This is a genomic window from Rheinheimera faecalis (assembly GCF_021290965.1).
Classification (GTDB): Bacteria; Pseudomonadota; Gammaproteobacteria; order Enterobacterales; family Alteromonadaceae; genus Pararheinheimera; species Pararheinheimera faecalis.
In genome coordinates this window covers 56005-164714 of record NZ_JAJOYT010000009.1, presented here as the reverse complement: position 1 = coordinate 164714, position 108710 = coordinate 56005, and the positions used below count along the sequence as shown (strand labels likewise).

At 46.9% G+C, this 108710-nt stretch carries 98 protein-coding genes and 1 tRNA gene (1 of these 99 running past the window's edge); 55 read left to right on the top strand and 44 right to left on the bottom strand.

The window, feature by feature from the left end; genetic code table 11:
• The first annotated feature begins 206 nt into the window (after positions 1-206).
• Positions 207-2234: a S9 family peptidase gene (locus LSG34_RS15430; protein WP_233009999.1), complete on the top strand. Its 2028-nt coding sequence runs from the start codon at positions 207-209 to the stop codon at positions 2232-2234.
• A gap of 73 nt (positions 2235-2307) precedes the next feature.
• Here the strand turns inward: LSG34_RS15430 and fre are convergent, their stop codons facing one another.
• Genes fre through ubiD form a run of 3 tightly spaced genes read right to left on the bottom strand, consistent with a single transcriptional unit; the run spans position 2308 to position 4805 of the window.
• Complete coding sequence (gene fre / locus LSG34_RS15425; protein WP_233009998.1) at positions 2308-3003, bottom strand: NAD(P)H-flavin reductase; 696 nt, start codon at positions 3001-3003, stop codon at positions 2308-2310.
• 15 nt (positions 3004-3018) lie between these two features.
• A complete protein-coding gene (locus tag LSG34_RS15420; protein ID WP_233009997.1) occupies positions 3019-3297 on the bottom strand; it encodes a 2Fe-2S iron-sulfur cluster-binding protein in 279 nt (92 codons plus the stop codon).
• The gene (gene ubiD, locus LSG34_RS15415) at positions 3294-4805 is read right to left on the bottom strand and encodes a 4-hydroxy-3-polyprenylbenzoate decarboxylase (protein WP_233009996.1); all 1512 of its coding nucleotides are present in this window, start codon (positions 4803-4805) and stop codon (positions 3294-3296) included. Before ubiD ends, LSG34_RS15420 begins: the two co-directional genes overlap by 4 nt.
• Positions 4806-5019: 214 nt before the next feature.
• Here ubiD and LSG34_RS15410 point away from each other — a divergent pair, with 214 nt between their 5' ends.
• Together LSG34_RS15410 and LSG34_RS15405 are read left to right on the top strand one after the other, a co-directional pair.
• Positions 5020-5790 carry an EAL domain-containing protein gene (locus LSG34_RS15410; RefSeq protein ID WP_233009995.1) on the top strand — a complete coding sequence of 257 codons (771 nt, stop codon included), beginning with the start codon at positions 5020-5022 and terminating at the stop codon, positions 5788-5790.
• Positions 5791-5841: 51 nt separating this feature from the next.
• Positions 5842-7014, top strand: coding sequence for a cystathionine beta-lyase (locus LSG34_RS15405; protein WP_233009994.1), 1173 nt, complete (start codon positions 5842-5844; stop codon positions 7012-7014).
• A 25-nt stretch (positions 7015-7039) separates the two neighbouring features.
• Here LSG34_RS15405 and LSG34_RS15400 read toward each other — a convergent pair whose 3' ends face one another.
• Positions 7040-7735 carry a VC0807 family protein gene (locus LSG34_RS15400; RefSeq protein ID WP_233009993.1) on the bottom strand — a complete coding sequence of 232 codons (696 nt, stop codon included), beginning with the start codon at positions 7733-7735 and terminating at the stop codon, positions 7040-7042.
• A 311-nt stretch (positions 7736-8046) separates the two neighbouring features.
• On the opposite strand from LSG34_RS15400, the gene bfr (LSG34_RS15395) reads away from it, so the two are divergent.
• Both bfr (LSG34_RS15395) and bfr (LSG34_RS15390) read left to right on the top strand, forming a co-directional pair.
• Positions 8047-8523, top strand: coding sequence for a bacterioferritin (bfr, locus tag LSG34_RS15395; protein ID WP_233009992.1), 477 nt, complete (start codon positions 8047-8049; stop codon positions 8521-8523).
• A gap of 2 nt (positions 8524-8525) precedes the next feature.
• Positions 8526-8993: a bacterioferritin gene (gene bfr / locus LSG34_RS15390; RefSeq protein ID WP_233009991.1), complete on the top strand. Its 468-nt coding sequence runs from the start codon at positions 8526-8528 to the stop codon at positions 8991-8993.
• A 63-nt stretch (positions 8994-9056) separates the two neighbouring features.
• Here the strand turns inward: bfr (LSG34_RS15390) and LSG34_RS15385 are convergent.
• Positions 9057-9119 (bottom strand) — tRNA-OTHER (locus LSG34_RS15385).
• Positions 9120-9180: 61 nt separating this feature from the next.
• Here LSG34_RS15385 and LSG34_RS15380 point away from each other — a divergent pair.
• Together LSG34_RS15380 and LSG34_RS15375 are read left to right on the top strand one after the other, a co-directional pair.
• Positions 9181-9942 carry a fumarylacetoacetate hydrolase family protein gene (locus LSG34_RS15380; RefSeq protein WP_233009990.1) on the top strand — a complete coding sequence of 254 codons (762 nt, stop codon included), beginning with the start codon at positions 9181-9183 and terminating at the stop codon, positions 9940-9942.
• Positions 9943-9983: 41 nt separating this feature from the next.
• Positions 9984-11330, top strand: a complete 1347-nt coding sequence (locus LSG34_RS15375) for a cation:proton antiporter (protein WP_233009989.1) — start codon at positions 9984-9986, stop codon at positions 11328-11330.
• On the opposite strand, the gene LSG34_RS15370 is transcribed toward LSG34_RS15375, so the two are convergent.
• Positions 11331-12467, bottom strand: a complete 1137-nt coding sequence (locus LSG34_RS15370) for an RNA polymerase sigma factor (protein ID WP_233009988.1) — start codon at positions 12465-12467, stop codon at positions 11331-11333.
• A 5-nt stretch (positions 12468-12472) separates the two neighbouring features.
• Positions 12473-13363: an alpha/beta fold hydrolase gene (locus LSG34_RS15365; protein ID WP_233009987.1), complete on the bottom strand. Its 891-nt coding sequence runs from the start codon at positions 13361-13363 to the stop codon at positions 12473-12475.
• Between the two features lie 255 nt (positions 13364-13618).
• On the opposite strand from LSG34_RS15365, the gene ppc reads away from it, so the two are divergent.
• Positions 13619-16249, top strand: a complete 2631-nt coding sequence (gene ppc / locus LSG34_RS15360) for a phosphoenolpyruvate carboxylase (RefSeq protein ID WP_233009986.1) — start codon at positions 13619-13621, stop codon at positions 16247-16249.
• A 49-nt stretch (positions 16250-16298) separates the two neighbouring features.
• On the opposite strand, the gene LSG34_RS15355 is transcribed toward ppc, so the two are convergent.
• Both LSG34_RS15355 and LSG34_RS15350 read right to left on the bottom strand, forming a co-directional pair.
• A complete protein-coding gene (locus tag LSG34_RS15355; RefSeq protein ID WP_233009985.1) occupies positions 16299-18572 on the bottom strand; it encodes a TonB-dependent receptor in 2274 nt (757 codons plus the stop codon).
• 239 nt (positions 18573-18811) lie between these two features.
• Positions 18812-19771 (bottom strand): exo-alpha-sialidase, encoded by a 960-nt coding sequence (locus tag LSG34_RS15350; protein WP_233009984.1) that lies wholly within the window; start codon positions 19769-19771, stop codon positions 18812-18814.
• 169 nt (positions 19772-19940) lie between these two features.
• Here LSG34_RS15350 and LSG34_RS15345 point away from each other — a divergent pair, with 169 nt between their 5' ends.
• Both LSG34_RS15345 and LSG34_RS15340 read left to right on the top strand, forming a co-directional pair.
• The gene (locus tag LSG34_RS15345; protein WP_233009983.1) at positions 19941-21200 is read left to right on the top strand and encodes an HlyD family efflux transporter periplasmic adaptor subunit; all 1260 of its coding nucleotides are present in this window, start codon (positions 19941-19943) and stop codon (positions 21198-21200) included.
• Positions 21201-21549: 349 nt separating this feature from the next.
• Complete coding sequence (locus LSG34_RS15340; protein WP_233009982.1) at positions 21550-23664, top strand: peptidase domain-containing ABC transporter; 2115 nt, start codon at positions 21550-21552, stop codon at positions 23662-23664.
• Here the strand turns inward: LSG34_RS15340 and LSG34_RS15335 are convergent.
• The 3 genes from LSG34_RS15335 to LSG34_RS15325 form a co-directional block, all read right to left on the bottom strand.
• A complete protein-coding gene (locus LSG34_RS15335) occupies positions 23661-24026 on the bottom strand; it encodes a VOC family protein (protein ID WP_233009981.1) in 366 nt (121 codons plus the stop codon). The two genes, LSG34_RS15340 and LSG34_RS15335, sit on opposite strands and share 4 nt — an antisense overlap.
• Positions 24027-24038: 12 nt before the next feature.
• The gene (gene mtnK / locus LSG34_RS15330; RefSeq protein WP_233009980.1) at positions 24039-25211 is read right to left on the bottom strand and encodes an S-methyl-5-thioribose kinase; all 1173 of its coding nucleotides are present in this window, start codon (positions 25209-25211) and stop codon (positions 24039-24041) included.
• Between the two features lie 98 nt (positions 25212-25309).
• Positions 25310-26122 carry a copper resistance protein NlpE N-terminal domain-containing protein gene (locus LSG34_RS15325; protein WP_233009979.1) on the bottom strand — a complete coding sequence of 271 codons (813 nt, stop codon included), beginning with the start codon at positions 26120-26122 and terminating at the stop codon, positions 25310-25312.
• Positions 26123-26326: 204 nt separating this feature from the next.
• Here LSG34_RS15325 and LSG34_RS15320 point away from each other — a divergent pair, with 204 nt between their 5' ends.
• Both LSG34_RS15320 and LSG34_RS15315 read left to right on the top strand, forming a co-directional pair.
• The gene (locus LSG34_RS15320; protein WP_233009978.1) at positions 26327-29413 is read left to right on the top strand and encodes an efflux RND transporter permease subunit; all 3087 of its coding nucleotides are present in this window, start codon (positions 26327-26329) and stop codon (positions 29411-29413) included.
• On the top strand, positions 29400-30467 hold the full coding sequence (locus LSG34_RS15315; protein WP_233009977.1) for an efflux RND transporter periplasmic adaptor subunit: 1068 nt from the start codon (positions 29400-29402) through the stop codon (positions 30465-30467). The genes LSG34_RS15320 and LSG34_RS15315 overlap by 14 nt, the downstream gene beginning before the upstream one ends.
• Here LSG34_RS15315 and LSG34_RS15310 read toward each other — a convergent pair.
• The 3 genes from LSG34_RS15310 to ygfZ all read right to left on the bottom strand — a co-directional run bounded on the left by LSG34_RS15310 (position 30464) and on the right by ygfZ (position 32624).
• Positions 30464-30934 carry a CreA family protein gene (locus LSG34_RS15310; protein ID WP_233009976.1) on the bottom strand — a complete coding sequence of 157 codons (471 nt, stop codon included), beginning with the start codon at positions 30932-30934 and terminating at the stop codon, positions 30464-30466. The two genes, LSG34_RS15315 and LSG34_RS15310, sit on opposite strands and share 4 nt — an antisense overlap.
• Before the next feature lie 218 nt (positions 30935-31152).
• Positions 31153-31638 carry an FKBP-type peptidyl-prolyl cis-trans isomerase gene (locus LSG34_RS15305; RefSeq protein ID WP_127019102.1) on the bottom strand — a complete coding sequence of 162 codons (486 nt, stop codon included), beginning with the start codon at positions 31636-31638 and terminating at the stop codon, positions 31153-31155.
• Between the two features lie 11 nt (positions 31639-31649).
• Positions 31650-32624 carry a tRNA-modifying protein YgfZ gene (ygfZ, locus tag LSG34_RS15300; RefSeq protein ID WP_233009975.1) on the bottom strand — a complete coding sequence of 325 codons (975 nt, stop codon included), beginning with the start codon at positions 32622-32624 and terminating at the stop codon, positions 31650-31652.
• A gap of 115 nt (positions 32625-32739) precedes the next feature.
• On the opposite strand from ygfZ, the gene LSG34_RS15295 reads away from it, so the two are divergent.
• Positions 32740-32991, top strand: coding sequence for an FAD assembly factor SdhE (locus LSG34_RS15295; RefSeq protein ID WP_233009974.1), 252 nt, complete (start codon positions 32740-32742; stop codon positions 32989-32991).
• A complete protein-coding gene (locus tag LSG34_RS15290; RefSeq protein WP_233009973.1) occupies positions 32969-33415 on the top strand; it encodes a protein YgfX in 447 nt (148 codons plus the stop codon). The genes LSG34_RS15295 and LSG34_RS15290 overlap by 23 nt, the downstream gene beginning before the upstream one ends.
• On the opposite strand, the gene nadB is transcribed toward LSG34_RS15290, so the two are convergent.
• Positions 33398-35002, bottom strand: a complete 1605-nt coding sequence (gene nadB / locus LSG34_RS15285) for an L-aspartate oxidase (protein WP_233009972.1) — start codon at positions 35000-35002, stop codon at positions 33398-33400. The two genes, LSG34_RS15290 and nadB, sit on opposite strands and share 18 nt — an antisense overlap.
• Before the next feature lie 212 nt (positions 35003-35214).
• Between nadB and rpoE the strand changes: the two genes are divergently transcribed.
• From rpoE to LSG34_RS15205, 16 genes are all read left to right on the top strand, one after another.
• Positions 35215-35790, top strand: coding sequence for an RNA polymerase sigma factor RpoE (gene rpoE, locus LSG34_RS15280; RefSeq protein WP_053423387.1), 576 nt, complete (start codon positions 35215-35217; stop codon positions 35788-35790).
• Positions 35791-35813: 23 nt separating this feature from the next.
• A complete protein-coding gene (locus LSG34_RS15275) occupies positions 35814-36452 on the top strand; it encodes a sigma-E factor negative regulatory protein (protein WP_233009971.1) in 639 nt (212 codons plus the stop codon).
• 2 nt (positions 36453-36454) lie between these two features.
• A complete protein-coding gene (locus tag LSG34_RS15270; RefSeq protein WP_233009970.1) occupies positions 36455-37378 on the top strand; it encodes a MucB/RseB C-terminal domain-containing protein in 924 nt (307 codons plus the stop codon).
• Positions 37379-37837 carry a SoxR reducing system RseC family protein gene (locus LSG34_RS15265; protein ID WP_233009969.1) on the top strand — a complete coding sequence of 153 codons (459 nt, stop codon included), beginning with the start codon at positions 37379-37381 and terminating at the stop codon, positions 37835-37837.
• Positions 37838-37997: 160 nt separating this feature from the next.
• A complete protein-coding gene (gene lepA / locus LSG34_RS15260; RefSeq protein WP_233009968.1) occupies positions 37998-39797 on the top strand; it encodes a translation elongation factor 4 in 1800 nt (599 codons plus the stop codon).
• 14 nt (positions 39798-39811) lie between these two features.
• Complete coding sequence (gene lepB, locus LSG34_RS15255) at positions 39812-40735, top strand: signal peptidase I (protein ID WP_233009967.1); 924 nt, start codon at positions 39812-39814, stop codon at positions 40733-40735.
• On the top strand, positions 40735-41409 hold the full coding sequence (rnc, locus tag LSG34_RS15250; RefSeq protein ID WP_233009966.1) for a ribonuclease III: 675 nt from the start codon (positions 40735-40737) through the stop codon (positions 41407-41409). Before lepB ends, rnc begins: the two co-directional genes overlap by 1 nt.
• Entirely contained in the window at positions 41399-42295 is an 897-nt protein-coding gene (era, locus tag LSG34_RS15245) for a GTPase Era (protein ID WP_127687936.1), read from the top strand. The genes rnc and era overlap by 11 nt, the downstream gene beginning before the upstream one ends.
• A gap of 1 nt (position 42296) precedes the next feature.
• Positions 42297-42977 (top strand): DNA repair protein RecO, encoded by a 681-nt coding sequence (recO, locus tag LSG34_RS15240; RefSeq protein WP_233009965.1) that lies wholly within the window; start codon positions 42297-42299, stop codon positions 42975-42977.
• A gap of 2 nt (positions 42978-42979) precedes the next feature.
• A complete protein-coding gene (gene pdxJ / locus LSG34_RS15235; protein WP_233009964.1) occupies positions 42980-43711 on the top strand; it encodes a pyridoxine 5'-phosphate synthase in 732 nt (243 codons plus the stop codon).
• Positions 43711-44088: a holo-ACP synthase gene (gene acpS, locus LSG34_RS15230; protein ID WP_233009963.1), complete on the top strand. Its 378-nt coding sequence runs from the start codon at positions 43711-43713 to the stop codon at positions 44086-44088. Before pdxJ ends, acpS begins: the two co-directional genes overlap by 1 nt.
• A gap of 89 nt (positions 44089-44177) precedes the next feature.
• Positions 44178-44972 (top strand): SAM-dependent methyltransferase, encoded by a 795-nt coding sequence (locus tag LSG34_RS15225; protein WP_233009962.1) that lies wholly within the window; start codon positions 44178-44180, stop codon positions 44970-44972.
• Complete coding sequence (locus tag LSG34_RS15220) at positions 44969-45487, top strand: GNAT family N-acetyltransferase (protein ID WP_233009961.1); 519 nt, start codon at positions 44969-44971, stop codon at positions 45485-45487. Before LSG34_RS15225 ends, LSG34_RS15220 begins: the two co-directional genes overlap by 4 nt.
• A gap of 140 nt (positions 45488-45627) precedes the next feature.
• Entirely contained in the window at positions 45628-45903 is a 276-nt protein-coding gene (locus LSG34_RS15215) for a hypothetical protein (protein WP_233009960.1), read from the top strand.
• Between the two features lie 132 nt (positions 45904-46035).
• Positions 46036-47655: a GGDEF domain-containing protein gene (locus LSG34_RS15210; RefSeq protein WP_233009959.1), complete on the top strand. Its 1620-nt coding sequence runs from the start codon at positions 46036-46038 to the stop codon at positions 47653-47655.
• Between the two features lie 73 nt (positions 47656-47728).
• The gene (locus tag LSG34_RS15205) at positions 47729-48397 is read left to right on the top strand and encodes a hypothetical protein (RefSeq protein WP_233009958.1); all 669 of its coding nucleotides are present in this window, start codon (positions 47729-47731) and stop codon (positions 48395-48397) included.
• On the opposite strand, the gene barA is transcribed toward LSG34_RS15205, so the two are convergent.
• Positions 48394-51168: a two-component sensor histidine kinase BarA gene (barA, locus tag LSG34_RS15200; protein WP_233009957.1), complete on the bottom strand. Its 2775-nt coding sequence runs from the start codon at positions 51166-51168 to the stop codon at positions 48394-48396. The two genes, LSG34_RS15205 and barA, sit on opposite strands and share 4 nt — an antisense overlap.
• Positions 51169-51254: 86 nt before the next feature.
• Here barA and rlmD point away from each other — a divergent pair, with 86 nt between their 5' ends.
• The 5 genes from rlmD (at position 51255) to LSG34_RS15175 (ending at position 57022) form a co-directional block, all read left to right on the top strand.
• On the top strand, positions 51255-52595 hold the full coding sequence (rlmD, locus tag LSG34_RS15195; RefSeq protein ID WP_233009956.1) for a 23S rRNA (uracil(1939)-C(5))-methyltransferase RlmD: 1341 nt from the start codon (positions 51255-51257) through the stop codon (positions 52593-52595).
• 3 nt (positions 52596-52598) lie between these two features.
• Positions 52599-54791, top strand: coding sequence for a GTP diphosphokinase (relA, locus tag LSG34_RS15190; protein WP_233009955.1), 2193 nt, complete (start codon positions 52599-52601; stop codon positions 54789-54791).
• A 58-nt stretch (positions 54792-54849) separates the two neighbouring features.
• A complete protein-coding gene (gene mazG, locus LSG34_RS15185) occupies positions 54850-55638 on the top strand; it encodes a nucleoside triphosphate pyrophosphohydrolase (protein WP_332909091.1) in 789 nt (262 codons plus the stop codon).
• Positions 55639-55832: 194 nt separating this feature from the next.
• Positions 55833-56063 carry a hypothetical protein gene (locus tag LSG34_RS15180; RefSeq protein WP_233009954.1) on the top strand — a complete coding sequence of 77 codons (231 nt, stop codon included), beginning with the start codon at positions 55833-55835 and terminating at the stop codon, positions 56061-56063.
• Positions 56064-56116: 53 nt separating this feature from the next.
• Positions 56117-57022, top strand: a complete 906-nt coding sequence (locus tag LSG34_RS15175; protein WP_233009953.1) for a hypothetical protein — start codon at positions 56117-56119, stop codon at positions 57020-57022.
• 360 nt (positions 57023-57382) lie between these two features.
• Here LSG34_RS15175 and LSG34_RS15170 read toward each other — a convergent pair whose 3' ends face one another.
• Complete coding sequence (locus LSG34_RS15170) at positions 57383-57970, bottom strand: helix-turn-helix transcriptional regulator (RefSeq protein ID WP_233009952.1); 588 nt, start codon at positions 57968-57970, stop codon at positions 57383-57385.
• A 288-nt stretch (positions 57971-58258) separates the two neighbouring features.
• Between LSG34_RS15170 and folE the strand changes: the two genes are divergently transcribed.
• The gene (folE, locus tag LSG34_RS15165; protein ID WP_233009951.1) at positions 58259-58903 is read left to right on the top strand and encodes a GTP cyclohydrolase I FolE; all 645 of its coding nucleotides are present in this window, start codon (positions 58259-58261) and stop codon (positions 58901-58903) included.
• Between the two features lie 94 nt (positions 58904-58997).
• Positions 58998-59402, top strand: a complete 405-nt coding sequence (gene gloA2, locus LSG34_RS15160) for an SMU1112c/YaeR family gloxylase I-like metalloprotein (protein ID WP_233009950.1) — start codon at positions 58998-59000, stop codon at positions 59400-59402.
• Here the strand turns inward: gloA2 and LSG34_RS15155 are convergent.
• On the bottom strand, positions 59338-60477 hold the full coding sequence (locus LSG34_RS15155) for an alkaline phosphatase family protein (RefSeq protein ID WP_233009949.1): 1140 nt from the start codon (positions 60475-60477) through the stop codon (positions 59338-59340). The two genes, gloA2 and LSG34_RS15155, sit on opposite strands and share 65 nt — an antisense overlap.
• Positions 60478-60689: 212 nt before the next feature.
• On the opposite strand from LSG34_RS15155, the gene LSG34_RS15150 reads away from it, so the two are divergent.
• On the top strand, positions 60690-62081 hold the full coding sequence (locus tag LSG34_RS15150; RefSeq protein ID WP_233009948.1) for an alanine/glycine:cation symporter family protein: 1392 nt from the start codon (positions 60690-60692) through the stop codon (positions 62079-62081).
• 52 nt (positions 62082-62133) lie between these two features.
• Here LSG34_RS15150 and LSG34_RS15145 read toward each other — a convergent pair whose 3' ends face one another.
• The 5 genes from LSG34_RS15145 to LSG34_RS15130 form a co-directional block, all read right to left on the bottom strand.
• Complete coding sequence (locus LSG34_RS15145; RefSeq protein ID WP_264344586.1) at positions 62134-62556, bottom strand: DUF3010 family protein; 423 nt, start codon at positions 62554-62556, stop codon at positions 62134-62136.
• 479 nt (positions 62557-63035) lie between these two features.
• Positions 63036-63167: a hypothetical protein gene (locus tag LSG34_RS20765; RefSeq protein WP_269822918.1), complete on the bottom strand. Its 132-nt coding sequence runs from the start codon at positions 63165-63167 to the stop codon at positions 63036-63038.
• A gap of 75 nt (positions 63168-63242) precedes the next feature.
• The gene (locus LSG34_RS15140; protein WP_233009946.1) at positions 63243-63773 is read right to left on the bottom strand and encodes a tetratricopeptide repeat protein; all 531 of its coding nucleotides are present in this window, start codon (positions 63771-63773) and stop codon (positions 63243-63245) included.
• Positions 63774-64072: 299 nt separating this feature from the next.
• Positions 64073-64957, bottom strand: coding sequence for a LysR family transcriptional regulator (locus tag LSG34_RS15135; RefSeq protein ID WP_233009945.1), 885 nt, complete (start codon positions 64955-64957; stop codon positions 64073-64075).
• 188 nt (positions 64958-65145) lie between these two features.
• A complete protein-coding gene (locus LSG34_RS15130) occupies positions 65146-65793 on the bottom strand; it encodes a class II aldolase/adducin family protein (protein ID WP_233009944.1) in 648 nt (215 codons plus the stop codon).
• 82 nt (positions 65794-65875) lie between these two features.
• Here LSG34_RS15130 and LSG34_RS15125 point away from each other — a divergent pair, with 82 nt between their 5' ends.
• The 6 genes from LSG34_RS15125 (at position 65876) to LSG34_RS15100 (ending at position 71832) form a co-directional block, all read left to right on the top strand.
• Positions 65876-67027, top strand: coding sequence for a methionine aminotransferase (locus tag LSG34_RS15125; RefSeq protein WP_233009943.1), 1152 nt, complete (start codon positions 65876-65878; stop codon positions 67025-67027).
• Positions 67009-67791, top strand: a complete 783-nt coding sequence (locus tag LSG34_RS15120; RefSeq protein ID WP_233009942.1) for an amidohydrolase — start codon at positions 67009-67011, stop codon at positions 67789-67791. The genes LSG34_RS15125 and LSG34_RS15120 overlap by 19 nt, the downstream gene beginning before the upstream one ends.
• Positions 67792-67800: 9 nt before the next feature.
• The gene (locus tag LSG34_RS15115) at positions 67801-68982 is read left to right on the top strand and encodes an MFS transporter (RefSeq protein WP_233009941.1); all 1182 of its coding nucleotides are present in this window, start codon (positions 67801-67803) and stop codon (positions 68980-68982) included.
• A gap of 101 nt (positions 68983-69083) precedes the next feature.
• Positions 69084-69506 (top strand): cytidine deaminase, encoded by a 423-nt coding sequence (locus LSG34_RS15110; protein ID WP_233009940.1) that lies wholly within the window; start codon positions 69084-69086, stop codon positions 69504-69506.
• A gap of 14 nt (positions 69507-69520) precedes the next feature.
• Entirely contained in the window at positions 69521-70837 is a 1317-nt protein-coding gene (deoA, locus tag LSG34_RS15105; protein ID WP_233009938.1) for a thymidine phosphorylase, read from the top strand.
• 113 nt (positions 70838-70950) lie between these two features.
• Complete coding sequence (locus LSG34_RS15100) at positions 70951-71832, top strand: TIGR02285 family protein (protein ID WP_233009936.1); 882 nt, start codon at positions 70951-70953, stop codon at positions 71830-71832.
• A 7-nt stretch (positions 71833-71839) separates the two neighbouring features.
• On the opposite strand, the gene LSG34_RS15095 is transcribed toward LSG34_RS15100, so the two are convergent.
• The 3 genes from LSG34_RS15095 to trxA all read right to left on the bottom strand — a co-directional run bounded on the left by LSG34_RS15095 (position 71840) and on the right by trxA (position 74974).
• Positions 71840-73135, bottom strand: a complete 1296-nt coding sequence (locus LSG34_RS15095) for an NAD(P)/FAD-dependent oxidoreductase (RefSeq protein WP_233009935.1) — start codon at positions 73133-73135, stop codon at positions 71840-71842.
• Positions 73136-73185: 50 nt separating this feature from the next.
• Positions 73186-74454 (bottom strand): transcription termination factor Rho, encoded by a 1269-nt coding sequence (gene rho / locus LSG34_RS15090; RefSeq protein ID WP_233009933.1) that lies wholly within the window; start codon positions 74452-74454, stop codon positions 73186-73188.
• A gap of 193 nt (positions 74455-74647) precedes the next feature.
• Positions 74648-74974 (bottom strand): thioredoxin TrxA, encoded by a 327-nt coding sequence (trxA, locus tag LSG34_RS15085; protein WP_046518974.1) that lies wholly within the window; start codon positions 74972-74974, stop codon positions 74648-74650.
• Positions 74975-75072: 98 nt separating this feature from the next.
• On the opposite strand from trxA, the gene rhlB reads away from it, so the two are divergent.
• A complete protein-coding gene (gene rhlB, locus LSG34_RS15080; RefSeq protein WP_233009931.1) occupies positions 75073-76344 on the top strand; it encodes an ATP-dependent RNA helicase RhlB in 1272 nt (423 codons plus the stop codon).
• On the top strand, positions 76310-77854 hold the full coding sequence (gppA, locus tag LSG34_RS15075; RefSeq protein WP_324077313.1) for a guanosine-5'-triphosphate,3'-diphosphate diphosphatase: 1545 nt from the start codon (positions 76310-76312) through the stop codon (positions 77852-77854). The genes rhlB and gppA overlap by 35 nt, the downstream gene beginning before the upstream one ends.
• Before the next feature lie 46 nt (positions 77855-77900).
• On the opposite strand, the gene LSG34_RS15070 is transcribed toward gppA, so the two are convergent.
• On the bottom strand, positions 77901-81623 hold the full coding sequence (locus LSG34_RS15070; protein WP_233009929.1) for a S8 family serine peptidase: 3723 nt from the start codon (positions 81621-81623) through the stop codon (positions 77901-77903).
• 52 nt (positions 81624-81675) lie between these two features.
• Positions 81676-85308 (bottom strand): S8 family serine peptidase, encoded by a 3633-nt coding sequence (locus LSG34_RS15065; protein ID WP_233009928.1) that lies wholly within the window; start codon positions 85306-85308, stop codon positions 81676-81678.
• 378 nt (positions 85309-85686) lie between these two features.
• Between LSG34_RS15065 and LSG34_RS15060 the strand changes: the two genes are divergently transcribed.
• Complete coding sequence (locus LSG34_RS15060; RefSeq protein WP_233009927.1) at positions 85687-87771, top strand: winged helix-turn-helix domain-containing protein; 2085 nt, start codon at positions 85687-85689, stop codon at positions 87769-87771.
• A gap of 24 nt (positions 87772-87795) precedes the next feature.
• Here the strand turns inward: LSG34_RS15060 and hemB are convergent, their stop codons facing one another.
• The 12 genes from hemB to LSG34_RS15000 form a co-directional block, all read right to left on the bottom strand.
• A complete protein-coding gene (hemB, locus tag LSG34_RS15055; protein ID WP_233009926.1) occupies positions 87796-88803 on the bottom strand; it encodes a porphobilinogen synthase in 1008 nt (335 codons plus the stop codon).
• Positions 88790-89551, bottom strand: a complete 762-nt coding sequence (locus LSG34_RS15050; RefSeq protein ID WP_233009925.1) for a GGDEF domain-containing protein — start codon at positions 89549-89551, stop codon at positions 88790-88792. The genes hemB and LSG34_RS15050 overlap by 14 nt, the downstream gene beginning before the upstream one ends.
• Positions 89548-90348 (bottom strand): TatD family hydrolase, encoded by an 801-nt coding sequence (locus tag LSG34_RS15045; RefSeq protein WP_233009924.1) that lies wholly within the window; start codon positions 90346-90348, stop codon positions 89548-89550. The genes LSG34_RS15050 and LSG34_RS15045 overlap by 4 nt, the downstream gene beginning before the upstream one ends.
• Position 90349: 1 nt before the next feature.
• A complete protein-coding gene (locus tag LSG34_RS15040) occupies positions 90350-90841 on the bottom strand; it encodes a hypothetical protein (protein WP_233009923.1) in 492 nt (163 codons plus the stop codon).
• 1 nt (position 90842) lies between these two features.
• Positions 90843-91601: a twin-arginine translocase subunit TatC gene (gene tatC / locus LSG34_RS15035; RefSeq protein ID WP_233009922.1), complete on the bottom strand. Its 759-nt coding sequence runs from the start codon at positions 91599-91601 to the stop codon at positions 90843-90845.
• Positions 91579-91971 carry a Sec-independent protein translocase protein TatB gene (gene tatB / locus LSG34_RS15030; protein WP_233009917.1) on the bottom strand — a complete coding sequence of 131 codons (393 nt, stop codon included), beginning with the start codon at positions 91969-91971 and terminating at the stop codon, positions 91579-91581. Before tatB ends, tatC begins: the two co-directional genes overlap by 23 nt.
• Entirely contained in the window at positions 91972-92235 is a 264-nt protein-coding gene (gene tatA, locus LSG34_RS15025) for a twin-arginine translocase TatA/TatE family subunit (protein ID WP_233009916.1), read from the bottom strand.
• Between the two features lie 48 nt (positions 92236-92283).
• The gene (ubiB, locus tag LSG34_RS15020) at positions 92284-93906 is read right to left on the bottom strand and encodes a ubiquinone biosynthesis regulatory protein kinase UbiB (protein WP_233009914.1); all 1623 of its coding nucleotides are present in this window, start codon (positions 93904-93906) and stop codon (positions 92284-92286) included.
• 2 nt (positions 93907-93908) lie between these two features.
• Positions 93909-94514, bottom strand: a complete 606-nt coding sequence (locus tag LSG34_RS15015) for a ubiquinone biosynthesis accessory factor UbiJ (protein ID WP_233009913.1) — start codon at positions 94512-94514, stop codon at positions 93909-93911.
• Positions 94514-95269, bottom strand: coding sequence for a bifunctional demethylmenaquinone methyltransferase/2-methoxy-6-polyprenyl-1,4-benzoquinol methylase UbiE (gene ubiE, locus LSG34_RS15010; protein WP_233009912.1), 756 nt, complete (start codon positions 95267-95269; stop codon positions 94514-94516). The genes LSG34_RS15015 and ubiE overlap by 1 nt, the downstream gene beginning before the upstream one ends.
• A 107-nt stretch (positions 95270-95376) precedes the next feature.
• Positions 95377-96456, bottom strand: coding sequence for a DNA alkylation repair protein (locus LSG34_RS15005; RefSeq protein WP_233009911.1), 1080 nt, complete (start codon positions 96454-96456; stop codon positions 95377-95379).
• Between the two features lies 1 nt (position 96457).
• On the bottom strand, positions 96458-97480 hold the full coding sequence (locus LSG34_RS15000; protein ID WP_233009910.1) for a GGDEF domain-containing protein: 1023 nt from the start codon (positions 97478-97480) through the stop codon (positions 96458-96460).
• A gap of 323 nt (positions 97481-97803) precedes the next feature.
• Here LSG34_RS15000 and LSG34_RS14995 point away from each other — a divergent pair, with 323 nt between their 5' ends.
• Positions 97804-99540, top strand: a complete 1737-nt coding sequence (locus LSG34_RS14995) for a DUF885 domain-containing protein (protein WP_233009909.1) — start codon at positions 97804-97806, stop codon at positions 99538-99540.
• Between the two features lie 119 nt (positions 99541-99659).
• Positions 99660-100160, top strand: coding sequence for a hypothetical protein (locus LSG34_RS14990; protein ID WP_233009908.1), 501 nt, complete (start codon positions 99660-99662; stop codon positions 100158-100160).
• A 19-nt stretch (positions 100161-100179) separates the two neighbouring features.
• Here the strand turns inward: LSG34_RS14990 and LSG34_RS14985 are convergent, their stop codons facing one another.
• Positions 100180-100410 (bottom strand): hypothetical protein, encoded by a 231-nt coding sequence (locus tag LSG34_RS14985; RefSeq protein ID WP_233009907.1) that lies wholly within the window; start codon positions 100408-100410, stop codon positions 100180-100182.
• Positions 100388-100885: an EVE domain-containing protein gene (locus LSG34_RS14980; RefSeq protein ID WP_233009906.1), complete on the bottom strand. Its 498-nt coding sequence runs from the start codon at positions 100883-100885 to the stop codon at positions 100388-100390. The genes LSG34_RS14985 and LSG34_RS14980 overlap by 23 nt, the downstream gene beginning before the upstream one ends.
• 128 nt (positions 100886-101013) lie before the next feature.
• On the opposite strand from LSG34_RS14980, the gene LSG34_RS14975 reads away from it, so the two are divergent.
• Together LSG34_RS14975 and tesB are read left to right on the top strand one after the other, a co-directional pair.
• A complete protein-coding gene (locus tag LSG34_RS14975) occupies positions 101014-101313 on the top strand; it encodes a hypothetical protein (RefSeq protein ID WP_233009904.1) in 300 nt (99 codons plus the stop codon).
• 68 nt (positions 101314-101381) lie between these two features.
• Positions 101382-102251 carry an acyl-CoA thioesterase II gene (gene tesB / locus LSG34_RS14970; protein WP_233009901.1) on the top strand — a complete coding sequence of 290 codons (870 nt, stop codon included), beginning with the start codon at positions 101382-101384 and terminating at the stop codon, positions 102249-102251.
• A 65-nt stretch (positions 102252-102316) separates the two neighbouring features.
• Here tesB and plsB read toward each other — a convergent pair whose 3' ends face one another.
• On the bottom strand, positions 102317-104755 hold the full coding sequence (gene plsB, locus LSG34_RS14965; RefSeq protein ID WP_233009900.1) for a glycerol-3-phosphate 1-O-acyltransferase PlsB: 2439 nt from the start codon (positions 104753-104755) through the stop codon (positions 102317-102319).
• Between the two features lie 131 nt (positions 104756-104886).
• Here plsB and lexA point away from each other — a divergent pair, with 131 nt between their 5' ends.
• From lexA to LSG34_RS14945, 4 genes are all read left to right on the top strand, one after another.
• Entirely contained in the window at positions 104887-105516 is a 630-nt protein-coding gene (lexA, locus tag LSG34_RS14960; protein ID WP_233009899.1) for a transcriptional repressor LexA, read from the top strand.
• 271 nt (positions 105517-105787) lie between these two features.
• Complete coding sequence (gene coxB / locus LSG34_RS14955) at positions 105788-106921, top strand: cytochrome c oxidase subunit II (protein WP_233009898.1); 1134 nt, start codon at positions 105788-105790, stop codon at positions 106919-106921.
• A 9-nt stretch (positions 106922-106930) separates the two neighbouring features.
• The gene (gene ctaD / locus LSG34_RS14950; RefSeq protein WP_233009897.1) at positions 106931-108526 is read left to right on the top strand and encodes a cytochrome c oxidase subunit I; all 1596 of its coding nucleotides are present in this window, start codon (positions 106931-106933) and stop codon (positions 108524-108526) included.
• Positions 108527-108534: 8 nt separating this feature from the next.
• On the top strand, positions 108535-108710 hold the 5' end (the start) of the coding sequence (locus LSG34_RS14945; protein ID WP_233009895.1) for a cytochrome c oxidase assembly protein. It continues 388 nt past the right edge of the window; 176 of the gene's 564 nt are visible here — the first part of the coding sequence; it begins with the start codon at positions 108535-108537; the stop codon falls past the right edge of the window.

The window sequence follows — 108710 nt, the reverse complement described above, 5'->3', positions numbered from 1 at the left end:
CATGTAGTTCACCGCACCCAAATTCGGAACAAATCCGCTCAACTATCAAACAAAACTAAACCACAACGGCCCACAAAGAACGCCCCTACAGCTGATTTCACCAAGACCCAACCCCAAAACACCCCCATTAGCCGCATCAGACTGGCAATAGCCATCAAACCCAACCTAGTATCTGCTCAACCCATAATCAGAATAACGAGGTCCAGGTGCATTTATTTATCAAAACTGCTGTTTTTGCAGCGATTTCAGGTATCAGTCTGAGCGTAATAGCAGCACAACAACCATTACAGTATGAAGATGTCTTCCAGTTAGAGTTTGTATCCGAACCGCAGATCAGCAGTGATGGCGATCAGGTGGTCTTTGTGCGTAACCGTTTTGATCAGGAACTGGATAAACGTATCGGATCTTTATGGTTAAGTGATACCAAAACAGGTCAGCTACGACCTTTAGTATCAGAACAAGCGGATATCAGCTCGCCTCTATGGTCACATGATGGCAAGAAGCTGGCTTTTATTTCATCAGCTTCAGCCAAACCACAGATCCATATTCGCTGGATGGACAATGGTCAGAGTGGTCAGGTGAGTCATCTGCCTGCGTCTCCTTCAGGTTTAAGCTGGTCACCAGATGGTAAATGGCTGGCTTTTTCCATGTTTACGCCGAAAAAAGCCGCTAGTCCTGTGACTTTGCCTGGTAAACCTGAGAAAAATGACTGGGCCAAAGCTCCTGTTTATATCGACACTATGCAATATCGTGCTGATGGTCGAGGTTATTTACCTGCCGGATACAAACATATCTATCTGATGGCTGCTGAGGGCGGTACACCTATACAACTGACCAGCGGAGATTTTGATCACGGTGGTGAAATCAGCTGGCAAAACGACAGCAAAGCCTTTTATTTTTCAGCCAATCGTCAATCAGATAAAAGAGCTCAGGCCCAGAATAGTGAAGTGTATAAGCTGACTATCGCCGATAAAAACCTGACTCAAGTGACCGATCGTTTTGGTCCTGATCATGCGCCCGCTTTATCCGCCGATGGTAAATGGCTGGCTTATCTTGGTTATGATGATAAGAAACTGGCGCATCAGGCCGACCAGCTTTACGTCAAAAATCTGCAATCTGACGAAGTTAAAGCCCTTACCGCAGATCTAGATCGGGCTATTGATGGCTTTAGTTGGGATGGTGACAGCGACGCGCTTTATATCCAGTACGATGATCAGGCTCAGGGTAAAATTGCCTTACAACCTCTGAACGGTAAACGCAAAGTGCTGGTCGATCAGGTTGGAGGCAGCTCGTACAGCCGTCCTTATACCGGCGGCAGTTTTACAGTGTCAGAAGATGGTGATATAGCCTATACCCAGATGTCGACTCAGGCACCGGCTGAACTTGGCTTATGGCAAGACGGTAAAAAGAAGCAACTGACCGAACTGAACAAAGACTTGCAGTTATCCCGTGATATAGGCGAAGTTGAGGAGTTTTGGGTGACGTCTTCTGTCGATCAGCGCAAGTTACAAAGCTGGCTGATTTTGCCGCCAAACTTTGATAAAACCAAAAAGTATCCGTTAATTCTGGAAATCCACGGTGGTCCTCACACTGCCTATGGTCCTGTATTTGCAATGGAATTGCAGCTGATGGCAGCTCAGGGTTATGTGGTCTTGTATACCAATCCTCGAGGCAGCACTAGTTACGGTATGGAATTTGCCAATTTAATTCACCATAAGTTTCCAAGTGAAGACTATAACGATCTGATGGACGTGGTAGATGCGACTGTCGCTAAAGGTTTTATCGATGCGGAGCAGTTATTTGTCACGGGGGGCAGTGGTGGGGGCCTGTTAACCAGTTGGATCGTCGGTCATACCGACAGATTCAAAGCAGCGGTGGCGGTCAATCCTGTGATTAACTGGTTTAGTTTTGTGCTGAATGCCGATATGTACAATTACTTCAGCCAGTACTGGTTCCCTGGTATGCCGTGGGAAAAACCAGAGCATTATCTGAAGCATTCGCCTATCAGTTACGTCGGCAATGTGAAAACTCCAACCATGCTGATGACCGGAGAGTCCGATCACAGAACGCCTATTTCTGAGACTGAGCAGTTTTATCAGGCTTTGCAATTACGCGGTGTTGAAACCGCCATGGTGCGGATCCCTGGTGCTTCGCATGGTATCCATATCAGACCCAGTAATATGATGGCGAAGCCTGCCTATATCACCTACTGGTTTAATAAATACAAAAAATAGAGTTTTGTAGCAGTAATTAAAAAGGACCGCCTTAAATAAAGCGGCCCTTTTGTTTTATTAATTAGTGAGTTACTCAGATATAAGCAAAAGCATCGGCAAACATTTGTTCGCGTTTTGCACCTTGCTCAAGGAAAGCGTCCCGCACTACACCGACCATAGGGAAAGGGCCTGCGATGTAGATGTCGTAAGCATCCAACGAGACAAAATCCTCAAGCACTGCCTGATGCACCAAACCTGAACGGCCTTGCCAGTTATCTGTTGGGCTCTGTACTACAGGCATCAATTTGTAGTCGTGATAGGTGGATGCCCATTGTTGCAGTTCAGGCATATGGTACAAGGCTTCTTCGTGACGCACACCCCAGTATAAAAATACCGGTCTTTTCACGCCTGCTGCTGCTATCGCCTGCGCTATGCTGTATACATAAGAAAAACCTGTACCACCAGCCAGTAATAAAATGGGGTTATGGCTGTCTTCACGCCAGAAGGCCTGACCTAAACCTACCTCGACAGTCACTTGAGCGTTGCTTTGCAGATGAGCCAAAGCCTGACCAGAATACTGATCGGCCACAGCTCCACCAATTTGCAGCTCCAGTTGAGTTTGACCCGGAATTGATGCGACAGAAAAAGGCCGCTTATCTTCATCTGTTAAACACAGTTGTAAATATTGGCCTGGTTTAAACTCCACTTTTTGTTGTGGCGTCAGCAGTACCTGATGCACACCAGAGGTTAACGGCTGAATTTTATCGACGGTACAAATCACTTTGGTCATGAATAATCCTGCGGCTTAGCCACGAATAAAAGGGTGGTGTAAGGTCAGGTCTGACTCGGCATAAGCCAGACAACAATAGGTAAAGTTCTGCGCTTTATCCAGATCGGACAAAGGTTCAGGTGGCAGATAAGACACAGAGCCAGAGCGCAATCGGCAGACGCATGAGGTGCAAACACCTTGCTTACAACGAAACGGAAAGTCGATGCCATGGCGCAAAGCCGCATCGAGAATAGTTTCATTCGCTTCTACCTGAAAACTCAGGCCACTGGGCAATACTGTCACCTGATGACTCATTTTTGGCCTGGCACTTTTAATGTGGGAACCGTTTTGTCTACAGGCAATATACCTAGTTCAGCCCAGATATCATCTACTTTGGCTTTGACGGCCGGGTCCATCACTATAGGTTCGCCCCATTCACGGGTGGTTTCGCCTGGCCATTTATTAGTAGCATCTAAGCCCATTTTTGAGCCCAAACCCGATACCGGCGAAGCAAAGTCCAGATAATCGATAGGTGTGTTTTCTATCAAGGTCGTATCACGCGCCGGGTCCATTCGGGTGGTAATGGCCCAAATCACATCCTGCCAGTCGCGGGCATTGATATCGTCATCACAGACAATGACAAACTTGGTGTACATAAACTGCCGCAAGAAAGACCAAACCCCCATCATCACGCGTTTGGCATGACCTGGGTACTGTTTCTTCATCGTCACTACGGCCATACGGTAGGAGCAGCCTTCAGGCGGTAAATAAAAATCGACAATTTCCGGAAATTGTTTTTGCAAAATAGGCACAAAAACTTCGTTTAACGCCACACCTAAAATCGCGGGTTCATCCGGTGGACGGCCGGTGTAAGTGCTGTGGTAAATCGGATTTTCTCTGTGCGTGATATGAGTCACGGTAAATACAGGAAAAGAGTCCACTTCGTTGTAATAGCCAGTGTGATCGCCATAAGGACCTTCAGGTGCCATTTCACCAGGTTCTATATAACCTTCCAGTACATATTCAGCAGTGGCAGGCACTTGTAAATCGTTGCTGATACAGCGGGTGACTTCGGTATTATCGCCGCGTAATAAGCCAGCAAAAGCGTATTCAGACAAAGTATCTGGCACAGGAGTGACAGCACCTAAAATAGTGGCAGGATCTGCACCTAAAGCGACAGCAACCGGAAAACGTTGGCCCGGATTGGCTTTTTGCCATTCTAAAAAGTCCAAAGCACCACCGCGATGGGATAACCAGCGCATAATGACTTTGTTTTTACCCAGCACCTGCTGGCGATAAATACCTAAATTCTGCCGCTCTTTATGTGGGCCTTTAGTGACTGTTAAACCCCAGGTGATCAAAGGCGCTGCATCCCCAGGCCAGCAAGTCATCACCGGAATTTTGGTTAAATCAACCTGATCACCAGAAAGCACCACTTGCTGACAAGGGGCACGTTTCACTTCTTTGGCTGGCATGTTCAGCACTTGTTTGAAGATAGAAAACTTGCTGAAGGCGTCTTTTAAACCTTTTGGAGGTTCAGGTTCTTTCAAAAAGGCCAGTAACTTGCCAACTTCACGTAGCGCGGCCACATCAGTCTGCCCCATACCCAAAGCAACACGCTCTGGTGTGCCAAATAAGTTTGCCAGCACCGGAACATCAAAACCTTTTGGGTTTTCAAATAACAAAGCAGGGCCACCAGCACGTAAAGTGCGATCAGCTATTTCGGTCATTTCCAGATAAGGATCGATTTCCATCGAAATTCGTTTGAGCAATCCACGTTGCTCCAGCTGACTGATAAAGTCGCGCAGGTCTTTGTATTTCATAAGGCTCGGGCTCTGCTAGATATGGGACTATTATACATGGCTGACATAGGCAAACCAGCCTGTGCTGCTTCGCTGTTCTGACCAATACGAGGCAAAGGGTAGATAAGACCAATCCGTATCGTCACGTATCAGCTTGATATGAGCGCAGCTGACTTGCGTTTTATCTGTAGTGTCATCTACTGTGGTACATAAAGTTCATTATTGGGTCAGTTTTATGGATTTTCCTGAACAAATTAAACAACAAAGCTGTATGGATTGCTTAAGTGGTCAGTCACTTGGTTTTGAAATTCGTATGGCATTTCAGCCTATTATCGACTGGTCAAAGCAAGACATCATTGGTTATGAAGCCTTGGTGCGTGGGCCTGAGGGACAGGGCGCTGGTTGGGTCTTTGAACAAATCAACGATAGCAATAAATACTATTTTGATCAGGCCTGCCGGGTCAAAGCCATAGAAACGGCTTCCAGGCTGGGCTTGAAAAAACTGTTAAGTATTAACTTTTTACCTAACGCTGTTTATAACCCTGAAACCTGTATTCGCGCCACTATTGAAGCCGGTGATCTATTTGGTTTTGATATCACTCAAATTATGTTTGAAGTGACGGAAGGTGAGCAAATTATCGATCAGGCCAAACTCAAACGTATTTTCGAAAGTTATGCCAAACGCGGTTTTATCACGGCGATAGACGATTTTGGTTCGGGTTACGCTGGCTTAGGCTGGTTAACTTCGTTAAGGCCTGCGGTATTAAAACTGGATATGGGCTTAATTCGGGATATTGATCAGGACACAGTCAAGCAGGCCGTGCTGAAAGGCATTTTGACTGTTTGTTGCGAACTAGGCACCAAAGTGCTGGCTGAGGGGGTAGAGAGCAAAGCAGAACTGGATTATCTGGTGGCTTCAGGTATCAATTGGTTCCAGGGTTATTACTTTGCCAAACCTCAGCTGGAAAAGCTGTTAACCCATGGTGAAATCAACGGCTGGCGTTAAGCTGAAAAAAACTGTAGATTATCAGACATCTGGATGTCTAAGGTGTTTCTCATGAAAAAAGCAACTCAACTGATCCATGCCGGTCGTAGCAAAGAATGGACGGGTTCTGCAGTAAATCCGCCTGTGGTGCGTGCTTCCACTATTGTCTTTGATACTATGGCCGAGCTAAAGCATGCGACAGCTCATCGTGGTGACAGAGTGCCTTATTATGGCCGCCGTGGTACTGCGACCCATTTTGCGTTGCAGGATGCCATCTGTGATTTGGAAGGTTCTGCAGGCTGTGCCTTATACCCTTGTGGTGCTGCGGCTATTAACGCTGCTTTAGTGAGTTTCTTAAAACAGGGTGATCACCTGCTGATGGTGGATACCGCCTATGAACCTACCCGCGCTATCTGCGATAAGTTGCTGGCAGGTTTAGGCATAGAAACCAGCTATTACGACCCTTTGATTGGGGCTGGTATCAGCGCGTTAATTAAAGCCAATACCAAAGTGATTTTTCTTGAATCTCCAGGGTCCCTGACGATGGAGCTGCAGGATATTCCGGCCATCAGCGCAGTAGCGAAAGCACATAACATAGTGCTGATGCTGGATAATACCTGGGGCACCCCTGTGCTGCTGGATGCTTATGCTTTGGGTGTGGATATATGTATTCAGTCCGCGACCAAATACATAGTGGGGCATTCAGATGCCATGCTGGGGATTGCCACAGCGAACGAAAAACATTGGCCACAACTACGCGAGCACAGCTATCTGATGGGCTATTGCGCTTCGGCGGACGATGCTTATCTGGCCAGCCGGGGTCTGCGTACCTTGAAGGTGCGTTTAGCTCAGCATGAGACGAATGCATTAAAAGTGGCGAAGTGGTTACAGCAACGACCAGAAGTGGAAACAGTGCGTCATCCGGCTTTGCCTGAAAATCCCGGTTATGACATTTTCCAACGTGACTTTAGTGGCAGTAATGGTTTGTTTTCTTTTGTATTAAAACAAGGGGATGCGAAAGCTGTGGCTGCTTTTATTGAAGGCATGGAACATTTTAAAATGGGCTTTTCCTGGGGCGGTTATGAAAGCCTGATTATTCCGAACTTAAGCATTCAGAAACTCAGAACAGCCAGCAGTTGGCCTTACACTGGGCCGTTGATCCGGCTACATATTGGTCTGGAAGATACAGAAGATTTAATTGCAGATTTAACCGCAGCATTCGAAAGGTTTCATCAGGCGCTGTAACTGCAGCACCTGATGGCTTTGTCTGTTACTGACGGATAAAAGATTCAATGCTTTCGCCAGTCACTTTACCTATCTGACTAAACAGATACCAAATGGCGACCATCAACATAATGGTGCAAGGTAATGCAATCACCGGGAAACTTAGCGCTGTCATTTGTGCCAGCTCTTCGTTAAAAGCCGGAGTACCAGGCGGGCTGACCAGTAAGTATTTCGCCAGGCCATAGTTTAATATAGAAGACACCACAAAAGAGCCCGCCACCAGATAAGCACAGTTTTGTAGTTTGGCTGCAAACAACTGTTCTGCGTTGTGGGCTTTTAAGCTGGCTTCCAGTTTTGTTAAATCCATCAGCTCGTCATTCAGCAGGATTTTTTTCACCAACGGATACTTGCTGCGTTGGCTGATTAAAACCACCAGCGCGATAATGCCGGGAACAGCGGCTTCTTTGATGGCGATATAGGCTGGGTCGAGCTGTAATAAGCTGATCCCTCCGGTAAATAACACACTGATCACGCCCAGTACGGATAAAAAGTTAACCTTTTTACTTTGCTGCAACTCCCACAAACCAAAACCCAAAGGAAAGGCTAAAGCGACCACTAAAGCCCAGACGGGTCCTAACTGGTGATCTTCACTTAATTTGCTCAAAATTAGCGTGGGGATAATGATGTTAAATGCCAGGTTAATTAAAAAACCTGATGATTTTTTCTTTTCTGTCTGACTCATAAATTCCAGCCTTGCTGCCTGCTTTACTCTGACTATCGCTTACTGTGGGCCCGAGTATATCTGATTTGGCCGTTGTTACGCAGTATCACGCCGAATAGTACAAGGCGTTCGATGAAACACAAAACTGGCTGCCCGCAGTAGCAAAAGCTTTAAGCTACTGATTTGTGGGCTATTGTAAAAACTTAGCAAGAACTCTGGCACTAAAGCGAACTATTCGCAATGCCATCTTATTGATTTTGTTGGTTTTTTTCTTGAGTTTGTTGATTTTTTGACTACAATAAGCACAGTTTTTGAATTTGCAGGTATTCGCTATGAAAGGCCAACCTTTAGTGCTCGCTAAACTGAATGAGGTGCTGACCTCTGAGTTAACGTCCATTAACCAGTATTTTTTACACGCCCGTATCTATAAAAACTGGGGTTTAGCTCAGTTAAATTCGGTTTGCTATAAAAAATCGATCAAAGATATGAAGCAGGCTGACGAGCTGATTGAGCGTATTTTATTCCTGGAAGGCCTGCCAAACCTGCAAGCTTTAGGCAAGTTACGTATTGGTGAAGACACCGAAGAAATGCTGCAGTGCGATATGGATTTCCAATACGATCAACTGCCGTTATTACGTGACGCCATTAAATTATGCGAACAGCATCAAGATTACGTCAGCCGCGAATTGTTGCAGGAAATTCTGGAGCATGAAGAAGAGCATGTGGACTGGATTGATACTCAGCAGCAACAAATTACTTTGGTAGGTTTGGAAAATTACCTGCAAAGCCAAATGGGTTCAGGAGACTAACAATGAAAGGCAATACACAGGTGATCGCAGCGTTAAACGAGCTGCTGTCGAATGAGCTCAGTGCTATGGATCAGTATTTTATCCATGCCCGTATGTATCACGACTGGGGTTTAAGCAAACTGTTTGAGCGTATCGATCATGAAGTGACCGACGAAAAAGCTCATGCGGCGGCTTTGATTGAACGTATTTTGTTTTTAGAAGGCACACCTGATTTATCCAAACGTGATCCGTTGCAGGTGGGCACTGACGTGCCTTCCATGTTGCAAAACGATTTAAACGTGGAGTATTCAGTCGGTGCTTTGCTGAAAAAAACCATAGCTCTGTGTGAATCTGTGCAGGACTACGTCACGCGCGATTTGCTGATGACCTTGCTGGACGACACTGAAAACGATCACGCCCATTGGCTGGAACAACAGCTGCGCCTGATCAAGCTGATTGGTTTGCCAAACTACATTCAGTCGCAAATCTAAGATTGTTGTCTGTTCGCAAAAAAGCACCTTTGGGTGCTTTTTTCATTTAAACAAGCTACAGGCTGGAGCGGGTGACGGGAATCGAACCCGTGGGAAGCTTTCATTCTGCCATTGAACTACACCCGCATGCGGCTTAAAGTACAAAGCCCTGTAGATGCTGTCAATTGAAGCTTGAAGGATATATCGCGTGACTCCAGAACAAATTCAACAATCTGCAGCCTGGCTGGCGGATTATCGTCAACGTGGTGAAGCCGCGCCTTTATTACCAGCAGAGCTGCGTCCAACGTCTCTGGCTGAAGCTTTTGCTATCCAACAGTGGTTGTTTATTGAGTCAGACCTTCCTGTGGTCGGCTGGAAAGCCGGTTTGCCCGGGCCGGATAAATGGGTACTGGCGCCTATTGCTCATCTGCAACAAGGCGAGCTTTGCCTGTTTGAGCAACAATCAGAGCAGTACAGCATTGAACCAGAGCTGGCGTTTTTGCTGGCGACCGATTTACCGGCCCGCACCGAACCTTATAGCGAAGCTGAGGTAAAAGCTGCGATTGGTGCCACTCATCTGGCGCTGGAGCTAATCATCCGGCCTTATAGTGCTGATGCTGGTGCACAATTTTTAGATCAACTGGCGGCTGGTTTATTTAATCAGGGTTTGTATATAGGCCCGGCTTTAGCTGAAGAATCTTTATCAGAAAAGTTTGAGCTGGTGCTGGAGTATTCGGGCCAGCAACAGAAGTTTGATGCTCAGCATCCAAATCAGGACCCGTTATTGCCTTTGTATTGGCTGGTGAACCATTTAAGTCAGCAGGGTATAGGTTTAAAACAAGGGGAGTGGGTGATCACTGGCTCTTATGCAGGCGTATTGCAGGTGCCTGCTAATACAGAGTTAAAATTACAGTTTGGGCCTTTTGGCCAAATCAACACCTTCTGTAGTCATAAGGCTGTGATAAGCTAATCGGCTGATTTGGTTTTTTATTTTGCCATGGAGAGTTTTGGATGGAGTTTTTACCGGCCTGGCCACTGACCATTACGCCGCTGTCATCCTTTGGTTTGCTGCTGTTGATTGGCAGTTTGGGTGGTTATCTGGCGCATCGTATTTCCTGGTTACCCAGTATCACAGGTTTTATGCTGGTGGGGTTTTTAGTAGGACCCAGCGGTCTGGGATTATTGACTGAGTCCGTGCTTAAAGACTCCCGCATATTAATAGATATCACGCTGGCGCTGATTTTATACCGGCTGGGTTCTTCGCTCGATTTGCGTTTTCTACGTCAGTCACCGCGTTTACTGGTAATTGCGCTGGTGGAAAGCACCTTAACCTTCAGCGCGGTTTTTACCGTGTTGTGGTTGTTCCAAATTCCATTAGCCTTGGCCGCTTTAATTGCCGCTATTTTGGTGTCTTCTTCCCCAGCTGTGTTATTGCACGTTGCACATGAAGTCGGAGCCAAAGGTCCGGTCACTGAAACGGCCAAGTCCTTAGTCGCTTTGAATAACCTGCTATCTTTCCTTGCCTTTGCTTTTGTGGTGCCTGTCTTGTTGGCCGAACAGGATGCTGGTTGGCAGCAAATTGTGTTGCAACCTATGTATTTATTGTTGGGATCGGCCTTGTTAGGTGGCGCTATTGCCTATGGTCTGCATTTCTTAACCAGCAGAACTCAAACAGCTACCCAGTATAAACTGGCGTTAGTGGTCGGTGCTTTGATGTTGTGTCTGGGTTTGGCGCAGCAATTAAAGTTATCTGCGCTGTTTGCACCGCTGGTGGTCGGTATAGTAGTACGCAGTATGGAACGTGAAGAAGTGGTGTCTGCGTTGGAATTTGGCAGCGCTTTTGAGCTGTTTTTTATCGTCTTGTTTGTCTTTGCCGGTGCTAACTTACACTTTGCAGAACTGGTGGCTTTTGCTCCTGTCATTATGGTGCTGGTTGCAGTGCGCTGTGCGGCCAAATGGTTTGGCGTCAGTGTCAGCTCAGTGTTGTTGGGGCAAACGGTGCGAACCGGTGCCTCTTCCGGCTTGTTACTGATCCCGATGGCGGGTCTTGCTATTGGGTTGGTGCAAAGTTCCAGCCAGTTGGTACCGGAACATGCTGCTGTCATCAGTGCCATAGTGCTCGGTGCTGTCACAGTGTTTGAAACCATAGGACCTCCTATAGCCTCTTATGCCTTTCGTCTTGCCGGAGAAACAGAGGCTCAGGCATCAGCTGCTGTGGAAGAGCAGCAACCACTGCATCCATGGCAAGCCGAAGGCACTGTAGCTGTTGACCTGTCAGCTTTGCATGCGCCTGAACCCGCAGATGCAGTGCTGCTGGAACAGTCTGAACCGAAACGATTCAAATTCTGGCGCTGGTGATCACCAGTGCCAGCGGCCACTTTGCATCATGCCATAAATCAGACCGAAGAAGCCAGTACCGTAACCTAAGGTCATACCCAGCAAGCACCACAATGTATTTTTTCGCTTCACTCTGGCAAGCTCTGCTGTATCCGGGTATTGCCTTTGCAGACGTGGGCTGATGATCTGCTGCAACCGAAGCTGGCTATAGATCAATCCTGCTATCAACAGCACAAAAGCTGCGACAGGTGCCCAGGCTCCACTGGTCAGTTCGTAGGCTGCTGTTAATAACAGGCCTGATAACAAAACCCAGAGGATAGTTTTGCTGCGTAAGGCTTTTAACGCTGTTTTTTCATCTTCGTTGTCCGTTTTGTTCAGCACAGCTCGCATACCTAAGACGACGCCAACCACAGCAACCAGAGTGCCGATCATAGCGCCACCCAGCAGTACAGCAGTTTTAGCCAGCCAGCCACTTTGTTGTGCTGCAACGGAGACAGAAGTCGCTGCCGCTACAGGAGGTGCTACGCTGGTTAAAGCTGCGGCTACCATAGCGCTGAAACCTAAACCCGGTGCTGTGCTCAACACCAACTGGCCGTAACGTGCTAATAAGCTGTCTTTTAACTGCTCCCTTACCCTGGACAGTTTTTTTCGCACATTGGCGTCGCTTAAACCCAATAAATCAGCGACTTGCTGACTGGATTGCTCTTCACGGTAATAGAGTAAAACGATCTCACGACTGTCTTCCGGCAATAGGCTGATAAAGTCCTGCATGATAATTTGCTGCTGCTCACGCTCCAGTAAATCCTGCATTGAAGCGGCTGAGTCGGCAAAGTTTTCCAGCAGGCTTTCGGCTTCTTCGCCCAACACTTTTTGCTTTACCTTGTTGTCCCGCAGGTAGTTGTAACTGCGATGCCTGGTCATTTGCCGGACCCAGGGCAAAAAGCTGGCTGGTTCACGCAGCGTTGCTAACTGCTGCCAGATATAAATAAACACCTCTTGTGCCACTTCTTCGCTGGCGTCCAGATCTTTGACTATCGCCAAAGCTATGCCTGTGACTGTATGGCGACACTGGGTGATCAGGCGTTCAAAGGCGCTGCGATCACCTGCTGTGGCTGCCATCACATCTGGTAATAATCTCTGTTCCACAGTAGTTAACATTATAGTTATTCCTTTATAAAATCAGTGATTTGTGTCAGCAACCAGTCAGGCTGATCCCACATAATAAAATGCCGTGACTGCCAGTTAAAGTCCAGCTTCGCCTGTGGAATAGTGTTAATTTGTTGTTGATACAGAGCCTGAACTACAGGGCGCATGCTGTCTGAAGGTAAAGCTCCGCCAGCACCTAACAGCAATACAGGCTGCTGAATTTTATGTACTTCGCCTCGAAGGTCTGTAGTTAAGAGTTCAGCGATGACTGCGCCAACAGTCGCCGGATCGGACGCTGCTGCCATTTTTGTGACTATTGCTGCATGCTCCGCACTGCTCACCTGAATAGCCATACCTTGCTCTGCACTTTCGGCCAGTTGGGCTGACGTCATTTGTTGATAATACTGCTGCATCATTTTCGCCTGAGGAGCCATTTGTGCCACAGTGGTCGTGCTGTCGCGGCTAAAAACAGGCGCCAGATAAGGCAAGCCATCCACAGCTATCACTTTGCCTGTCAGTTGTGGATAAGAGCTTGCCAACTGGAAGGCCAAAAACGCGCCCATGCTATGGCCAATGACTATCGGCTGCTTTAACTGCTTCTGCTGAATATAAGCGGCCAGTTCACTGGTCACTTGTGTTAGTTTTAAAGGTGCCGCCAAAGCCGGAGTGCCGGCAAAACCCGCCAAACTCACTAAATGTAGCTGGTAGTCTGGTTTTAAAGCGGTTGCCAACTGCTGCCATACCCGTTGATCAGACATCAGACCTGGGATCAGAATAATGGCTTTGCCCTTGCCTTCTACCTGCACCTGAAAGCTGGCTGCTGGGGTTTCATCTGCTTTAAGGCTTTGACTTAGCAGCATAAACACTGTGTAGCACAGCAGAATAAGGGGTTTTCTTTTTAACATCATAGTCACTCCGCAAGTTTAATTAAGCTGCTAGTGGTTGCAGCACTAGAGCTAAGTACCTTCAGCTGTTGGGGATGTGACAAGTATTTGAATAAATATTTCAGACTTCTACACTTCTGGCTTTCTATTTTGTTGGTCGTTTTGTAATCTATCAGGCTTGAGCACTAAACAAATACCCGTTAGGGTGGGTCAGAACGTTAGAAAAAGAATAGAAACCGCAGAACTAAACTGCAGGCAGTGCAACGAGGAGAGTGGGTTATGTCGCAATATGCTGCCTTGAGGGCAAATGTCGGATTGTTGGGTACCCAGCTGGGTGACACCATACGCAATCAATTAGGTGATGCAGTTTTAGAACGTATTGAGCAAATTCGTGCTTTAGCCAAAGAAGCCAGGCAGGGCACAGAACTACAGGATCAGCAACTGAAGCAAGTGCTGGCCAGTTTAACGGATCAGGAAATTCTGCCGGTAGCCCGCGCTTTTGCGCAGTTTTTAAATTTGGCGAACTTAGCTGAACAGCACCATACCATTAGTAAAGCGGGTCGGGCTTCTATTGAAAAACCAGAGCCAGTGGCTGAACTGCTGCAACTGTTACAGGATAAAAACATCAGCAAAAGCCGGATCGAACAGGCTGTCGCCGATTTATCTATAGAGCTGGTGCTGACTGCGCACCCGACAGAAGTCACTCGTCGTACTCTTATTCATAAGCTGACCGAAATAGCGGCCTGTTTAGCAGAACTGGAGCAGGATTTAGCGCCGGTACAGCAGAAAAAAGTAGAAAACCGTTTGTATCAGCTGATCACTCAGGCCTGGCATACCAACGAAATCCGCGAACAAAGACCGACACCAGTGGATGAAGCCAAGTCTGGTTTTGCTGTGATTGAAACCTCGCTGTGGGACGCTATCCCAGAGTTTATCCGCGAATTAGATACTGCACTGCAGCCAGTGCTGGGCCACGGTCTGGCTTTAGAAGCCGCTCCTATCCGCTTTTCGTCCTGGATGGGTGGAGACAGGGACGGTAACCCTTTTGTTACTGCCAAAGTCACCCGTCAGGTGCTGCTGCTAAGTCGCTGGAAAGCCGCTGATTTATTCAGCCGTGACCTGGATGTGCTGGCCAACGAATTGTCGATGAATCAGGTTAATGATGCGGTACGTGCTGTAGTAGGTGATGTATCAGAACCTTACCGTAAGCTGCTGAATGATTTCCGCCATAAATTACTGCACACCAGAGACTGGCTGACTGAAGCCTTAAAACATGACAGATTACAACGACCAGACGATTTGATTTGGCATAACCAGCAACTGCTGGAGCCTTTGCTACTCTGTTATCAGTCTTTACTCGATTGCAAAATGCAGGTGGTGGCTGAAGGCTTATTAAAAGATACCATCCGCCGCGCTTATGCTTTTGGTTTAACCTTGCTGAAGCTGGATGTGCGGCAGGAATCTGGTCGTCATACCGCTGTATTCAGCGAGTTTACCCGTTATCTGGGTATTGGTGATTATGCAGAATGGGATGAATCAACCCGTCAGGCTTTCTTATTAAACGAGCTGAGCAGCAAAAGACCTTTATTCCCGCGCAACTGGTCGCCAAGCCCTGAAGTGAAAGAAGTGCTGGATACCTGTGACATAGTGGCTCGTCACGGACCTGAAGCTTTATCTACTTATGTTATTTCTATGGCCGGTAAACCCTCAGACGTGCTGGCTGTGCAATTACTGTTGAAAGACGCTGGTATTACTTTCCCAATGCGGGTAGCACCTTTGTTTGAAACCCTGGCGGATTTAACCAATGCGCCGGAATGTATCAGCAAGTTGCTGGCCATCGATTGGTACAGAGGTTATATCAACGGTCGTCAGGAAGTGATGATTGGTTACTCAGACTCAGCCAAAGATGCTGGTGCTTTTGCTGCGGCCTGGGCTCAGTACAGTGCGCAGGAAGCTTTGGTCGCTATTTGTCAGCAGGCAAAAGTACAACTGACCTTATTCCACGGCCGTGGCGGTACTATAGGTCGTGGCGGTGGTCCGGCTCACGCCGCTATTTTATCCCAGCCGCCAGGATCGCTGGCCGGTGGTTTGCGGGTGACTGAACAAGGCGAGATGATCCGCTTTAAGTTTGGTTTAAATGGCTTAGCGCAGCGCAGTCTTGCCTTGTATGCCAGTGCTGTACTGGAAGGGGTATTGTTACCGCCGCCAGTGCCAGAACAAAGCTGGCGTGAGCTGATGCAGCAACTGGCAACAGTCTCCTGTGAAGCTTACCGTGCCGTGGTGCGGCATCATCCTGATTTTGTGCCTTATTTCCGCGCTGCTACACCAGAGCTGGAATTGGGGCAGCTACCGCTGGGTAGTCGTCCGCCAAAACGTAATCCAAATGGCGGTGTTGAAAGTTTACGTGCCATTCCATGGATTTTTGCCTGGTCGCAAAACCGCCTGATGTTACCGGCCTGGTTAGGCGCAGGTAGTGCGTTGGCCGTTGTCGTCGAGGAAGGTAAAACAGATTTGTTGGCGCAAATGCGTGCTAAATGGCCATTTTTCGCCACCCGTTTGTCGATGCTGGAAATGGTGTACTTAAAAGCGGATGCAGAAATTGCCGCCTATTATGATGAAAAACTGGTGCCAGAGCATTTGTTGCCTTTAGGTTTGCAATTGCGTCAGCAACTGGCCGCAGATACGGCTTTATTGTTAAAGCTGATCCAAAGCGACACGCTGATGGCGAAAGAAGCCTGGATCCGCGAGTCTATTATGCTGCGAAATACTTATGTTGACCCGCTGCATATTTTGCAGGTGGAGCTGTTAAATCGGGTAAGGCATGAACCTGAAACAGTGAACGACAGCATTAAACGTGCTTTGATGGTGACTATTGCCGGTATTGCGGCAGGTATGCGCAACTCGGGTTAAGCTCAAAAAAAGGGCGCACTCTGTGCGCCCTTTTCACTACTTTTTTAACTTAGAAAAAGTTCTTTTTAAACTCAACACCAATAATACGAGGTTCGTTAACAAAACCCGTCAGGTTGTTGAAGTCGATAGCACCTTTTAAGTTTTCTTCGTCGGTGATATTACGGCCAAATAAAGCCACTTCGTAGTCGTTATCAAAGTTCAGATAACCAATACGTAAGCCTGCTTCGAAGTTGCCGTTAGTGCGGTATTCCGCAGATTCATACAGGAACAGGTTGGTTTCACCCTGACGGGCTACGTCACCATAAATATAAATCTCACCTGTGCTGACCGGAATATCGTAACGGGCATTGACCGTTAAAATAGTTTCAGGAGCTTGAGGGAATGGATTGCCGTCAATAAAGACTAAGCCAGCGCCGCCAGTAGGATCTGTTGGTGTACAAGCGCCTGAGCCACAAGGAGCAACCAGTAAGTTTTGATCCTTCAGTTCAGTGTTGTTGTAGCTGAAACCACCACCTACGACCAGGCTTTTGGTTGCACGCCATTCAGCGTCCACTTCGAAACCATAACCCACGCCTTTATCGGCATTGATCAACTGGTTGCCCTGAGTTTCACCACCAATAGCGGATAACTGAATATCGTCAATGGTGTAATAAAACAGAGCGCCGTTCAGACGCAGTGAATCGTCCAGTAAGTCAGACTTAGCACCTACTTCAAATGAAGTAATAGTTTCTGAGTCTGCTACTGAAGGTGCTTTTTCGAAGGCGACATCACGACCTTGAATAGACTGAGCACGGAAACCGCTGGCAACACGACCAAAAACGCTGGTGGAGTCTGTCAGGCGATAGTTACTGCTTAATTCCCAGCTGACCTGGCCGTCATCTACTTTGATTGGGTCGTAGTCCTGGATGCTAGCTGCACCTATGGTTAAAGCGAAGCTATCCACATTTTGTTGACCCACCCAGAAGGTTTTTTCGTCGTAGGTGTAACGAACACCACCTGTGATATCCCAGCGATCTGTCAGGTTGTAAGTGGATTGGCCAAATACAGCCCAGCTTTCGTTACCGTGGTAGACAGTGGTTGCGCCAAAGAAGCCGTCAACGCTGGTCACACCAAAAGAAGAGTCGAAGTAGAAAGCTCCCACCTGCCACTCTAAAGCTTCATTGGTATCACTGGCTAAGCGGATTTCCTGAGTATACTGTTCCAAATCATTTAATTGATCTTCAGTCACTGCATCAAAAGGAATAAAACCCGGGCCAGTTTCTTCAGCGACACCATCAAAATTGGTATCGATGATATAACCACCGTCAATATCACCTTTACCTTTACCATCAGCTTTTTCCATCGCTGATATCATGGTTAAAGTCATGTCTTTTAACGCAAATTCGAACGTTAACGATGTACCGAAATTGTCGTATTCCTGATAGTTACCATCGCCTTTGTCGTAGTAGACAGTATCGCGATCATAATTCTCGTTCAGCTCATTGCTACCCGGAGTCAGGATGTTGGCTCTGAACAAAGTGGATGTGCCATCCAGTTTGCGGCCATGTACGTTTAACAGTGCAGAGAAATCGTCAGTGTCATATAAAAACTGCAGACGGCCTGCTTTTTCATCATGACCACCAGTGAAGTCTTTTTCACCGGTAAAACCGTTGTTGACATAGTCATCACGGTTTTGGTTCATCAGAGAAATACGGGCAGACAATTCGTCGGTCAAGCCACCACCAGCTGCACCTTCTACGTTAATAGTGCCGTAGCTACCAACTGTCGCTTTGGTATAAGCTTCGAAGTCCTGAGTAGGTTTCACTGAATTGAACTTCACAATACCAGCAGTGGTATTACGACCAAACAAGGTGCCTTGTGGGCCACGGATCACTTCAGCTTGCTCGATATCAAATAACGGGAAGCTTTTGAGGATCACGTTTTCCATCACCACGTCATCCATAATCACAGAAACTGGCTGAGAAGCGGCCAGGTCAAAATCTGTGTTTCCCAAACCACGAATATAAAAACGTGGTGCAGCACGGCCGTTTGATGATTCAGCGTATAAACCTGGGATCTTGCCAGATAAAGCCTGGATATCCTCGCCACCTGCAAACAAAGCGTCGAATTTTTCACCGCTTAAAGTTGCAATAGAGATAGGAACTTCCTGGGTGCTTTGCACGCGTTTCTGTGCAGTCACCATAATGCGTTCCAATTTTGTCTCTTCAGCAGCCTGATCTTTGTCACTTTCCTGCGCTAATAAAGCAGGAGAAAGACCCATGGCTGCAGCGAGCAGACTGGCCTGAATACTCAATGCCAGAACAGACTTTTTGCATGTTTTCATCAATGTTTTACCTTAGTTTTAGGCTGTTATGTATTTTCTGGTGCGTCCTGCGGATTGGTTATCAAAGCGAACCCTACAAACTCTGGAGTGACCACAGTGTTTGCCCCGATAACTTGTCTGCTACTATAGCATTTTGTCGCTACTTTTGCCGATCTTGTCGATAAAACGGCTAATAATCATCAGCTTGTTGAAGTTAATTTGCAGATTATCTACTTAAGTAAAGTCTGGTTTACCTGGTGCTAACTTGTTGCAGCCTGAACTTCGACAGATAAAAGCGCTGTATAAATTGAACAATGCCCCTGATGAGAGGAGTAGTAGCTGACTAATAATTTATTCTGATGCAACACCATACCAGCATAACTGCAATCACCACCTGAGGGCAGTGCCAGTAACTCTGTCAGTTTCCCCGTATTTTGGTCCAGAGTCACCAGACTGGTTCTAACGGTTTCGTCATAAAGCCGTACCATCGCCAGCATCTGACCCGAAGAGGTAAAAATGGCCTGCGGGCCGCCAATACGACAGCCTATATCCATCCATTGCCATTGAGTATAAGGAGGGCGCGAATAACCAAGTTGACCATGATCAGGATCTTTACGTAACAAACACCAGGCTTTGTCATTGTCATCAAATATCAATGCGGCTTCATTGGCGTAACCCTCACCATAGATGCGAGGGGCTATCACATCAAATTGGCCTTTAGCATTTTGTTGGTACAAGCGAATATGGCGATCGGCACCACATTTATAAGCGACAGCATAAGCCTGATCGCGCAACCAGCTTAAACGCCATAACCAATAATCCGCTTCGCCTGCAGCTTGTGGTTCTGACCAGTTTATGCCATCCGGCGAGTGCCATAAGTAAGATTGATAAGCCTGCTTTGTCTTGTCATGAAAAGCAGCAGCGGCCAGTAACTGCAGCCTGCCATCCGGAGTGACAGTTAGTTTGCCATCTCTTAAATCGGCATCAGGGTTTTGTAATACAGCCAGGGTGCGCCACTTTTTGCCCTGTACTGAACTCATAATTCGCAGCATGCCATCTTTGGAGTGGTGAGTGGAGGCCTCGCGAAATACCAGATAATAACGCTGCCGGAAGTAACATAAGTCTGTAAAGGCATTATGTTTTCCAGCTTTCCATGCCCGCTGCACCCAAAGTAATTTCGCGGTGGTTTTAGCGGCCGGTTCCGTATTTTTCTTTTGCATTCAGCTACACCGTTTTGTGTTTTTAATGTTAATTATTTGTTTGTTTTTGTTATTCGGCTACACTTGGTTGCATAACCAGTGATGGTTTTCTTAACAGTGTCGGGTCTATGCCTGTCGGCACAAAGTGGAAAGTCTTTTTGCAGTGTACAAAACTGCACGGAGTTTCACTATGGCGACAGATCAGGGTCTATTTCGAGCCAAAGCTTTGCAGGCACAACAACAGCGCCTTGAAGGCCAGGTCAGTATTGTTCAGCCTGTCAGCAGCTCTATATTGTGCTTCTGTTTAGTCTTGATTGTCTTCAGTTTACTGCTGCTGTTACATCAGGCGAATTTTTCCCGTAAAGAGACTGTGCAAGGTTATCTGAAGCCTTCCGCTGGAGTTGTCCGTATTCAAAGTCAACGTTCAGCAGTGCTTAAACAGCTTTATGTTCAGGATGGCGCTCTTGTACAGGCAGGCCAGAAACTGGCTTTATTAAGTAGTGATGAATATCTGGCTGCCGGGCATAGTTTGTCTGCTCATTTGCAAAGCAGTGTGGAGCTTCAGCTGGTATTGAACAAACAAAAGCAACAGGAGCTTATCCAGAGTTTTGAACAGCAAGGTCAGCAACTTACAGCACAAATTAATAACGTTAAACAGCAGCTTTCAGACAATCAACGCCAGCAACAATTACTTTCCGAGCGCATTGAATTGCAGGCTGAACGTTTGCTCTCCCAGCAGGAACTTGCGCACAAAGGCCATTTACCCAGACAGCAACTGGAACAACAACAAGATCAGCATCTGATGCTGCAGCAACAACTGGCTGAGGTGCAAACTCTGGCTCAATCCATTCTTCAGCAACAAATTCAGTTGGAAAATCAGCTTCAGGCTTTGCCTCTTGATCAGCAGCGTCAGCTTCAACAATTGCAGGCTGAACGGTTGCAGTTTGAGCAACAGAAAACCGAATTACTGGCTCGTGGTGAAGTGCTGTTGACCGCTCCTGTTGCGGGCAGAGTGACCAATTTAGTGGTAAATCAGGGACAACAGCTGCAAGGCGCTCAGGTATTGATGCAACTACTGCCTGAATCCGGTTTTTTGTATGCTCAATTGTTAGTACCAACAAGAGCTTTTGGCTTTATTCAACCGGGCCAAACCACCTGGCTTCGATTTGATGCCTTTCCCTATCAGCGTTTTGGCTTGTATCAGGGAGAAGTCAGTCAGCTTTCAAAAGCAGTGCTGATAGCACAAGACCCTGATAGTCCGGTGCAAATTCAGGAGCCGGTTTATCAGGTACAGGTGCGGCTGGAACAGCAGTTTATTGAAGCTTATGGTGAACAGATGCCATTGCAGGCTGGCATGTTATTAAGCGCCGATATAGTGCTGGAACAGCGCTCTGTTTTGAGTTGGTTGCTGGAACCATTGGTCAGTTTAAAAGGACGTTTTCAGATTTAAATCAGAAGCCAGATGGAGGGGATGATGGCTAATTGCAGCAGGAAAAATGAGACTCTGGTGATAAGTCTGGTCTTAAATTGCAGTGCGCTTTTTTTGTTTCTCTCGGCGCTAAAAGCCATGGATCAAGGTCATTTCTGGGACTTTCTGCTGTGTAGTGGTAGTGGCTTAACCTTTCTGCTTGCTCCAAAAGATCATGAGTTTTTTAAGACGAAAATTTCCAGCTTTAGTGATTTGACTAAACTCGGCTTTTACACAGACCCGCTTACCGCAGCTTTTTTGACTATGTCACAGTTCATGATGGCCGCAGGTCTGCTGGGTGCTTTGTTGTTTGGGCGATAGGACATTTCAGATGCAAATTATCTATCAATCTGAAGCGGCTGAATGTGGGCTGGCTTGTCTTGCTATGGTGGCCGGTGCTTACGGCTATAAAACCGATATGGCCAGTTTGCGCCAACGTTATCCACTATCGCTTAAAGGTGCCACTTTGCAGCATCTGATGCAACTGGCCGATCAGTTGGGTTTGGCTGGCCGTGCTTTACGGCTGGAGCCGGATGAATTGTCCCAACTCAAGCTTCCTTGTATTTTGCATTGGCAGATGAGCCACTTTGTGGTGCTGGAGAAAGTCAAAGGCCAAAAAGTTCAAATACTGGATCCTGCTTTTGGCAGGCGGGATCTAAGTTCTGCGGATATCGATCAGTGTTTTACAGGTATTGCGCTTGAATTGAATCCAACCTCTGAATTTAGAAAAGAAGATCAACGCCAAAAGTTAAGTTTGTGGCAGTTTTGGTCTTCTGCATCTGGTTTATGGCCTGCGTTAATTCGGATCCTGTTGATGTCTCTGGTGCTGCAGTTTTTTCTGTTGGTTGCACCTTATTACATGCAGCTTGTTGTAGATGAAGTGCTGGTGAGCAGAGATCTGGATTTATTGCATGTTCTGGCAATGGGTTTTGGATTATTACTGCTGTTGCAAATACTGACCAATGTATTACGCAGCTGGCTGGTGTTGCATTTAGGGTCGGTACTGAATCTGCAACTGGCGACGAATCTGTTCCGGCATTTGTTGCATTTGCCGCTGAGTTTTTTTGAAAAGCGTCATATGGGCGATATTGTGTCGCGTTTTAGCTCCTTACAGCAGCTACGTGAATTACTGACCAATAGTTTGATAGAAGCTCTGATTGATGGGCTGATGGCTTGCACAGTGCTGGTGCTGCTTTTTATTTACCACCCTGTGCTAGCCTGCGTTGTGCTGATAGCTGTGTTGCTTTATGCACTGGTGAGGTTTGTGTTTTACGCACAGCTAAAGCAATGCACTGAACAAAGCATAGTGGCTCAGGCTAAAGAACAATCCGGTTTTATGGAGAGTGTCCGGGCCATTCAATGTCTGCAGTTGTTTTCAAAACAAAGCCAAAGGCTAAGCCTGTGGCAAAATCAATACTCAACCGCTGTAGACCAACATTTCAGGCTAGGACGCTGGCAATTATCGTTGCAGGCAGTGCATCAATTGCTGTTTGGTATCGAACATATAGTAGTGATTTATCTGGCCGCCTTAGCGGTGATCGACAATGCTTTTAGTGTGGGAATGTTATTTGCCTTTGCCAGTTACAAAGCTCAGTTCACTCAAAGAGCCGCGGCTTTTATTGACCACTGGGTTGAATTCCGGATGCTTGAATTGCACTTACAACGTCTGGCAGATATAGCGCTCACTGAGACTGAAAAATCGGGGGATAGTCAGCCCTATATGCAATTGCAGGGGCATATTGAATTACGCGACCTGAACTTTCGTCAGGCCGAACAGGATCCATGGTTGTTTCATCAGTTGAATTTTCAACTGTCACCTGGCGAAAGTGTCGCTATCGTGGGTCCGTCAGGCATAGGTAAAACCAGCTTGTTAAAAATCATTCTGGGATTGGCCCATGCTCAGCAAGGAAAAGTGTTAGTGGATGGCATGGAGCTCACCAGTTTTGGTCTGCAACATTACCGTAGTCAGGTCGCTGCCGTGATGCAGAACGATCAATTGCTGTCAGGTTCAGTTCTGGACAACATCAGCTTCTTTAGCCCTAAACCTGACTTACAACATCTGATGCATTGTGCCGAACTGGCCGCTATCCATCAGGATATAGTGGCTATGCCTATGGGCTACAATACGTTGATTGGCGATATGGGATCTGCTTTGTCTGGCGGGCAAAAACAACGCTTATTAATCGCCAGAGCCCTGTACCACAAACCCAGAGTGTTATTGCTGGATGAAGCCACCAGTCATCTGGATCTGGTGCTGGAGGCCAGAGTTAATCAGGCCATCCGCCAACTGCAGGTGGCGCGTATTATTGTGGCGCACAGGCCTGATACTATTTTAAGTGCTGACCGGATTTTATTATTGCAGCAAGGTCAACTGACTGATATCACAGGCGAGTTTCATCAACTGCATAGATCCTCTACATCACTCCATCATACCCAGACAGCTTAAGCTTTGGGTTGCCAGAGTTCAAATCTATTGCCTTCCGGGTCCATGGCCCAGCCAAATTTGCCGTAGTCGCCATCTTCAACCTGCTCATCGACCCAGACATTGGCCGCTTTCAGTTGCTTTAACATGGCGTCTAAGTCTGCCACTCTGTAATTCACCATGTTTTGTTGGCTTTGAGCGCCAAAATAAGCAGTGTCTGCAGCAAAAGTGGACCAGACAGTTTCATCCCCGGCTTTTGCTATAAAGCTGCCATAAGGCGCATCAGGCTCAAGTGGAATACCTAAATGCTGTTGATACCACAATGCCAGTGCCTGGGGGTCTTTAGCACGAATAAAGACGCCACCTACACCTGTCACTTTTTCCATCGAACCCTCCTGTTACTCTGCCAGTTTCGCCAGTAAGTTTGCTGCTGTTATCTGCTGACGCTGCATAATTAAATCCTGTCCCAATGTCAGTAATTGGCGTTGGGCCTGAAGCTTAAAGCCCGCATTAGTCAGTTGCTGTAATTCCGGTGCTGGTGCCCAGCCTACAGTACGACGGATCAGCTCACAGCCGGCATAACCTAAAGTGTCCCGCCATAACTGCTGTAAAAACCTCTGCTGATAGAGCGAGTTCTGAAAACTTTGATCTTTAGTTTCCTTTTGCATCAGGGTGCTGAACACAGTAGAAAACTCCTGCCAGAATAAGTCGATTTGGTTTGACAAATAAGGGCGCGCAGAAGTAGTGTTGGCCGGGTTTTGAGTCACTAAATTTAGAATAAGGCTGGCGATAAAAGTACCGGCGTCAAAAGCTATAGGGCCATAACAGCCAAATTCAGCACCTATGACTTTGTATTCTTCATGGCTGACTAAGATATTACCGCAGTGCAGATCACCATGCAGTAAAGCCTGAGGTTTAGCTAAAAAGTCTGCTTTCAGTTGAGCCACTTCTGCCTGAAGTGCTTCATTGATCCACAACTCCTGAACTTGCGGCACCTGGACAAAGTTCAGGCTATTTCGTTCATGATTGCAATATGGGTCGGTAAATACCAGATCCTCAGTCACAAGACAGAGTTCAGGGTTGTTAAATTGCAGTTGCCTGGCTTTTTTAACCGGGCCTGTTAAGACAAAATCGCTGCTGTAAAAACTGATTTTCGCCAGATAGCGGCCCAGATGAATGCCGATATTCTGTGGTTGTTGTCCGACAGAAAATGCGTTTCGCAGCACAGCGCAATCTGATAAGTCTTCAAGCAACAAAGCCGCGAGCTCCTGGTCATAAAACAACACTTCCACCAGATACTCAGGGCAGATTTTAGCCTGATATTTTAATACATCGGCTTCAATTTGTGCTCTGTGTAAACTAACAGGCCAGTGTTGGGTTAAACCTGAATGCTCAGGCAAAGCTTGTTTGACGATTAGGCTGGTGCCTCTGTTATTTTTTACTCTGAATACCTGATTCAGGCCATTGGTATCCAGCTGTTCTGCGGTTAACTGACTATGGTCGCCGAACAAATCGCTGTGCTTATCGGCAAATAATGCGGCGTCTTTTGGGCTTAAGCGTTGGCAAGGCATCAGGTGGCAGATCCATAAAATAAAAGGCCATCATCGCAAACCCCTTTCGGCTGCACAATGGCCTTTTTATTCTGAAGCTTTGTCCGACCCGTTAACAACTAAGGTTGTACTGCAGTAAAACGCAACAAAGCCGCGGTGCGGGCTTTATAAAAAGCCAAACCTGAGTCATTCAGGCTGTAGTTATCGATCCCCTGAATAGTCGTCAGAAACTGCTGCTCGACTGAAGCATTCAGGCAGGCTTTTTGGGTGGTGGCCATAGGTTTAAAGGTCAGACGCAGACCTTCAGTCTCATAAGCACCGGTAAACTGGTTACAGCCAGCAAAACCGCTGACTCTGCCGTCCTCGCCAAACTGCAGATAAGGTGTCAGATCGGGTTCTGTTGTTGGAACCTCTTGCCCCATTAATTCAGTCAGCTTCCAGCGAACTCCTGTCAGTTGATGCTCTGCGACAGTGGTTTGTTTCGTCAGCTTGTAGTTGTCCGCTAAATCACCCGTGATCAGTTGACCTTCCATATCCAGCTGGAATAACTGATTTTCGCCAACTTTATACAAAGCTGGCCCGTCTTTTTGGTTCAGCAAACGAATCACTGAACCCTTTGCATCCCACTCGAAGCTGCCTTGTTGTTTAAAAGGCGTGGCGTCTTTACCCAAATATATGGTGCTGAGCTGATAGCTATTGTCCATATTCAGTGTCAACGAGGTTTCAATACCTTCGCAGTCAGCACAAGGCACTACACCTTTGTACTCGCCAGCCCAATCCAGAGAGTTGGCGCTGTTATGGCTGTTGTCTGGCGTTGCAGCAGTTGCTGCCGGAGTTGAAGGCTGTATCGGCGCTGAAGGTTCAGTTGGTGCAGGTCCACAGGCGGCCAATACCAACCAGGCAGTCAGGCTCAGGATCAGTGGTTTAGACATAAATAATCTCCATCTTTCGGTCATTCAGGGCTTTTAATTTGATTCAGTGTAAAGGCTGCGGGCTTTACCAAAACTGAATTGACAGGAAAAACACCACGTCAACCTGTATTCACAACCGCTGGTCACAGTGAACTGGAGCCTGTTACAGCACTGGGTACACTGATCACCATCAGCTATCTTGTCCCTGAAGAGTAGAACAGAGTCATGAATTTAACCCGAAGCAGTATAAAAAATCCGGCCGCTGTGGTGGTGGTCAGTCTGATTATGGTGTTATTTGGTCTGCTTGCTGTGGCTAAGTTGCCTGTCCAGCTTTTACCTTCGATCGAACAGCCACAGATTTTTATTCAGAATGGCTGGCGGGCCGCTGCGCCTGAAGAAATGGAATCCACCATTATTGAACCGCAGGAAGCGGCGCTTCGCACTGTGCCTGGCGTGACAGAAAGCAGCAGCTTTATTGGTGCTGGTTTTGGTTTTATTACTCTGACTTTTGATGTAGGTCAGGACATGCAGCAAGCCATGCTGAACGTGATCAATGCGTTAAATCAGGCTCCACCTCGCCCTCGTGAAGCGGACGAACCCGTGGTTTCACTGAACAGTGGTGCTGGTCCTGTCGCCAGTTTGTTGATCCGTAAACTGGATGAAAATGCCGACGCTGACTTTACCGCCTTACAGCCTGTGATTGATGATGTGGTGTACCCCAGGTTAAAAGCCATAGCTGGTGTGTCTCAGGTCGATTTATCCAGCCGTCGTGCTAAAGAGCTGCATATCGTATTTGACCCTTATCGTCTGGCTGCTTTGGGCTTGTCTGTGGATCAGTTAAGTTCACGTATAGGTCGGGCCAGCAATGTCTCTGGTGGTTTTGCCGAGGTGGGGCGGCGGGAATATACAGTGCGTTTTGTCGGGCAGTACGACCCGGCGCAGTATGAGCAAATGATGGTGGCTTACCAGAATGACAGGCCTGTGTATTTGCATGAAGTGGCAGAAGTAAAGATTGATTACGCCGAACAGGCAGGTTTTACCAAACGTAATGGTTACCCGGCTTTTTACATCACTTTGCAGCGTGCCGCCGGATCTAACACAGTTGAAATTCTTGATGCGCTGAACAAAGAAATCGCTGATTTAAATCAAAACGAACTGCAGAATAAAGGCATTGAAATAGTGCTGAGTTTTGATGCCTCTGTGCATATCAAAAGAGCCATTGAGCTGGTAAATGGCAATCTGGTTTTGGGCATAGCTTTAGCCCTTGGTATTTTGTATCTGTTTTTACGCGGCTGGCAGGCCACTCTGTTGATTGGTTTAACCATTCCGGTTTCGTTAATGATGTCCATTATGGTGCTGGATTTATTTGGCCGCTCGCTGAATGTTGTGTCTTTGGCTGGCCTGGCTTTTGCGGTAGGTATGGTGTTGGACGCTGCCATCATAGTGCAGGAAAATATAGTGCGCTTATTGCAGCAGGGTTTAGCACTGGAACAGGCCGTGAAAAAAGGCACTGCTCAGGTCAGCAGTGCGCTCTGGGCTTCGACAGCCACTACTGTGGCCATCTTTGTGCCAGTGTTATTTATGCAAGGGGTCGAAGGGCAGCTGTTTTATGACTTGGCGCTCACTTTAGCTGTGGCTGTGACCGCTTCGTTACTGGTGGCTTTAACTGTCTTGCCTGTTGCGTCTTTGTATTGGTTAAAACCTCAAACCGGACAAGAGTCTGCGTTGTTATTCTGGCAAAAACTGGCCAGCCACCTGAGCCGTTTCACCCGAAATCGTAAACTGGCCTGGGCCTGGGCCGCTTTGTTTGTGCCAGGATCGATCTTCTTGATTACTTTATTGTTACCTAAAGCCGATTTTTTGCCTCAGGCTTCTATTGATACGGTTTTTTCCGGTTTTTCTCTGCCGCCAGGCGCCAATATGCAGGTGCTGGAGCAAGAGATAGGCGATCTGCTGGTGTCTCGTTTAAGGCCTTATTATCAGGAGAAAAAATATCCTGCTATCAAGGGCTATAACCTGTCGATCAACAGGGGATTTAACGTGCTTTTTGTCTATGCCGAAGACCCGGACAGCATAGAAGATATGATCAAATTATTGCGGGAAGAAATTCTGGTGGGATTGCCGGATACCAATGCCTTTAGCGTACAAGGCTCGTTATTTAACTTTGGTTTTGGCAGTGGCCGCGAATTAAATTTAGACTTCCAGGGCCCTGATGTGCCGCAGCTTATGCAGCAGGCGGCAGCTGCTATGCCAAAAATCGAAAAATTATTAGCTGGTGCTACAGTCAGGCCCGTGCCTGATCTGGCTTTGGCTCAACCTGAACTGCGTTTAACACCGGATGAAAACCGTATAGCGCAAAGTGGCGTGGATCGTTTTACTGTTGCCAACATGGTCCGTGCCGTCACGGATGGTATTTACATTGGTGAATACTTTGATGGCAACGAGCGGATGGACATTATCCTCAAAGGCCAAGGCTGGCAAACTCCGGAGCAACTCACGGCCACTCCTTTGTATACACCAGGTTCTGGTGGTCAAACCCTGGGTCAATTGAGTGAACTGAATTACACCACTGGCCCTACATCCTTGCAAAGGGTCAATGGTCTGCGAACCATTAGTCTGCAAGTCACTCCACCTGCCACCATGGCGCTGGATGAAGCCATGCAAATTTTGCAACGTGAGCTGATGACCCCTTTACGTGATGAAATGCCAGAGCAAATTTCAGTGCAGTTTCGTGGTAATGCCGACCGTTTGTCTCATGCTATGACAGAGATGGGGAAAAACTTTGCTGTGGCTGTGTTTATTCTGTTTCTGCTGATGGCGGCTTTATTTCGTTCTGCCAAAGACAGTTTGCTGGTGGTGCTGACCATGCCCATGGCCATTTTGGGTGGGGTAGTGGCGCTGCGGCTACTCAATCTGGTGACTTTTCAGTCGCTGGATTTACTGACCATGATAGGTTTTGTCATTTTGCTGGGGCTGGTTGTGAACAACGCCATTTTATTAGTGGATCAGTGCCGGCAAAGTCAGCGTGAAGGCATGCCTCTGGATCAAGCTCTGCATCAGGCCATTTTGACCCGATCCAGACCTATTTTTATGAGCACCTTAACCAGTATTTTTGGCATGTTGCCGCTGGTGCTGGTACCTGGTGTGGGTTCCGAAATATATCGGGGTTTAGCTGCTGTGATTGTCGGCGGCATGACCTTTAGCATGCTGTTTAGTCTGGTGTTAATTCCGGCTTTATTGCGTTTGACTTCCACAGCCCGCCAAAACGACCGGGCTCCTCTTCCTTTGGAGATCTCTGATGCAACTTCATAAATGGGTTCTGACGACAGCTTTATTTTGTTCATCTTCCGTTATCGCGCAAACGCCGCCTGATAAGGTGGTCAGTGTGGCACAGGTGCAGCAGCAGGTGATGTTGCCACACACTATGGTTACAGCACAGGTACAAAGCCGGTATCAGGCTGATGTGACCGCTGGTGTGGAAGGTCGTTTATTGTGGCTCGCTGAACCCGGTACTCAAATTAAACAGGATGAAGTGATAGCTCGTTTAGATACCACTCCTTTGCAACTGCGGGTGGACGAAATGCATGCCCGTATCAGCAAAGCTGATATTCAGTGGCGACGTTTACAAAAGGACACGGAGCGTTTGCTGGAATTGAGTAAAAACAACAGCGTTGCCCTAACTCAATTGGATCAAATCAGTGCTGATCGTGACGGTGCAGAAGCTGAACTTAAATTATTGCGTGCTCAGCTGGCGCAGCTGCAGGATCAAATTGATCGCAGCTCTGTCAAAGCACCCTTTGCCGGCGTCGTGGCGCAGCGTTTCCATCAATATGGTGAAGACATCAGCAGAACGGACGCTTTAGTACGACTGGTCAATTTAAGTGATTTGGAAGTGGTGGTATTTGCGCCGCTGAAATACGCCGCCTTTTTACAACAAAACCAACTGCTGCAGGTGTTTCATAGTGGTGGCGAAAGTCAGTTGCCTGTACGCAATCTGATCCCAGTCTCTGATATGCGATCACAAACCTTTGAAGCCCGTATCAAAGTACCAGAGCAGTTACTGGCTAACTTCCAGGTCGGTCAGTTAGTTTCTGTCGCTGTACCAACAGCTATTGCCCGCCAGCAGCTGTTAGTGCCACGGGATGCTGTGGTAGTAAAAAGTGAAGGCCAGTTTGTGTTTGTGGTCGATAGCGAACAAAAAGCTCAGCAAAAGGCCGTGGTCTTAGGTCAGGGCATGGGGAAGTTAATAGCTGTGGATGCGGAGTTGTCTGCGGGTGAACAAATAGTCATCCGTGGCGGCGACACCTTAACTCAAGGCGATAAAGTGAAGGTGCTGACCGACAAAGAGTTCCCGGTTAAAACTTAAGGCGTTTTGGCTGGCGCTTTATCTTGCCATGCCGCAGTTCCCCAAAGTGGCACGCTGGTCAGCGAATGTTTGTAGCTGCCTGTGCTTTCTTTGGTGGAGTAGGACAAGTACAACAAGGTCTGGCTACTGCTGTCCAGAATGCGGCGAATTTTTAAGTGCTTAAATAAAATGCTTTTTGAGGTGCTGAAAATCACTTCGCCGTTTTTGGATTTGTCTATGTCCTGCAACATGGCCGCTGTGATTTCACCGGTTTGGCGGCAAGCGATGGACATATCTGATGGATCAGCAAAATCCAGATTGGCTTCAACATGGCTGATATGACAAGTCACACCTGGAATCTTCGGGTCGTTAAAGGTCTGAATTTTAATGTCTTTGGTGGTGAATAAACCTAAGCTGACATCCGCTACTTCTTTGTCAGAACAAGCCGCAAGACCAAGAGCGGTAAAAACCAAAAGCCATTTTTTCATTGTTCAGTGTTCCTTTTAATTTATGAATACCCAAAGCTTACATAGATATAAAGCTTACATATACCCAAAGTAATTGATGTTGCAGCGCGACGACAAGTGAGCGAGACCCCAGGAGCATAGTAGTCCTATGTGACTGGGGCGAGTAGCGCAGTCAACAAAGCTGCAGCTTCAAGTACACAGGGTAAAGAAACGGAGTCTTGCGACTCCGTTTATGTTGCTTAGTGTCCGGCGTGGCCGTCTAAACCATGCACATGGCCGTGGGCCAATTCTTCGTCTGTGGCGTCACGGACTAAAATCACTTCCACATCAAAGGTCAGGTCAATGCCTGACAGAGGGTGATTACCGTCTACGACCACTTCATCTTCTGTCACGTCTAACACTATTACAGATTGCTCACGGCCGTCCGGGCCTGCAGCGCGAAAACGCATGCCAACCTGTACATCCATGCCTTCGAATAAATTACGTGGTACCGCCTGAGTTAATTCATCATGACGATCACCATAGGCTTCTGCTGCTGGTACTTCAGCTTTGAATTTGTCGCCTACAGTTTTGCCTAATAAAGCCTGCTCTAAACCGTGAATTAAGGCGCCAGTACCAAAAATAAATACCAGCGGTTCTCCGCCAGCCGAACTATCTAATTCGTTGCCTGCTTTGTCAGCCACAGTGTAATGAATGGCGACTACTTTTTCTGCTTGTATGCTCATGCAAACCTCAGTTACGCGAGTGAATAGGGCAAAGGTGATATAACTACAACCGATGCATCCGGAGTTGCTAATCGCAGTGGATCAGCTGGGTTAATATCGTTCGGTAATACCGCCAACACCCAAAGTTGCCCCTGAATATTCACCGCATTAATGACCTGGCCAACCCGACGCCAGTTTTCCGACCATTGTACTTCAATATCTGTGCCGCTGGCCGGAGTTTCCTCAGTTTGGCTTTTGAGGATATAAGCTGCTCTTTTATTTTTACCCAGATATTTCATTCGGGCCACAGTTTCCTGGCCTATATAACAACCTTTGGTAAAACTAATGGCGTCGATACTTTGTAAATTCAGCATCTGTGGCACATATTCGCCAATCACAGCCTGCTCTAGATAAGAAAACCCCTGTTGGATATGCCGGGCTAACCACAAGGTTGGAGCTGCGAGATAAGCCGATTGTTCCGCAAATAATTGGCGGGCGTGGACAAAATCCAGCACTAACAGGTAATGCTCATCAGCTAAACGTAGCAATTTACCACCAGCCACAGAGCTTAATTGGCCGACGGCGGCAGGCTGGGTGTAACCCAATTTTTCTAATAAAGCGGCACTACCGGCACCACTGATACCCAAAATGGCCAGGCTGTCATGGCCTGCTTCAAAGCTGACTTTAGAAAACACACCAAACTTTTTCAGCTGAGTGGCTGAGACCTGCAGTTCGTCACGAAAGCCTATGTACCACAAGGCTTCGCCATCGGCACATAAATGAAACTGAGCCCACATTTTGCCTTTGGCATCACAATGTGCGCCGCGCAGGAAGTTTTCTGCTGTCAAAGTGTTTAAATCCGCAGTCACCTGACCCTGCAGGTATTTACGGTTATCCGGCCCTGCAATAATCAGGCTTTCAAAGCCCGGCAGCGGACTGATAAAGGCGCCTTGCACTGAAGTCGATAAAGAAGCGAGTTGATCTGCACTGATCCAGGATGCTTGCATAAGGGTAAGTCTCTTAGAATACTAAGTCGATCATTGGGGGATTTAGCCAAAAGCTCAACCCCTGTATGGTTTTTTTGTTAGAATCCGGCTACTGCCAACAAAAGGAAAGCTGTAAATGAAAGAATTAATGGGTAAACCCCGCCTGCGTTGGGCCTGTCGTCGTGGCATGCTGGAACTGGACGTTTTGCTGGCCCCTTTTGTTGAAGAAGGTTATGACGCTTTAACAGATACACAAAAATACACTTTTGAAGCCTTGTTAGCTTGTGACGATCCGGATTTGTTCGCCTGGTTTATGGGGCATGGCAAATCCACCGATCCAGAGCTGCAGGCTATGGTGAATATCATTGTTAACAGAGTACGGGTATAACCTTAGCTTTGTTCCATCCCGCATGCGCCGGATTTTTTATCTGGCGCAAAGCTTATTCATACTGCTTATTTTCCTGCTGCAACCTTTTTATGCCCTATGGTGGCTGGTGCTTTGGCCCTGGTTATTTTTCTGTTTTTATCAACTGTTACGGCAATGGCAAGAACCCGTCAAAGCGCGACTGCTGTTTTTAAGCGAAAAGGGCGAGCTGAAATGGTGGCAGGATGAACTGCCAGCAGGGCAGTTATCGGCAGAGTCTTTAGTGTCGCAGTTGGGGATTTGGTTACGCTGGCAGGATACAGAGCAGCGGCCACAGCAATTATGGCTGTATAGAGATAACTTATCGGAAGAAAACTTTCGCAGTCTGGCACGGGTATGCCAGAGCGTAAAATGGCAGCAACAAGCCGGCTCAGCGAACCGGCGTTAAAATGGTAGGAGTGGGTTCTGCTAACTGATCCGGATAATCCAGATTGTAATGCAGGCCGCGACTTTCTTTACGTGCCATGGCACTGCGGATAATCAGCTCAGCCACCATAGTTAAATTACGCAGCTCCAGCAGGTTATTACTGACGCGGAAGTTACGGTAATAATCCTGAATTTCACGCTGTAATAATTCCACTCTATGCAAAGCGCGCTCTAAGCGTTTTTCAGTGCGGACTATACCGACATAATCCCACATAAAAAGCCGTAACTCATGCCAGTTGTGAGTAATCACTACCTCTTCATCCGAGTCAATGACGCGGCTTTCGTCCCAACAAGGCAGTTCAGAGACTAAGCGGGTGGATTCCAGTTGCTGTTTGATATGCCGGGCTGCCGCCTGGGCAAATACCACACATTCGAGCAAGGAATTACTGGCCATACGGTTGGCGCCATGCAGGCCCGTATAGGCCACTTCACCTATAGCATATAGATTATCAATATCGGTCTGGCCATTGAGGTTAGTCATCACGCCACCACAAGTGTAATGCGCCGCAGGAACCACAGGAATAGGTTGTTTGGTAATGTCTATACCGACGCTTAAACACTTGGCGTAAATAGTCGGGAAATGCTCAATGATAAAGTCTTTTGGTTTATGGCTGATATCCAGATACACACAATGTGCGCCCAGCTTTTTCATTTCATAGTCGATAGCTCTGGCCACTATGTCGCGTGGTGCTAATTCGGCTCTTTCATCAAACTCCGGCATAAATCGGCTGCCATCCGGCCGTTTTAAATAGGCGCCTTCACCACGCATGGCTTCTGTGATCAGGTAGTTCTGTGCTTCAGGGTGATACAAACTGGTGGGGTGGAACTGATTAAATTCCATATTGGCCACGCTGCAACCAGCCCGCCAGGCCATAGCTATACCATCACCGCTGGCTACATCAGGATTGCTGGTGTACAGATAGACTTTACTGGCACCGCCTGTTGCCAGCGCAATACATTTCGCGCCTATCACTTCTACATGTTCTTCGTCACGGTTCCAGACATAAGCGCCGTGGCACTTTTGCTCTGCTAAACCTAATTTGCTGGAGGTGATCAAATCTATCGCGTTGTAATTTTCCAGCAACTGAATATTCGGATGGCCTTTGACTTGCTCAACCAGGGTGATTTGCACAGCGCGACCCGTGGCATCTGCTGCATGCAAAATACGTCTGTGGCTGTGGCCACCTTCACGGGTCAGATGGTATTTCAGTACGCCATCTTCGTCTTTGTACTGATCAAAAGGCACACCCTGAGCTATTAACCATTCCATCGCATCTTTGGCGTGTTCAGCAGTAAATTGCACCGCTGCTGCTTCACACAAACCAGCGCCAGCTATTAAGGTATCATCAACATGAGAGGCAATACTGTCATTTTCATCAAAAACAGCAGCTATGCCACCCTGGGCATATAAGGTAGAGCCTTCACGTAAAGGGCCTTTACTCAGCACTATCACTTTAGCATTGTCGGCCAGATGCAAAGCCAGCGATAAACCCGCAGCGCCGCTGCCGATAATTAATACGTCACAAAGATGTTTTTTTTGTTGTTGCATGGGATACACTTATTCAGTCAAAAACACATAAATGTCTGTAATTTGGGTCTTTATACGCTACTTTTCGGCAGCTGGCCGTATCAGAAACGGCAAATTGTAACTTTTTTTACTTATTCCAAGAACTATTCATATAGCTTCCAGTCATAAGGGTACGCTTGACGAGCGCCAGTTGCAAAAAGAAAGTAGTATTTAGCATTAGGGGAAAGGCTCGGATGAGCGAGCAAGAATTGGATTGGCAGATTGTCCAGCGGGTACAACAAGGGGATAAAGCAGCTTTTAACCTGTTGGTAAAAAAATACCAGCATCGGATTGCGAACTTAATCTCACGTTATGTCTCTAACCATGGCGATGTGGCGGATGTAGCTCAGGAAGCCTTTATTAAAGCTTACCGTGCTATTCCCGGCTTTCGTGGCGAGAGTGCATTTTACACCTGGTTGTACCGGATAGCTGTGAACAGCGCTAAAAATTACCTGGTAGCGACAGGACGCAAACCACCATCTACTGACGTAGATGCGGACGATGCCGAGTTTTATGATGGCAGCGATGCGTTAAAAGAGCAGGACTCTCCGGAAAAACTATTGTTATCCGAAGAAATCCGGCACGTAGTGTTCGATACCATTGAAAAGTTGCCAGATGAATTACGCACAGCTATAACCTTGCGTGAGTTGGATGGTTTAAGTTACGAAGAGATTGCGGAAGTGATGGGTTGTCCTATAGGGACAGTCAGAAGCCGGATTTTCCGTGCACGTGAAGCTATTGATGCGCAGTTAAAACCGCTCATTAGTTGAACCTCTACTAAACAGGAATCGGTATGTTGTCAGAAAAATCAGATTGGCTCTCGGCTGCTAGCGATAACGAAGCGATTAGCCCGGAACAATTAGACCGTTTACTGCAAGACGCTGAATTACAGCAAAGCTTCGCGCGTTATCATTTGATTGGCGCTGCCATTCGTAATGAATTGCCAGCTCAACTGGATATGCAGTTTGCAGATAACTTTGCCAGCCTGTTAGATCAGGAACCTGCTTATCAGTTAGAAACTAGCCCTGTAGTGCAGAGGCAAGATACGCCAGTGTCGTTTTGGAAAAAATTGGGTGAAGCCGCCAATACTGGTTGGTTTAAAACTGGTTTTCAGGGCACTGTAGCCGCCAGCGTGGCGTTAATTGCCGTGTTAGGTGTTCAGCAGTTCCAGGGCTCTGGTCAGGATGCCGATCTGAACTCACCTTTACCTGTGTTACAAACTCAGCCAGTGGCAGGTTTTGCTACACCAGTCAGCCTGAGCCAGACCTCAGTGGATTCCCGTTTTGAACAGGAACAACGTCAAGCCATGCTGGAACAACAAAAACGTTTGCAGCAATTGCTGCAGGCACATCGTCAGCAAATCAGAGTAATGGATACTGCACAGCAGAGCACTCCGGAAACTCCAGCTGAGAAACCAAGACAAGAGCAATAAATATGGGTTGGAAAGGCTTAAGTAGTGCCTTGATCATCTTGTTTTACTCCAACCTGAGCTTCGCTGAAGTCTCGGGTTGGGAATGGTTTGAGCGTAGTCAAAGCTCAGTTCGCCAATTTAACTTCGAAGCCTCCTTTGTTGTCATCAAACCTAATCAGGTAGACAGTTACCGCTGGGTACACGGCGTACAAAATGATTCCGAGATAGAACAGCTGATGCCACTTGAACAAAGTGGTGTTGAAATTCTGCGTCGTGATCATATGGTGTATTACATCGCACCTGAAAAAACACCGTTGGCGACTAACAGCAGTACGATCAAAGAGTTACCTGCTTTGTTATATCGGGATATAGAGTCTATTAAAACTCTGTACGACGCAGTGCCAGGTGGTGCGACACAACTATCAGGTCGCTCTGCTCAATTGTTGCGTTTAACACCCCTACAAAATGGCAGACCAGGCTATTGGTTATGGCTGGACAGCCAAACAGGTTTTCCGCTTAAAATTGATACCTTAACGGTGCAAAATGAGGTGTTAGAACGTTGGGTCGTCACTCATATTTTGCCGCATTCTGAATTACCTGAAACCTTGAATGTAGCGGCTAATGCAGAATTACCTGCAGTTGCTGAGGTTATGCCAGCTACACCTTTGCCTGAAAGCCCGCTGGAACTGTCCTGGTTACCAGAAGGTTATCAACAAGTGGCTGTGACCGCTGCTATGATTCCGCAACAGGTGCTGGAGCAATGGTTGCTGTCCGATGGTTTACATCAGGTGTCTGTGTTTGTGCAACCCAGCGCCAGTCTGCCCGCTCAGGCTTTCCGGGATGGCGCGACAACCATTTTCGTGATGCCAAAAAACCAGTTTGATGTGACAGTAATAGGCCCTGTGTCTATTGAACAAGCCAGACAAATTGCTGAGTCGGTGCGTTAAATGCTGGAAGAAATCGCCACAGTGATGAAAAGCCAGGCCGATGGTGTCTGGTTAAAAACTCAAAGTGTCAGCAGTTGTAATGCCTGTCAGGCGAATAACGACTGTGGCACTGGTGTGGTAGCTAAAGCCTTAACTCCGCGTGAAAATCTGTTTTTTGTCAAAAGCCCTTTGCAGTTATTGGAAGGACAAAAAGTCAAAATTGCCGTGAGCGAGCAGCATCTGTTGTCTGCTGCGGCTTTATTGTATTTGCTGCCGCTGTTTTGTCTGATTGCTGTGGCTGCTTTGCTCAGCCGGTTACAACTGGCCGAAACGGCCATAGTGCTGGGGTCTTTAACTGCATTAATGGCTGGTTTTGGTGTCGCCCGTTTTTTCAGTGGCCCGGCTGCTCAACAAGAACAAATCGAAATCCTCGCTGTATTACCAGAACTGGCCGTACAACATATCCGTATTACAGATTAATACTCCGCTGAAATCCGCCGTAACATCTGAACACATAGCAACCAATGCAGAGATCGAGTACAATTCGCGGCAAATTTATCTGAATCAACTTTGGTGTTCGCCCGGTTTGTGACCATAAGGGTCAGAGTGGGGCCACCTGATAGCAGCTTTAGCGGAAAAAATGCCAAAAATTACTCATATTCGTAACTTTTCAGTCATAGCCCACATCGACCACGGCAAATCTACGCTGTCTGATCGTCTGATCCAATTTTGTGGTGGTTTAACCGATCGTGAAATGCAGGCGCAGGTTTTAGATTCGATGGATCTGGAACGTGAGCGTGGCATCACCATTAAAGCGCAAAGCGTGACCTTGCATTACAAAGCCAAAGATGGCGAAACTTACCAGCTTAACTTTATCGATACGCCAGGCCACGTTGACTTTACTTATGAAGTCAGCCGTTCTTTAGCGGCTTGTGAAGGTGCTTTATTGGTGGTTGACGCTGGTCAGGGCGTAGAAGCTCAGACCGTAGCTAACTGCTATACAGCGCTGGAAATGAACCTCGAAGTTTTGCCAATTCTGAACAAAATCGACTTACCACAAGCCGACCCGGACCGCGTTGCCGAAGAAATTGAAGACATTATCGGTATCGAAGCCATAGGTGCTGTGCAGTGTTCTGCCAAAACCGGTTTAGGTATTGAAGATGTACTGGAGACTATAGTCGCCAATATTCCTTGCCCTGAAGGTGATGTGGATGGCCCTACTCAGGCTTTGATTATCGATTCCTGGTTTGACCCGTACCAGGGCGTAGTGTCACTGGTTCGTGTAAAACACGGCAAAATCCAGCTGAAAGACAAAATCAAAGTGATGTCGACTGGCATGGTGTACGAAGTCGACAAAGTAGGTGTGTTTACCCCTAAAGCCAACAACACAGGTATTTTAAGTACAGGTGAAGTAGGTTTTGTGATCTGTGGTATTAAAGAAATTAAAGGCGCGCCGGTGGGCGATACTTTAACTTTATCTAAAAACTCAGCCACTGAGCCATTACCAGGCTTTAAACGTATTAAACCTCAGGTTTATGCCGGTGTATTCCCTGTATCTTCAGACGATTACGAAGATTTCCGCGATGCATTGGAAAAACTCAGCTTAAACGACTCTTCATTATTTTATGAACCAGAAAGTTCAGGCGCTTTAGGTTTTGGTTTCCGTATTGGTTTCCTTGGTATGTTACATATGGAAATCATTCAGGAACGTTTAGAGCGTGAATACGATCTGGATTTAATCACCACAGCGCCTACCGTAGTGTACGAAGTCATCACCAAAAACGGTGAGACTGTGATGGTCGATAACCCAAGTGCATTACCACCAGTGGGCAATATTGATGAAATTCGTGAGCCAATAGTTGAAGCTCATATTCTGGTCCCGCAGGAATACTTAGGTAACGTCATTAACCTCTGTATTGAGAAACGTGGTGTACAGATGAACATGACTTACCACGGCCGTCAGGTTGCGGTGGTGTATGAACTGCCAATGGCAGAAGTCGTAATGGATTTCTTCGACCGCTTAAAGTCGACCAGCCGCGGTTATGCGTCGCTGGATTATGCTTTTAAACGTTTCCAGACCTCAGACATGTCACGGGTTGATATTCTGATCAACGGTGAGCGGGTAGACGCTTTAGCTATTATCAGCCACAAAGACTTTGCACAAGGCCGTGGCCGTGAGTTGGCTGAGAAACTGAAAGAGCTGATCCCTCGTCAGATGTTTGATATTGCCATTCAGGCAGCTATTGGCGCACACGTCATTGCCCGTACTACGGTCAAGCAATTACGTAAAAACGTATTAGCCAAATGTTATGGCGGCGACATCAGCCGTAAGAAAAAGCTGTTGCAGAAGCAGAAAGACGGTAAAAAACGTATGAAGCAGGTAGGTAATGTGGAAGTTCCACAAGAAGCCTTCCTTGCCATTCTTAAAGTCGGTAAATAACAACAAGGGTAGTTATGGCAGGTTATTTTGCAATTTTCCTCGTAGTATTGACCTTGGCCAGTGGTTTAATCTGGCTGATCGACATACTGGTTTTTGCACCAAAACGTAAAGTTAAAGTTGCGACTGCTCAGGCTGCCGCAGCCGGTGGCCTGCCGTTACATGCTGTTGAGCAACTGGAAAAACCCTCTTATCTGGCAGAAACGGCCAAAGAGATTTTCCCGTTGATTCTGGCGATCACCATTATCCGTTCGTTTTTATACGAGCCGTTCCAGATCCCATCAGGCTCTATGATGCCAACCTTATTGGTTGGTGATTTTATTCTGGTGGAGAAGTTTTCGTACGACGTCAAAGATCCGGTGTGGCGTAAACCCCTGATCACGACTGGCCGGCCAGAACGTGGTGACGTGATTGTATTTAAATATCCGGAGCAGCCAACAATAGACTTTATCAAGCGTACTGTGGGTTTGCCAGGTGACCGTATTATCTACAAAAACAAGCAGTTGTTTATTCAGCCTGCTTGTACTGCCGCAGATAAAAGCACTTGTCCTGGTTTAGAGGCTGTGCCTTTGACCTTGCAGGCAGAAGGCGAGTTTATGGATGGCGAATTGCCAACCAAACGCTATTCAGAGCAATTTGGCGAGCATAAACACGACATACTGCAGCATCCGTTTAAATCTGAGCAATTGATGCAGTATTACAAGCAACCAGGTACCGCCATTGAAGAATTTATTGTGCCTGAAGGCCATTATTTTGCTTTAGGCGATAACCGCGACAATAGCCGTGACAGCCGTTTCTGGGGTTTTGTGCCTGAGGAAAATCTGGTCGGTAAAGCGGTATTTATCTGGATGAGTTTTGAATTTAGTGACGATCCGGACAACTGGTTGCCTGCATGGGTGCCGGTCGGAGTTCGTTTTGAACGTTTAGGCAAAATTAATTAATGCAAAAACCTGTCAGCGGCCTGATGAAAAAGCTGGGTTACCAGTTTCAGCAGGTCGCGCTACTCGAACAAGCCCTGACTCACCGCAGTTGCAAAGGTGAACATAATGAGCGGCTGGAGTTTTTAGGCGACGCCCTGTTAAGTGTGGTGATTGCTGAAGCTCTGTATCTACATTTTCCTAAAGCCCGCGAAGGCGATTTAACCCGCATGCGTTCTTCTTTGGTGAAGGGCGTCACCTTGGCTGAAATAGCCAAAGAGCTGGAGCTGGCTGAATTTTTGCGGCTTGGCCCTGGTGAAATGAAAAGTGGTGGCCTGCGCCGTGAATCTATTCAGGCCGATGCTGTTGAAGCCATTTTAGGTGCTATCTTCTTAGATGCTGGTATTGAAGCCTGCAAAGAGCGGATCTTAAGCTGGTATGGCAGCCGTCTAACCGGTATCCAGCCTGGTGTACAAAAAGACAGTAAAACCCAGCTGCAGGAATACCTGCAGGGCCGTCGTTTACCTTTGCCTTTGTATGAAGTGATCGATACTCAAGGCGACGACCACGATCAGGTGTTTACTGTGCGTTGTACTGTGCAGGGCAGAGCCCCTGTAATCGCGTCTGGTAATTCCAGACGTAAAGCTGAACAGGATTCAGCACGGATTTTGTTGGAACAAGTTAAAAATGACCTCTGAAACTTTTGCCGGACTGGTTGCTATAGTTGGCCGTCCGAACGTGGGTAAATCCACTTTATTAAACCAGCTGGTTGGTCAGAAGGTCAGTATTACTTCGCGTAAACCCCAGACCACCCGCCACCGTATTGTCGGCATAGACACGCAAGATAATTACCAGACTGTGTATGTCGATACACCAGGTTTGCATATCGAAGAAAAGCGCGCCATTAACCGCCTGATGAACAAAGCTGCAGCCAGTACGATACTGGATGTGGAACTGATTATTTTTGTGGTTGAAGGTACCCGCTGGACGGACGATGATCAAATGGTATTAAACCGTTTGATCGCGGCAAAAAAACCAGTGCTGCTGGTGGTGAATAAAGTCGACTTATACAAAGACAAAGAAGAGTTGTTACCGCATTTACAGTGGCTGAGCAGCCAGCTGGATTTCCAGCAGATCATCCCTTTGTCTGCGGAAAAAGGCACCAACGTGCAGTCTTTACGTGAACTGGTGCAGAAGCAATTACCCCCTTGTGAATTCTTCTTCCCTGAAGAATATGTCACTGACCGCAGCAGCCGCTTTATGGCGTCGGAAATAGTCCGGGAAAAGCTGATGCGTTTCCTTGGTGACGAATTGCCTTATGCAGTGACGGTTGAAATTGAACGCTTTAAGTGGGAAGAAAAGCACTACCATATCGCCGCTTTAGTATTGGTCGAACGCGACACACAAAAGCAGATGGTGATAGGTAAAAAAGGCGAACGTATTAAAACCATCGCCACTGAAGCCCGTAAAGATATGGAAACCTTATTTGAACAGCCGGTGTTTTTGCAGGTATGGGTCAAAGTGAAATCAGGTTGGGCTGACGACGAGCGTGCTTTGCGCAGCTTAGGTTACGGCGAAGACTAAAATGGATAATCGCAGCTGGCCAGCTTTTATTCTGCACAGCCGCGCTTTTAAGGAACAGCAGTTGCTATTACAACTGCTGGTGCCTGAACTGGGCCGGGTCAGCGCTGTGATCCGCAAATCCAGTAGTAAAAAACAACAACGTTTGTCGCTACAGCCATTCCAGTTATTACAACTGGAGCTGTTGGGCCGATCTGAATTAAAGACTGTCAGTAAAGCGGAAGAAGCAGGCCCTGCCTTTTTGTTACAAGGCGAAAAGCTGTTTGGTGCCATGTATTTAAACGAGCTGATTTGCCGGTTATGGCCGGAAAACGTTGGCTCTGATGCGTTATTTGAGTTGTATCAGCAAAGTTTGCAGCAACTGCTCACTGAAGATCTTGAGCCTTGTTTACGTCAGTTTGAATTTTCCCTGCTGACCGAGTTAGGCCAGCCTGTAGACTGGGACTACGATTCAGAAGGTGAAGCTTTGCAGGACGGCGCTTTGTATCAGTGGTGGCCGGAGCAAGGCTGGCAAATTGCAGGCAAAGGCTGGAAAGGCGAAGTACTCAAAGCCATAGGCCAGCAGCAATGGCAGCAAGACGATGTATTAAAAACAGCCAAGCAATTAAGCCGCTTATTATTAGCGCCCTTGCTTGGCAGCAAACCTTTAAGTAGCAGAGCATTATTTCAACCTGTCAGGAACTAGCTATGAGCGCCATTTATTTAGGTATCAATATCGATCACGTCGCCACTTTACGTCAGGCCCGTGGCACTTATTACCCTGAACCTGTGCATGCCGCCTTATTGGCTGAGCAATTTGGCGCTGATGGCATTACTGTGCATTTACGTGAAGACCGCCGCCATATCCAGGACCGCGATTTATTTGTATTGCGTCAAACCATAGCCACCCGCTTAAATTTTGAAATGGCTGTGACTGAAGAAATGTTAGGTATTGCCGCACAGCTGAAGCCGGAGTTCTGCTGTTTAGTGCCGGAGAAACGCCAGGAACTAACCACAGAAGGTGGCTTAGAAGTAGCAGGCCAGTTTGACAAAATTCAGGATGCTGTGGCTCGCTTGCAAAAAGACAATATTTTAGTCTCATTGTTTATCGACGCTGATGAAAAACAAATAGCTGCCGCCGCTAAAGCCGGTGCACCTTATATTGAAATTCATACAGGTCAGTACGCTGAAGCTACGGATCCAAAAAAGCAAAAGGCAGAACTTGAGCGGATCACTGAAGCTGCTGCTTATGCCGCTTCTTTAGGTTTAACGGTCAACGCCGGTCATGGTCTGCATTACCATAATGTGCAGCCGATAGCAGCCATTCCTCAAATGTACGAGCTGAATATTGGCCACGCTATTGTGGCGCGCGCCATTTTCTCTGGTTTAGGCCCTGCAGTAGCCGAAATGAAACGCCTGATGGTTGAGGCGCGCCGTTAATGGCCATTGTTGGTTTAGGCACCGACATTATTGAAATAGCGCGTATAGAGCAAAGCCTGACGCGCTCACCCCGTTTAGTACAGCGGGTGCTGACAGCATCGGAGCAGCAAATTTTAGCTGCTCATGGTCAGCCAGCCCGTTATTTCGCCAAACGTTTTGCCGCCAAAGAAGCGGCAGCCAAAGCCCTTGGCACAGGCATAGGCCGTGGAATATCCTTTCAACATTTTATTGTCAGTAATGACCCTTCAGGTCGTCCTCAACTTGAGCTCACAGGTCCGGCTAAAGCATTAGCTGATTCAATGCAAGTGCGTTCAGTCTGGCTCTCCATCAGCGACGAGCAGGCGTACGCCTGTGCTACTGTCATCCTTGAGTCCTAAGCTTTACGGGCGGGGATAAACCCGCGGCCCTACCCATCTCACAGCGTCTTGAGGTATAAAGAGCTTCTATTTGGTCGTTGGTGAAGTTCATGCAAAAAGGCAGTTTAGTTTGTGTAGGCACAGGTATGACTTTGGGTTCTCATATCAGTCCTTTATCCCGCAGTTATATAGAACAAGCCGATGTAGTTTTTGTATTGGTGGCTGACGGTACTACTGAGCTGTGGATCCAGGGCATGAATGCCGATGTGCGCAGCCTGCAGCCTTATTACTCTGAAGGCCAGTCTCGTATGATCACCTATAAACAGATGGTGGCGGCTATGCTGGCTGAAGTGCATGCAGGCAAAAAAGTCTGTGGGGCTTTTTATGGCCATCCGGGAGTTTTTGCCTGGGTGCCGCACCAGGCCATTAAAGAAGCTGTAGCTGAAGGTTATCAGGCCCATATGGAACCAGGTATTTCTGCCGAAGACTGTTTATATGCCGATTTGGGTTTAGACCCCGGTACTTATGGTTGCCAGCATTATGAAGCCAGTAACCTGATGTTTTACCAGCGCACTATAGACACTGCAGCTTATTTAATTTTATGGCAGATAGGAGTAGCAGGCGATAAATCATTGGCTAAACTCACCACAGGCAGTGCGTATCGTGAAGTCTTAGTCGAGCTGCTAAGCCAATGGTATCCGCTGGATCATCAGGTGATTTTATACGAAGCCGTCACTTTACCTATTCAGCAACCCCGTATTGAACGTTTGGCTTTGTCTGATTTACCTAAAACACAAATGGATTTAAAAACCACTTTAGTGATACCTCCGGCCACTGTAGCTAAAGCCAATCAGGCCATTCTGGATAAGTTAAAAGCTGTGGTGGCGCAAGAAGGTCAGCTATGACAGAAGACTGGGCTAAAGCTGCTGTTGCAGATCACTTTGTGTTCCAGACGGCTCGTTTAGTGATCCGGCCTTTACTGCCAGAGGACCAGCAACTGTATCTGGCTTTATATAGCTCCCCACAAGTTATGGCTTTTATTGGCCCCCCTCTTGGTGTAGAGAAGGCCAAACATAGTTTTCAGATTGCTTTGCGGCTGAATGCCAAAGTGCCTTTTAAACGATTGTTTCTGGCGGTATGCCAAAACGGCCAGCCCATAGGTTTATGTGCAGTTAACCAATGGAGTGCGCATGCAGCCACTGCCGAAGTCGGATTGATGTTATTGCCCGGCTGGCAGCGTCAGGGGTATGCCTCAGAAGCCTTGCTGGCATTACAACAAGGGTTGCAGCAACTATTCAACGCTGTGCAGATATGGGCCGATATGAACCCCAATAATAAGGCCGTTATCCGGCTTTTTACTACTGCAGGTTATAGCGCAGACCCCACTCAACCCGGCAGATATTGGCTCAAACCAATTTAAGTGAGTTTTGGTTATTGTTGTATTTTTCCAGAATGATCTTCTGCACTTGTGCTTTTAATTTTATCGTTTTACAGTGGTTTCAGTTGTTGAGCCTGTCTGCGCCAACCCGCGGATGTTTTGCTTAGATTTATGGAGTTTTTATGTCAGTTATTATTCAGTTACTGGAAAAGATGGGCCAAAATTCAGCATTGCGTTATGCCGACGCTGAGCAATTAGCACAGCTAATGGCAGACACTGATCCTCTGTTAGTTGCAGCTGTTCGTACAGGTGATCAGCAGGCTATTGAAGCGCTGTTAGGTGCCAGAACCAATGTGATTTGTGGTATTCACCCTGCAGATCAACCTGATCAGGATGAACCTGCTGAACCAGAGCAAGATCCAGAACAAGAGAAAATCAGCATTTTGAAAGTTGGTTAAACGTTGTCTGTAAAGGTAGCTATGGTGTTAACAAAATTTGGGCGGGTCATTTTGACACCGCTCATTTTTATGCTGTTTCACGTAAATGTTTTTGCTGCAGTTTGGGTCGATGACCTTTTGCTTTTGGATAAAATGAAGAGCAGCGACTATGAACGCTTTTCAACAAAACTAGACGAGCTAATAGTCGAAGAGAATAAACTATCAGACTTTGAGCAAGAGTATTTGGCCCTTTTGAAGGCATACAGGGCTGCATACGAAGGCGATACCCATTTAACACTTACTATTTTAACACCGCTAATTCAAACCTCAGATGTTGTGATCTCATTCAGAGCAAAAGCTCTGGCAATCAACAGTTTAGTGCTAGTGCGTCGATATCTTGACGCCTTTGTATATCTGGAACAACTGATCACCCAATTAAACGATGTATCTCAGCCTGACGCGCGTGAGCAGGGAATGCGAGTCATTGCGTTGATGTACAATATGATTGGTAAATATGATTTTTCACTGAGTTACATTGAACAACTCATAGGTGAAAATCCCAGTTCAAATGCTGTATGTGCCGCGCATCAATTGAGAGCCGAGGCGCTTTATTTGTCTGGCCAGACAGATGAATTTAAGTTGAAATCTGTTGAAGGACTGAAGTACTGCACCGATCATAATGAACCATTGTGGGCAAATCTAATAGTTGCCTTTATTGCCGCAGACAGGATCAGACAAGGGGACCATCAGGGAGCAGTAAGTTTGATGCAGTCTCACTATAGCCAGGCTGAATCTACCCGTTACAACGCGTTGATACTTAAATTTGACAGTATCCTTGCACAGGCTTACATCGGCCTTGGTCAGACTCATTTAGCACAAGAGCATGCCATGAAAGTTATTATGGCGTTAAAACAAGACAGATTTAGTCGAGTAGCAGTGGAAACGTTTGCGGTGTTACATCAAGTAGCCAAGGCCGAAAAAAACTACCAGCAAGCGTTGGATTATCACGAACAATATATGGCAGCTTTTACCGCTTATATGGACGATAAGTCAGCACAGCAGATGGCGTACCATACAGCGCATTCGGAAATTTTGGCGCAAAACCAAAAAATTGCATTGCTGGATAAAGACAATCAACTCTTACAGTTCGAGCAGACAGCGCTTAAGCATCAGGCCGCTTTTAACAAGTTGCTGATTATCGCTTTGGCTGTGTTGGTGTTAGGTTTTGCTGTGATGGCTTATCGCAGTTTTGTTGCACGTCAACGTTTTAAAGCTCTGGCCGAATACGATGATTTAACCGCTATTAGTAACAGATATCACTTTTCGGCTTCAGCCAAAGGCGCTTTGGCATTGTGTGAAAAAGGCCAGTTACCTGCCGCACTTATAGTGTTTGATTTGGACCATTTTAAACAAATTAATGACCAGTATGGCCATGCGGCCGGGGATTGGGCTTTACGACAGACTGTCGATACTTGTCGTAACTTTATGCGCAATAACGATGTGTTTGGCCGCATTGGTGGTGAAGAGTTTGCCATCTTGTTGCCTGGCTGCCAGAGCGACAAGGCGCACTTATTGGCTGATATTTGTCGCGACGCCATTAGCAACATCGATACTGCAGCTTCGGGTTATGAATTTAAATTAAGCGCCAGTTTTGGTGTCACTTCAGCAGAGATTTCCGGTTACCATTTAACCAAACTAATTGAAGATGCAGATACTGCTATGTACCAGGCCAAACAACAGGGGCGGAATAAAGTCCAATTCTTTCAGGGCTAATCTGAGTTTGCACTATTGAATTGTTGAGTTACTCCGATGTCAGAAACGTCAGTCTGACGTCGGAGTTTTTGCTTTGAAGATATGGATATTTTCTGTTGTAGTTCATCTGTTATTGCTGTGGGCTCTGTCCTTGATCATTATTCCTCCTGTAGAGAAACCCTCAGCATCAGCTGTGATTCAAAGTTATAGCTACACGCCAATACGTGTGAAGTCAGAGTCTGCTGTTATTGCTAAGCAGCCAGTGATTGAAAGCAAAGCAACCGGGTCTGAACTTCCGGCTATAAAACTAGCCTCTAAAAAAGCCAGAGCTTCTGAAGCTACAGCAGCTATTAATGACGCTACCGAAATCACCTCTGAGGCGAAGAACAATTTAGCAGCAGGGATGGCTGAAACAAAACCATCCCAGGCTTCGGGTTCTCTATCCCTGGCGCAACGTGCTCTTGCAGCTGCGTCCTCAGCTGTCGCTGAACCTATAACGGATAGGACGCAACAGCGAGAGATTCTCCTGAATTCAGGGACAACAGCAGATAGTGGGCATGTTCCTGCAATGCTTAAACAAGTAAAAACCTATGCAGATGGGTCTGAACTGGTCAAAGGCGTTCATGGCTGCTGGAAGGTTCCGCCAAAAGAATCACGCAAGGGCGCTACCTGGCTGATGACCAGCACACCCTGTGAAACCGATACCACAGTGGAACAAATCAACGACATTTTGCAGAAGCGTCGCACTTACACTAATGATTAGCCTGGTACTTTGGTTTGTGCCGGCTCAATCACCAATGGCGGCCAGTTTTTGGCGTCCTGCAATAAGGATTGGATCCTGTCCTGCAGTTCAAATAACTCAGGCTCCAGTTGTTCAGCTTGTTTACCTTTTTTCAGTTCAGTTTCAATCAATTCTGTCAGTTGTTTCAGTACGGGCAAGCCTGTATAGCAGCTGGCTCCATGCAGTTTGTGGATATGTTGCAGCAGTTGTTCGGCGTCCTGTTGTTGCATCGCCAACTGAATAAGCGCCAGGTTGTCAGGCAAAGACTGCACCAGCATCCATAACATTTCTTTGGCTAAATCCAGTTTACCGCCCGCTCTTTGTAAAGCCAGAGTCCAGTCCAGCTGTTTGCTTTGTGGCAACTGATTTTCACTGACAGAGGCTGCCAGTGCTTGCTGAAAATCAGGGCAACATTCGCGCAAGGTGTAATGCAGCAGTTTTTCATCCAGAGGTTTGGTTAAAAACTCACAAAAACCCAAAGCTAAAAGCCGCTCTCTTTCACCCTCTAAAGCATGAGCCGTCACCGCAATAATAGGAGTGGCTTCATTCAGCGAACTTTGTTGAATACGCTGACAGGCCTGAATGCCGTCCATTACCGGCATATTAATATCCATAAAAATCAGATCGTAATGCTGCTGGTTGGCTTTTTGCCATGCTTCGGCGCCATTGCGGGCTGAATCGACCTGCTCCACCATTTCAGACAGCAGGGTATTAATCAGTTTTAAATTCGCTTCGTTATCGTCCACCGACAACACCCGCAGACGGGCTTTGGGTTTGTCCTGCAACTGGTTTTGCTCAGGGAAGTCCAAATAAGGCTGCGCCAAAGTCATGGCCAGTTTGCGGTAATGCGCTGGTTTAGATAACACAGCTTTAGCACCTGAGGCTTGCAGTACTTCGCGTAAATTCGGTGACAAGGTATTGACCAGTAAATACAGCTGCTCGCTATGCAATTGTAATTGCTGCAGTAACTCAATCACCTGATTGACCTGATTCAGCGAAATAGATCGGCCAATCAACGCCATATCAATTTGTGGCTGCAAAGCTAAAGTCTGAGTCAGTTGGCTCATATTACTGCAGCTGATAATATTCATCCCCCAATGATCCAACTGAGCCAACATGGCTTCACGGGAATACTGCTGAGGTTCAAAATACAAAATGGTTTTTTGCTTCAGCTCCGGCAGTGGCAGCGGTTCTGCTATGGATAAATGATGGCGTTTACACATCAGCGTAAACCAGAAGGTGGAACCTTCACCGGCTTTACTGTCAAAGCCAATCTTACCGCCCATAGCAGTCACTAAGCGCTGAGAAATCACTAAACCTAAGCCTGTGCCGCCGTAACGCCGGCCAATACTGTTATCAGCCTGGGCAAAACCACCAAACAAACTTTTTTGCTGCTCTTCAGTAATACCTATACCTGTATCCTGCACCGAGACACGTAACTGCCATTGTTCGTCCGGCATAGGGCGGCAACTAACACGGATCACTACACTGCCTTGTTCGGTAAATTTAATCGCATTACCGGCAATGTTGGTCAGAATTTGATTAATCCGCATCGGATCTGCCAATAAATCATCAGGGCAGCTGTTTTCAATCAACAATACCAATTCCAGCTGTTTATCAAAGGCATTGGAAGCTAATAATTCCACTGAATCATTAAGCAAATCGCGCAACGAAAAAGGCTCTGGGTTAATCGGCATCCGGCCTTCTTCCAGTTTGGCGTAGTCCAACACGTCATTGACCAGGCTTAATAAGCTATTAGCTGATTTTTGAATAGTGGCTAAATAATCCTGCTGGTTATGGGTCAGGTTGGTTTTCAGTAATTGCCTTGCAAAACCGATAACGGCGTTCAGTGGTGTACGTAATTCATGGCTCATTTTGGCCAGGAAGTCAGATTTGCTGCGGTTATCCTCCATCGCCTTTTTACGGGACAGGTCCAGCTCAATATTTTGCATCTCCAGCTGTTCCATACTTTGTTGTAAGTCGCTGGTGGCCTGTTCAATGCTTTGCTGCATTTCTTCGTCATGGGTTTTGAGTGCAGTCGCCAACGCATTAATACCAGTGCGTAGTTGTTCCAGTTCACCGAGAAAAGGTTGCTGCAACTGACTTTGATACTGGCCTTCACGTAACTGGCCAATCACATCCCCCATTTGCTGCAAAGGACTGCTGACCTTCTTAATCAGCCGCAAACTGAAATACACACAAGCAGCAAGCCCCAATAAAATAATCAGCAGGCTGCTAAGCAACGAGGTTTGTTGCGCCAGCATCACTTTGTCTTTGGCCACCTGCACTGAAATATAACCTAAAGGCTGGTCGGCCGGATCTGTGCTGAAATCGGCTTGCTCCGGCAAAATAGGAGTGCGGATCACCAGCCAGTTTCCAAGGTCTGTGATAGTACTTTGCTGCGGAATAGCGCTGTCAGGTGAGTACTTCAGCATAGCGAAGTCTTTGTGATAGTTGGTGGTAACAAACAGCTCGTGATCGGCATTAAAAATGGCGATACTTTTGACCAGAGCCGAGTTTTTTCTGTGACTGACATCCAGCAAACGTTTGACGTCTTGTCTGCTGTTATGTAATAAGGCATGTTCGCTGGCTATAGCTAAAGGGACGGCAATGTTTTCGGCCTGTTCTTCCAGATACTGGGCCAAATCATGATAGCGGGCATAGCTAAAATAACCCCCAAGGCATAAACTGACCAACAAGGTCGGCACCAGGGTGGTCAATAAGACCCAATCTCTTAAACCAATTTTCGTCATCTGTAGCGCTGCTTGATAGAATAGTCCGGAGCGAATTGATAATGACACAAGGCTTACAAAAAGCCCACCACAGGTACTAAATCCAGATGGTCAAAATTTATCAGGCTGCCAAAGGCAGCAGAGATAAACCTCAACAGTTAAAGCAAATCGAAGTACAGATTGAACGTCTGGATCACGAAGCTCAGGGCATAGGTTTTGAGCAAAAGCGTATTGTCTTTGTCAGTGGAGCTTTGCCCGGTGAGCGGGTGAAAGTGCAGTTAACAGAGCAAAAAGACAAATCGGCCAAAGGCAAAGTGGTGAAAGTACTGCAGGCATCGCCTTTGCGTCAGGCGCCGCTTTGTAAGCATTTTAGCGATTGTGGTGGTTGTCAGCTGCAGTATCTGTCAGCAGAACACCAGTTAGAGCTTAAGCAACAGGGCGTGGATCAACTAATCCGCCATCAAACCGGCTTAACCAGCTTACCCTGGCAGACACCGCTGAAAAGCGAAGGCCAGGGTTATAGACGTAAAGCCCGTATTGGCATTTGGTTTGATAAAAAAACACAGCAATTTACTGTGGGTTTTCGTAAAGCCAACGACAAAGTTATTACCTCCATTGAACACTGTATGGTGCTTAGTCCGGCTTTAACTTCGGTGTTTAGTATATTGCAACAGCAACTGCCAAAACTGCAACAAGGCTCTGCTATTACTCATGTTGAAGCGCTGGATGCTGATGGTCAGGTGTATTTAATAGTGCGGCATATCCGGCCTTTGCCGGACTCTGATCAACAAGCTTTGATTAAGGCCTGGCCAGAAGCCATATGGATAGGCGAAGCAGAGCCTGAACTTTATCAGCATTGGCAAGTCGGAACAGCTGAACCTTGTTACCAGTTGCCTGCTTTGGGTTTAAAGCTAAAGTTTTCTGCTGCTGATTTTATTCAGGTAAATCAGGGTATTAATCAGCAAATGGTGCAACAGGCACTGAATTGGCTCAATCTGCAGCCTGACGATCAGCTGTTAGAACTCTATTGTGGTATAGGTAACTTTAGTCTGGCTTTAGCGCAACGCGTCAAATGGGTGCATGGCCTTGAAGGTGTCACCACTATGGTGCAGCGTGCTGAAGCCAATGCAGAGCTCAATGGCCTGACGAACCTGAGTTTTAGTCAGGCTGATTTGCATCTGCCATGGCCAAAAGCCGATTGGAATAAGCCAAAGTACCAAAAAGTACTGCTTGATCCAGCCCGTGCTGGTGCTGTTGGAGCTGTAGAGCAAATAGCGCGGTTAAGTCCGGCACAGATATTGTACGTGTCCTGTAATGCGCTCACTTTTGCCCGGGATGCGAAAGTTTTACTGGATTGTGGTTATCAGCTGGATAAAATCAGTGTGATGGACATGTTTCCACAAACCAGCCATCTGGAGTTGATGGCTTTGTTTCACAGGAGAAAGTAACGAATGGTGACGGTAAGGCAATCACATAGCGCCGAATACCACCCAGGCGGCACTCAGAGCTGGTTAAGTGCCTTAGGTTTACCTGACGCAAAAATAACTGCGCTGCTGGATGCTGAGCTCTGGTTACATCAACAGAATTTGACTGATCAGGAGCCCGAAGTACAAACGGGCTGGGAAATGGTCGAAATTCTGGCTGATTTGCGTATGGACAAAGATGCCTTAACTGCAGCCCTGTTATTTCCTTTGGTTGAAGCAAAGCTGCTTGATTTGGAACAGGTGGAAACACAGTTCTGTTCAGCAGTGCTGACCATGTTAAATGCTGTGCGCCAGATGGAAGCTATTCGTTCTATTCCGGTTGGGCCAAATCAAAGCAGTAATCCACAACAAGCCGACAACCTGCGTCGTATGTTATTGGCCATGGTGGAAGATGTGCGCGCCGTGGTACTGAAGCTGGCGGCACAAATTTGTTACCTGCGTTCGGTTAAAAACGCCGATGAAGAAACCCGTGTACTGGCGGCGAAAGAAACCAATGCTATTTTTGGCCCGCTGGCCAATCGCTTGGGTATAGGTCAAATCAAATGGGAGCTGGAAGACTTAGCCTTTCGTTACCTGCACCCACAAACCTACAAACAAATTGCCAGTTTGCTGGAAGAAAAACGCTTAGACCGTGAACAATATATGCAGGATTTTGTCGCTTCAGTGCGGCAAAAAATGCAGGACGCCGCTATTTCAGTTGAAGTGTACGGCCGACCTAAACATATTTTCAGTATCTGGAAAAAGATGCAGAAAAAGCAGCTGGCTTTTGATCAGCTGTACGATATTCGTGCCGTGCGTATTGTTACCACCAAGGTACAGGATTGTTACGCCGCTTTGGGTATAGTGCATACCTCCTGGCGCCACCTGCCGAAAGAATTCGACGACTACATCGCCACGCCGAAACAAAATGGCTATCAGTCTATTCATACAGTTGTGCTTGGCCCTGCGGGTCGTCCTGTTGAAATTCAAATTCGGACTCATCAGATGCATGACGATGCCGAACTGGGTGTTGCTGCGCACTGGCGTTATAAAGAAGGTACGGGTCATGCGTCCCGCGAAGGCCAATTGGACGAAAAAATTGGTTGGTTACGTAAACTGCTGGCATGGCAGGAAGAGCTGGTTGATGGCTCGGATTTAGCCGAAGAGTTAAAAAATCAGGTCACCGAAGACAGGGTTTATGTCTTTACCCCTAAAGGCGATATTGTTGATTTACCTGTTGGCTCTACACCGTTGGATTTTGCCTATTATGTTCACTCCAATGTGGGTCACCGCTGCATAGGCGCCAAGATTTCCGGCCGTATAGTGCCTTTTACCTATCAGCTGAAAACCGGCGATCAAATTGAAATTTTAACAGGCCGCGAGCCAAACCCAAGCCGCGACTGGTTAAATCCGAACTCAGGCTATTTAAAATCCAGCCGCGCCCGCTCCAAGGTGCAGTACTGGTTCCGCCTGCAGGACAGAGATAAAAACATAGCGGCAGGTAAAGAGCTGCTGGATACCGAATTAAGCCGCCTGAATCTGAGTATCGACAATATTCCTAAAGTGCTGGCGCGTTTTAACGTCAACAGTATGGAAGAGATACTGGCCGGTATTGGCGGCGGCGAAATTAAAGTCACGCAAGTGGTGCATTATATTCAAAGCCAGTCGGGCAAAATTCAGCAGCCTGAAATTGATCCGCGCCTGATCAGCAAACCTATGTCGGCCCAGCCGAAAAGCCATGTGGTGGTGCAGGGCGTTGGTAACTTATTAACCCATATGGCCGGTTGTTGTCAGCCGCTGCCAGGTGATGCGATAGTAGGTTATATCACTCAGGGCCGCGGTATTGCTGTGCATCGTGACGACTGCGATCAGTTTAAAACCTTGCAGGAAGCGCATCGTGAACGGGTAGTGGAAGCAACATGGGGCGATAAATATGCCTCAGGTTATGAAGTCACTATTCGTATTGTGGCGCACGATCGCAATGGCTTATTGCGCGACATCACCAGCATTCTGGCCAATGAAAAAGCCAACGTGCTGCGGATGAGCAGTAACTCGGATATCTCGCAGCAAACGGCCACTATCATTATGACGATGGAGCTGTATAACCTGGATTCACTGAACAAACTGCTGACTAAAGTCAGCCAGATTGACGATGTGATCGAAGCGAAACGGTTTCATTAATTTTAAATTCAATAGCGCCGGAGTTTTAGCTCCGGTTGCTTCTTCTGCGGGACAAACTGTGTCACAACCACTTCAGCAACTATTGGCCATTATGGCCAGACTTCGGGACCCACAAAACGGCTGCCCTTGGGATAAAGGACAAACCTACCAGACCATAGTGCCTTATACGCTGGAAGAAGCTTATGAAGTGGCGGATGCGATAGCCCGCGAAGACTATGCCGAGCTAAAAGACGAGCTGGGCGACTTGTTATTTCAGGTGGTGTTTTACGCTCAGATTGCCAAAGAAGAAGGCCGTTTTGAATTTGACGATTGCGCTGCCGCCATTAACGACAAGCTCATTCGCCGCCACCCTCATGTGTTTGCTGATATGAATTTAGATAGCAGCAAAGCCGTACTGCAAAACTGGGAAGCGATAAAAACCACAGAACGCACAGCTTCTGGCAAAACCTCTGTGCTGGATAATATCCCGCTGGCCATGCCGGCATTAAGCCGTGCCTACAAACTGCAAAAACGTTGTGCGCAGGTAGGCTTCGACTGGCCTGATGTAGAAGGTGCCTGGGATAAAGTGCAGGAAGAAATTCAGGAAGTGGCAGAATTACCAACAGGTGCGGCTGAACTGGAAGAAGAGTTAGGCGATTTAATGTTTGCGCTGGTCAATGTAGTGCGTAAACAAGGTTTTGATCCGGAAAAAGTCATGCGCCAGGCCAATCAAAAGTTTGAGCGACGTTTTCGGCAAGTAGAGCAGGCGCTGGTCGAGCAAGGCTCTAGCCCGGCACAGAGTCATCTGGATGAAATGGAACTGTTGTGGTTAGAGGTAAAAAGAATGGAAAAACAAGGCAAAAGCTAAAAATTCACCGTGAAAAAACGATCAATACTTGACTGCTTTTTAATTTGTCTAATACTCTGGTCTGGAATAATTAAAATACTAAAGCCAGATCAATGACTAAGATATATCCCATTTTTTTCTCCGGTCTCTGCCTGTTTTTTTTAAACGCCTGCGCGGAGACTTATAGCCCAGCTATTAAAGCCCCCGAACTGACAGTGGTCAATTCCACTGGCGAAACCATAGACCGTATTGTCGAACGTTCCTGTGACGCCAATGACGACAGCAACGACAGAGTGCTGGCGCGTGAGCTGAAAACAGGTCGCAGTCTGGTGATCCCGCTGGCCGTAACCTGCAGTAATCTGGAAGCCTTTAATAAAGAGGGTAGAGTTGTTGGCCGTCAGGTTGAAGTCTCTACGCCACCGGATCTGTACTGGCAAATCTACTAATGCTCTATACAGACTGTATCTTCCACGCAAAAAAAAGAAAAAGGAATAGAAGTATGAATAATCTGTTGAAACTTATCTGCCTTGCAGGCCTGGCAGTATTGATGACCGGTTGTAGCTCTTATGACTATTATCAGGTGGAGTCGAACTTTAAAATGAGTGCGGCGAACGATAGGATACCGGCCACTATTACTAAGGGGCAGGGTTTTGAGGCTAACTTCCCACGTCTTGCCACTATCGCTGTTAAGGCTCCGGATTTTTGCGTCAGCGAATCACAGTCGCAGCGCACTGGTACAGCCCGCGCTGAAACCAATGTGATGCAAACCACTTGTGGTGTCGAAATGGCGCAAATTGAAAGCTCGTTAGCCAAAGCAGGTTTTGGTGTGATCAGTTGGAAAGTACTGCAAAACGAAATGACAGTATCGACTTCTCATCTGGATGCAGCAAAAAAACTCAAAGCCGACGCCATGTTTCAGATTAACTCGCTAGAACGTGGTGTCACTCAGGCTGGCCAGGACGCGCGCTGGGACAGACGTTTTTACATCACAAATAGTGGCAGCAAAGTTCCAACAGCGGTCGACAGTTATATGGCCAATTTACTTGATACGTACGCCAAACAAAACGAACAAGCCATGATCGCCGGCATTGAAGTATTAAGTGCCAGCATTAATGCCAGTGTAACTTTGGTCGAAAACGGCCGTGCCATCTGGTTTTACGAGTGGAACAATGTGCAATCGCAGGAAGATGCCGATCAAATAGTTGCCAATACTTATGTGTATTGTATCGACGGCTATTGCCAGCCTTATGTGCCGCAAGACTATGCCGCTTACAACGACCAATTGGTACAAGGCACCAGTGATGCGGTGTCTATAGGTGCCAAAGCAGCAGACCGCCGCCGTTCTGTGCACGATAAGCTGATGAAGCAAGTAGTGGAAGATATGGTGGGGCGTTTTACTTTGTAGTGTAGATGCGTCGCTAGGTGATTTGGACAAGGCCGCTTTTTAGCGGCTTTGTTTTTGGTAGGGTTCGGTTAGGTTAAAAGCTTTCGCCGTTGGCGAGATACTTTCTTTTGCTTCGCCAAAATAAAGTTATCCAAAGTAAGAAAGTGCAGGAAGCACTTTCTAACAGCCGAAGGCTGGCCCGCAGGGTGAATTGCAGGGATGCAATTCATAAAAGGCGACAATGACGCTTACTGCAAAAACTGCCCCTGAATTACGGAGCTGTATTAACTCTCACAACAGAGATAACTTGGACCGTAATAGTTGACAGCACTGCGGACGTTAGTCCGCTACTCCAGAAGTGCATTGAACGCCTTGTGTTCTCTACAAATTTGGAGTTAGTAACAATTCAAAATCACCGAAATGAATTTCTGCTTTTTCTTGATGTTTTGTGACCATCGAAGGGGCACCAATTAATACCTCTTGTCCGGAGGATAGATCATAAATCTTTGTAAAAACTCTAATAGTATCGTTAGTTTCAATTACAGAGGTTAATAAGACTCTCACCTTATTAGAAACTAGTATTTCGCTTTCAAAGTTTTCTTCGTTTAAGACTTGAACATCTGCAATGGTCTCGCCACTAGACTTTAACTGTAAATCTAACATCACAGGTTGAGCTGTTGCAGTTACCACGAAAAAACTAAACAACGTTATAGAAACAACACCAAGCAATGCACTTAATTTCACTTTAATATTTTTTACTGGGGAATCAGGAGTTGTTTGTAAGCTTTGTGCCTCGATTTCAAACACTGATGCGATAGATTTTATTGACTCCAGAGAAGCCGAACCTGTTTTTTCAATACGTTGAATAGTTCTTAAGCTTAACCCGGAAACCTCAGCAAGTTGAGTTTGGCTCCAAGCTCTTTTGTTTCTGTGCGATTTAACTAATTCGATGTTTATTTGCATGTCCATTATTTAATCCCTCTATAAAGTTCAAGCAAACAATAAATGAGAGATCCCTTTTTTAATACGACAACTATATGCCATGAGTACGACGAGACTATGCCATGCAGTCAAAATGGTTACCAGATGGCTTCCAGCTAATTTTATACAGCTGTGCTTCTGTTTACATTCAAGCGCTGTTTCACAGAGTTTAGAAGCAACACATCAGCCCGCTTTAACACCCTTTCACCAAACTAAACCAATTCTCTGTGGTCTGCGTATAACATGGACTATTGATAACAAGCGGCGAGAGCTTTTATGTTAACTGAATCTGCTTTAGTGGTACGCGGCGCTCTTGAGGCTGCTGGGCTGGAAACTCCTATGTTGGACAATGGCTTGTCCAATGATCAGAAAAAACAGCGTTTAACTGAATTGATGACGCAAGTGGTGCAAACCCTTGGGTTGGATCTGAGTGACGATAGTCTGGCTGAAACTCCTGCCCGTATTGCCAAGATGTATGTGGATGAAGTGTTTTCCGGTTTGGATTACAGCACTTTTCCAAAGATTTCGATGATCGACAATAAAATGCGTGCTGAAGAAATGGTCAAGGTGCAGAACATCAGCTTTACCAGCACCTGTGAGCACCATTTCGTCACTATAGATGGCACTGCCACTGTGGCTTATATACCTGGCAAAAAGATTATAGGTTTGTCGAAGCTAAATCGTATCGTGAAGTTTTTTGCGCAGCGGCCTCAGGTGCAGGAGCGTTTAACTCAGCAAATTCAGGTTTCATTGCAGGCTTTGCTGGGTGTAAAAGATGTGGCGGTCAGCATTAATGCTGTGCATTATTGTGTGAAGTCCCGTGGTGTGATGGATACCAGTTCCAGCACTAAGACCATGGCGCTGGGCGGTGCTTTTAAATCGGATCCAGCGACTCGCTCTGAATTTTTATCGAATTTTTAAACCATTCATCCCTGAATTACCTGGGGTATAAACTGGCTGATTTTAGCTGCAACTGGCACACTAGGCGTATTAATAGTTGCCAAGGGTTGTTGCTATGTTAGCCGGTATTCATCATGTGGCGCTGATTTGCAGTGATTATCAGCGCTCAAAACATTTCTATACAGAAATTCTGGGTTTAAAAGTTCTGGCTGAACATTACAGAGCTGAACGCTTGTCTTACAAGCTGGACTTGCAGTTGCCTGATGGTAGTCAACTGGAGTTATTTTCTTTTCCAAATCCACCACCAAGGCCAAGCACACCTGAAGCTCAGGGCTTACGCCATCTGGCTTTTCAGGTGCTGGATGTCGCTCAAGTGGTAACGCATTTGGAAGCCAATGGTATTGCAGTAGAGCCTGTGCGGATCGACCCTTACACAGAGCGGGCTTACACCTTTTTTAAAGACCCTGATGATCTGCCGCTGGAACTTTACGAGATACTGCCAACTGAGCTGAGGCGTTAAAATCAAAGGCTTGTGCAGCTTTAGGTTGTACCGCCTGATAATCAAAACCCAAAGCTGCAGCTAAAGTTGCAGCCATCTGGCCTTGTTGCCAGCTTCCAGTGGTGCGAATTAAACCAGCAGCCGGAATCTCTGGCCCCATAGCCGCCAACCAGATTTGTTCTGAGCCGGCAATTTGCGGTACTGGCCCTTTATAACCAGGCACAGCTGCACTTTTACCATGAGAGCGCCATTGTGCCGCTTCGCCGCGGCCATGGTCAGTGCTTATGAGTAAAGTGGTTTGGTCACGGTAATAAGGGTCGTTTTGTAATTCCTGCCATAAGTCAGCAATAAACTGATCACTGCGGTGAATAGCCGCCAGATATTGGTCGTATTGGCCTAAATGGGCAAAATCGTCCGCTTCCCCCAGCGCTATATACAGCAATTTAGGTTTATGCAGGCGCATATGCTCCAGCGCAAACTCCTGAGTAAATACATCCAGCCGTACTGACGCAAAAGGGCTTGGTGTTTTGGCCTGCAACTGGTTTAAATACTTTTGTTTTTCGCTCAGTTTTCCTTGTTCCTGCATAAAACCGGCATTGACCGTCAGGCCTGAACGCTTGGTATTTAAAATATAAGGAAACAAATCCCAGGAGCCAAAAGCCGCTACTTTATGCTGCATTTGTGGCTGTTGGTTTAACCATTCCAGCACTGTGACATTAGGGTTGGCGACTTTGTTATTGCTGCGAATTGACGGGTCGGAAAATCCAGCCAGTAATTCCTGATAACCTGGGTATGAAATCTGATAAGGGTTGCTGACATTAATAGCTGAACCCTGGCTACGGTCGCCGACCGTAATGCCTTGCTGCTTGACTGTTTTATGCAAAAAGGGCATCAAAAGCTCTGGCTGACCTGGTTTAAAGGCCCGGATCAGTTCCGGTGTTTTCACCCACTGTGATTGCTGATAAAGGGTAGGGTCTGCTCCGGCAAAAACTTCCTGCCAGCGAACTCCGTCTATGCTGACCAATACAACTTTAGGTTCAGCTTTTAAGCTCAGTGGTAGCAGCAATACAAGTAACACAAGCCAGTTCAACTTCATCAGAAAGCCCCAACAGCAGTGGATTGGGGCAGATCCTGCCAGCTGAAGATGACAGCAAAGCTTAAAACTGATGGCAATTCGGTGACATCAATAGTATTCAGGCTAAAAAAGCTTGCGTTGGCTCTGTTCTACGCTGAAGATAGCCTTCTATAAAAATAGCCGTCTGGAAGGATATCAGGTGGTAATAAATCCAGATCCCAAGGTGCGTGTGTATGTCCGATTTTAGTTTTCAGCAGGCCTTTGAGTGGCTCAGTTCCGCCATTGCCTCTGTAGTGTTTTATGCCATTCCGATTAATGGCGCCGCTTTGCCTGTCACAGTGCTGTGGCTGGTGCTGGGTGCTGTGGTTTTTACCTGTTATCTGGGTTTTATCAATATCCGCGGTTTTCGCCATGCGATACGGGTGGTGCGCGGCGATTACGCTGATAAAACCGACAAAGGCGATATCACTCAGTTTCAGGCGTTGTCGGCGGCTTTATCCGGCACTGTGGGCACAGGCAATATTGCCGGTGTGGCTGTAGCCATTGCTTTGGGTGGGCCAGGCGCTACGTTTTGGATGATAGTGGCTGGCTTTTTGGGCATGACCACCAAGTTTGTCGAATGTACGCTGGCGGTGAAATACCGGGTCTACAACGCCGATGGCACCACTTCGGGTGGCCCTATGTATTACATCAAAGCTGCTTTAGATAAATATGGTTTGCCACGACTGGGTAGTTTTTTAGCGGCCTTTTTTGCTATTGCCTGTGTATTTGGCTCTGCTGGTTTTGTCCATGTGAATCAGGGTTTTTCTCAGGTCAAGCTGGTGACAGGTTTTGATAATGCCTGGGTTTTTGGTCTGGTCTATTCGTTTTTAGTGGGCCTGGTGATAGTTGGTGGTATTCAAAGCATCGCCCGTGTCACCAGTAAATTAGTGCCTTTAATGTGTGCTATTTATTTGTCGGCTGCTTTTGTATTTCTGGGGATGAATGTAGAGGCTATTCCTGATGCGGTTTGGACTATATTGCGCAGCGCTTTTGCGCCTGAAGCTGCTTATGGTGGTGTGATAGGTGTGATAATTCAAGGCTTTCGCCGTGCAGCCTATTCTAACGAAGCCGGTATAGGTTCATCGCCTATAGCGCATTCAGCAGCCCGTACTAAAGATCCTGTGTCTGAAGGTTTTGTTGGTTTGCTGGAGCCTTTTATCGACACTGTCGTGATTTGTACGATTTCCGCTTTAGTGATAGTGGTGAGCGGTGTCTATCTGCAGCCTGGTTTAGATGGTGTACAAATGACCTCAGCGGCTTTTGGTTCGGTGTTTGACTGGTTCCCGCTGGTGCTGATGGTGGCGTTATTGCTATTTGGTTATTCAACCGTAGTGAGTTGGTCTTTTTACGGCTTAAAGTCCTGGACTTACTTATTTGGCCACAGCGATTTTACCCAGCGTAGTTTTAAAGTGCTGTTTTGTTCAGTCGTCGCTATAGGGGCCGTGCCTAATATGCTGGCGGTATTTGATTTTATCGACTCAATGATCTTTTTAATGGCAGTGCCAAATATTCTGGCTTTGTATTTGTTATTGCCTGAAGTGAAGCAGGATTTAAAAGCCTACCTTTTAAAGCATAAGGGCTAAACAACAAAAAAGGCAGCAAGAAATTGCTGCCTTTGTCCTTTCAAACCGGGTATTACTTAGCCAAGTATGCATAAGCCGTAATAAAAGCAGTTTCCTGAAAACCTTTTAAACCTGTTTCTTTAAATACGATAGGCACAGGATGACGCGCCAGCTGCTCTTTAATAAAAGAGCTGGTCAGAATTTCGGTTTTGACATCAGGTAATAACTGCAGTGCAGCTTCCATTTTAAAACCAACAGCACCACCGGCAAACTTGCCTTTTTGTGGGCGTTCACGAATGACAAAAGTGTCGATTTTGTAGTCTTCAGCCAGTTTGGCAAAAACAAACTGGAATTTCTTCATCTGCTCGCTGTCCTGATCTTTCAGTAACGGCAAGCGGACAGTGCGGCAATCCGGAATATCAAACAGGCCGCTATCTATAGCCAATAAACATAAAATGGCTTCACTGCCTTTCATTTCAACACCACAAACGCGCATAAGGATTTCTCTGACTAACTCAAGTTGGGGATATTATGACAGCTTAATAAGGAAAAACTATAGCGAACCTGATTGATGTTTATTCTGGGGGAGAACACATGCATCCAAATGTAGGGGCGTGGGCTTGCCCCACCCGTCTGGCGTTCACATTGGTATTTGGACGAAATCACGCAGTCAACTGTAGGGGCGTGGGTTTATCCCCGCCCGTCTGGCTGCAAGTACGAACATATATCCCCTAAGTAATTGCTGTCAGAGCGAGGCGACAAGGGATTGAGACCCGAGGAGCATAGTCCACTATGCGACTTGGGCGAAAGCACGCAGTCAACAAAGCTATGGCTGCAAGTACGACGGGAAAAAGGGGAAAAGAAAAAAGCAGACAAACCTGACAGGGGGGAGGTGGCTTGTCTGCTCACAGTGAGGTCAGATCTTAGTTGCATGCTTTGGCCGGGGAAGCCAGGCATCACTACAACAAGATCTTATTACTGCTGAAAATCTTCGTCATCAACATCCCACTGGCTTACCGAAATTTGCCGGTAAAAAGACCAGTGTTGTAACAACCAGTTCAACCAATGATGGTGCAGGTCGTGATCTTGCGGTATATGGAATGACATATCTGTATCCTCCTAAATCCGGGCGCCAACGCTAGTAAGGCGCCCAGTCTAGTTCCTTTAGATGACAGTACTTATTTAATCTGCCACGTTTAAGGTTGACGCTGTGTACACAGGGCTGACTGCTTTCATTTTTTCATTTAAAAGTGCCAGGTTGTGCTGGTTAATTTCGCTTTGCTCCAGCGTAGTGGCCTGTTGAAAATCAGCTAAAGCTGCAACAGGATCTTGCCCCATCAAACGGGCTACACCACGGTTAGTGTGAGCAAATGAACGCATTTCGCGTTTGTAGCTCGTATCTGAGTTTTCGGCGCGACGGGCGGCATAAATGGCTGAACTGCATGCTTGCTCTGCCTGTTTAAACTCCGCCATGTGGGTGTATGCCACACATAAGCTCATGTGTTTACTGAACGCGTCTGCTTGCTTGTCTGTTGCTGCTGTTGCTTCTGCAACACCATCCTGATACAGACCTGCTTTAATTTTGCTCACGCCAGGGGTGTCTTCGATTAATACCATCTTGAAACCGCTGGTGGCTGCGCTGGCGACAAAAGAACTTGAGGCCAACAGCATCACTGCTACTTTTTTGCCAAAGCTAAGGGATGTCGCTTTCATAATTTACTCTCCAGTACTCAATTCAGTAATTTCATTTCAAAGTGCAGGTTAGTCACTGCACTGTGCTTACTTTAGAAAGTTCCTGAAGAACTGACAAAGGATATAAATCCATCTGATAGTTGAGCGAAATTCATCTATGGTGCGCTAGAAAATGTAACTTTGAGTTGATATGCAGCCTTTAGCGGTATCAGTGCAGCGGAGATTTTGTATCTGGAGTCCGCTCTTACCTACATCCCTGTAAGTAACAACGGCTATAAAAAACAAGGAAAAAATAAGGCGGGGTTTACAGCAACAGATCGTTAAAATGCACGCTGAAAGCTTTGCAGTATCCAATTCACCAGCAGTTGAATTTGTGGTTTGTTCGGGTCCGTTTCGTGTTGCACCAGATAATATTTATCGCGGCTTTCCAGTTCTTCACTGAACAGGCGTTTTAAACTACCGCTGGCAAACCAGGAATGGCTGATAGGCCAAGGCACTAGCGCTATACCCAAACCTTGTTGAGCTGCGCGGGCAACGCTGAACATGCTGTCGAGCTGGATCACTTGTTTTGGCGTAAAGACTTCCAGTTCAAGTTGTTCAGCCCATTGATGCCAGGACCAGGGCCTGGCCTGGTGCACCAGACAAGGCACTTTGGTCAGCGCTTCAAAACCTAATCCATCCAATTGTTGATACAAAGCCGGGTTACAGGCAGGCACGTAGCTGATAGGAAACAACTCATAAGCTATTTTGTCTGTAGGTTTGGCACTGGCCAATAAAATCTGCAGGTCGGTATGTTTAGCCGGATCCTGCCGTGATTTAATGGTTTCAACTTTTAAGTTGATATCAGGATGTTGTTCTGACCAACCCACCAGTTTCGGCACAAATAACTCACTGGCAAAAAACTCTGGCATTGAAATACTGATTTCGGTCGGGTTTTTCTGCAGGCTAAAAGTACGTAAAGTTTGTTCCAGTTCACGCATCAGCGGTAACAAAGCCTGATAAAAGGCTTTGCCTTGTGCTGTCAGCTCAACGGAACGGGTTTGACGCAAAAACAGGTCCAGTCCAAGCTCTGATTCCAGCTGTTTAATTTGGTGACTGACAGCCGAAGGAGTCAGATACAACTGACGTGCGGTTTCTTTAAAACTCAAACAGTCGGCGGCGACACAAAAACAGCGTAGGCCGCGCATCGAGCTATGTATGGCCATAATAATTCACAATTGTTACCAAAGACCCATAACTTAAGCAAAAATAGAACCATATGTTCACGGCTTTGATTCTAAAGGTTTTTTTTATTGTCTACCAGGCGCACTGAACCGAGTCTGGTCAGTGCTGCCCCACTTTGGGGCAATGACGCCAATTTAAAGCAAGCGGACTGAGTATAACGCCTAAATTGTTAATTAAAATGACAACTTGCTTTAATACGGTCCAGTTCGCAGGCAATTAAAAAATGCCAGGTATCCAGATGCCGTTTTGCGCTGTCGATACTGTCGCCCCAGACAGTTAAACCATGGCCCCGTATTAAAAAAGCATGGGGTAAAGCTTCACGAGCAAAGCGTTGGTGTAATTCCTGCAAAGTAAGCTCTGTGTTTTGCGGATCTAAAATAGCCAAAGGGCAACAACTGCGTTGCTCTACAGAAACTGCCACCAGATTTTGCAATTCATAACCAACAAAGAGGTGTTGGTCTGCTTTGATTAAACGAGAGAAAACAGTAGCTTGCACACCATGTGTTTGCAGTATCACTTTATGCTGCGGGTTTTGCTGATACAAAAACTGATGGATAGCTGTTGCTGTGTCTGGTTGATTTTGGCTTGTCCAGTCGTGTGGAATTAAATCAGCAGGGCTTAACTCGGTTTTATCTTTATCAGGCGCTGTAAAAAGCGCGCTATGCTCAGAAGTGCGTATCGAGAATAGTCCGCTGCCGAAAGGCAGCCACTGGCGTTGAGCTATCCAGCGACCTAAAGTACAAAGCTGGATTGCATAAGGATTGAGTTGATTGGTTTGGATAGATTGATTCATCTTGATGTTTAGACGTCTACACATAAAACTGTCTGGATGATAGCATTCGTTCTTTTGTCAGGCCAGTCAGTTTTTTATTGTTTTTGTGCTGTTGTGGGATCAGATTATGAAGTTACAAAGTAAATTGCCCGCCTTAGGCACCACTATTTTCAGTCAGATGTCGCAGTTAGCGGCAGAGCATCAGGCTATTAATTTATCTCAGGGTTTTCCTGATTTCCCGTCCAATCCACGTTTGATTGAATTGCTGGCGCAATCAGCCCGTGAGGGGTTGAATCAGTATGCGCCAATGCCTGGGGTGCTATTGCTGCGACAACAAATTTCAGCTTTGGTACAAGCTTGTTACCAGCGGGATATTTGCCCGGATCAGCAAGTTACTGTCACCAGTGGCGCCACTGAGGCTTTGTTTGTCGCTATTCAGGCTTTAGTTCGCGCTGGTGATGAAGTGATCGTCTTTGACCCTGCATACGACAGCTATCAGCCAGCAGTCGAGCTGGCGGGTGGTTTTACTGTGCATGTGCCTTTGTTGCCGCCTTTGTATCAGGTGGACTGGACTCAGTTAGAAAAACAAATCAGCAAAAAAACGCGGCTGATTATTGTCAACAGCCCGCATAACCCAACAGGAGCTGTGTTTAGCCACCAGGACTGGTTATCGTTGCAGGCGCTGGTGTTAAAGCACCGTTTGTATTGCATCAGCGACGAAGTCTATGAGCATTTAGTTTTTGATGGCACACCGCAATTAAGCGCCAATCAATACCCTGAACTGGCTGAACGCACAGTGGTGGTATCGTCTTTTGGCAAAACCTTTCATGTCACGGGTTGGAAGCTGGGTTATGCCGTGGCTCCTGTTGAGATCACCACAGAGTTTCGGAAAATTCATCAGTATGTCACCTTCTCCAGTTTTACCCCGGCTCAGCATGCAATAGCTCAATTACTGCTCGAACAGCCAGGTGAAGTGCGGGGGCTGGCGGCTTTTTATCAGCAAAAACGTGATCAATTTCGTCACGGCTTGATGAATTCGGCCTGGTCTTTATTACCTTGTCGTGGCAGCTATTTTCAACTGGCCGACTACAGTGCATTCAGTGATTTGGATGATGTGGCGTTTTGTCAGTGGCTGACCCGCGAGCATAAAGTGGCAGCTATTCCGTTGTCGGTGTTTTATCGTCAGCCGCCCAGCCAGCGTATAATCCGCTTTTGTTTTGCCAAAGAGCCTCAGACTTTAGCTTTGGCGACGGAGATTTTATGTCAGTTATCCGAGTAGCGTTAATTCAGTCCGAATTGGTTTGGCAGGACAGTGCTGCCAATCATCAATATTTCGAGCAGCAGATCCAACAGCATAAAGGCGCGCAACTTTTTGTGTTGCCCGAGATGTTTAATACGGGTTTTAGCATGGATTCGACGCGTATTGCTGAAACTATGGAAGGGCTTACAGTACAATGGATGCAGCAGCAGGCTAAGCTTGCAGATGCGGCCATTTGTGGTTCAGTGGCTATTTCTGCCGAAGGTCAGATTTTTAACAGACTGTTGTTTGTGACACCGGACGGTTTGGTGCAGTTTTACGATAAACGTCACCTGTTTCGGATGGGGGGCGAGCAGCAGCATTATCAGGCAGGATCTGAGCGGGTGATCGTCTCTTATCTCGGGTTCCGATTTTGTTTGCAGGTCTGTTATGACTTACGTTTTCCGGTGTTTGCCCGCAATCAACAGGATTACGATGTGTTGATTTATGTGGCGAACTGGCCAGAGCCGCGACGTCAGGTGTGGCGGACTTTATTGCAGGCCCGTGCTATTGAAAACCAGGCTTATGTGCTGGGTTGCAATCGTATGGGTTCGGATGGCAACAGCCTGAACTACAGCGGCGACAGTATGGTGGTGAATTATTTAGGCCAAATCCAGGCTGAACTGTCCATCGGGCAACCTGGTGTGGTATCGGCAGAGCTGAACCTGGATGCTTTACAACAATTTAAACAAAAGTTTCCTGCTTATCTGGATGCAGACCCTTTTGTATTAACGCCCTCATTTTAAGGAGAACCCATGTATCAGCGGCAAGTGACGGTACTGGTGTATTTAAGTTTTATGTTATTGGGTTTACTCAGTATTTTGTGGGGTATTTTGCTGCCTGACATTATGGTGCAGTTGCAGATGTCTCCTGCCGCCAGCGGCTTGTTTTTTGCCTGTTTGTCTATGGGTTCTATTACCGGCGCGTTTTTAGGCGGCAAGTATGTGCAGAAGTTTGAGTTTGTGCCTCTGTTTGCGGTGTTATTACTGACTTTAGTGGTGCTGATTATTGGTGCGTCTTTTGTGCAGTATTGGCCCTTGTTGTTGTTTTTTGTTTTTTCCCTGGGTTTAACCTGCTCAGGTTTATTCACTATAGGCCATACCCTGATTGCCCGGCTGTATGTCGAAAAGCGCGCCCGTATGATGGGCTTTATGGATTTTATGTTTAGTTTAGGCACCTTAGCTGCCCCTTTGTATGTGGTGGTGTTGTATTGGGGTATCGAAGACTGGCGTTGGCCATTACGCATTTTGGCGGTGTTTTTAGCCGGAACAGCGCTATTCGCCTGGTATTTAGGTCGTACTCATCAAAGCCCTGCTCATATGACACATGCCAAAGGGAGTTTGTCGTACCGTCAGGTGATGAAAAAACCTGTGTTTTTTGCGTTGGCTTTGATGATGTTTGGTTATGGCGCTGTAGAGTGGGGTCATGGTAACTGGTTTGTCACTTATGCCAGTCAGGGTTTAGCTTTAAGTACTGAACAGTCGCGCTTAATTTTTGCCTTTTTTACCGGTGGTATGGTGCTGAGCCGCTTAAGTTTTTCATTGTTTTTACGCTGGTTTACCAGCGCCCAGCTCCTGATGATTTTGGTGCTTTGTGCTTTTTGTGGTGCAGTACTGGTAAAAGTCACAGCTGTGCCGGCTTTATTGCAACTGGGTAACTTTGCTTTGGGTTTAGGCTTAGGCGCTATATTCCCGCTGATGTTAACGGCAGCTATGGATCTGGACAGTGCTAATGGTCCTGTGTTGTCAGGTCTTGCCAATATTGGTGGCTCTATTGGCTATCAGGCGGCGGCTTTAGGCACAGGTCTAGCGGCACAACAAGTGGGTATTGCGACCGCCTACTGGCTGATCCCTATACTGGCGGTCTGGCTGCTGGGTACCGTCAGTTATTTCAGTTATTTGTTGCATAAAAAACATACGCAAGCAGTACAAGTTTAACTTTTTTGCTGCATTTGTTGGTTTTATAACCAGCTTGCTCTTGATTCTGAACGGCTTTAGGCGCATAACCTAAGGCCGTATGACCTGCAAGAAATCAGAGTATGACAACAAGTATCCAATGGGCAGAATTAGCCCGCGCTGCGAAGGCAGCATCCGAACAGGCCTACGCGCCTTACAGTAAATTCCCGGTCGGTGTCGCAGTTCAGGCCAAAAGTGGCAAAATCTATTCTGGCTGCAATGTTGAAAACGCTTCTTATGGTGGCACTATTTGCGCTGAGCGTAATGCGATAGCTGCTGCTGTTGTCGCCGGTGAGCGTCAATTTGTTGGCCTGATGGTGTACACCCCACAAGAGCAACTGACCCCGCCTTGTGGGATCTGTCGTCAGGTGATTGCTGAATTTTTTACACCGGACAGCCCGGTGCGTAGCTGCAATCATTTAGAGCAACAACAGGAATGGACACTGGAACAATTATTACCCAGCGCCTTCACGCCGTTGTTTCTGGCTAATAGCAAAAAATTCTGAGTCTGGAGTACATGATGTTATTACCTCAGGAAATTATTAAACAAAAACGTAATGGCGGCGCCTTGACTGAAGCTGCTATCACACAATTTGTCCGTGGTTTAACGGATCAAAGTTTCAGTGAAGGCCAGACGGCAGCACTTGCTATGGCGATTTATCTGAATGGCATGAGCACAGCAGAAACTGTGGCTTTAACCCGTGCTATGCAGCATTCAGGCGCTGTGATGAATTGGACTGATATGCTCGATGGCCCTGTGGTGGATAAACACAGTACAGGTGGTGTAGGGGATAAAGTCAGTTTAATGCTAGCCCCTATGATTGCTGCCTGTGGCGCTTATGTACCTATGATCGCTGGTCGTGGTTTAGGTCATACTGGTGGTACTATCGACAAGCTGGAAGCTATTCCGGGTTATCAGTGTCAGCAGCCTTTGCATAAAATCCAACAGCTAGTGAAACAACAAGGCTGCGTTATTGTCTCGCAAAGTGGCGAGTTGGCTCCTGCTGACCGACGTTTGTATTTAATCCGTGATGTAACGGCTACTGTCGAATCTATTCCGCTTATTACTGCCTCTATCTTGTCGAAAAAGCTGGCCGCTGGGCTGCAGGCTTTGACTATGGATGTAAAAATTGGCTCAGGCGCCATTATGAAAAACGTCGCAGACGCTTCAGCTTTGGCCAAAAGTATTGTGAATACGGCTAAAGGTGCTGGTGTACCAACTCAGGCTTTATTAACAGATATGAACCAGACTTTGGGTGCAACAGCAGGTAATGCGCTGGAAATATTGGAAACGCTGGACTATTTAACGGGTAAATACCGTGAATCACGTTTGCATCAGGTCACTTTAGAACTAGGTGCCAGCATGTTGCAGTTAGGTGGCTTATTTGAAGATAAAACCAGTGCTATTGCTGCCTTAGAGCTGAGTTTAACCAGCGGTAAAGCTGCGGAGATTTTCAGTAAAATGGTGGCGGCCCAAGGTGGTCCAGCCGACTTACTGGAAAAACCTGAACTCTATCTGGCCAAAGCCAAAGTCGTGTTGGATATCAAAGCTCCTGTTGCTGGTTATCTGAATAAAGCCGACACCACTGCTATTGGTATGGCTGTGGTTCGTTTAGGCGGTGGCCGTGCTCACCCGGATCAGGTGATCAACATGGCTGTGGGTTTCAGTGATGTAAAAGCTTTGGGCGCTAAAGTGGTTACAGGTGATCTATTAGCACGGGTTCACGCCGACACTATGGAAGCGGCAGAACACGCTAAAACCGAATATCTGGCTGCTTTGAGTATTGAGCCTGTCGCTGTGACTGTCGACCCCATCATTCACTTAGTGATTGATTAGGCATTAAAAAAAGGCGCAAGCAAAGGCTTAACACCTGACTTTTGCTTGCGACGAACGACCTTGTTGCTGATCAAGGCATTTGCTACTGTACTGCTTCTTTGCAAGGAGGCTGGATGAAGCAGTTTAGTAGTTTTATCGTTTTGATCTTATGTGCTTTTACTACGTCTGCACAGCCTGTGATGCAGTGGTATACCAGCCATTGGCCGCCTTACCGTATCAGTGAAGGAGCTTATGCCGGACAAGGCTCCTTTGATTTGCTGTTAGCTCAGCTGACAAAAGCTTTACCCCAGTATCAACATAAGATCCATCAAATTCATTTGGCCCGCATCGTTAAAGTGTCGGCCACAACCAACGAAAGTCACTGTACCTTCGGTTTACGTTATACGCCTGATCGTGACAAACGCAGCTATTTTTCTCAGCCTGCTGGTTTATTGCCTAATCTTGCCGTCAATAGCCTGCAGCAGCACGAAAAACTTAAAACCTTTGACCCACAACAAGCTGTGCAGATGAAAACATTGGTGAAAGATCCGGATTTACTTGGGCTGATTGAAAATGACCGGGCTTATCCTGCAGTGATTGCTGCGCAAATTAATAAAGCTGGCAGTAATCTGGGTGGCAGTTCAATGACCACTATGAATCCGGCACAGTTACTGGCGGCAAAACGGGTAGATTACGTTATAGATTATCCGAATCGTTTACGCTATTTCAGTGCGGAAGCAGGGCAAGATGTCCAGCTTGAGTTCAGACCAATAGCGGAAATCCCAAGCTTTTCTTACACCTATGTCAGCTGTTCTAAAACCGAAACAGGTAAAGGCTGGATGACAGATATTGACGCGGCACTGAATGAATTAAAACAAAAGCCAGAGTACAAGAGTGCGATGTATCGTTGGTTTTCAGAGCAGGAAAAGCAACTGCTGGAGCCGCATTACAGCGGATTTCAGCAAACCCGGCTTTTTGTGCCAGAGCAGGCTGAAACCCGTTTTAGTGATCTGTAATCTGGTTTTAATGCAGCTTTAAGCGTGGTCTGATGATTTTATTGATTTTGCCTATCACCGAAATCACCATTGTGCGGAACCAGCCATGTAAGGCCACCTGGTGCATACGATACAAAGATACATAAGCCAGACGAGCAATACGGCCTTCAATCATCATGGCGCCACCGACCAGATTACCCATCAGGTTACCTACAGTACCAAAACGGCTCAATGAAATAAGTGAGCCGTGATCTTTGTACTTGTAAGCCGTCTGGGCTTTACCTGCCAAAGCAGCCGTCAGGTTTTTCAAAACATGGCTGGCCATCTGATGCGCCGACTGAGCCCGTGGTGGCACCCATTTGTTATCCGGCAACGGATAACCTGCACAATCACCAATGACATAAATCTGACTATCTATGCTGCTTTGCAAAGTAGGCAATACCATCAACTGGTTAATGCGGTTAGTTTCTAAACCATCTAAATCTTTTAAGAAATCCGGCGCTTTAATACCAGCAGCCCAAACCATCAGTTCTGCCTGTAAATGTTCATCACCCAGCTGCAGGCCATGTTCGTCCGCAGCTGTGACTTTGGTACTGACCCGCACATCTACACCCAGTTTAAGCAATTCCTTGTGCGCTGCTGCTGCAATACGTTCCGGCAGTGCTGGCAGAATACGGGGACCAGCTTCAATCACAGAGATTTTTAAGCGGTCACGTTTCATATCGTTAAAGCCGTACAAATTCAGTTCTGCTGCTGCATGGTGCAGTTCCGCCGCCAGTTCAACACCAGTTGCTCCAGCTCCTACTATAGCGATATTCAGATTTTCTTTCGGATGCAAAGGAGAGTTCAGCTTTAAATAGGCTTCAAGTAAACGGCGATGAAAGCGGTTAGCCTGTGAAGGGCTGTCGAGGAAAATACAGTGTTCCTGCACACCTGGCGTATTAAAGTGATTCGATACACTGCCAATGGCAAGCACCAGATAATCGTAATGAATGCGGCGCTCTTCCAGCACCACTTCACCACTTTCATCCAGCACGGCAGCCAGGGTCACCTGACGCTCTGCTCTGTTCAGGCCGGTAAAGGTACCGAGTTGAAAGTCAAAGCCATGAGCTCTGGCATGAGCACGATAAGTGACCTGATCAATATCCACATCCAGCGTGCCAGTTGCTACTTCGTGTAACAAAGGTTTCCAGATGTGAGTGGAGTTTCTGTCTATCAGGGTAATAGCCGCTTTGCCCTTACGGCCAAATTTATTACCAAGGCTGGTTGCCAGTTCCAATCCACCGGCACCACCACCAATGACTACGATCTGCGGAGTTGTCATCTGCTGTTTTCTCACATAAAAAAAACCGGCAACAAGGCCGGTTTGAGGGGTTAACTATTTTTTTGCCGTTTCATCGACTCAAAAAACTCGTCGTTGGTTTTGGTCATCGACAGTTTATCGATCAGGAACTCCATGCAGTCTGTTTCATCCATTGGATGCAGAATTTTGCGCAGGATCCACATTTTCTGCAGCTCTTCAGGTGAGGCCAGCAGCTCTTCGCGGCGGGTACCTGAGCGGTTAAATTCAATAGCTGGGAAAATACGACGTTCAGCAATTTTACGAGACAGGTGTAATTCCATATTACCTGTACCTTTAAATTCTTCGTAAATCACTTCGTCCATCTTCGAACCGGTATCGACCAAAGCTGTAGCGATAATGGTTAAGCTGCCACCTTCTTCCACGTTACGGGCTGCACCAAAAAAGCGTTTTGGTTTGTGTAAAGCGTTGGCGTCTACACCACCTGTTAATACCTTGCCTGAGCTTGGGATCACAGTGTTGTATGCACGAGCTAAACGGGTGATAGAGTCGAGTAATATGATCACGTCTTTTTTGTGTTCAACTAAACGCTTGGCCTTTTCGATCACCATTTCGGCAACCTGAACGTGACGGCTGGCTGGTTCGTCGAAGGTAGAAGCAACAACTTCACCTTTAACCAAACGCTGCATCTCGGTCACTTCTTCCGGACGTTCGTCAATCAGCAATACCATCAGCACACATTCAGGGTGGTTGGCAGCAATAGACTGGGCAATGTTTTGCAGCAAAATCGTTTTACCGGCTTTTGGCGGTGCAACAATCAAACCACGCTGACCACGACCAATAGGAGAGGCCAGGTCTAATACACGGGCTGTGATGTCTTCTTTACTGCCATTACCACGTTCCATCCGTAAACGGGAATTGGCGTGCAGCGGCGTTAAGTTTTCAAACAGAATTTTGTTACGTGCTTGCTCAGGACGACCGAAGTTCACTTCGTTCACTTTCAGCAATGCAAAATAACGTTCGCCTTCTTTTGGCGGGCGAATTAAGCCAGAAATGGTGTCACCAGTACGCAGGTTAAAGCGTCTGATTTGGCTTGGAGAGACGTAAATGTCGTCCGGACCAGCCAAATAGGAGCTGTCAGAAGAACGTAGGAAACCGAAGCCATCGGTTAGAATTTCAACAACGCCGTCACCAAAAATCTCTTCGCCGTTTTTGGCGTGGGATTTTAAGATAGCGAAAATAATGTCTTGCTTACGTAAGCGGGCCATGTTTTCCAGGCCCATAGACTCGGCTAAATCAACCAGCTCGTTAATCGGCTTCAGTTTTAGTTCGGTTAAATGCATATGATGGGTTCTTGTTGGTCAAACAGAATTAAATTGCTTGCCGCTGATTAAAAGGAAGTAGGCTTAGGTTTAGTCAACGGAAAAGCGTGGTTACAGGGATTTGTTGCTGCGTTACACATTAGCAGGATAATTTTCAGTCGTCCAGCCGTAAAAAACAAAAAGGCGTATAAAAATACGCCTATTTGTGATTGACTTAGATGTTGCTGTCTAAAAACTCTTTTAACTGAGTTTTAGATAAAGCGCCAACTTTGGTCGCTGCAACCTGACCGTTTTTGAATAACAGTAAAGTTGGGATACCACGAATACCAAATTTTGGTGGCGTGCCAGGGTTGTGGTCGATGTTGACCTTAGCCACTGTTACTTTACCTGCGTATTCTTGTGCTACTTCGTTGAGGATAGGTGCAATCATTTTGCACGGACCACACCATTCAGCCCAAAAATCGACCAGGACAGGGGCAGCAGCTTTTAACACGTCGGCTTCGAAGCTGTCGTCTGACACCTGCAGAATATGTTCACTCATTTCATTCTCCAATTGCTTTGGGCATAACTATAAAAAAGTATTGTCAATTTTATCCGGACTGTTTCTTATTGCAAGCGTAACGGTTATGCTTAGCGCGTATGAATAAAACACACTTAACTCAGCATAAATTTGCCGATTTCGCATTGGCTCCACAGGTTCTTGCCGCTTTGGCCGCGCAAGGTTATGACCATTGTACCCCAATCCAGGCTCAATGTTTGCCTCTTGCGTTAGCTGGCAAAGACATTGCGGGCCAGGCACAAACAGGTACTGGTAAAACTCTCGCCTTTCTGACGGCAACTTTCCATCATTTGTTAACCCATGAGCCAAAGGCTAAAGGTCAACCTCGTGCCATCATTATGGCTCCTACGCGCGAACTGGCTGTTCAGATCCATCATGACGCTCAAGCCTTAGCTAAAACTTCAGGTTTAAAGCTTGCTTTGATTTATGGGGGCGAGGGTTACGATTCTCAACGTCAATTGTTGGAACAAGGTGCAGATATTTTAATTGGCACCACAGGTCGCTTAATTGATTATCTGAAACAAGGCCTGTACGACCTGTCACAAATTCAGGTGGTGGTATTGGATGAAGCCGATCGTATGTTCGATTTGGGCTTTATTAAAGATATCCGTTTTATGTTCCGTCGCATGCCGCCAGTGACTGAACGTTTGAGCTTGTTGTTCTCCGCTACTTTGTCTTACAAGGTGCAGGAACTGGCGTTTGAGCAGATGAACCAGCCCGTGCATATTCACGTGGCGCCTGAACAAATGACCGGCTCACGTATTTCTGAAGAATTATTTTATCCGTCAGACGAACACAAAATGAAATTGTTGCTGACGTTGATGGAAGAAGAATGGCCTGATAAAGCCATTGTTTTTGCTAATACCAAACACAGCTGTGAAGATATTCACGCCTGGTTGGAAGCCGATGGTCACCGTGTTGGTTTACTGACAGGTGATGTGATCCAGAAAAAACGTTTACGTATTCTGGAGGATTTCACCAGCGGTAAACTGGATATTCTGGTTGCAACAGACGTTGCCGCCCGTGGTTTACATATTCCTATGGTCAGTCATGTCTTTAACTACGACTTACCGGACGACTGTGAAGACTATGTACACCGTATTGGCCGTACTGGCCGTGCCGGTGAAAGTGGCAAAGCCATCAGTTTTGCCTGTGAGCGTTATGCACTGAACCTGACGGCTATTGAAGACTATATCCGTCATGCAATTTCAGTCACTCAGTACGATACTTCTGCGTTGCTGGAAGATTTGACCGTGCCAAAACCACGGGTCAGACGTCGTCCGGGTCAAGCTCGCAGCGGTGGACGACCTAATCAGAATGGGCCAAGAAACCCACGTAGCCGCCCGCGCTAAGTCTATGGACGGCGCAGGAAAACCGACACAGCATAATGATATTTATGCTGTGATCGATCTCGGCTCCAATAGCTTTCATATGTTGATGGTGAAAGTGGTTGGTGGCAGCGTCCAGGTGATAGGCCGGGTCAAACGTAAAGTGCGTTTGGCCGCAGGTTTAAACGACAGTTTAGTGCTCAGCAAACAAGCCATGACCCGGGGTTGGGAATGCCTGGCTTTGTTTGCTGAACGTCTGCAAGATATTCCTTCCGCTAATATCCGTATCGTTGGTACAGCGACACTTCGATTAGCCCGTAACGTCAAAACCTTTCTGGTTGAAGCTGAAGCTATTTTAGGCCAGCCTATTCAGGTGATTTCCGGAGAAGAAGAAGCCCGCATTATTTATCTGGGCGTTGCTCATACCTCCAATTGTGACTCTAATCGTCTGGTGATCGACATAGGTGGCGCTTCGACAGAAATCGTTGTAGGGCAGGGCTTCCAGCCTATTTTATTGTCCAGTCTGAATATGGGCTGTGTGACTTTTCTTGAACGTTATTTTGAAAACAATGAATTAAGCGAAGCCAACTTTAATGCAGCTATTGCTGCTGCAGAGCAGGAAATTCTCACTATCAGTGAGCAGTACCTGACGCAGGGCTGGCAAAATGCCGTGGGTGCGTCCGGCACAGTGCAGGCGATGCAGGAAATCTTAGTAGGTCAGGGCAAAGATGAAGTCATCACCTTGCCACGACTGGAAGCCATTATGCAGCAGGCTCTGGCCTGTGGTCATATGGATCAGCTGAATCTGCCTGGTTTAGCTCAGGAACGTAAACAAGTGTTCCCTTCAGGTTTGGCTATTTTAATTGCCCTGTTCCGAGTGTTGAATATCAGTGGCATGACCTTGTCCGGCGGTGCTTTGCGCGAGGGTGTGCTCTACAGTATGTTACCGCAGTTGCAACATCAGGATGTTCGTGCCCGCACTATGCAAAGCATGATGGTGCGTTATTACATTGACCAGCAACATGCAGAGCGGGTGGCGGATATGGCAGCTACTTTGGCCGATCAGCTGCATCAGCAATGGAATTTAGCCAGTTTTGAAGGTTTAGCCATGTTGCGTTCAGGTGCGTTATTGCATGAGCTGGGCCTGTTGATTGAATACAAAAACCATCACCATCATGGCGCTTACATTATCAGCCATGCCGAACTGCCAGGTTTTACCCGTGCTCAGCAACAACTGCTGATGGCTTTGGTGTACAACCACAGAGCCGATATTCATAAAGAAATTCTGTCGAAACAAACTATGACCTCAGTGTTGCTCGCTGTGCGGTTAACCCGTTTATTGCGGCTGTCGGTGATTTTGTCGATGCGTCGTCGGCATGAAGTGCTGCCTGAAGTGCAAATCACAGCACAAGCTGAAGCTTTGACTTTAACTTTGCCTGAAGGCTGGTTGGATCATCACCCACTAATGCGTGCCGAGCTGGAACAGGAAATGCTGTATCAGCAACAGGCAGGCTGGCAGTTGGCTATAGAATAAAAAAGGCCAGAGTTTTAGCTCTGGCCTCTGAATTACTAAGCTTAGTTTAACGTTTTAATCTTCTGCTTACCGGCACTAACAACAGCATCAGACTGAACCAGCCCAAACTGCCACTGCTTTTCTTTTCTGGTGCTTTCAGCGCTATGCTGACGGTTGCTGTGGCAGTACTTTCATCTTCTGCACCAACTGCTTTTAATTGCAGTACTACGGTGCTGTCTTGCTGCACCTCTGGCGCCTTCAGGCTGACAGTGCCTGTTTTATCTCCGTTTAATGTCACTGTTGGACCTGAAGTTTGAGTCCACTGATAACTGACGGCTTCAGTTCTGCTACTGACAGCTGCAACAGTCACTGTGTCACCGGCTTTTGCACTCAGACTGGCATTGTTCTGGCCGTTAATGCTGAGCTTCAGTTCAGCCAATACCTTCACTGCCGGAGCTTCGATAACAGCTGATGTGTCGTCTTGCTGATACTGCAAAGACCAACTGATTTCGCCCAGTTGGTTGGCATTATCAGGGGTTAAGGTCAGATCAAGAGTCTGAGCTGCAGCATCTGCGGCTTGCGTCAGTTCGATACTGTTATCATTCACCGCAGAACCTGACAGTGTCCAGCCTGTTGGCAATTGAGCCGCTAACTCCAACGTTCTGGCTTGTCCTGAGCTGTTAGCCGCAATCTGTAATTGATAGCTTAACGCCTTGCCTGCCAGTTCAGTGGTTTTGCTGCTGCTCAGTTTGACTAAGCTCTGTTGTTGTTGCAGATTGATTTGCAAAACAGAGGCTAAATCTCCCTGTGGATTGGTCAGAATTGTATCCGCAATCCAGAGCTCGTCTGTGTCACTTTCCGGCAGTTTCCAGTCTAACTTGAGGCTGTATTCAGTAGCAGATGACGGCACAACAGTGGCTTGCAGATTGTCACTTTGTTCTGCACTGTCTGACTGCGCGACACGGATTTCTATCTGATCGGTCGCACCTGGTGCGCTGCCCTGGAAGTTATGCACGGCCAGCCAGTAACGACCTGGTGTCAGATCCGAACTATTACATACTTCATTGTTATCTGGTCCAGCGCTGGTGCAAATCAAACCAAAGTATTCGTCGGCGTCAGGACGACCATTCAGGTTTAAATCACGGCCTACGTAGAAATCCAAGTCCTGACTTGTAGTATCCAGTACTTCGGCATATATCCTTTGTGTATCTGAAGTGATTTGCAGTGGAATTGCATGAGTAGATTCAGTGATTCTGGCCCAGTCGTTGCCTGAAGGTTCTGTCAGTGGCGCTTTCAGCTCAAAGCTATGTTTTTGTGCTTTGGTTAGGCCAATGGTTTGCACTGCCAACTCTGCTGGTGACGTCGCCGAGACAAAACCTGATACCAGAGCAGAGCCTGAGCCCTGTTGTGCTGTGAGTTTACTTTGCTCTGGGCCTGTGCCTGCTTTAAATCTAACGGAAACAGGCATTTTTAGCTTCTGCTGGCCTTCAGTCAGTACCAGTGACGCAAATTGCCAACCCGTTTTACTTTGAGCATTAAAGTGGGCAGTAATCACCAGTTCCTGCGATTCACCTTCAGCTAAGCTGAAACTTGCCGGGCTAACGCTGATATCCATAGCACCCTGAATCATTTCTGCGCTGCTTTGCCAGCTACCTGATTTAGTGGCTGTGACAGTGCGGGTCCAGCTGCAACTTAGTAAACAATCTGCCTGCACTAAGCTTGGAATGTTGAGCTTAGTCGGATCTCCACCCAGATTTGGATCTTCAGCCAGATAATCATCTTTAGTGATATCCAGCAACAAGCCTGTTTTAGCGGCTTCATGCACCTGCACCATACCGGCACCCATTTCAAAAGGTGTGGCTTGTTCTGTGGTGCCGTCCAGATTATCGTCCTGACGCACTGCCGTATTGGCGGTTAGCATTAAGGCGGATTGTGCCTGAGCTGGAGTCCAGTCCGGGTGCAGCGCTTTTAGTAACGCCAAAGCTCCTGCCACATGAGGGCTGGCCATTGAAGTTCCGTCCAGCATGCCGTAGTCGGCCTCTGCTTTGGTATTGTTGTAAGGCTGATATCTGGCGTAGGCGGCATAAATACCCACACCTGGAGCAGACAAGGCCGGAGTCAGGTAGCTGTTATAAGGCAAAGCCGGACCACGAGACGAAAAGGCACCTAAGATACTGCCTTTAGTGGCGTCCGCAATCATTTCCGAGGCGCTTATACTGACCTGAATACCTGCTGTTGTCAGTTCACTCAGTAAAGTTGCACCGTCGGCTATGCTCAGGTTTATAGCAGGTAAGGAATGCAGATCTGCATCCACTGTGTTGGCACCGCCTTCCACGTTTATCAGCACCATACCCAAAGCACCGCCAGCTTTCACGTTACGGCCTTTTTCGACCCGCGCAATTTCGCCACGACGACACAGGACAATTTTACCGTCAAAGGTACCTGCAGCAAAAGGCTGCATACAGTTGCCGTCACCCGCTGTACTGGCATCGACTAATAAACCACTGATAGCGGAAGTCACACCTTTACCTGTCAGAGTAACGCCACTGGGCAGACTGATAGTCTTATCGGTAAAAGCACGGTCATGAGTGGCCGCTGCAACAGAGGTCAGCCAGGGCGCATTGCCTGGGCTGCGCACAGTGCTGGCGTCCGGGCCTGAGTTACCTGCTGACGTGGCCACATGCAAACCAAAAGCTCTGGCATTTAAAAAGGCTAGCGCTTGAGTGGAGTTCCATGGATCTTCTACCGGTCCACCGACCGAGTAATTAATCACCTGCACACCATTGATAATGGCATGTTCCAGTGCCTGAATCGCTAGCTCTGGGAAACATCCGACTAAGCCATCGTCGGCCTGACCCGGAAAGCAAACCTGATAAGAGACGATATTGGCATGAGGGGCTACACCGCTAACCATAGGGAAGCTGAATTCCGCCTGGTCTCCTACCGGATTAAAAGCTGGTACCTGATGTAACTCATTGCCTGCCACAGTTGAAGCGACGTGGCTACCGTGACCGTTAAAGTCATACCCTATCTGAGTGCGTTCAGCTAAATCGGCATATTTAGGGTCGAGCAAAGGAGGGTATTGGCCTATGATGTCGGGAAAACTGACAACCCCAATCAGTTTATCATTACAGTACTGAGCATAAATCTGGCAATCACCCAGATAGTTGCCATCGCCTAATGGGTTTTGGTGATCATAGCCATCAGCTCCTATATCGGCAAAGCTGGGGTGATCGGTGTTAATACCGGTATCAAGAATGCCTACTATCACGTTTTCGCCTTTAGTGGCTGTGATACCTTGCTCACCTGCCCATACTTTGGCTGCGCCTATGTAAGCTGGACCAGAGTCTGTCATCAGATAATGCATCTGACGCTTTTCTACTGCAGCTATGCCGGGTTGTTTAGCGAGTTCTTTTGCAGTGTCAGCATCCATTTTGACTACTGCAGCGTTGACGCTGTATTGATAAGAGGTCAGTGTCTGCAGTGGGCGTTTTAAGGTTTTGCTGGCCTGTTGCAGCTGAGTTTGCTGTTGACGCTTTAATTGTTGTACATAACTTTTGCTGCCGGCGGATTTGGCGTTCAGCGTACCTTGAGTGGCTAAGGCTGAATTGGCCAGAGCCGGCGCAGTAAAACGGACAAAATAGACATCATCAGATGCAGCAGACAAGGCTTTCTCCGTCGCTGCTGTCACTTTATTGAGTTTATTGGGTAGTGCATCATCACTGGTGGTTTGTGCTGCTAATAGCGGGCTTATGGCCGCTATAGCTAAGTAAAAACTCTTATATTTCATAAACTAACCTTTATTGTTTGTGGCTCCCACAGGGAGCCTTTGTCGGATTCAGTTAAGCGGCGCGACGCTGAGCTAAGTGCATAACACCAGTCATTCCCAGCAGAACTAACCACAAATAACTGATACTACCGCCAGAGCTTTGAGCCGGAGCTTCAGGCACTGTCAGCTTCAGTTCAGCTGTAGTTTTATGGTCGCCATCCGTGGCTGTGACGGTAATAGTGCTGCTTTGCGAGACGGTGCCATGCAACAGCTGTTGTTCTGCGTTGTACTTCAGGCCCGTTGGTAAAGCGCTTAGACTTAAAGTTAAGCCGTCTTGATCTGCGTCACTAAACCAGGTGCTTAATGACACAGAGACTTCCTGGCCGGTCGTCAATTGATAACTGGTTTGTACTGCGCTGGACAGTTGTGGAGCATTGTCATTGATGTTTTGCAACTTGACTGTGACTGGAACTGCAGCAGAAAGCATGTCGTCCCCCAGGTTGGCTTGAACCTTAAAGGTCAGTTCAGATTGGGTTTCAAAGTCCAAAGTGTCGGCGTTGGCCACCAACAATTCGCCTTCAGGAGTTAAACGGATGGGATTGCCCGGAATTGCATCCACTATGGCTAACAGATGTTTGCGATCCGATGTCAACTGACCACCTTCAGCAAAATAACCAAAACTATCCAGTTGCACAAAACCCAGGCTGGTGCCAGTTGCCGTATGTTCAAGCGTCAGGAATTGTTGGCCTGCTCTTGGCGTCGCAATGGTGCTTTTGGTATCACCTGTTCTGATTTCAGCTACCAGGTTAAAGTTGGAGTCCAGAGCCATCAACATAAAACCGTTACCACAGGTATAACCAAAGCCGCAGTAACCCTCGTTGATGCCGGTAATAGTGGCGGACTCACCAGGAGCTAAGCTCAGTCGTTCAGTGTAAACACGTTCAGGTTCTGCTACAGGGGCCGGACTTAATAAAATCCGATTGGATTGGTTGTCTGTTTTTTCAATCAGATTACCGAACCAGTCATATTCGTAGGTAATGTGAATGGCACCCATATTAACCGGATTAAACTGCATGATAGGTTCAGAGGCTTCAGGCATGGCGTCACGGTCAGTGCTGACGATATAACCTAAATTATGGTTTAAATCTTCCGGAATAATTCCCCATGGCTCAAGCTCTTCCAGGCAATATTCCACCAATACATTGCTACTGTCGCTGGTAAAACGGACCGGCAATTTAGTAGGCTTAAAACGGGCAGTAGGATTATTGATATCGTATTCCATACTCAGGTCGGTGTAGTAACCCACAGGTTTACCCGTAACAAAATCAATACTGACATAACCACGCAGCAATACGTCGGCTTCGGTACTGTTTGTTAATGCCTGATTGGCGGGCAGAGTGGCATTATTGGCGGTAAAGTCGTGTTTAAAAATCTCCCAGGCTACCAGCGCATCGCCACGTTCGATGTAATTCGCTGTTGCGAGTTCTTTTGGCAGGAAAAAGCTGGTGGCTACAGAAAACTTCTGACCACTGCTGCAACTGGCATCAGGAAATACACCATTGCCTACAGCTTTAAGTACCGCACCTTCAGACTCCTGCAGATGCACAGGCATAGCAGTGCGTTGCCTTAAGGTAGGGTAAACCGCATATTCGACCGTTTTATCTGAAGTGTTTTTAAAGTCCTGAGCCAATACTTTATAATTCTCAAAGTACTTAGCCCCTATGGTGGAGCGATAACCATCTAAAGATAAAAACTCGTCAAAGCTGCTGTAGTTTTTCTGTATATCAGCTTTGGTTCTGGCTCTAACCTGCCAAGCCAATTGACTGGTTGGCTGGCCTTCACTACTCAATTGAATATAACCATCCAGTTCAGTTTCACGCCATTTTTCTGCGCTGTAATCGTCACCCGTCAACATAGGCCAGTTAGCCAATAAAGCAGAGTCGATCGTTAAGCTAACCGGAACTAAGGTTGAGCGGCCTGCACCAATAGTGACAGAAGTGGCATGTTGCCAGCTTAAGGCTTTATGACGCTCCGGCTGATTGGCATTGACTGCAATTTTGTAGGTTAATGCTTTGTCGGTTAGGTTGCGCAGATAAATATGCCGGCTTAAGGTTGTGCTTTGATTCGCTGGTACTTCCTGCAAGCCAAAGTTAATACCAGTTTGGTTGGTGTCTGCATCCCAGGCTAATAAAGCGCTTTTTTGTGCTGAGGTTGCATCTACTACACCATGGCCTATCCAACTGACTTCAGCCTGCGCTCCACCATCTGGTGTCATGACTTCTGCATTGGCGGTTGTGTTAATCAAAGCCTTCAGCTCAACACCTGTTAACTTCGGATGTTGGGCTTTTAATACAGCTGCAGTAGCGGCGGCATGAGCTGCTGCATAAATAGAACCTTGAGCTGTGGCCGTGGCTTCACCAGTGCCTACAGCTGCTGCGGTAATATCTTTGGCTTGCGCTATGACGTCGGGCTTTAATAACTCCAGTTCACCACGAACAGGGCCGTGAGGTGAGTTGGCATCGACTTTTATTCGGTCGCCATCTGTATAGGCAGAGCCTACCGCCAAAGCCGCAGGTGCAGTGGCCTGATAAGGGGTAGCGAAACGGTTCGATGACTCAAATTCCCCCTGAGCAACCACTAATAACGAGCCTGCACTGGCAGCTCTTTGAATGGCTGCAGCATATAAGGATAACTGGTCTCCACCATTGTCTTTCTGGCTATAGATACCATGGCCGTAAAATTGGAAATCTAACAAAATCACATCAGCTTTATCTGATAAATCACCATCGCCATTTGGGTCTAAAGCCCATTCCATAGCTCTGGATAAAATGGCGTGATCCGGACCTGCCAGAGAAGCAATTTCGCCGTTTTCCGCCATGATGTTATACATTTTACCAGCGCGAATTTGTGCTGCCGGTGCTAACTGGTGAATATAGGACGCCAGCAAGGTGCCGCGGCCTGTAGGATATGCACCACCTGGTAATTCATAGACAAGGTCAGATTCAATAGGGTTGTCGTCATAACCAAAGCTGAAGTCGGGGTGGTCGGAAATAAAGTCACGGCCTGAGGTCACTACAGTGGTAGGAAAGCCTTTGTAGGGGCCCCCCGCATTTTTAATGGCTTGTTGATAAGCTTCGGCTGTACCGGCTCCACCTAATAACTTGTGAGTGTAATCCACACCTGTAGATAAAACGGCTATGGTGACCCCTTTGCCACCATCCAGGCCTGCCAACGCGGCCGGCAGTTCTGCGGACGCAGCAAATTTATGCAGCTGTTGCGGAACAGGTTGTGTGCTGAGTAACTGGGCTTTTAAAGCGGGGTCAAGTTTGGTGACTTTTTTCACATCCGCCATAGATGTCAATTGCGTTGCCTGTTGTTCGGACAGTTCTACAGAGATCTGGTTGTCAAACAGTACACTTTGTCCCAGCACTTTGATCTGACCAAACTGACTTTTCAGAGTGCTGATAAATTGTGCTTGTTGTTTTTTGATGGCCTGATGTTGAGCTTTATCAACCTGGCCTTGTTGTAAGGCGCTGTCGAGTTTCAGTTCAATGCTGTAAACGGCCACTGTATCTGCAGCTATTGTGGTGGCCGCAAAAGGCTTTTGTTCTGACAAGACGGGCAGATGAGCTGTTGCCGCCAAAGCAGGAGTTGACGACAGTGCCGCCAGTATAGCCCCCGCCAGACTGTGAATAGTTCTTGGCATGGAATCCTCTTTAAATTGTTACACCTGGAATTAGGTTTTTTTAGTTATTTTTATGTCTTTTGCGGGCAAGCTGATATGACCGGAAAATGACAGTTTGACGCTAACAAAACTGCCGATTCTGGCTCAATAGGGGGATTCTCAGTTTTCTGTCGAATATATATCTTTAAATTATCTATCCGTTATTAATCAATTGGTTAGTCTGTTCCTTTTGTGGTTATGCCAACATGTTTTAACGCCATAAAACATTGGATTACAGTCGTTAACAATATGGCGGGCTGGGTGAGCACCGTTGGCATTGACACTCTGTCAGCTGCTGTTATACAAGTGCAGAAACCCATTAGAAAAAGTATAAATTTTGCGCCTTTATGACAGGATTTTATGTTGCCCGATTTCCCTGATGTAGTGCTTGGACCTTGCCTGATCCAGAGTGATAACCACAAAATTTCCGGACCACTGAGCGAAGTGCAACTACCAGCACGTGTATTTGAAGTACTGCAATATTTAATTCAGCATCAGGACAGAGCTGTGAGTCGACAAGAGCTCATTCAGCGTATTTGGTCCGGTAATGATGCGGTAGGACAAAAGGGCCTGACCAATGCAGTATGGCAACTGCGTAAAGCTTTTGAGCAGGCGGGTGCAGAGCAGGAATTGATACTGACCATTGCCAAAACCGGTTATGAATTGGCGGCGTTACCTCAGCCTGTTCATGCTGACTATCGAAACAGTCTGAGTCAAACTGCAGCTTCCTCCAGGCGTTGGGTTTGGTGGCTGCTCGGTTTAAGTATGGTAGTGGTTATAATAATCTTGTGGTTCAACCGGCAGCAACCAGCTCAGATTGAGACTGCACTAAAACCCGATATACGGCCACGCCAGCTGACGTCCTTGCTGGGCGTGGAGGAAATGCCAAGTTTTAGTCGTGATGGCCGTTACATGGCCTTTATGGCGGACGCTCCTGGCCAGGCACCTGGTATCTTCCGACTAGATTTACAGCAGATGAGCAAAGCAGCTGTACGTCTGACACCGGAACATCAGTATGCAACAGCCCCAGCCTGGTCACCCGATCAACAACAATTGGCTTATCTTGCTGTCCAGCAGAACGACTGTCAGGTCAGGGTGCTGGATTTGACTTCAGATCAAACTGCCACCTTAGCTAATTGTTTTCATCAGCATTTGCAAAACACTTTGTCCTGGTCTGCCAGCACCAATATGCTGGCTTTTGCTGCGGTGAATGAGCTGGGAGGTGTGAATATACAAGGTCGTGATATGAGCACTGGCCGTATGGAAAGATTATCGTCGCCCCGTGCTGATACGCAGGATTATCCGCTGGCTTTCGCCAATCACAGTGGCCAGCTTGCTTATGTTCGCCAGACCAAACATCTGGGTATGATTTATCTGCGCCAAAGCGATGGCAGCAGCAGAGCCTTAACTAAAGATCCTTTGTATATCTATTCTCTGGCCTGGAGTCCGGACGACAAATTCCTGTATTTCAACAGCGTCTGGCAAGGCGAGTTGTCGATTTTACAAATCTCAGTACAAACAGGACAAATTACTCCATTGTCTTATGTCAAAGCGCCTGGCCGTATCGCGGTCAGACTTGGGCCTCAGCCTGAACTGGTGTACACCCAATACAATAGTGAGGAGCAGTTGTATCGCATTAAGAAGGGACAGGAACCCATGTTGATGCCCAAAACTTTAGGGCGTGAATTATATCCTGAGTACAAAGCCTCTTCGGATCGGCTGCTGTTTATGTCCAGTCGTAGTGGTCGTTTTGATTTATGGCATTCTGATTTAGCTCAAACAAAGGTGCAGCGGGTACATACGACTTATGAAGGGCTGGTGGATATTGCCAGTCTGGCACCGGATGGCGAGCATTTTGTGGTGCCTGCACGCAGCAACGAAAATGAACCTGTCCAGCTTTATCTCGGCACTTTGTCTGGTCCGGATTTTAAACCCGTCAGCGAAAAACCTTTTGAAAGCCAGCATGCCAGTTGGAGCCGGGATGGTCGAAGTTTATATTTCAGCTCAAATATTAGCGGTGATTGGCAGATTTGGCGGCTGGATTTGCAATCAGGCATTTCGCAGCAACATACAGTGAAGGGCGGTATTTTTGCACGAGAAGCGCCGGACGGTGGATTGTTGTATGTGAAGGCTTTAACGGGCGGTATTTGGCTTCAGGATCAAAAAGGGACAGAACAATTGCTGGTGCCACAGTTGGCTGAAGTGGATTGGGGCAATTGGTTAGTGGATGAAAAGGGCATTTATTACCTGCAACGTTTACCTGATGCCGACTTGTGGATGTTTAAAGCCTGGGGGCAAAGCTCCGGCGAGGAATTATTCAGAGTGCCTGGACGCAGTATTAAAACCAGCCGTTCTGTAACTGCAGTCAGTGAGGATGAGTTTGTAGTCTCTATGTATGGCCGAAGAGAAGCTAACTTAATGGCGGTACCACTGATAGCTCAGTGAGACCGCCAATGCTGCGGCTTAACTTTATTTTTGCTGCAACCAGATGGCGGCTTTTTTCGCGAAGTAAGTCAAAATGCCATCAGCGCCTGCGCGTTTAAAGGCCAGTAACGACTCCATCACTATGGCTTCTTCCGCCAACCAGCCGTTTTGAATGGCAGCCATATGCATGGCGTATTCGCCGCTGACCTGATAAGCAAAAGTAGGCACTCCAAATTCGTCTTTCACGCGGCGCACTATATCCAGATATGGCATACCTGGTTTTACCATCACCATGTCAGCGCCTTCTTCCAGATCCAGGGCTACTTCACGTAAAGCTTCGTCGCTGTTGGCCGGGTCCATCTGATAAGACTTTTTATTACCACCTTTTAAGTTACCAGCAGAGCCGACCGCATCACGAAATGGGCCATAATAAGCCGAAGCGTATTTGGCTGAGTAGGCCATGATCTTGGTATTCACAAAACCTTCGGCCTCCAGTGCAGAGCGTATAGCGCCAATACGACCATCCATCATATCTGATGGCGCAACTATATCCGCTCCTGCTTCAGCGTGAGATAAAGCCTGCTTTACCAGAATATCTGTAGTGATGTCATTGAGCACATAACCTTCGTCATCAATAATGCCGTCCTGACCATGAGTGGTGAAAGGGTCTAAAGCGACATCGGTGATCACACCCAGTTCAGGCATATGCTGTTTTAACATACGAACAGCACGTTGTGCCAAAGCGTCCGGGTTATAAGCTTCTTCTGCTAACAGTGATTTCTTCTCTGCTGATGTAACAGGAAATATCGCAATAGCAGGAATACCTAAAGCGACCAACTCTTTTGCTTCTTCAAGTAATAAATCCAGCGATAAGCGTTCAATACCTGGCATCGACGGAATTACCTGACGCTGATTTTCGCCTTCAACAATAAACATCGGATAAATTAAGTCGTCCACAGTGACACGGTTTTCAGCCATTAAACGACGGCTGAAATCAGACTGACGCATACGGCGTAAACGGCTGGCAGGGAAGTATTCGTTAAACTGACTCATCTGGAGTTTCCTGTACTGGGATCACAACCTCAGGGCTGCAAACAACCCTGTTTCGACCTTCATTTTTCGCCTGATACAGAGCTATGTCTGCGGCCTGAATATATTCTGCATTGGTGCTGCTGATTTCAGCTACTGCAGCGTAACAACCTATACTGACGCTGATGGACAGCTCCAGCTCTTCATACTGAATACGCTGGTTCTCCAGACAAAGTCGTACTTGCTCTGCCAGGACCATGGCACCGTCTTTATCTGTGTTTGGCAAAATGATGGCAAATTCTTCACCACCGTAACGGCACAAATGATCGGTGCTGCGTTTGAGTTCTTGCTGCAGGCAGTTAGCTACTTCTTTAATCACCAAATCACCCACCAGATGGCCATGGTTGTCATTGAAGGCTTTAAAGTGATCAATATCTATCATTAACAGACCCAAAGTGCTGCGCTCACGGCGGCTACGCTTAATTTCAGCGCTGAGCTTCTGATCAAAAAAGGCTCTGTTGCGCACCCCTGTTAATGCATCACGGGTGCTTTGTTGTTCCAGCAGTTTATTTTTGTCTGCCAGCTCAGTCAGGGTAATTTGTAGTTCAAGGGTGCGTTGCTGAATACTGTCTTCAAGCTGATCAGCGACATTCAGCTGCCATTTTTTTTGCTGCAGATAAAACAGCAACCAGGCCAATAAAGCAGTGAAGACTGCGCCAGCGCCGAAGCCGATTAATAACTGCTGCCAATGCAGCTGTAGCCATTGCATCATAAATAGTGCTCATCTGCTGTGATCTGAAACAGGGTCAGGCTGTTTCTCCTGCTATGCAGAGCTATCTCGTCAAGGCTGTGGCCAGTCATATCAGCAAACTGTGCCGCAATTGCTGGCAAGTAGGCTGGTTCGTTCCGGCTTGATTTAGGTTTAGGTGCCATAGTTTTAGGCAATAAAAATGGGGCGTCAGTTTCCAGTACTAATCTGTCCAATGGCAAATAACGGACAGCGTCTATTAAACTCTGGCCACGTTTGGTGTCACATAACCAGCCAGTTATTCCAATATAAAGTCCCAAATCCAGGTAAGCTTTTAATTGCGAGCTGTCTCCGGTAAAGCAGTGCGCTATGCCACTTAAGCCAGGGTGATTTTTTAATAAACTGATTTGGGTTGGAAAGGCATCACGTTCGTGCAGATAAACAGGCTTGTTGAGTCCTGTTGCCAAGGCTAATTGAGCCTCAAAAACTTCGATTTGTTGTTCTGGAGTTGAAAAGTTTCTGTTGAAATCCAGACCACATTCACCCACAGCGACAACGTGCGGGTCCTGCAACAGGCTTTCCAGATGGGCTATCCATCCGGCGGATACTCCGGCAGCCTGATGAGGGTGTACACCTGCAGTGCAATACAAGGATGGATGATTCGAACAATAATGGGTATTCAACTGGCTTTCAGCCAGATCGCTGCTAATCAGCAGCATTTCCTTAACATGGACATTTCTGGCTTGCCGCACAACGTCGTCGCGATCGCTGTTAAAGCGATCGCTGAATAAATTGACGCCAGCATCAAACCATAATGGCATATTACTTTTCACGTAATACTCTGGTTTTGCGGTTTGTGCCTTCTTTATTCATAAAGAAAGAGCCTAACAAACCACGCTCGATGATATAAGTGCTGCCTGGTGTGGCTGTGAAGATATCTTTTGAAGTCTGGCGCCAAACCTGACCATTATCAAAAGTGAAAATCATCATGCCCTGACGATTAGTGTCAACACTTTGTAACACCAACTCCAGATTTTGAATCTCAACTTCTTCTTTAGCCGCTTCGACTTTACGTTCCAGACCAAATTCTTCTTTAGTTGGCGCGACAGGAGCAACATTCACAGTCTGAACCGTGCTTCCGCTGTTAGAAATGGCTTTCACATAAGCGCCAGCTGCCGCTGTGTTCATTTTGTCATAGCAAACTAACCTTTGCAGGTCATTGCCCAGGCTACGGCACTGTTCCAGTTGTTGGGATAAATCTGCTGCATACAAAGCAGGAGCAAACAAAGCCAACATAACAAGCGCTTTTTTCATTCTATTTTTCCTCATTAGACACTTCGTCTGGATCTGATTCAACTGGCACATAAAAACGGCTAAGCCATACACCCAATTCGTACAATAAACACATAGGGACCGCCAGTAGTGTCTGGGATAATACATCAGGCGGTGTCAGCAACATACCGATAATAAAAGCAAAGACAACAAAGTAAGGGCGCTTTTCAACAAGTTGCTGACGAGTGACTGCACCTGTCCATACTAATAACAATACAGCGACCGGAATTTCAAAAGATAAACCAAAAGCGAAAAAAAGTTTTAAAACAAAATCCAGATAGCTGCTGATATCCGTTGCTATGGTTACCCCTTCAGGTGCCACGCTGGTGAAAAAACCAAACACTAGAGGGAACACAATGTAGTACGCAAAAGCGATACCACAATAAAACAGCACAGTGCTGGAGATAATCAGCGGCGCGACCAGATGCTTTTCTTTTTGGTATAAAGCGGGTGCGACAAACAACCAGATTTGCCACAGCATGTAAGGCACAGCCAGACAAAGTGCGACAATAAAGGTCAGTTTAAAAGGGGCAAAAAATGGTGCTGCTACATCTGTCGCTATCATAGAGGCGCCAGCAGGCAATACAGCCATTAAAGGCGAAGCCATCAGGTGATAAATATCGGCTGCAAAATAAGCCAAAGAAATAAATACCAAAAGTACAGCCATAACTGTATTTAACAGGCGACGTCGTAGTTCAATCAGGTGCCCTAACAGGCTGTTAGGATTTGTGGTTTTTGTCATCTGCTACTACTGGATCTGCTGATACGGATAAAGAAGGAGCCGCTGGCTCTACCGGCTGTGTTTGTGGCTCAATTGGTTTGCTTGCAGCTGGATAAGGATTCGTCACATCGGCCGCTGCCTGGCGCAGCTCTGCCATGGCCTGCATTTCTTCAGTGGTCAGATTTAACAACCCCTTCTCTTCGGCCTGTTTTAACTTATCGTGCAGCTCCTGAACCCGCAGTTCGTCATTTAATTCGGCCTGCATTTGCTGGCCAAATTGTTTCACGCTGCGGACAAAGCCACTGACACTGCGAATAGCGCCAGGCAATCGCTCCGGGCCTAAGACCAGCAGAGCAACTACGGCTATGACAACTAATTCCCAAAAGCTCATTTAGCGTTGTTCAGGCGTTTTTGGCTGATCAGCGCTGACAGGGGTTGAGTCTTTCACTTCAGCTTTAATTTGTGGCTGCTGTGGCTGAACAACAGGAGCTGCTGGTTCTACAGTTTCTTCCGGATCTTTCACCGAATTGCGGAAACCTTTAATAGCTGAACCCAAATCTGTACCTATGCCGCGCAGACGCTTTGTGCCAAACAGCAGGACAATAATCACCAGGATGATCAATAACTGCCAAATACTAATGCCACCAAAACCCATGTTATTCTCCTTCGGTTTCCAAACTGCGGTAACGAACCTTTTGGTCCGTCAGTTAATTTTTAAGGCAAAACCCACTGCGACCAGTGCAAGTCCCGCCGCTGTTATAGACCAGCCAGATGTCAGTAATAAGACAGCTGCTAATAAACTGCAACCTGCCAGCACCGCATTCGCCAGTTTTTTAGTCTGGTGATGTTGTTGCGCCTGTACTTGCTGCAATTGAGCTAACAAGTGAGCTTGCTGTTTTGGACCCTGTTGCAAGTAGTGATGCAACAAGCCCGGCATTTCCGGCATCTTTTCTGCCCAAAATGGTAAATTGGCTTTAATTTCGCGCCATAAGGCTGCGGGTCCCATCTGCTGTTTGACCCAGTTTTCCAGAAATGGTTTGGCGGTTTGCCATAAATCCAGTTGTGGGTACAGCTGACGCCCTAAGCCTTCAATATACAACAGTGTTTTTTGCAACAATACCAGTTGCGGCTGAACCTGCATATTAAAACGACGGGCTGTATTAAACAGATTAAACAGCACCTGACCAAAAGAGATATCCTGTAGCGGCTTTTGGAAAATAGGTTCACAAACGGTACGGATCGCGCTTTCAAATTCTTCAACGCTGGTGTCAGCCGGCACCCAGCCAGAATCCACATGCAACTGAGCAACTTTTAAATAGTCGCGGTTAAAGAAAGCAACGAAGTTTTCTGCCAGATATCGTTTATCTTCTTTATTTAAGGTACCGACTATGCCGCAGTCTATGCCAATGTATTTCGGATTGTCTGGTGTTTCAAAAGAGACAAAAATATTACCAGGATGCATATCGGCATGGAAAAAGCTGTCACGGAATACTTGAGTGAAAAAGACCTCGACTCCACGTTTGGCCAGCAATTCCAGATTGGTACCCTGAGCTTTTAGCGCAGTCAAATCCGACACTGGAATACCATAAATTCGTTCCATCACCATCACGCCTGGTCTGCTGTGGTCGGCGTAAACATAAGGGATATAGAGTGAGTCAGAGCCTTCAAAATTACGTTTTAGCTGAATGGCGTTAGCGGCTTCACGCTGCAAATCCAGTTCATCCAGAATGGTCTTGCGATACTCTGCCACAACTTCTTTAGGACGTAATCTTTTGCCATCCGGCAGATAACGAGCCACTAAATCAGCCAAAGCATCCATCAATTCTAAATCAGCCAGAATTTGTGGCCTGATATCAGGCCGAATCACTTTAATCACCACATCAGCCAAAGTGCCGTCTGCTTGTTTTAGCTGAGCGCTATGTACCTGTGCAATAGAAGCTGAAGCCAGTGGTGTTTCGTCAAACTGCTCAAATAAGTCGGTGATCTGTTGTAAACCTAATTGCTGAATAATCAGCTGCCTGGCCTGATCACCAGGGAAGGCTTCCACTTTATCCTGTAACTTGGCCAGCTCATCCACCCATTGTTCGGGAAACAAGTCACGGCGGGTGGATAACATCTGACCAAACTTGACCCAAACCGGCCCCAATTGCTGTAAAGCTAAACGTAAACGTGCACCTTCGGTTTTATCCGGGTGTTGGTTTTTCAACCAGAAAGCAGAGCTGCGTGCAGCACGGAAATACCAGGGTTGCCACTGCTGCGGGATCAATTGTTCCAACCCGTAGTGCAGCAAGGTTTTTAAAATGTGGTAAAAACGACGCAGACCCAAAATTACTCCTGCCTGAAGGCGTGATGGCGACTTAACTGTTCCAGCCGCGCTTGCAACTGACTGACGTCGCGGCTGAACTGATTCATTTCGGCTTGTGTTGGGCTTAATGCCAGTTCATCCTGAGCCAGCTCAACACTGGCCTGTTCCAGTTGCTGTAGTTGCGTTTGAATATACAGCTGCAGCTGTTTTATCGCAGTGGCGACTTTATGCGCCAGGGCATCACCTAACCAGCCAGAGAGCTGCTGCTCCCAGTCCGGGTTTAACTGTTGTAACAAAAAACTGAATTGCTGAGCGACCTGCAGATCCCCTTCAATCTGCAGCTTATCCTGCTTAATTAAGCGGGTTAGCAGGCTAGGATCATTTAGCTTTTGCAAGGTAGCAAGGTCGGTGGCAATCACACAATCGACTTTTTCGTTGTGCTGATTCAGTAATAAGGTTTCTGCTGTAGCCGACAACACAAAACGCCAGGGCAGTTCTTGTAACTGCAAAGCCAGTTGTTTGCCTTGGACTTTTTGCAATAAAGCAGGGGATGCCGGATCCATAGCCACTACTTTATGCAGCACTTTTTCTAAAGTAGCGCAGATCAGTTGTGGCACTAAACTCAGCATCAGAATTTATAGCCTTTATGCAGGGCCACTATACCGCCGGTTAGATTGTGGTAGCTGACATGTTCAAAACCTGCAGTTTCCATCATCTGTTTCAGCGTATCCTGATCAGGATGCATCCGGATAGATTCCGCCAAATACTGGTAACTTTCTTTATCGTTCGCTACCAAACCGCCTATTGCTGGCAACAACTTAAAGGAATACAGGTCGTAGACTTTGCTCAGCCACTCGTATTCAGGTTTGGAGAATTCCAAGACCAGTAAACGGCCACCAGGTTTGAGCACTCTGAACATGGAGCGTAAGGCTGCATCTTTGTCTGTGACATTACGCAAGCCAAAACCTATGCTGATGATATCAAAGCTATTATCAGCAAAAGGCAAAGCTTCGGCGTTAGCCTGCACATAGTCAATATTATTGACTAAACCTAAGTCACGCAGCTTGTCGCGGCCTACATTGAGCATGGATTCGTTGATATCAGCCAGAATGACTTTGCCGGTCGGGCCTACTCTTTTTGAGAATAAAGCGGTGATATCACCAGTGCCACCTGCTAAATCTAAGACCTGATGGCCAGGGCGCACGCCGCTGCAGTCTATGGTAAATCTTTTCCAAAGACGGTGAATGCCTAACGACATCACATCATTCATCAGGTCGTATTTGGCAGCAACGGAGTGAAAGACATTAGCCACAAGCGAAACTTTTTCAGTTTGCTTTACGGTTTTAAAGCCAAAATGAGTGCTATCAGGTTGCTGGTCAGTCATAAAAAGCCTTTGGCTGTTCTTAGTAAACTAAAGTGGCGCTAGTGTAAAAGATTCGGCGGCTCACGCCAACTTATCCTGCAGTTTTATGCGGCTTAGTCTGTTTCAGATCAACTTACAATAACGTCAAAAAAACTCTCGGCGTAGCAATGGCCGTTCAGTATTATTTGCAAGTGATGCTGGCCCGGGTAATGTTTGCGTGTGGTTAAGTCAATAAAGGACTGGCGCCGTTCAAACTTTATGTTTTGGCCTGTCCATACTTTATTACCTAGCTGAAATACTTTGTAATTCAGCTGGCCGGATTTTTTCCGGTAACCAATTTTGTATTCCAGTCGCAATTTGGCCTGAAGGTCTGCCGGGCCAGACAACTCAATCATAAAATGCAGTGGCTGTTGTGCAGAGGCTTGAGCATTGATCATTTCTAAACTCAGCTGCAACGGCAGCTGCTGCAGGCCATATAAAGCCAAAGCCCGTGGATGGGCCTGTTTCAGCAAACCCCGTAACGCATGTTTAATAATCCAGTCTGTGATTGCATGCTGACCAAACCAGCTCTGTGCTATATCCAGCACTAACTCCGGATGATCTTTACTAATGTCATTTAGATGATTCGCTACGCTGCGTTGCACATAAGGTTCCGCATCAGTTTTCAGCTGCTGCAGGATAGGTAACAAAGGAGTCGGGTCTTTTTTATAGGCTTTTAATGCCATGCCCCAGGGCAGGCGAGGTCTGGAGCCTTCACTGGCCAAACGGCGCAAATGTAAATTGTCGGAACTGGCCCAAAGTTTCATCTGCGCTAAAGTGAGTTCAGGATAACGCTGGAAAAAAGGCCGGATGGCGAATTCAGCTGTAGAAAAGCAAGTGAAATGAGCTAAAGCATCAAAAGAGCTTTGTGGATCGTCCAGGCCATACACTTCTACATAGTCAGCAAAGACAAAACCCTGCAGACCAGAAAAATGGCCGCTGACCGGGAGCAACACTTTGATGGCGTCGGGATAAGCTAAATTCAGGCTGCTATGTAAGGCGTGGCTGACCCGACGAACTCTGGCTTTGAGCTCTGACTGCTCCCAATCGGAACCTTGAGTTTGCGCCAGAAATCGGTTTGTATCAAAAGTTGCGGAGTAACGCTGACATAATGCAGCCAGTTGCTGCAAAAATGCCGGACTAAATACATCTTTTAGCTGACTAGCCATATCAGGTGGCCAGCATCAGCTCGGTAGCAACCTGATTACGGCCACGCACTTTGGCTTCCTGCAGCACTTTACTGCTACGGGATAAAAATTGATGCCAGTTTTCTGCTGTGTTGTAGATACTGACCCCTAAAGAAATCGTTACTTTAGGTAAAGTCTTTTTGCTTTTTGCTGAGACAAACCGCAGTTTTTCCACACCTTTGCGTACTTGTTCGGCTATTTCACCTGCAGTGCGTAAATCAACGTCAGGCAATAAAATCAGAAATTCTTCCCCACCAGAGCGCACAGGCAAACCACTCTCCTGCACATAACTGGCAATTTTTCGTGCGACTTTACTTAAGATCACATCGCCCACACCAAAACCATAGTCCTGATTAAATTGAGCAAAGTGATCTAAATTCACTGCGATAGCGGCAATACGCCTGCCTGGAGTTTCAGTCAGCCAAAGATCCAGATGTTCCTGCATCGCCAGCCTGTTATACAAACCTGTAAGTGGGTCCAGTTGACGCTCTTTTTTCAGATGATCCAGTTCGGAGCGTAATGCGTGACATTGCTCATTCGAGAAGTCGAGCTGGTCTTTGAGTTTTTGCTGGCTGGCCTTAATAGCGTAAGTGGCATTGATCACTTTATTCACGCTGTCACGGCTACGGTTTGTATTATTTGGGTCTAAACCCAACAAAGCCTGATCCAGCACATCCATATAATGTTGTACTGCTTCACTGGCAATGTCGGTCGTGCCGGACAATTTGGCCAGCATAGTGGTGACTTGCTGAGTCAGTTCTTCCTGACGTTGGTGTTGTGGGGTTAACCATTGGCTGTAGAGTTCTGCTAATACAAAGTCATCAAAGCTGCTCTGAACGGCCAGTTTTTGTTCTATGGCCAGACATAATCCGTCATTTTGACCGTTGATATACTCATAGATCACTGTGTAATTGACCGGATGGGCTGCTAAACGATGCCGCTGCAAAAAGGCTACGGTCAGCGCCGCCTTTTCACTTGCTTGCTCGATTGAGTCCTGATATTTCATGCCAAACACAACTCCACTAAATACTACTGCTAATTTAGCCTGCAAAACCTAATGTTACGCGAAACTTACGTAGAGGCAAACAGACTGATGTTGTTAAGCTGACATATCTATTAGAAAAAGTCTTCATCTCCTGCTTTATTAATGACTTATTTTTTAAATTTTTTTTCTTAGTGGCTAAAAAAGCACAGATTGTCGGTTAAAAAACGGCATTTTTACCACTTCTGAGCAAACTATTGCGGCCAGTCTCCAAAAAGCAAAGCTCGCTGCACTGGCTGTCAAAGTTGAACAGAGTAGAATCAAGAAAAATGATGGGGAGAGAGATAATGCACCAGAAGATAAAGTTTTTCTGTATAGCCTTAGTGCTGACAGGAACGCTGACAGCCTGTAGCAGTCAGTCAGCCAAACCAATGGATTTTGACCAGTTTGCAGATCAACTGTGGCAAGCTGAAAAAGACTTAAATAACCGCAGTAAAACCAGCTTACCAGATATGTCGCCATCGACCCTGGCGGCCCAGGCAAAACAAAGGCAACAATGGCTGGATAAACTACAACAAGTTGATGTTGCGACTTTGACTGAACAACAACAAATCAACCACGCCATTCTGGTGTATAGCCTCAAAGACGCGATAGCAGAGTATCAGTACGGTGCTCATTTGATGCCTTTAACCTCGGAGTCAGGTTTCCACAGTGATTTGGCTTTTATGGTCTCAGGAACAGAATTTAAGACCAAACAAGATTATCAGGATTACCTCGCCAAGCTAAAAACCATCCCTGTTTATATGCAGCAGCAAACAGAGTGGATGAAACAGGGCTTAGCAACAGGCATGACTCAACCCAAAGCTGTGCTGGTTGGATTTGATCAAAGTATCCTGGCTTTTATTAGTAAGACACCAGAGCAAAATGTGTTTTACCGGCCTTTTAGCCAAAAACCTGAATTTGTTGATGCAGACAGCTGGGTTGCTATGCAGCAGCAAGCGAAACAGATTGTCGATCAACACCTGAATCCGGCTTATCAGCAGTTTTATCAGTTTATGCTGCAGCAGTATTTGCCGGGTGCACGCGATAGTATTGCTGCCAGTGACTGGCCTAAAGGCCGTGACTATTATCAGAACCGGCTGGAGCATTACACTACGTTAAAACTGACACCAGAGCAGGTGCATCAAACTGGCCTGGAAGAAGTTGCACGTATTCGTGCAGAAATGCAAAGCATCATTACCCGGGTTGGTTTTAAAGGCAGCTTTGCTGAATTCATACAGTTTTTGCGCACAGATCCACAGTTTTACGTCAAAACTCCTAATGATTTATTAAAAGAAGCTTCTTTTATAGCAAAGAAGATTGATGCTGAATTACCTAAGTTTTTCAAAACCTTGCCCCGCACACCATACGGAGTTGCACCTGTACCTGCAGAAATTGCGCCTAAGTACACCACAGGTCGTTACGCTGGCACCAACAGAGATGACAGAGCTGGTTTTTACTGGGTCAATACTTATGCACTGGACCGTCGTCCTTTGTATGAGATGGAAGCTCTAACTTTGCATGAAGCCGTACCTGGCCATCATTTACAAATTTCTCTGGCGCGCGAACAAGCGTCGCTACCTGACTATCGCCGTAATTTTTACACCTCAGCTTTTGGTGAAGGCTGGGGTTTGTATTCTGAATATCTGGGGATTGAAATGGGTTTTTATCAGGACCCTTACAGTGATTTTGGCCGTTTAACCTATGAAATGTGGCGCGCCGCGCGCCTGGTAGTGGATACAGGCATGCACACCATGGGCTGGAGCCGTCAGCAGGCTATAGATTTCCTGGCCAGTAATACAGCTTTATCTATGCATAATGTGACAACAGAAATTGATCGCTACATCAGTTGGCCCGCTCAGGCTTTGTCTTATAAGTTAGGTGAACTGACCATCAAAAAGTTACGTAAAGAAGCGGAACAACAGTTGGGCAACGACTTTGATGTGCGCGAATTCCACGATGTGGTACTTGGCAACGGCAGTGTTCCTTTGTCTATTTTGGAACAACAAGTGACGAACTATATACAGCAGAAAAAGCAGTCATAAGAGGTTCGGATCCGGGAGCAGTGTTTTGCTGTGATTCTGTCATAGGATTCTGCCCCCGGCTCTGTTAAAGTGCCGCTGTTTTCGGCCGTACTTTTGCAGTAAAAGGGAGTGAATTTTCGATGTGGATGTTGTTATTACTGCTGGCAGTGGCACCAATTGTATTTTTGGCTCTGAAGCTGGATCAATTGGGCAAAATGCAAAATAGATTAAAAGTGCAACTGCATTTCGCTGAGCAGCAGTCTATGCAATTGGAGCATCTGGCTTTTTGGCTCGCTGAGGAACAAAGTCAGCAGCTGTTAGCTAAGGTCCATCAGGCGGGTCGCAGTCATACTAAGCCACCGGTTTGGTATCTGCACACCGAACTTTTGTGTAAAGCTATTCCGGTGTTATGTAAAGAACAAGCCAATCACAATACGTTGCCGCGTCAGGCCGTCGCCAAATTCCTGAAGCAACAAAATCAACTGAGCTTTAACGAGATGGAGAATTTTATTCGTCATCATTCGGCACTGACTGAGTTATGGCAAAGCAATACACTGACGTCTTATCTGAAGTTATGTCAGCGTACTGTTGAAATGTTGCAGGAGTATCAGCCTGTGCATGCAGACCGTATGGCTGGCTAATAGCGTCTGGAAATCGAGCTTAATCGCGCAGAAAAACCTTGGGTGCAGTGTTAATTTGACCATCTTCATCAATGCTGGCCATTTTTGGGCCGGCTTTGAGTACTGCGACCCGTTGTTGTTCCTGTTGTCGTACGAAAGACAGTTCATAGCCAAAACGTTGCAATTCAGATACGGAAAATTTCTGCGCCATGCTAAGCATTTCCCAGAAATAGTTTAAATCCCGGGCCTCACGTCGCCTTTCCTGTTTCATTTATGTTCCCCTTGTCTGTACTCATTCTTATTATGTGGTGCCATTCTGCTGAACTGACAGGCATCACAGATAATCTGTTGCCTTTTTTCACCAGTGGTAATTGCTCTAGCTTAGTTGACTGTTTGAGTTTGTCGAGCGGCAAAAGCGCAGCAAATTTTTCGACAAATTGAAGATCTACTGAAACCCATGGGGCTTTGGTTCCGCTTGATTTCGCGTCGAAATAGGGGCTTAGTGAATTAAACTGGCTCGGGTCCGGATAGCTGCTGCGCACCACTTCAGCTACACCTGCGATACCAATATCTTTGCAGCTGGAATGGTAAATAAACACCAGATCACCAGTTTTCACCTGATCCCGTAAAAAGTTACGTGCCTGGTAGTTACGCACACCTTCCCAGACGATGGCTTTATCCGGGGCTTTAGCAAAGTCATCGATACTGCATTCCTCAGGTTCGGTTTTAAAAAGCCAATACCTCATAATTACACCTGCGTTACATTAATTTACATTTAAGAACAAAAAAACATCTGTTTGCTATGGTTTTTTTTCTTGCTCCGATTTAGCTTGCCAGATATTCTACTTTTCGAGACATAACAAAAGGATATTATATGTACACTAAACTATTGATTGCTGGCCTGTTAAGTATGACTGTGGCTGCATGCAGCAGCACTACACCTGAACAACAAACTAAGGCTCCTGTAGCTGAAACTAATCAACCGGCTCAAGTGGCTGCAGTTAATGATAAAGATACAATTATTTGCCAACGAGTAAAAGTGACAGGTTCTAACCTAAAAGAACGTCGTTGCCGCACTAAAGGTCAGCTGGCAGAAGAACGTGAAGTGGCCAGAAAAGCAATGGACAACATTAATTCCACCAGCGCTCGTGGTGTTGGTTCAGACTGGCGTTAAGTAGGATTTTTGCAGAGGCAGGAAAGTTCCGGCACAATAGACTGAATTCTGGTGATGAGGAGTTCAGCATGAGTCAGGTATTGGCCGACTTACTTTCATTGTTAAAGCTTGAAACTATAGAACAAGGTTTATACCGGGGTCAGAGTCAGGATCTCGGTTTTAAAGCTGTGTTTGGTGGTCAGGTTATGGGGCAGGCGCTATCAGCCTGCAAAGAAACAGTGGAAGCCGACCGTAAGGTGCATTCGTTCCACTCCTACTTTTTACGTCCTGGTGATGCCAGTAAGCCTATAGTGTACGAAGTCGAAAATATTCGTGACGGCAAAAGCTTTAGTACCAGACGTGTCAGTGCTATCCAGTTCGGTAAACCTATCTTTTATATGACGGCTTCCTTTCAGGCGGAAGAGCAAGGTTTTGAGCATCAGGAACTGATGCCCCGTGTGCCTGCACCAGAAGATTTAGTCTCTGATCTGGAGTTTTATCGCGAGCATGCCCATTTAATTCCTGAGTCTTTGCGCAGTAAATTTATCTGTGAAAAACCAATAGAAATGCGGCCTGTCGCTTTCCATAATCCCTTTAACCCACAGATCAGTCAGGCTAAACGTTATGTCTGGTTTAAAGCCAATGGCGTAATGCCGGATGATTTGCGGGTGCATAAATACTTGCTTGCTTATGCGTCGGATTTTAATTTCCTGCCAACCGCTTTGCAGCCCCACGGTAAGTCTTTTATGGCGCCTAATATGCAAGTCGCTACTATAGACCACGCCATGTGGTTCCATCATGATTTCCGTTTTGACGACTGGCTGCTTTATGCAGTAGACAGCCCAAGTGCATCAGGCGCCCGTGGTCTGGTCCGTGGTCAGTTCTTTAACCGTGAAGGTGTGTTGGTTGCCTCTACTATGCAGGAAGGCGTGATCCGTAGTTACGACAAAGCCCGCTGATTTTTCGGCGCATGAATAAAAAAACCACCTGAAGGTGGTTTTTTTGTGGGAAAAACAGCCGTTTTTCAGACTTTCTTTTTCACTATGCTAAGCACCGTCTGCAGCACATCAGCTCTTAATAAGCCGTTTACTGTTTGCTGTAGTGGTAACAGAATAGCTGTGGCTTCCAACTCATTTTGGTCGTTGCTTGTGCAATAACCAGCTTCGCGAAGTGCATTGATTAAGGTCGCAAACAGCTGCTTGTCATGGTATTCAGGGGAGCTGATGCCATGCAAAGTGCTTAAACGTTGCGCCAGTTCATGACTTTGTTGCTCAAGATCGGCGCGGGTCAAGGGGCTGTGCAGTTGCAGTAAGTTCAGCACCACGGCATAACGTTGTAATACATCCTGCGCGTTGTGTGCCAGCAGCTCCAGCATAAAATGACCTGCCTGTTGCACTGGCGCTGCTTGTAAAGACTGGCCTTGAGCTTCGATTAACTGGTGTTTTTGCAACTGCTCCAGCACTTGGCTTATGTAGTCGTTAAAATGCTCCAGCTGTAAAAACAATTCATGTTGTAACAGAGGTTGCAGTAGCTGACAAATATTCACCAACTGCACTTTAGTTAAACCTGGATGCTGCAATAAAGCCGTCGCCAAAATAGCGGGCAACATAAACAAATGGCAGACGTTATTGCGGTAGTAACTCAATAAAATCGCATTTTCAGGCGTCAGCTGAATAATTTGACCAAAACTGTCTTGTGATACTTCGACTTTCTTCAGGTTGATGGCATGGTCAATCCACTGACTGACGGAACCTTCAGGCAAAGTCACACCGGGATGATAAGGCGCATAGTGTTGTAAGTTGCGGTAAAACTCCAGCTGAGTAGTGAGCTCCTGCCGTGTCAGTGAATGCTGACGTGTTGCCAGTAAACAGGTGGCGATCAGGTTGATACTGTTCAGCGCTGCTGCCTGATTAATTCGCTGCATGATTTCTGTTGCCAGTGTGGCTACCGCTGGGTTTAACCAGGCAGGTTTTTGTGTGTCTGCTGTTTCTATCGATGCGCGCCAGTCAGGAGCTTGCTGGTTTAAAAAAGCATTCAGCGAAATAGGCTGACCAAAATTGACATACCCATAGCCATAATCCCGTAGCTTACGGGCAGCGCTGAAAACGCCCCCTATAGATTCTTTTTTCTTGCTGGAGCCTTTGAGTTCAGTCAGATAGGTGTTGACCTCCATCACATGCTCATAGCCTAAGTAAACAGGCACTAAACTGATAGGTCTGTCTATACCACGCAATACAGCTTGCACCGTCATCGCCAGCATACCGGTTTTTGGCTGCAATAAACGGCCTGTGCGGCTACGACCCCCTTCGGAGTAATACTTCACCGGATAACCTTTGCTGAATAGCTGGCTTAAGTATTCACGAAATACGGCTGAGTACAGCTTTTCACCGCTGAAACTACGGCGGATAAAAAAGGCACCACCACGGCGGAAAAAAGTACCAACAGGCCAGAAATTCAGGTTAATACCGGCAGCTATATGAGGTGGAGCTAAACCCTGATGGTAGATGACGTAACTTAACAGCAGATAATCCATATGACTGCGATGGCAGGGCACATAAACAATCTCATGGCCTTTTTGCACTAAATCAGTCAGCACCTGGCCATTATTAATTTTTAAGCCTGAATACAGCTTTTTCCATAACCAGCCAAGGAAACGATCGCCCACTCTTAAGGTAGATTCGCGATAATCTGCCGCAATTTCTTCCAGCAACTTTAAGGCTTCAGCACGGGCTTCTCTGATGCTGATTTTTTTAGACTGGGCTTCTTCTTCAATTGCTTTTTTTAATGCATCTGAAGCCAGTAAGGAGTTAAACAAGGCAGCTCTGTCCGGTAATTTCGGGCCAGTTGCAGCCAAACGTTGGCGATAAAAATGGAAACGCGCCACCCGCAATAATTTATGGGCTGTGTCTTCGTTGACTGTGGCATTTTCAATAATCTGACGCACAGAGACAGCTTTACTGAAACGCACCAGGGTATGACGACCTGAAATCAACACAATAAACAGCTTAGCCAGCCAGCTTGGAGATTCGGATTCGCCCAGCATCGACTTTACGCTGTCTTCTTTACCCGGAGCCCGGCCCCACAGCACTGAAACTGGAATAAGTTGAGCTGAGAAGTTTGGATCCCGTTGATGCGCCTGCAATAAGGCTAAACCCTGTTGCAAAGCATCGGTGGAAGCCCGACTGCCCCAAAGCACACGAGGTTGCTCAAGAAAAATAGTACGGGATAAGGTGGTGTTGCCCAGTTGCACCGGATCCATAGGATCTGGCAGGCCCAGCTTGTGACAGACGCGGGCTAAAGTGGCTAAATCGCTTGAAGAGGCTGTTCTGCTGATATAGAACACTGGCTGCTTGGGGTCCAATGCCAGATTTTCCGCTACAGGTTCTGGCACTATCTTACATCTGACCAAAGGTTTAAGTGGCCAATACAGCAGCTTTGCTAACCATGTCATTGGTTTTAACATATCAAATCCGTACTTATAAACAGCCGTTAGAATAGCATGGAAGGTCTTACCAGCAAAATTGTGCTGATGACTTGGCAGATGATAAAAGGCTGTATATACTCACAGTATCCACTGTATAGGTATTCAGCATTATGCGTCCATTAACACCACGACAAGCCGAAATTTTGCAATTGCTTAAAGATTATCAGGCCGCTTCAGGTATGCCACCGACCCGTGCTGAAATTGCCACTCAGCTGGGATTTAAGTCAGCCAACGCTGCTGAAGAGCATTTAAAAGCGCTGGCGAAAAAAGGTTTTATTGAAATGATGCCGGGCACCTCCCGTGGCATCCGTTTGGTTGAAGATGAAGCTGCCAATGATGTTGAAGAGGAAGAGCCGGGTTTACCGCTGATTGGCAAAGTCGCTGCTGGCCAGCCTATTCTGGCAGCAGAACATATTCAACAGCGTTACCAGCTCGATGCCAGTTTGTTTAAACCTAATGCCGACTTTTTATTAAAAGTGCAGGGCATGAGTATGAAAGACATTGGTATTCTGGATGGTGACTTATTGGCTGTGCATAAAACTACAGAAGCCCGTCAGGGTCAGATTGTGGTGGCCAGAGTTGAAGATGAAGTGACGGTAAAGCGTTTTCGCCGTGAAGGTCAGATGGTTTACCTGCATCCGGAAAACGGCGATTTTGACGTGATTAAGGTGGACTTAAGCCAACAGCATTTTGCCATTGAAGGCCTCGCCGTTGGTGTGATCCGCACTAGCAGCTGGTAAAAAATCTACCTGACTCAATAGTTTGTAATACATGAAGCACTGGTACGACCATTTGGTTTTATCGGTGCTTTTTCATTTTTCGGGTTTACTTCTGTCTGTTCCTTGACTAATTGTTAGATGCAACTGATAACAAAATATACAAATCAGTGCACCGATTTTTGCAAGTTAAATCGGGACAATAATAATAATGGCGGTTGCGGACCAAAGACGAAGTAGGGTGTGTGTCTTTAAATCTGCAATTTGCTTTGTGCAAAGACAGAGGAGAAGTCACGTGGCGAGAACCAGTTATCTGTGTTGGTCGCTGCTAACCTTTTTGCTTGCGTTTTCGACGCAGTCTGCAGAAATGCCTTTGAACATGACTCAAGGGGTTACAGAAATCAGTCAGCAGGTTTACGACCTGCATATGAAGATTTTTTACATTTGCTGTGCAATAGGGGTAGCGGTTTTTGGGGTGATGTTTTGGTCCATCATCCATCATCGTAAGTCGAAGGGCGTCGCGCCAGCCCAATTTCATGAGAGCACCAAAGTAGAACTGCTTTGGACTGCTTTACCTGTTGTTATTCTTATTTTAATGGCGATACCCGCCACCCAAACCTTGATAGCCATGGAAGACACCTCCGAAGCTGACGTGACAGTTCTGGTCACAGGCTCACAATGGAAGTGGCACTACAAATATATGGACCACAAAGTAGAGTATTACTCTTTGTTGGCCACACCCCGTAAACAAATCGAAAATAAACTTAAAAAGGGCGAAAACTACCTGTTAGAAGTGGATAGACCTTTGGTGATCCCTACAGGTAAAAAAGTGCGCTTTTTAGTCACTTCAGATGATGTGATCCACTCCTGGTGGGTACCGGCTTTTGCGGTGAAAAAAGATGCAAACCCTGGCTTTATCAATGAAGCCTGGACCAAAGTCGATCATCCCGGTATTTACCGCGGTCAGTGTGCCGAGTTGTGTGGTAAAGACCATGGTTTTATGCCTGTGGTGGTTATAGCCAAAGATCAGGCCGATTTTGATCAATGGATAGCACAGGAAGCCGCTACTCAGGCTGCTGCCAAAGCTGAAGAACTCAAGCTGTTGTCGATGAATATGAGCAAAGAAGAGTTAATGGCCCTGGGTGAAAAAACCTATATGGGTTATTGCGCTGCTTGCCATCAACCCACAGGCATGGGTATTCCCGGAGTTTTCCCAGCCCTTAAAGGTAGCAAAATGGCGCTGGAAGATTTACCTGCTCATATCGATATAGTGCTGAACGGTAAAACCGGCACAGCTATGCAGGCTTTTGCTAAGCAACTGACATTAAGCGAAATTGCGGCTGTAGTGACTTACGAGCGCAATGCCTGGGATAACAATACAGGGGATGTGGTGCAAGCTGCCGACATCGCCAAAGCACAAAAACCTTAGGGGGCGCAGATGAGTACTGTTACTACAGATCCACATGCTCATGCTGAGCATGAACATCATCATGGGCCAGCTAAAGGCTTAAAACGCTGGCTTTATACCACTAACCACAAAGACATAGGCACTTTATACCTGCTATTTGCACTGACGATGTTTTTTATCGGTGGCGCTATGGCGATGGTGATCCGGGCTGAGTTGTTCCAGCCTGGTTTACAGATAGTACAACCCGACTTTTTTAACCAGATGACCACAGTGCACGGCCTGATTATGGTGTTTGGCGCCGTAATGCCGGCTTTTACCGGTCTGGCAAACTGGCTGGTGCCTATGATGATAGGGGCGCCGGATATGGCCTTACCCCGGATGAACAACTGGAGCTTCTGGATTTTACCTTTTGCTTTCAGCATCCTGCTGGCGTCTTTGTTTATGGAAGGCGGCGGCCCTGGCTTTGGCTGGACTTTCTACGCACCACTTTCCACCACCTACAGCAGCGACAGCACAGCACTTTTTGTGTTCTCAGTTCATATCATGGGTATTTCATCCATTATGGGCGCCATCAATGTGATAGTGACCATTATGAACCTGCGCGCTCCAGGCATGACCTATATGAAAATGCCATTGTTTGTCTGGACCTGGTTTATTACGGCTTACCTGTTGATTGCTGTCATGCCAGTACTGGCCGGTGCTGTGACCATGGTGCTGACCGATAAGTACTTTGGTACCAGCTTCTTCGATGCAGCTGGTGGCGGCGACCCTGTGTTATTCCAGCATATTTTCTGGTTTTTTGGGCACCCTGAAGTCTACATCATGATTTTACCGGCCTTTGGTATTGTCTCGAGCATAGTGCCTACTTTTGCCCGTAAACCCTTGTTTGGCTATGCCTCTATGGTGTACGCCACCTCCAGTATTGCGCTGCTGTCCTTTTTAGTCTGGGCGCATCATATGTTTACTACGGGTATGCCGGTGTTTGCAGAACTGTTTTTTATGTACTGCACCATGCTGATTGCGGTGCCGACTGGGGTGAAAGTCTTTAACTGGGTCGCCACTATGTGGCGAGGAGCTATGACCTTTGAAGTGCCTATGATGTTTGCCCTGGCCTTTATCGTGCTTTTCACCATAGGGGGATTCTCTGGATTAATGCTGGCTATTACGCCTGCTGACTTCCAGTACCACGATACCTACTTTGTCGTCGCGCATTTCCACTATGTGTTAGTTACAGGGGCCATCTTCTCCATTATGGCGGCTGCGTATTATTGGCTGCCAAAGTGGACAGGCCATATGTACGACGAAACTTTAGGTCAGTGGCATTTCTGGTGTTCGTTGATTTCCGTCAACGTGCTGTTTTTCCCTATGCATTTTGTTGGCTTAGCAGGTATGCCACGACGCATTCCGGATTACGCTCTGCAATTTGCTGACTTTAATGCACTGATCAGCATAGGTGGTTTTGCCTTTGGTTTATCTCAGCTGCTGTTTGTCTGGCTGGTGGTGAAATGTATTAAAGGCGGTGAAAAAGCTACAGATCAGGTATGGGAAGGCGCTGAAGGACTGGAATGGACTATCCCTTCGCCAGCGCCTTATCACAGCTTTACTACACCACCTGAAATCAAGTAGGGGGCTCTATGGCACTGAAGCATCAACCTATAGTGGTTAAATTATGCCTGCTGACCGCAGCCATGTTTGGTTTTGGTTATGCCTTAGTGCCTTTGTACGACGTGTTTTGTGATTTAACAGGCCTGAACGGTAAAACCTCCACTATGGCAGCGACAGCAGAAGCTGCCATTCCTGATAAAAAACG

Bases quoted from the DNA above. Each gene is read 5' to 3' on its own strand.
- fre (WP_233009998.1), bottom strand. From the start codon at position 3,003: ATGACCAAAGTGATTTGTACCGTCGATAAAATTCAGCCGTTAACCTCT.
- LSG34_RS15420 (WP_233009997.1), bottom strand. From the start codon at position 3,297: ATGAGTCATCAGGTGACAGTATTGCCCAGTGGCCTGAGTTTTCAGGTA.
- ubiD (WP_233009996.1), bottom strand. From the start codon at position 4,805: ATGAAATACAAAGACCTGCGCGACTTTATCAGTCAGCTGGAGCAACGT.
- LSG34_RS15410 (WP_233009995.1), top strand. From the start codon at position 5,020: ATGGATTTTCCTGAACAAATTAAACAACAAAGCTGTATGGATTGCTTA.
- LSG34_RS15405 (WP_233009994.1), top strand. From the start codon at position 5,842: ATGAAAAAAGCAACTCAACTGATCCATGCCGGTCGTAGCAAAGAATGG.
- LSG34_RS15400 (WP_233009993.1), bottom strand. From the start codon at position 7,735: ATGAGTCAGACAGAAAAGAAAAAATCATCAGGTTTTTTAATTAACCTG.
- bfr (WP_233009992.1), top strand. From the start codon at position 8,047: ATGAAAGGCCAACCTTTAGTGCTCGCTAAACTGAATGAGGTGCTGACC.
- bfr (WP_233009991.1), top strand. From the start codon at position 8,526: ATGAAAGGCAATACACAGGTGATCGCAGCGTTAAACGAGCTGCTGTCG.
- LSG34_RS15375 (WP_233009989.1), top strand. From the start codon at position 9,984: ATGGAGTTTTTACCGGCCTGGCCACTGACCATTACGCCGCTGTCATCC.
- LSG34_RS15370 (WP_233009988.1), bottom strand. From the start codon at position 12,467: ATGTTAACTACTGTGGAACAGAGATTATTACCAGATGTGATGGCAGCC.
- LSG34_RS15365 (WP_233009987.1), bottom strand. From the start codon at position 13,363: ATGATGTTAAAAAGAAAACCCCTTATTCTGCTGTGCTACACAGTGTTT.
- ppc (WP_233009986.1), top strand. From the start codon at position 13,619: ATGTCGCAATATGCTGCCTTGAGGGCAAATGTCGGATTGTTGGGTACC.
- LSG34_RS15355 (WP_233009985.1), bottom strand. From the start codon at position 18,572: ATGAAAACATGCAAAAAGTCTGTTCTGGCATTGAGTATTCAGGCCAGT.
- LSG34_RS15350 (WP_233009984.1), bottom strand. From the start codon at position 19,771: ATGCAAAAGAAAAATACGGAACCGGCCGCTAAAACCACCGCGAAATTA.
- LSG34_RS15345 (WP_233009983.1), top strand. From the start codon at position 19,941: ATGGCGACAGATCAGGGTCTATTTCGAGCCAAAGCTTTGCAGGCACAA.
- LSG34_RS15340 (WP_233009982.1), top strand. From the start codon at position 21,550: ATGCAAATTATCTATCAATCTGAAGCGGCTGAATGTGGGCTGGCTTGT.
- LSG34_RS15335 (WP_233009981.1), bottom strand. From the start codon at position 24,026: ATGGAAAAAGTGACAGGTGTAGGTGGCGTCTTTATTCGTGCTAAAGAC.
- mtnK (WP_233009980.1), bottom strand. From the start codon at position 25,211: ATGCCTTGCCAACGCTTAAGCCCAAAAGACGCCGCATTATTTGCCGAT.
- LSG34_RS15325 (WP_233009979.1), bottom strand. From the start codon at position 26,122: ATGTCTAAACCACTGATCCTGAGCCTGACTGCCTGGTTGGTATTGGCC.
- LSG34_RS15320 (WP_233009978.1), top strand. From the start codon at position 26,327: ATGAATTTAACCCGAAGCAGTATAAAAAATCCGGCCGCTGTGGTGGTG.
- LSG34_RS15315 (WP_233009977.1), top strand. From the start codon at position 29,400: ATGCAACTTCATAAATGGGTTCTGACGACAGCTTTATTTTGTTCATCT.
- LSG34_RS15310 (WP_233009976.1), bottom strand. From the start codon at position 30,934: ATGAAAAAATGGCTTTTGGTTTTTACCGCTCTTGGTCTTGCGGCTTGT.
- LSG34_RS15305 (WP_127019102.1), bottom strand. From the start codon at position 31,638: ATGAGCATACAAGCAGAAAAAGTAGTCGCCATTCATTACACTGTGGCT.
- ygfZ (WP_233009975.1), bottom strand. From the start codon at position 32,624: ATGCAAGCATCCTGGATCAGTGCAGATCAACTCGCTTCTTTATCGACT.
- LSG34_RS15295 (WP_233009974.1), top strand. From the start codon at position 32,740: ATGAAAGAATTAATGGGTAAACCCCGCCTGCGTTGGGCCTGTCGTCGT.
- nadB (WP_233009972.1), bottom strand. From the start codon at position 35,002: ATGCAACAACAAAAAAAACATCTTTGTGACGTATTAATTATCGGCAGC.
- rpoE (WP_053423387.1), top strand. From the start codon at position 35,215: ATGAGCGAGCAAGAATTGGATTGGCAGATTGTCCAGCGGGTACAACAA.
- LSG34_RS15275 (WP_233009971.1), top strand. From the start codon at position 35,814: ATGTTGTCAGAAAAATCAGATTGGCTCTCGGCTGCTAGCGATAACGAA.
- LSG34_RS15270 (WP_233009970.1), top strand. From the start codon at position 36,455: ATGGGTTGGAAAGGCTTAAGTAGTGCCTTGATCATCTTGTTTTACTCC.
- LSG34_RS15265 (WP_233009969.1), top strand. From the start codon at position 37,379: ATGCTGGAAGAAATCGCCACAGTGATGAAAAGCCAGGCCGATGGTGTC.
- lepA (WP_233009968.1), top strand. From the start codon at position 37,998: ATGCCAAAAATTACTCATATTCGTAACTTTTCAGTCATAGCCCACATC.
- lepB (WP_233009967.1), top strand. From the start codon at position 39,812: ATGGCAGGTTATTTTGCAATTTTCCTCGTAGTATTGACCTTGGCCAGT.
- rnc (WP_233009966.1), top strand. From the start codon at position 40,735: ATGCAAAAACCTGTCAGCGGCCTGATGAAAAAGCTGGGTTACCAGTTT.
- era (WP_127687936.1), top strand. From the start codon at position 41,399: ATGACCTCTGAAACTTTTGCCGGACTGGTTGCTATAGTTGGCCGTCCG.
- recO (WP_233009965.1), top strand. From the start codon at position 42,297: ATGGATAATCGCAGCTGGCCAGCTTTTATTCTGCACAGCCGCGCTTTT.
- pdxJ (WP_233009964.1), top strand. From the start codon at position 42,980: ATGAGCGCCATTTATTTAGGTATCAATATCGATCACGTCGCCACTTTA.
- acpS (WP_233009963.1), top strand. From the start codon at position 43,711: ATGGCCATTGTTGGTTTAGGCACCGACATTATTGAAATAGCGCGTATA.
- LSG34_RS15225 (WP_233009962.1), top strand. From the start codon at position 44,178: ATGCAAAAAGGCAGTTTAGTTTGTGTAGGCACAGGTATGACTTTGGGT.
- LSG34_RS15220 (WP_233009961.1), top strand. From the start codon at position 44,969: ATGACAGAAGACTGGGCTAAAGCTGCTGTTGCAGATCACTTTGTGTTC.
- LSG34_RS15215 (WP_233009960.1), top strand. From the start codon at position 45,628: ATGTCAGTTATTATTCAGTTACTGGAAAAGATGGGCCAAAATTCAGCA.
- LSG34_RS15210 (WP_233009959.1), top strand. From the start codon at position 46,036: ATGAAGAGCAGCGACTATGAACGCTTTTCAACAAAACTAGACGAGCTA.
- barA (WP_233009957.1), bottom strand. From the start codon at position 51,168: ATGACGAAAATTGGTTTAAGAGATTGGGTCTTATTGACCACCCTGGTG.
- rlmD (WP_233009956.1), top strand. From the start codon at position 51,255: ATGGTCAAAATTTATCAGGCTGCCAAAGGCAGCAGAGATAAACCTCAA.
- relA (WP_233009955.1), top strand. From the start codon at position 52,599: ATGGTGACGGTAAGGCAATCACATAGCGCCGAATACCACCCAGGCGGC.
- LSG34_RS15175 (WP_233009953.1), top strand. From the start codon at position 56,117: ATGAATAATCTGTTGAAACTTATCTGCCTTGCAGGCCTGGCAGTATTG.
- LSG34_RS15170 (WP_233009952.1), bottom strand. From the start codon at position 57,970: ATGGACATGCAAATAAACATCGAATTAGTTAAATCGCACAGAAACAAA.
- folE (WP_233009951.1), top strand. From the start codon at position 58,259: ATGTTAACTGAATCTGCTTTAGTGGTACGCGGCGCTCTTGAGGCTGCT.
- gloA2 (WP_233009950.1), top strand. From the start codon at position 58,998: ATGTTAGCCGGTATTCATCATGTGGCGCTGATTTGCAGTGATTATCAG.
- LSG34_RS15155 (WP_233009949.1), bottom strand. From the start codon at position 60,477: ATGAAGTTGAACTGGCTTGTGTTACTTGTATTGCTGCTACCACTGAGC.
- LSG34_RS15150 (WP_233009948.1), top strand. From the start codon at position 60,690: ATGTCCGATTTTAGTTTTCAGCAGGCCTTTGAGTGGCTCAGTTCCGCC.
- LSG34_RS15145 (WP_264344586.1), bottom strand. From the start codon at position 62,556: ATGCGCGTTTGTGGTGTTGAAATGAAAGGCAGTGAAGCCATTTTATGT.
- LSG34_RS20765 (WP_269822918.1), bottom strand. From the start codon at position 63,167: ATGTCATTCCATATACCGCAAGATCACGACCTGCACCATCATTGGTTG.
- LSG34_RS15140 (WP_233009946.1), bottom strand. From the start codon at position 63,773: ATGAAAGCGACATCCCTTAGCTTTGGCAAAAAAGTAGCAGTGATGCTG.
- LSG34_RS15135 (WP_233009945.1), bottom strand. From the start codon at position 64,957: ATGGCCATACATAGCTCGATGCGCGGCCTACGCTGTTTTTGTGTCGCC.
- LSG34_RS15130 (WP_233009944.1), bottom strand. From the start codon at position 65,793: ATGTGTAGACGTCTAAACATCAAGATGAATCAATCTATCCAAACCAAT.
- LSG34_RS15125 (WP_233009943.1), top strand. From the start codon at position 65,876: ATGAAGTTACAAAGTAAATTGCCCGCCTTAGGCACCACTATTTTCAGT.
- LSG34_RS15120 (WP_233009942.1), top strand. From the start codon at position 67,009: ATGTCAGTTATCCGAGTAGCGTTAATTCAGTCCGAATTGGTTTGGCAG.
- LSG34_RS15115 (WP_233009941.1), top strand. From the start codon at position 67,801: ATGTATCAGCGGCAAGTGACGGTACTGGTGTATTTAAGTTTTATGTTA.
- LSG34_RS15110 (WP_233009940.1), top strand. From the start codon at position 69,084: ATGACAACAAGTATCCAATGGGCAGAATTAGCCCGCGCTGCGAAGGCA.
- deoA (WP_233009938.1), top strand. From the start codon at position 69,521: ATGTTATTACCTCAGGAAATTATTAAACAAAAACGTAATGGCGGCGCC.
- LSG34_RS15100 (WP_233009936.1), top strand. From the start codon at position 70,951: ATGAAGCAGTTTAGTAGTTTTATCGTTTTGATCTTATGTGCTTTTACT.
- LSG34_RS15095 (WP_233009935.1), bottom strand. From the start codon at position 73,135: ATGACAACTCCGCAGATCGTAGTCATTGGTGGTGGTGCCGGTGGATTG.
- rho (WP_233009933.1), bottom strand. From the start codon at position 74,454: ATGCATTTAACCGAACTAAAACTGAAGCCGATTAACGAGCTGGTTGAT.
- trxA (WP_046518974.1), bottom strand. From the start codon at position 74,974: ATGAGTGAACATATTCTGCAGGTGTCAGACGACAGCTTCGAAGCCGAC.
- rhlB (WP_233009931.1), top strand. From the start codon at position 75,073: ATGAATAAAACACACTTAACTCAGCATAAATTTGCCGATTTCGCATTG.
- gppA (WP_324077313.1), top strand. From the start codon at position 76,310: ATGGGCCAAGAAACCCACGTAGCCGCCCGCGCTAAGTCTATGGACGGC.
- LSG34_RS15070 (WP_233009929.1), bottom strand. From the start codon at position 81,623: ATGAAATATAAGAGTTTTTACTTAGCTATAGCGGCCATAAGCCCGCTA.
- LSG34_RS15065 (WP_233009928.1), bottom strand. From the start codon at position 85,308: ATGCCAAGAACTATTCACAGTCTGGCGGGGGCTATACTGGCGGCACTG.
- LSG34_RS15060 (WP_233009927.1), top strand. From the start codon at position 85,687: ATGTTGCCCGATTTCCCTGATGTAGTGCTTGGACCTTGCCTGATCCAG.
- hemB (WP_233009926.1), bottom strand. From the start codon at position 88,803: ATGAGTCAGTTTAACGAATACTTCCCTGCCAGCCGTTTACGCCGTATG.
- LSG34_RS15050 (WP_233009925.1), bottom strand. From the start codon at position 89,551: ATGATGCAATGGCTACAGCTGCATTGGCAGCAGTTATTAATCGGCTTC.
- LSG34_RS15045 (WP_233009924.1), bottom strand. From the start codon at position 90,348: ATGCCATTATGGTTTGATGCTGGCGTCAATTTATTCAGCGATCGCTTT.
- LSG34_RS15040 (WP_233009923.1), bottom strand. From the start codon at position 90,841: ATGAAAAAAGCGCTTGTTATGTTGGCTTTGTTTGCTCCTGCTTTGTAT.
- tatC (WP_233009922.1), bottom strand. From the start codon at position 91,601: ATGACAAAAACCACAAATCCTAACAGCCTGTTAGGGCACCTGATTGAA.
- tatB (WP_233009917.1), bottom strand. From the start codon at position 91,971: ATGAGCTTTTGGGAATTAGTTGTCATAGCCGTAGTTGCTCTGCTGGTC.
- tatA (WP_233009916.1), bottom strand. From the start codon at position 92,235: ATGGGTTTTGGTGGCATTAGTATTTGGCAGTTATTGATCATCCTGGTG.
- LSG34_RS15015 (WP_233009913.1), bottom strand. From the start codon at position 94,514: ATGCTGAGTTTAGTGCCACAACTGATCTGCGCTACTTTAGAAAAAGTG.
- ubiE (WP_233009912.1), bottom strand. From the start codon at position 95,269: ATGACTGACCAGCAACCTGATAGCACTCATTTTGGCTTTAAAACCGTA.
- LSG34_RS15005 (WP_233009911.1), bottom strand. From the start codon at position 96,456: ATGGCTAGTCAGCTAAAAGATGTATTTAGTCCGGCATTTTTGCAGCAA.
- LSG34_RS15000 (WP_233009910.1), bottom strand. From the start codon at position 97,480: ATGAAATATCAGGACTCAATCGAGCAAGCAAGTGAAAAGGCGGCGCTG.
- LSG34_RS14995 (WP_233009909.1), top strand. From the start codon at position 97,804: ATGCACCAGAAGATAAAGTTTTTCTGTATAGCCTTAGTGCTGACAGGA.
- LSG34_RS14990 (WP_233009908.1), top strand. From the start codon at position 99,660: ATGTGGATGTTGTTATTACTGCTGGCAGTGGCACCAATTGTATTTTTG.
- LSG34_RS14985 (WP_233009907.1), bottom strand. From the start codon at position 100,410: ATGAAACAGGAAAGGCGACGTGAGGCCCGGGATTTAAACTATTTCTGG.
- LSG34_RS14980 (WP_233009906.1), bottom strand. From the start codon at position 100,885: ATGAGGTATTGGCTTTTTAAAACCGAACCTGAGGAATGCAGTATCGAT.
- LSG34_RS14975 (WP_233009904.1), top strand. From the start codon at position 101,014: ATGTACACTAAACTATTGATTGCTGGCCTGTTAAGTATGACTGTGGCT.
- tesB (WP_233009901.1), top strand. From the start codon at position 101,382: ATGAGTCAGGTATTGGCCGACTTACTTTCATTGTTAAAGCTTGAAACT.
- plsB (WP_233009900.1), bottom strand. From the start codon at position 104,755: ATGTTAAAACCAATGACATGGTTAGCAAAGCTGCTGTATTGGCCACTT.
- lexA (WP_233009899.1), top strand. From the start codon at position 104,887: ATGCGTCCATTAACACCACGACAAGCCGAAATTTTGCAATTGCTTAAA.
- ctaD (WP_233009897.1), top strand. From the start codon at position 106,931: ATGAGTACTGTTACTACAGATCCACATGCTCATGCTGAGCATGAACAT.